At 71.4% G+C, this 115,343-nt stretch carries 86 protein-coding genes, 3 tRNA genes and 1 pseudogene (2 of these 90 cut by a window edge); 38 read left to right on the top strand and 52 right to left on the bottom strand.

Going from position 1 to position 115,343, the window contains the following annotated elements:
* Together ACIBKX_RS04055 and ACIBKX_RS04050 are read right to left on the bottom strand one after the other, a co-directional pair.
* On the bottom strand, nt 1-1,146 hold the 5' portion of the coding sequence (locus tag ACIBKX_RS04055; protein ID WP_363270546.1) for an ATP-binding protein. The gene continues 240 nt to the left of window position 1, outside the view; only the first 1,146 of its 1,386 coding nucleotides appear in the window; it begins with the start codon at nt 1,144-1,146; its stop codon lies off the left edge, out of view.
* Nucleotides 1,143-1,802, bottom strand: a complete 660-nt coding sequence (locus tag ACIBKX_RS04050; protein WP_363270547.1) for a hypothetical protein — start codon at nt 1,800-1,802, stop codon at nt 1,143-1,145. The genes ACIBKX_RS04055 and ACIBKX_RS04050 overlap by 4 nt, the downstream gene beginning before the upstream one ends.
* A 172-nt stretch (nt 1,803-1,974) precedes the next feature.
* Here ACIBKX_RS04050 and cutA point away from each other — a divergent pair, with 172 nt between their 5' ends.
* The 3 genes from cutA (at nt 1,975) to ACIBKX_RS04035 (ending at nt 3,243) form a co-directional block, all read left to right on the top strand.
* Nucleotides 1,975-2,328 carry a divalent-cation tolerance protein CutA gene (cutA, locus tag ACIBKX_RS04045; protein ID WP_363270548.1) on the top strand — a complete coding sequence of 118 codons (354 nt, stop codon included), beginning with the start codon at nt 1,975-1,977 and terminating at the stop codon, nt 2,326-2,328.
* Nucleotides 2,325-2,768 carry a gamma-glutamylcyclotransferase family protein gene (locus ACIBKX_RS04040; RefSeq protein ID WP_363270549.1) on the top strand — a complete coding sequence of 148 codons (444 nt, stop codon included), beginning with the start codon at nt 2,325-2,327 and terminating at the stop codon, nt 2,766-2,768. The genes cutA and ACIBKX_RS04040 overlap by 4 nt, the downstream gene beginning before the upstream one ends.
* Before the next feature lie 181 nt (nt 2,769-2,949).
* Nucleotides 2,950-3,243, top strand: a complete 294-nt coding sequence (locus tag ACIBKX_RS04035; protein ID WP_363270550.1) for a DUF6355 family natural product biosynthesis protein — start codon at nt 2,950-2,952, stop codon at nt 3,241-3,243.
* 71 nt (nt 3,244-3,314) lie between these two features.
* Here ACIBKX_RS04035 and ACIBKX_RS04030 read toward each other — a convergent pair whose 3' ends face one another.
* Together ACIBKX_RS04030 and ACIBKX_RS04025 are read right to left on the bottom strand one after the other, a co-directional pair.
* Nucleotides 3,315-5,444 carry a molybdopterin oxidoreductase family protein gene (locus ACIBKX_RS04030; protein ID WP_363270551.1) on the bottom strand — a complete coding sequence of 710 codons (2,130 nt, stop codon included), beginning with the start codon at nt 5,442-5,444 and terminating at the stop codon, nt 3,315-3,317.
* 226 nt (nt 5,445-5,670) lie between these two features.
* On the bottom strand, nt 5,671-6,399 hold the full coding sequence (locus ACIBKX_RS04025) for an ElyC/SanA/YdcF family protein (protein WP_363270552.1): 729 nt from the start codon (nt 6,397-6,399) through the stop codon (nt 5,671-5,673).
* 157 nt (nt 6,400-6,556) lie between these two features.
* Here ACIBKX_RS04025 and ACIBKX_RS04020 point away from each other — a divergent pair, with 157 nt between their 5' ends.
* From ACIBKX_RS04020 to ACIBKX_RS04000, 5 genes are all read left to right on the top strand, one after another.
* Entirely contained in the window at nt 6,557-7,450 is an 894-nt protein-coding gene (locus ACIBKX_RS04020; RefSeq protein WP_363270553.1) for a sirohydrochlorin chelatase, read from the top strand.
* Nucleotides 7,451-7,531: 81 nt separating this feature from the next.
* Nucleotides 7,532-8,860 carry a deoxyguanosinetriphosphate triphosphohydrolase gene (locus ACIBKX_RS04015; RefSeq protein ID WP_363270554.1) on the top strand — a complete coding sequence of 443 codons (1,329 nt, stop codon included), beginning with the start codon at nt 7,532-7,534 and terminating at the stop codon, nt 8,858-8,860.
* 93 nt (nt 8,861-8,953) lie between these two features.
* Complete coding sequence (locus tag ACIBKX_RS04010) at nt 8,954-10,216, top strand: FAD-dependent oxidoreductase (protein WP_363270555.1); 1,263 nt, start codon at nt 8,954-8,956, stop codon at nt 10,214-10,216.
* Nucleotides 10,217-10,273: 57 nt separating this feature from the next.
* Nucleotides 10,274-12,184 carry a DNA primase gene (gene dnaG / locus ACIBKX_RS04005; protein WP_363270556.1) on the top strand — a complete coding sequence of 637 codons (1,911 nt, stop codon included), beginning with the start codon at nt 10,274-10,276 and terminating at the stop codon, nt 12,182-12,184.
* Between the two features lie 152 nt (nt 12,185-12,336).
* Nucleotides 12,337-13,653 (top strand): sigma-70 family RNA polymerase sigma factor, encoded by a 1,317-nt coding sequence (locus tag ACIBKX_RS04000; RefSeq protein WP_363270557.1) that lies wholly within the window; start codon nt 12,337-12,339, stop codon nt 13,651-13,653.
* An 86-nt stretch (nt 13,654-13,739) separates the two neighbouring features.
* Here the strand turns inward: ACIBKX_RS04000 and ACIBKX_RS03995 are convergent, their stop codons facing one another.
* The 4 genes from ACIBKX_RS03995 to ACIBKX_RS03980 all read right to left on the bottom strand — a co-directional run bounded on the left by ACIBKX_RS03995 (nt 13,740) and on the right by ACIBKX_RS03980 (nt 19,376).
* Entirely contained in the window at nt 13,740-15,665 is a 1,926-nt protein-coding gene (locus ACIBKX_RS03995) for an ABC transporter ATP-binding protein (protein ID WP_363270558.1), read from the bottom strand.
* The gene (locus ACIBKX_RS03990) at nt 15,665-17,398 is read right to left on the bottom strand and encodes an ABC transporter ATP-binding protein (RefSeq protein ID WP_363270559.1); all 1,734 of its coding nucleotides are present in this window, start codon (nt 17,396-17,398) and stop codon (nt 15,665-15,667) included. Before ACIBKX_RS03990 ends, ACIBKX_RS03995 begins: the two co-directional genes overlap by 1 nt.
* Nucleotides 17,399-17,543: 145 nt before the next feature.
* Nucleotides 17,544-18,983 (bottom strand): FGGY family carbohydrate kinase, encoded by a 1,440-nt coding sequence (locus ACIBKX_RS03985; RefSeq protein ID WP_363270560.1) that lies wholly within the window; start codon nt 18,981-18,983, stop codon nt 17,544-17,546.
* An 87-nt stretch (nt 18,984-19,070) separates the two neighbouring features.
* The gene (locus ACIBKX_RS03980; protein ID WP_363270561.1) at nt 19,071-19,376 is read right to left on the bottom strand and encodes a YtxH domain-containing protein; all 306 of its coding nucleotides are present in this window, start codon (nt 19,374-19,376) and stop codon (nt 19,071-19,073) included.
* Between the two features lie 136 nt (nt 19,377-19,512).
* On the opposite strand from ACIBKX_RS03980, the gene ACIBKX_RS03975 reads away from it, so the two are divergent.
* The 5 genes from ACIBKX_RS03975 to ACIBKX_RS03955 all read left to right on the top strand — a co-directional run bounded on the left by ACIBKX_RS03975 (nt 19,513) and on the right by ACIBKX_RS03955 (nt 31,426).
* Nucleotides 19,513-19,585 (top strand) — tRNA-Asn (locus ACIBKX_RS03975).
* A gap of 5 nt (nt 19,586-19,590) precedes the next feature.
* A tRNA-Asn gene (locus ACIBKX_RS03970) sits at nt 19,591-19,663 on the top strand.
* A gap of 175 nt (nt 19,664-19,838) precedes the next feature.
* Nucleotides 19,839-19,912: transfer RNA gene (locus ACIBKX_RS03965), tRNA-Ile, on the top strand.
* A 327-nt stretch (nt 19,913-20,239) separates the two neighbouring features.
* Nucleotides 20,240-24,523: a LamG-like jellyroll fold domain-containing protein gene (locus ACIBKX_RS03960; protein ID WP_363270562.1), complete on the top strand. Its 4,284-nt coding sequence runs from the start codon at nt 20,240-20,242 to the stop codon at nt 24,521-24,523.
* Between the two features lie 81 nt (nt 24,524-24,604).
* Nucleotides 24,605-31,426: a polymorphic toxin-type HINT domain-containing protein gene (locus ACIBKX_RS03955; protein ID WP_363270563.1), complete on the top strand. Its 6,822-nt coding sequence runs from the start codon at nt 24,605-24,607 to the stop codon at nt 31,424-31,426.
* A gap of 858 nt (nt 31,427-32,284) precedes the next feature.
* Here ACIBKX_RS03955 and ACIBKX_RS03950 read toward each other — a convergent pair.
* Nucleotides 32,285-33,859: a GAF domain-containing protein gene (locus tag ACIBKX_RS03950; protein ID WP_363270564.1), complete on the bottom strand. Its 1,575-nt coding sequence runs from the start codon at nt 33,857-33,859 to the stop codon at nt 32,285-32,287.
* A gap of 88 nt (nt 33,860-33,947) precedes the next feature.
* The gene (locus ACIBKX_RS03945) at nt 33,948-34,985 is read right to left on the bottom strand and encodes a rod shape-determining protein (protein ID WP_363270565.1); all 1,038 of its coding nucleotides are present in this window, start codon (nt 34,983-34,985) and stop codon (nt 33,948-33,950) included.
* Between the two features lie 325 nt (nt 34,986-35,310).
* On the opposite strand from ACIBKX_RS03945, the gene ACIBKX_RS03940 reads away from it, so the two are divergent.
* Nucleotides 35,311-36,582, top strand: coding sequence for an MFS transporter (locus ACIBKX_RS03940; RefSeq protein WP_363270828.1), 1,272 nt, complete (start codon nt 35,311-35,313; stop codon nt 36,580-36,582).
* 151 nt (nt 36,583-36,733) lie between these two features.
* Here the strand turns inward: ACIBKX_RS03940 and ACIBKX_RS03935 are convergent, their stop codons facing one another.
* The 4 genes from ACIBKX_RS03935 to ACIBKX_RS03920 are packed head-to-tail and all read right to left on the bottom strand — an operon-like array spanning nt 36,734 to nt 44,116.
* The gene (locus ACIBKX_RS03935; protein ID WP_363270566.1) at nt 36,734-40,834 is read right to left on the bottom strand and encodes an SAV_2336 N-terminal domain-related protein; all 4,101 of its coding nucleotides are present in this window, start codon (nt 40,832-40,834) and stop codon (nt 36,734-36,736) included.
* 1 nt (nt 40,835) lies between these two features.
* On the bottom strand, nt 40,836-41,861 hold the full coding sequence (locus ACIBKX_RS03930) for a MoxR family ATPase (protein WP_363270567.1): 1,026 nt from the start codon (nt 41,859-41,861) through the stop codon (nt 40,836-40,838).
* Between the two features lie 48 nt (nt 41,862-41,909).
* The gene (locus ACIBKX_RS03925) at nt 41,910-43,625 is read right to left on the bottom strand and encodes a trypsin-like peptidase domain-containing protein (RefSeq protein ID WP_363270568.1); all 1,716 of its coding nucleotides are present in this window, start codon (nt 43,623-43,625) and stop codon (nt 41,910-41,912) included.
* Complete coding sequence (locus ACIBKX_RS03920) at nt 43,622-44,116, bottom strand: CU044_2847 family protein (protein ID WP_363270569.1); 495 nt, start codon at nt 44,114-44,116, stop codon at nt 43,622-43,624. Before ACIBKX_RS03920 ends, ACIBKX_RS03925 begins: the two co-directional genes overlap by 4 nt.
* Before the next feature lie 187 nt (nt 44,117-44,303).
* On the opposite strand from ACIBKX_RS03920, the gene ACIBKX_RS03915 reads away from it, so the two are divergent.
* From ACIBKX_RS03915 to ACIBKX_RS03895, 5 genes are all read left to right on the top strand, one after another.
* Entirely contained in the window at nt 44,304-48,011 is a 3,708-nt protein-coding gene (locus tag ACIBKX_RS03915; RefSeq protein WP_363270570.1) for a S8 family serine peptidase, read from the top strand.
* A gap of 245 nt (nt 48,012-48,256) precedes the next feature.
* On the top strand, nt 48,257-50,632 hold the full coding sequence (locus ACIBKX_RS03910) for a glycosyltransferase (protein ID WP_363270571.1): 2,376 nt from the start codon (nt 48,257-48,259) through the stop codon (nt 50,630-50,632).
* The gene (locus tag ACIBKX_RS03905) at nt 50,629-51,852 is read left to right on the top strand and encodes an acyltransferase (protein ID WP_363270572.1); all 1,224 of its coding nucleotides are present in this window, start codon (nt 50,629-50,631) and stop codon (nt 51,850-51,852) included. Before ACIBKX_RS03910 ends, ACIBKX_RS03905 begins: the two co-directional genes overlap by 4 nt.
* Before the next feature lie 397 nt (nt 51,853-52,249).
* Nucleotides 52,250-53,308, top strand: a complete 1,059-nt coding sequence (locus ACIBKX_RS03900) for an esterase-like activity of phytase family protein (protein ID WP_363270574.1) — start codon at nt 52,250-52,252, stop codon at nt 53,306-53,308.
* A gap of 33 nt (nt 53,309-53,341) precedes the next feature.
* Entirely contained in the window at nt 53,342-53,707 is a 366-nt protein-coding gene (locus ACIBKX_RS03895; RefSeq protein ID WP_363270575.1) for a DUF488 family protein, read from the top strand.
* On the opposite strand, the gene ACIBKX_RS03890 is transcribed toward ACIBKX_RS03895, so the two are convergent.
* The gene (locus tag ACIBKX_RS03890; protein WP_363270576.1) at nt 53,694-55,394 is read right to left on the bottom strand and encodes a protein kinase; all 1,701 of its coding nucleotides are present in this window, start codon (nt 55,392-55,394) and stop codon (nt 53,694-53,696) included. The genes ACIBKX_RS03895 and ACIBKX_RS03890 overlap by 14 nt on opposite strands.
* A gap of 234 nt (nt 55,395-55,628) precedes the next feature.
* On the opposite strand from ACIBKX_RS03890, the gene ACIBKX_RS03885 reads away from it, so the two are divergent.
* Nucleotides 55,629-55,910: a hypothetical protein gene (locus tag ACIBKX_RS03885; protein ID WP_363270577.1), complete on the top strand. Its 282-nt coding sequence runs from the start codon at nt 55,629-55,631 to the stop codon at nt 55,908-55,910.
* Between the two features lie 79 nt (nt 55,911-55,989).
* On the opposite strand, the gene ACIBKX_RS03880 is transcribed toward ACIBKX_RS03885, so the two are convergent.
* Both ACIBKX_RS03880 and ACIBKX_RS03875 read right to left on the bottom strand, forming a co-directional pair.
* Nucleotides 55,990-56,838, bottom strand: coding sequence for an ABC transporter permease (locus ACIBKX_RS03880; RefSeq protein WP_363270578.1), 849 nt, complete (start codon nt 56,836-56,838; stop codon nt 55,990-55,992).
* Complete coding sequence (locus ACIBKX_RS03875; protein ID WP_363270579.1) at nt 56,835-57,743, bottom strand: ATP-binding cassette domain-containing protein; 909 nt, start codon at nt 57,741-57,743, stop codon at nt 56,835-56,837. The genes ACIBKX_RS03880 and ACIBKX_RS03875 overlap by 4 nt, the downstream gene beginning before the upstream one ends.
* 133 nt (nt 57,744-57,876) lie before the next feature.
* Here ACIBKX_RS03875 and ACIBKX_RS03870 point away from each other — a divergent pair, with 133 nt between their 5' ends.
* From ACIBKX_RS03870 to ACIBKX_RS03855, 4 genes are all read left to right on the top strand, one after another.
* Nucleotides 57,877-59,079 (top strand): sensor histidine kinase, encoded by a 1,203-nt coding sequence (locus ACIBKX_RS03870; RefSeq protein ID WP_363270580.1) that lies wholly within the window; start codon nt 57,877-57,879, stop codon nt 59,077-59,079.
* Nucleotides 59,076-59,762 (top strand): response regulator transcription factor, encoded by a 687-nt coding sequence (locus ACIBKX_RS03865; protein ID WP_363270581.1) that lies wholly within the window; start codon nt 59,076-59,078, stop codon nt 59,760-59,762. Before ACIBKX_RS03870 ends, ACIBKX_RS03865 begins: the two co-directional genes overlap by 4 nt.
* Nucleotides 59,763-59,838: 76 nt before the next feature.
* On the top strand, nt 59,839-60,723 hold the full coding sequence (locus tag ACIBKX_RS03860; RefSeq protein ID WP_399375627.1) for a RimK family alpha-L-glutamate ligase: 885 nt from the start codon (nt 59,839-59,841) through the stop codon (nt 60,721-60,723).
* Nucleotides 60,724-60,946: 223 nt separating this feature from the next.
* Nucleotides 60,947-62,167, top strand: coding sequence for a Cmx/CmrA family chloramphenicol efflux MFS transporter (locus ACIBKX_RS03855; protein WP_363270582.1), 1,221 nt, complete (start codon nt 60,947-60,949; stop codon nt 62,165-62,167).
* Here ACIBKX_RS03855 and ACIBKX_RS03850 read toward each other — a convergent pair.
* The 10 genes from ACIBKX_RS03850 to ACIBKX_RS03805 form a co-directional block, all read right to left on the bottom strand.
* A complete protein-coding gene (locus ACIBKX_RS03850) occupies nt 62,086-62,709 on the bottom strand; it encodes a hypothetical protein (RefSeq protein WP_363270583.1) in 624 nt (207 codons plus the stop codon). The two genes, ACIBKX_RS03855 and ACIBKX_RS03850, sit on opposite strands and share 82 nt — an antisense overlap.
* Nucleotides 62,690-63,508: an FkbM family methyltransferase gene (locus tag ACIBKX_RS03845; RefSeq protein WP_363270584.1), complete on the bottom strand. Its 819-nt coding sequence runs from the start codon at nt 63,506-63,508 to the stop codon at nt 62,690-62,692. Before ACIBKX_RS03845 ends, ACIBKX_RS03850 begins: the two co-directional genes overlap by 20 nt.
* Nucleotides 63,505-63,732, bottom strand: a complete 228-nt coding sequence (locus ACIBKX_RS03840) for a Trm112 family protein (protein WP_363270585.1) — start codon at nt 63,730-63,732, stop codon at nt 63,505-63,507. The genes ACIBKX_RS03845 and ACIBKX_RS03840 overlap by 4 nt, the downstream gene beginning before the upstream one ends.
* Nucleotides 63,732-64,646: a hypothetical protein gene (locus ACIBKX_RS03835; protein ID WP_363270830.1), complete on the bottom strand. Its 915-nt coding sequence runs from the start codon at nt 64,644-64,646 to the stop codon at nt 63,732-63,734. Before ACIBKX_RS03835 ends, ACIBKX_RS03840 begins: the two co-directional genes overlap by 1 nt.
* A 16-nt stretch (nt 64,647-64,662) precedes the next feature.
* Nucleotides 64,663-65,418 carry a methyltransferase domain-containing protein gene (locus ACIBKX_RS03830; RefSeq protein ID WP_363270586.1) on the bottom strand — a complete coding sequence of 252 codons (756 nt, stop codon included), beginning with the start codon at nt 65,416-65,418 and terminating at the stop codon, nt 64,663-64,665.
* On the bottom strand, nt 65,415-66,761 hold the full coding sequence (locus ACIBKX_RS03825) for a condensation protein (protein WP_363270587.1): 1,347 nt from the start codon (nt 66,759-66,761) through the stop codon (nt 65,415-65,417). The genes ACIBKX_RS03830 and ACIBKX_RS03825 overlap by 4 nt, the downstream gene beginning before the upstream one ends.
* Entirely contained in the window at nt 66,758-71,323 is a 4,566-nt protein-coding gene (locus ACIBKX_RS03820; RefSeq protein WP_363270588.1) for a DUF3367 domain-containing protein, read from the bottom strand. Before ACIBKX_RS03820 ends, ACIBKX_RS03825 begins: the two co-directional genes overlap by 4 nt.
* Nucleotides 71,320-72,039: a class I SAM-dependent methyltransferase gene (locus tag ACIBKX_RS03815; RefSeq protein ID WP_363270589.1), complete on the bottom strand. Its 720-nt coding sequence runs from the start codon at nt 72,037-72,039 to the stop codon at nt 71,320-71,322. Before ACIBKX_RS03815 ends, ACIBKX_RS03820 begins: the two co-directional genes overlap by 4 nt.
* Nucleotides 72,036-73,190, bottom strand: a complete 1,155-nt coding sequence (locus ACIBKX_RS03810; RefSeq protein WP_363270590.1) for a glycosyltransferase family 4 protein — start codon at nt 73,188-73,190, stop codon at nt 72,036-72,038. The genes ACIBKX_RS03815 and ACIBKX_RS03810 overlap by 4 nt, the downstream gene beginning before the upstream one ends.
* A gap of 254 nt (nt 73,191-73,444) precedes the next feature.
* Nucleotides 73,445-74,479: a DUF3068 domain-containing protein gene (locus ACIBKX_RS03805; protein WP_363270591.1), complete on the bottom strand. Its 1,035-nt coding sequence runs from the start codon at nt 74,477-74,479 to the stop codon at nt 73,445-73,447.
* A 191-nt stretch (nt 74,480-74,670) separates the two neighbouring features.
* On the opposite strand from ACIBKX_RS03805, the gene ACIBKX_RS03800 reads away from it, so the two are divergent.
* From ACIBKX_RS03800 to ACIBKX_RS03785, 4 genes are all read left to right on the top strand, one after another.
* Nucleotides 74,671-74,823 carry a hypothetical protein gene (locus ACIBKX_RS03800; RefSeq protein ID WP_363270592.1) on the top strand — a complete coding sequence of 51 codons (153 nt, stop codon included), beginning with the start codon at nt 74,671-74,673 and terminating at the stop codon, nt 74,821-74,823.
* A 6-nt stretch (nt 74,824-74,829) separates the two neighbouring features.
* A complete protein-coding gene (locus ACIBKX_RS03795) occupies nt 74,830-76,128 on the top strand; it encodes a helix-turn-helix domain-containing protein (protein ID WP_399375626.1) in 1,299 nt (432 codons plus the stop codon).
* 27 nt (nt 76,129-76,155) lie between these two features.
* Complete coding sequence (locus ACIBKX_RS03790; RefSeq protein WP_363270594.1) at nt 76,156-77,031, top strand: SMP-30/gluconolactonase/LRE family protein; 876 nt, start codon at nt 76,156-76,158, stop codon at nt 77,029-77,031.
* Nucleotides 77,032-77,220: 189 nt separating this feature from the next.
* A complete protein-coding gene (locus tag ACIBKX_RS03785) occupies nt 77,221-77,898 on the top strand; it encodes a hypothetical protein (RefSeq protein ID WP_363270595.1) in 678 nt (225 codons plus the stop codon).
* 37 nt (nt 77,899-77,935) lie between these two features.
* On the opposite strand, the gene ACIBKX_RS03780 is transcribed toward ACIBKX_RS03785, so the two are convergent.
* Nucleotides 77,936-78,382: a MarR family transcriptional regulator gene (locus tag ACIBKX_RS03780; protein WP_363270596.1), complete on the bottom strand. Its 447-nt coding sequence runs from the start codon at nt 78,380-78,382 to the stop codon at nt 77,936-77,938.
* Between the two features lie 87 nt (nt 78,383-78,469).
* On the opposite strand from ACIBKX_RS03780, the gene ACIBKX_RS03775 reads away from it, so the two are divergent.
* Together ACIBKX_RS03775 and ACIBKX_RS03770 are read left to right on the top strand one after the other, a co-directional pair.
* Complete coding sequence (locus tag ACIBKX_RS03775; RefSeq protein ID WP_363270597.1) at nt 78,470-79,498, top strand: NADP-dependent oxidoreductase; 1,029 nt, start codon at nt 78,470-78,472, stop codon at nt 79,496-79,498.
* 182 nt (nt 79,499-79,680) lie between these two features.
* Nucleotides 79,681-80,109 carry an organic hydroperoxide resistance protein gene (locus ACIBKX_RS03770; RefSeq protein WP_363270598.1) on the top strand — a complete coding sequence of 143 codons (429 nt, stop codon included), beginning with the start codon at nt 79,681-79,683 and terminating at the stop codon, nt 80,107-80,109.
* 71 nt (nt 80,110-80,180) lie between these two features.
* Here the strand turns inward: ACIBKX_RS03770 and ACIBKX_RS03765 are convergent, their stop codons facing one another.
* A complete protein-coding gene (locus tag ACIBKX_RS03765; protein ID WP_363270599.1) occupies nt 80,181-81,341 on the bottom strand; it encodes a serine hydrolase domain-containing protein in 1,161 nt (386 codons plus the stop codon).
* Nucleotides 81,342-81,431: 90 nt separating this feature from the next.
* Entirely contained in the window at nt 81,432-84,026 is a 2,595-nt protein-coding gene (locus tag ACIBKX_RS03760; protein WP_363270600.1) for a M14 family zinc carboxypeptidase, read from the bottom strand.
* Between the two features lie 114 nt (nt 84,027-84,140).
* On the opposite strand from ACIBKX_RS03760, the gene ACIBKX_RS03755 reads away from it, so the two are divergent.
* Nucleotides 84,141-84,971, top strand: a complete 831-nt coding sequence (locus tag ACIBKX_RS03755; RefSeq protein ID WP_363270602.1) for an EI24 domain-containing protein — start codon at nt 84,141-84,143, stop codon at nt 84,969-84,971.
* On the opposite strand, the gene ACIBKX_RS03750 is transcribed toward ACIBKX_RS03755, so the two are convergent.
* The 4 genes from ACIBKX_RS03750 to ACIBKX_RS03735 form a co-directional block, all read right to left on the bottom strand.
* The gene (locus tag ACIBKX_RS03750; protein WP_399375625.1) at nt 84,952-86,256 is read right to left on the bottom strand and encodes a pyroglutamyl peptidase; all 1,305 of its coding nucleotides are present in this window, start codon (nt 86,254-86,256) and stop codon (nt 84,952-84,954) included. The genes ACIBKX_RS03755 and ACIBKX_RS03750 overlap by 20 nt on opposite strands.
* Before the next feature lie 285 nt (nt 86,257-86,541).
* Nucleotides 86,542-87,447, bottom strand: coding sequence for an aminoglycoside phosphotransferase family protein (locus ACIBKX_RS03745; protein ID WP_363270603.1), 906 nt, complete (start codon nt 87,445-87,447; stop codon nt 86,542-86,544).
* Nucleotides 87,448-87,452: 5 nt separating this feature from the next.
* Nucleotides 87,453-87,818, bottom strand: coding sequence for a DUF5713 family protein (locus ACIBKX_RS03740; RefSeq protein WP_363270604.1), 366 nt, complete (start codon nt 87,816-87,818; stop codon nt 87,453-87,455).
* An 88-nt stretch (nt 87,819-87,906) separates the two neighbouring features.
* Nucleotides 87,907-89,379: a VCBS repeat-containing protein gene (locus ACIBKX_RS03735; RefSeq protein ID WP_363270605.1), complete on the bottom strand. Its 1,473-nt coding sequence runs from the start codon at nt 89,377-89,379 to the stop codon at nt 87,907-87,909.
* A gap of 186 nt (nt 89,380-89,565) precedes the next feature.
* Here ACIBKX_RS03735 and ACIBKX_RS03730 point away from each other — a divergent pair, with 186 nt between their 5' ends.
* Nucleotides 89,566-90,174, top strand: a complete 609-nt coding sequence (locus tag ACIBKX_RS03730; protein WP_363270606.1) for a glycoside hydrolase family 3 N-terminal domain-containing protein — start codon at nt 89,566-89,568, stop codon at nt 90,172-90,174.
* Here the strand turns inward: ACIBKX_RS03730 and ACIBKX_RS03725 are convergent.
* Nucleotides 90,153-91,166, bottom strand: coding sequence for an aldose epimerase family protein (locus ACIBKX_RS03725; RefSeq protein WP_363270607.1), 1,014 nt, complete (start codon nt 91,164-91,166; stop codon nt 90,153-90,155). The genes ACIBKX_RS03730 and ACIBKX_RS03725 overlap by 22 nt on opposite strands.
* A 30-nt stretch (nt 91,167-91,196) precedes the next feature.
* The gene (locus ACIBKX_RS03720) at nt 91,197-92,105 is read right to left on the bottom strand and encodes an SGNH/GDSL hydrolase family protein (protein ID WP_363270608.1); all 909 of its coding nucleotides are present in this window, start codon (nt 92,103-92,105) and stop codon (nt 91,197-91,199) included.
* A gap of 332 nt (nt 92,106-92,437) precedes the next feature.
* Between ACIBKX_RS03720 and ACIBKX_RS03715 the strand changes: the two genes are divergently transcribed.
* Complete coding sequence (locus tag ACIBKX_RS03715) at nt 92,438-92,932, top strand: DUF3145 domain-containing protein (RefSeq protein ID WP_363270609.1); 495 nt, start codon at nt 92,438-92,440, stop codon at nt 92,930-92,932.
* 114 nt (nt 92,933-93,046) lie between these two features.
* Here ACIBKX_RS03715 and fabF read toward each other — a convergent pair whose 3' ends face one another.
* The 5 genes from fabF to fasR form a co-directional block, all read right to left on the bottom strand.
* Entirely contained in the window at nt 93,047-94,309 is a 1,263-nt protein-coding gene (gene fabF / locus ACIBKX_RS03710) for a beta-ketoacyl-ACP synthase II (protein WP_363270610.1), read from the bottom strand.
* 101 nt (nt 94,310-94,410) lie between these two features.
* Nucleotides 94,411-94,659 carry an acyl carrier protein gene (locus tag ACIBKX_RS03705; RefSeq protein ID WP_361166433.1) on the bottom strand — a complete coding sequence of 83 codons (249 nt, stop codon included), beginning with the start codon at nt 94,657-94,659 and terminating at the stop codon, nt 94,411-94,413.
* 100 nt (nt 94,660-94,759) lie between these two features.
* Nucleotides 94,760-95,791 carry a ketoacyl-ACP synthase III gene (locus tag ACIBKX_RS03700; protein ID WP_363270611.1) on the bottom strand — a complete coding sequence of 344 codons (1,032 nt, stop codon included), beginning with the start codon at nt 95,789-95,791 and terminating at the stop codon, nt 94,760-94,762.
* Nucleotides 95,792-95,808: 17 nt separating this feature from the next.
* Complete coding sequence (locus ACIBKX_RS03695) at nt 95,809-96,756, bottom strand: ACP S-malonyltransferase (protein WP_363270612.1); 948 nt, start codon at nt 96,754-96,756, stop codon at nt 95,809-95,811.
* An 89-nt stretch (nt 96,757-96,845) separates the two neighbouring features.
* Nucleotides 96,846-97,985 carry a fatty acid biosynthesis transcriptional regulator FasR gene (gene fasR / locus ACIBKX_RS03690; protein WP_363270832.1) on the bottom strand — a complete coding sequence of 380 codons (1,140 nt, stop codon included), beginning with the start codon at nt 97,983-97,985 and terminating at the stop codon, nt 96,846-96,848.
* A 257-nt stretch (nt 97,986-98,242) separates the two neighbouring features.
* Here fasR and ACIBKX_RS03685 point away from each other — a divergent pair, with 257 nt between their 5' ends.
* Nucleotides 98,243-98,896 carry a pirin family protein gene (locus tag ACIBKX_RS03685; RefSeq protein WP_363270613.1) on the top strand — a complete coding sequence of 218 codons (654 nt, stop codon included), beginning with the start codon at nt 98,243-98,245 and terminating at the stop codon, nt 98,894-98,896.
* Between the two features lie 189 nt (nt 98,897-99,085).
* On the opposite strand, the gene ACIBKX_RS03680 is transcribed toward ACIBKX_RS03685, so the two are convergent.
* Together ACIBKX_RS03680 and ACIBKX_RS03675 are read right to left on the bottom strand one after the other, a co-directional pair.
* Complete coding sequence (locus tag ACIBKX_RS03680) at nt 99,086-99,901, bottom strand: serine hydrolase domain-containing protein (RefSeq protein ID WP_363270615.1); 816 nt, start codon at nt 99,899-99,901, stop codon at nt 99,086-99,088.
* Nucleotides 99,902-99,920: 19 nt separating this feature from the next.
* Nucleotides 99,921-100,403 (bottom strand): GNAT family N-acetyltransferase, encoded by a 483-nt coding sequence (locus ACIBKX_RS03675; RefSeq protein ID WP_363270616.1) that lies wholly within the window; start codon nt 100,401-100,403, stop codon nt 99,921-99,923.
* A 112-nt stretch (nt 100,404-100,515) separates the two neighbouring features.
* Here ACIBKX_RS03675 and ACIBKX_RS03670 point away from each other — a divergent pair, with 112 nt between their 5' ends.
* Entirely contained in the window at nt 100,516-100,995 is a 480-nt protein-coding gene (locus ACIBKX_RS03670; RefSeq protein WP_363270617.1) for a MerR family transcriptional regulator, read from the top strand.
* 6 nt (nt 100,996-101,001) lie between these two features.
* Nucleotides 101,002-102,015, top strand: a complete 1,014-nt coding sequence (locus ACIBKX_RS03665; RefSeq protein ID WP_363270618.1) for an aldo/keto reductase — start codon at nt 101,002-101,004, stop codon at nt 102,013-102,015.
* A 415-nt stretch (nt 102,016-102,430) separates the two neighbouring features.
* Here the strand turns inward: ACIBKX_RS03665 and ACIBKX_RS03660 are convergent, their stop codons facing one another.
* From ACIBKX_RS03660 to ACIBKX_RS03630, 7 genes are all read right to left on the bottom strand, one after another.
* Nucleotides 102,431-103,669 (bottom strand): acyltransferase, encoded by a 1,239-nt coding sequence (locus ACIBKX_RS03660; RefSeq protein WP_363270619.1) that lies wholly within the window; start codon nt 103,667-103,669, stop codon nt 102,431-102,433.
* On the bottom strand, nt 103,666-104,883 hold the full coding sequence (locus ACIBKX_RS03655; RefSeq protein WP_363270620.1) for an alpha/beta hydrolase: 1,218 nt from the start codon (nt 104,881-104,883) through the stop codon (nt 103,666-103,668). The genes ACIBKX_RS03660 and ACIBKX_RS03655 overlap by 4 nt, the downstream gene beginning before the upstream one ends.
* 150 nt (nt 104,884-105,033) lie before the next feature.
* Nucleotides 105,034-105,705 carry a response regulator transcription factor gene (locus ACIBKX_RS03650; RefSeq protein ID WP_363270621.1) on the bottom strand — a complete coding sequence of 224 codons (672 nt, stop codon included), beginning with the start codon at nt 105,703-105,705 and terminating at the stop codon, nt 105,034-105,036.
* Entirely contained in the window at nt 105,702-107,069 is a 1,368-nt protein-coding gene (locus ACIBKX_RS03645; protein ID WP_363270622.1) for a sensor histidine kinase, read from the bottom strand. The genes ACIBKX_RS03650 and ACIBKX_RS03645 overlap by 4 nt, the downstream gene beginning before the upstream one ends.
* 139 nt (nt 107,070-107,208) lie before the next feature.
* Nucleotides 107,209-108,090 (bottom strand): DUF4429 domain-containing protein, encoded by an 882-nt coding sequence (locus ACIBKX_RS03640; protein ID WP_363270833.1) that lies wholly within the window; start codon nt 108,088-108,090, stop codon nt 107,209-107,211.
* A gap of 66 nt (nt 108,091-108,156) precedes the next feature.
* Nucleotides 108,157-109,368, bottom strand: coding sequence for an alpha/beta hydrolase (locus ACIBKX_RS03635; RefSeq protein WP_363270623.1), 1,212 nt, complete (start codon nt 109,366-109,368; stop codon nt 108,157-108,159).
* 210 nt (nt 109,369-109,578) lie between these two features.
* The gene (locus ACIBKX_RS03630; protein ID WP_363270834.1) at nt 109,579-110,256 is read right to left on the bottom strand and encodes a TetR family transcriptional regulator; all 678 of its coding nucleotides are present in this window, start codon (nt 110,254-110,256) and stop codon (nt 109,579-109,581) included.
* A gap of 176 nt (nt 110,257-110,432) precedes the next feature.
* Between ACIBKX_RS03630 and ACIBKX_RS03625 the strand changes: the two are divergent.
* Nucleotides 110,433-112,071 (top strand): annotated as a pseudogene (locus tag ACIBKX_RS03625) (MFS transporter); the annotation flags it as partial.
* Nucleotides 112,072-112,246: 175 nt separating this feature from the next.
* Nucleotides 112,247-112,621, top strand: coding sequence for a peptidase inhibitor family I36 protein (locus ACIBKX_RS03620; protein WP_363270835.1), 375 nt, complete (start codon nt 112,247-112,249; stop codon nt 112,619-112,621).
* A 12-nt stretch (nt 112,622-112,633) separates the two neighbouring features.
* Here the strand turns inward: ACIBKX_RS03620 and ACIBKX_RS03615 are convergent, their stop codons facing one another.
* On the bottom strand, nt 112,634-113,554 hold the full coding sequence (locus ACIBKX_RS03615) for a potassium channel family protein (RefSeq protein ID WP_363270625.1): 921 nt from the start codon (nt 113,552-113,554) through the stop codon (nt 112,634-112,636).
* A gap of 187 nt (nt 113,555-113,741) precedes the next feature.
* Nucleotides 113,742-115,343, bottom strand: partial view of a pyruvate dehydrogenase (acetyl-transferring), homodimeric type gene (gene aceE, locus ACIBKX_RS03610; protein ID WP_363270626.1) — the 3' portion only. It continues 1,131 nt past the right edge of the window; 1,602 of the gene's 2,733 nt are visible here — the last part of the coding sequence; its start codon lies beyond the right edge, outside the window — the gene reads right to left on this strand; it ends in the stop codon at nt 113,742-113,744.

Raw genomic sequence — 115,343 nt, 5'->3', positions numbered from 1 at the left:
CACCTCGACCGGGCCCGCGCCGTGCCGGCGGGCGTTCGCGACGAGGTTGGTGACGATCCGCTCCAGGCGGCGAGCGTCGGTACGTACGAGGACGTCGTCCCGCTCCTCGGTGACGGCCCAACCCTCTGTGACGGCCCAACCCTCGGTGACGGCCCGCCCCTCTGCGGTGGCCCGCCCCTCGACCACGAACCGCACCTCGTGCCCCGACCGCTGCACGATCCCCTCGACCAGTTCGGCGGGCGGATGCACCTCCAGGTCGGGCCGCTCCGCCTCCGCGTCGAGCCGCGCCACTTCGAGCAGATCCTCCGTGAGGTCGCGCAGGGCCCGCACCCGGTCCCGCACCAGCTCCGTGGGCCGCCCGCGCGGCAGCAGCTCCGCCGCCGTGTGAAGACCGGTCAGCGGGGTGCGCAGCTCGTGCGCGACGTCGGCGGTGAAACGCTGCTCGGCGACGAGCCGCCGCTGCAGGGACGCCGCCATCGTGTCGACGGCGGCGGCCAGTTCGGCGACCTCGTCCCGGTTGCGCCCGCCGCGCCTTCCGACGGCCTTGCGGCGTACGGCCGACGACCGCGGATGATCGATGCGGGCGTCGAGTTCGCCCTCGCTGATGCGGCGCGCGGTGGCCGCCGCGGTCCGCAGCTCGCGGCTCAGCCGGCTGGCCAGGGCGGCCCCGCCGAGCGCGGCGAGGACCACGACGACGGCACCCGAGACGATCAACTGCCGGTCGAACTCCGCCATCTCGGCGGCCTGCCGGTCCAGCGGCTCGCGCACGGACAGCACATGGTCGCCGACCGGACGCGCCGCCCACACGGCGGGCCCCGCGGCCCCCATGTCGACGTAGGTGGCCCGCCGCCCGTCCCGCGCGGCGGCCCGCAGCGACGCGGGCAGCGCGTGCGCGTCGACGGCGGCGTCCGTGCCGTCGGCCGTCTCGACCTGCCCGGTCAGCTCGTACAGCTGCCGCACCCGCACCAGTTGGGCGACGGCATCGGACCTGGCGCTCGCCGAGACCTGTTCGAGGCGTGCGTGATGGACGAGCAGCCCGATGGCCACGGCGACGACCGCGCAGCCGAGGGCGAGCAGCGCGGCGATCTTCCAGCGCAGTCCGAGGGCGTTGAAGGCGGCCCGCGTCCGCCGGACGAGGCGCCTCACGCGTGCGGGCCCTTGCCGCTCGTGTAGTTCTTGACGTCGCTCACCGTCGACATCCGTACGCCGTCCCAGTGGAACCGCACGGCCTGCTCGCCACCGTCCGCGCACGAGCTGCGCACCAGCAGATCGGGGCCGAGCGTGTCGATGCCGATCCGCTTCCCCGAGGTGAACAGGATCGGGTAGACCCGTTTGCCGCGCTGCCGGTAGACCGCGAGGACACTCCGTCGGCTCTCCAGGTCGGCGGCCACGAGCAGCTCCTTGTGCCCGTCGCCGGTCAGGTCCGCCAGGACCGGCGGCCGGAGCCCGGCCCCGCCGGGGCGCTTGATCGTGGGGCGGTCGGCGAGCGGCCGCATCCGCTGGTCGGCCCGCAGGAGCTGACGGACGTCGAGCCCGCCGAGCCCGTCCCTGCCGAGTGGGGGCAGGTCCGGCAGGGGTTCCGGCGGCGGCTGGTGGGTGGCGGTGTCGGCGCCGGGTGCCTTGGGCGACGTACCCGACCAGGCGGGCCAGAGCGGTTCGGGGCGCGGCTGCACGGAGACGGACGGCGCGGGCTCACCGGCGTCGAGCCCGTCCACGCCGCCACATCCGGCCAGCACGACGACCGCCGTGACGGCGAGCGGCGCACAGCGCAGGAGGCGGGAGCGGGGGCGGCTGAGTTTCATGGCGCCACCGACGCTAGGAAGCGTCCATCACGAAACACCGGCGATTGTGTAACAGCCGTCGGTACGCCGTCGGGGTACGCGCGGATCGGGACTTTCGACAGGGCCGGTGGCCCCGTCCGGCGGGAATCGGTGCAGGACGACCGGGCGGGAATCGGTGCATGACAATCGGGGCATGACGTCGACGCATGAAGCCTTCGCATCCGACGGGCCCAGGGTGGTCACCGTGCTGACCACGACCGACACCGCCCGCAAGGCCGAGGACCTCGCCGCCGGCGCGGTCGCCGCGCGGGTCGCCGCGTGCGCGCAGATCGCCGGGCCCGTCGTCTCGGTCTACCGGTGGGAGGGCGCCGTCGAGACCGCCCAGGAGTGGCAGATCCTGTTCAAGACGGCGGCCGCGCGGTACGACGCCCTGGAGGCCTGGCTGACCGGGGCGCACGACTATGACACCCCCGAGATCATCGCGACGCCCGTGGTGCGGGGGAGTGCGGCGTACCTGGAGTGGGTGCGGTCGGAGACGGCCGAGTGAGCGCCGGGCCGACGCCCCGGCTGCCGTTCTTCGTGTACGGGACGCTGCGGCCGGGGGAGCGCTACCACGACGTCCACCTGCGCGGCCGCATCGCGTCGGAGGAGCCCGCGCGGCTCGCGGGGGCGGTCCTGTACGAGGGGCCGGGCTACCCGTACCTGGTGGAGGACCCCGAAGCCGGCCCGGTGAGCGGCGAGTTGATCACCGCGCTGCCGGCGGCGTACGACCGGCTCCTCGCCGACCTGGACGTACTGGAGGAGTACAGGCGGCCCGGTGACCCCCGCAATCTGTACGACCGGGTGGTACGGGACGTGACCCGCCCGGACGGCACGACGGCGAGGGCGTGGGTGTACGTGGCGGCGCCCCGTGTCGCGGCGGGGCTGCGGACTTCGGGGGCGGTGATCAAGGGAGGGGACTGGGGGGCGTTCCGCGCGGGGCGGTGAGCGCGGGGCGTGTATGCGCAGCTCAGATGCCTTAAACGCCCGCACACCCGATCCGGTGGATTCCGTCACTCGTGCGAGCGACGCCGATGATCACGGTGAGTGTCTGCTGCGAAACTCTCCGTGTGCACCACTCGGTGCGTTCGTCGGTGCGTGAGCACCACGTCCAAGCAGGAGTTTTCCCATGAGCCTTCGTCGTTCTCTCGCGGCCCTCGTCGGCGCCGCCGCCCTCACCGTCGGCGTCCCCGCGGCGGCCTCGGCGGCCGCGCCCGCCCCCACCGCCGTCATGGACCCCTGCGGGTTCTACGAGACGGGCAGCGACGCCTACTACAACCACTGCACGAGCGACGGCTCCCGCATCGTGATCGAGATCGACGACTGGGGCCCGAACTCGGAGCAGTGCGTGGGTCCGGGCGTCACCTGGATCGGGTCGGCGTCGGCCGTCGACGGAGCCTGGTACACGGGACGCACCTGCTGATCCCGGCAGACGAATGACGGCGGACCCGGAGCATGCCGCTCCGGGTCCGCCGCCGTTCCGGGGCCGCCGCGCTATGCCCGCTCCAGCCGCACCGCGCACACCTTGAACTCCGGCATCCGTGACACGGGGTCGAGCGCGGGATGCGTGAGGGAGTTGGCGCGGCCCTCGCCCGGCCAGTGGAACGGCATGAAGACGGTGTCGGACCGGATCGCGCCGGTGATCCGCGCCGGGGCGACGGCCCGCCCCCGCCGCGAGACGACGGCCACCGACTCGCCCTCCGCGATCCGCAGCCGGGCGGCGAGCCGAGGATGCAGCTCCACGAAGGGGCCGGGGGCGGCGGAGTTCAGCTCGTCGACGCGGCGCGTCTGGGCCCCCGACTGGTACTGGGCGAGGACCCGCCCGGTGGTGAGCAGCACGGGATACTCCGCGTCCGCCTCCTCGGCGGCGGCCCGGTGCACGACCGGCACGAACCGGGCCCGCCCGTCCTCGGTGGCGAACCGGTCGAGGAAGAGCCGGGGCGTACCCCCGTGCCGCTCCTGCTCCCGCTCCTGCTCCCGCTCCTGGTCCTGCCGCCCGTCCGGCTGGTCACCCTCCGGGCAGGGCCAGAACACGCCCTCCCCGTTCCCCTCCCGCAGCCGGGCGTACGAGATGCCCGAGTAGTCGGCCGCGCCGCCCGCGCTGGCGCGCCGCAGCTCGTCGAAGACCTCCTCCGGGTCGGTCGGGAAGCCCTTCTCGTGGCCGAGGTGCGAGGCGAGACCGTGCAGTACGTCGAGATCGCTGCGCACCCCGTCGGGCGCCGTCACGGCCCGGCGCCGCAGCAGCACCCGCCCCTCCAGGTTCGTGACGGTCCCGGTTTCCTCGGCCCACTGCGTCACCGGCAGTACGACATCGGCCAGTTGAGCCGTCTCGGAGAGGACGACGTCCGCCACCGCGAGGAAGTCCAGCGACCGCAGCCGCTCCTCCACATGCGCGGCGCGCGGGGCCGACACCACCGGGTTGGAGCCCATCAGGAGCAGGGCCTTGATGTCGCCGCCGAGCGCGTCGAGCAGTTCGTACGCCGAACGTCCGGGGCCCGGCAGCGAGTCGGGGTCGACGCCCCAGACGCCCGCGACGTGCGCGCGGGCCGCCGGGTCGGTCAGCTTGCGGTAGCCGGGCAGCTGGTCGGCCTTCTGCCCGTGCTCGCGGCCGCCCTGGCCGTTGCCCTGGCCCGTCAGACAGCCGTAACCGGCCAGCGGGCGGCCCGCGTTGCCGGTGGCCAGGCAGAGGTTGATCCAGGCGCCCACGGTGTCCGTGCCCTTGGACTGCTGCTCGGGGCCGCGCGCCGTGAGCACCATCGCGTTGTCGGCCCCGCAGAACATCCGCACGGCGTCCCGCAGCTGCGGCACCGGAATGCCGCTGATCCGCTCCACGTACTCCGGCCAGTGCGCCATGGCCGCGGCTCGCGCCTCGGGCCAGCCGCTGGTCCGCTCCTCGATGAACGCCTCGTCCGTCCGCCCCTCGGCCACCACCAGGTGCAGCAGGCCGAGGGCGAGCGCCAGGTCGGTGCCGGGGCGTGGGGCCAGGTGCAGGTCGGCCTGCTCGGCGGTGCGGGTCCTGCGGGGGTCGACGACGATCAGCTTGCCGCCGTTCGCCTTCAGTTCCGTCAGATACCGCAGGGCGGGCGGCATCGTCTCGGCGAGGTTGGAGCCGACCAGGATGACGCAGCCGGTGCGCGGGATGTCCGCGAGGGGGAAGGGCAGTCCGCGGTCCAGCCCGAAGGCGCGCTGGCCGGCCGCCGCCGCCGACGACATGCAGAAGCGCCCGTTGTAGTCGATCTGCGAGGTGCCGAGCACGACCCGCGCGAACTTGCCGAGGCTGTACGCCTTCTCGTTCGTCAGCCCGCCGCCGCCGAAGACTCCGCACGCGTCCGGGCCATGTTCCGTACGCGTACGGGAGAGGCCCTCGGCGACGCGGGCGACGGCCTCCTCCCAGGTGGCGGGCTCCAGCCGGCCCGTGGCGCGGGACCGGACGAGCGGCTCGGTCAGCCGCACCCGGGAGGAGAGCACCGCGGGTGCCGTGCGGCCCTTGCCGCACAGCGCGCCGCGGTTCACCGGGAACTCGGGGCGCTCCACGACGTCCACCCCGCCGGGGGCGGACGTGAGCCCCATCCCGCATTGCAGCGCGCAGTACGGGCAGTGGGTCGGTGTCGCCTTGGTGTGCATACCGTCCACCCTCCGCCGCGGGTGTTACACGCCCCCGCCGGTGGCGTTACACCCCAGGTACGCCGACCTCAGCCACCCCGTTCCTCCGCTGTGAGGGAGCCCCGCGGGTTGCCTGCCGCGGCCCCTTCCCCTGGCTGAATCGCTCACCCGGCGATCGGGGCTGTGCCCACCCGTTCCGCCCTGCGGAACGCCTGCCCACAGCGCGGGACGGGGGGCAGCCGTGCCCTCAGTGTCGCTCCGACCCCAGTGCGTCCCGTACGCCCCGCTCCTTCGGCCCCAAGAACCGCGGATCCGGACGCAGCGTCGCGTCCAGTGCCGCCTTGCCCGCGGCGAAGAGCTCCCGGGCCCCGCCGTAGTACCAGGTCACGTCGTGCTTGGCGTCGACCCCGACCCCGTACGAGGAGACTCCCGCCGCACCGCACAGCGCGACCGCCCTGCGTATGTGGAAGCCCTGGCTGATCAGTACGGCCCGGTCGACGCCGAAGACCTTCTTGGCGCGGACGCAGGAGTCCCATGTGTCGAACCCGGCGTAGTCGCTGACGATGCGCCGCCCCGGCACGCCCCGCTCGGTCAGATAGGCCCGCATCGCGTCCGGCTCGTCGTAGTCCTTCCGGCTGTTGTCGCCCGTGACCAGCACCACCTCGATCCGCCCCGCCGCGTACAGCTCCGCCGCCGCGTCGAGCCGATGGGCGAGATACGGCGAGGGCTCCCCGTTCCAGAGCCCGGCCCCGAAGACGATCGCGACGTGCGTGCGCGGCACGTCGGAGGCGGCGCGCAGCCGCCCCTCCGTCGACACGAAGAGCCACGTCGCGGGCAGCAGGGCCACGACACAGACGGCCATGAACCCCTGCACGGCCCGCCGCTGCCCCCGCCGAGTACGTGGCAGCCGCACCCGCGGCAGCCGCAGCCGAACCCTCCGCAAACGGGCCCACTGAGCCCACTCCGGCCGCTTCATCCAGACCCCCGTACCCGTCCCCCGAACCAGATCCCCCACCACGCCCAACCGTAGGCGACCCCACTGACAACCCCGCCCCACCCGCCGTGAGCCCCGCCGAAACGCCCCGTCACCATCACGCAACGCCCCTGCAATCTCCCCCGGCCATCCTCGGTCCATGACGCCGTCGACCGGCACCCCTCCAGAAAGCCCCGGCACCCCTCTCGAAAGCACGGCGCAACTCATGGACCGCATCACCAGCCAACTCGGCGACCAGCTTGGCCTCGTCCGGCTCGACGGGCGGCGCCGCACCGAAAGCACGGCCCCCACGCTGGTCGTCGTCGCCCACGGCAGCCGCGACCCGCGCGCCCTCGCCACCGTCTCGGCCCTGCTGGAACGGGTCCGCGAGCTGCGCCCCGAGCTCAGCGTGCGGCTCGGCCACATCGAGCTGAACGAGCCGCTGCTCGGCGACACCCTCGCCGCCACGACCGGATCAGCGGTCCTCGTGCCGCTGCTGCTCGGCCGCGGCTACCACGTCAAGCACGACATACCCGGGGCCACCGCGGCCGCCCCGCACCTCGACACCCGCGTCGCCGCCCCGCTCGGCCCGCACCCCCTGCTGGTCGACGCGCTGCACGCCAGGCTCGTTGAGGCGGGCTGGCCGCCCCGTATGAGCGGGCCCGCGCGCCGCGCCGCGGGCGTGGTCCTGGCCGCGGCCGGATCCCGCGACCCGGACTCCGCGACCGACACCGGCCGCACCGCGGAACTCCTCGCCCAGCGCCTCGGCGTACCGGTCGTGCCCGCGTACGCGACGCAGACGGCCAGCACCACACCGACCGTGCCCGCCGCGGTCCGCTCACTGGCCGCACGCGGCCGCCACCGGGTCGCCGTGGCCTCGTACTTCACGGCACCGGGCCGTTTCGCCGCCCAGTGCGCCGAGGCCGCACCCTGGATCGCCGCGGCCCCGCTGGGCGCCCACCGGTCGATGGCCCAGCTCCTCCTGCACCGCTACGAACAGGCCCGCGACCGGTCCCCGGCCCACCTGCCGCCCCGTCAGCTGACCTCCGCCTGACGCCGACCGCCCGCTCTTCGGCCACCTGGCCGAGGGGACCCTGTAGCCCCCTTTGTCACTGCTTGCGTTTACTGTCGGTGCATGGAAGGCACTGCACCGACCGCGTACGACGACGCGCCCTACGACAACGCCGCCGCGGAGCGCTGGGCTCCCGAGCCCGACAAACGGCCCGGCCGCACCGCCTTCCAGCGCGACCGCGCGCGCGTCCTGCACTCCGCCGCGCTGCGCCGCCTCGCCGGGAAGACCCAGGTGGTCACGCCCGGCACACGGAGCAACGAGGCCTGGGACGCCAGTGCGCGTACGCGTCTTACGCACTCCCTGGAGTGCGCCCAGGTGGGGCGCGAGCTGGGCGCGGCCCTCGGCTGCGACCCGGACCTGGTGGAGACGGCCTGCCTCTCGCACGACCTGGGGCATCCGCCCTTCGGGCACAACGGCGAGCAGGCGCTGAACGAGGTGGCCGAGAGCTGCGGCGGCTTCGAGGGCAACGCCCAGTCGCTGCGCCTCCTCACCCGCATCGAGCCCAAGCGCTTCGTACGAAGCGAGGCGACGGACGAACTGGTCAGCGTGGGGCTCAATCTGACCCGCGCCGCCCTGGACGCCGCCACCAAGTACCCCTGGCCGCGCGGCGCCCACCCCACCGACCCGGCATCCCCCAAGTTCGGGGTGTACGAGGACGACCGGCCGGTCTTCGACTGGGTCCGCAAGGAGGCGCCGGGCCGCCGCACCTGCTTCGAGGCCCAGGTCATGGACTGGTCGGACGACGTGGCGTACTCGGTGCACGACATCGAGGACGGACTGCACGCCGGACACCTCGACCCGAACCTGCTGCACGCCGAGCCCGAGCGCCGGGACATCTTCGCCGTGGCCATCGGTCGCTACGTACCGGCGGACACCGACCCCGAAGAGCTGTCACAGGTCCTGGACCGCCTCCTGGACCAGGAGTGGTGGCCGCACGGGTACGACGGATCGGCCGTCGCCCAGGCCCGGTTGAAGGACGCCACCAGCCAGCTCATCGGCCGGTTCTGCCTCGCCGCCGAGACCGCGACCCGCGCCCGGTACGGCAAGGGCCCGCTCACCCGGTACGGGGCCGAGCTCGTCGTCCCGCGCGCCGCCCGCCACGAGTGCGCGGTGCTCAAGGCCGTCGCCGACCGCTATGTGATGCAGCGCCCCGCACAGGAGCGGCTCCGCGCCGACCAGCGGATCGTCGTCGCGGAACTGGCCGAGGCGCTCACGGCGCGCGCCCCCGAGGGGCTCGACCCGCAGTTCCGCGCGCTGTACGACACGGCGCGCGACGACCGCGAGGCGTTGCGCGTGGTGATTGACCAGATCGCGTCCCTCACGGACGCCGCCGCGCGCTCCCTGCACGCCCGGCTTACCGCAAGAAACCCCCGTACCGACCACGGGGCGTGACGAAAACTGGCCGGATAGGGCCGCAACCCCTTCCCCCATCACGCTCTGTGCGGGACGCTCCCCCCTGACGGCAAGGCTTTGAGGAGGCATCAAGTGGTCGACGCGGATCAGACGTTCGTCATTGTCGGAGGAGGTCTCGCGGGCGCTAAAGCGGCCGAGACACTCCGTTCCGAGGGCTTCACCGGCCGGGTGATCCTCATCGGTGACGAGCGCGACCACCCGTACGAGCGCCCGCCCCTGTCCAAGGGGTATCTGCTGGGCAAGGAGGAGCGAGACAGCGTCTTCGTCCACGAACCCGCCTGGTACGCGCAGTCGGACGTGGAGTTGCATCTCGGCCAGACCGTCGTCGCCATCGACCGCACAGCCAAGGCCGTCCGCCTCGGGGACGGCGCCGTCATCCACTACGACAAGCTGCTCCTCGCCACCGGCGCCGAGCCCCGCCGCCTCGACGTGCCGGGCACCGGCCTGGTGGGCGTGCACCACCTGCGCCGCCTGGCCCACGCGGACCGGCTGCGCAACGTCCTCGCGGCCCTGGGCAGGGACAACGGCCATCTGGTGATCGCCGGCGCGGGCTGGATCGGCCTGGAGGTCGCCGCGGCGGCCAGGGAGTACGGCGCGGAGGTCACCGTCGTCGAGCCCGAGCCCACCCCGCTGCACTCGGTCCTCGGCCCCGAGGTCGGCCAGATGTTCGCCGACCTGCACGCCGAGCACGGGGTGCGCTTCCACTTCGGCGCCCGGCTCACCGAGATCACCGGCCAGGACGGCATGGTCCTCGCCGCCCGCACCGACGACGGCGAGGAGCACCCGGCGCACGACGTGCTCGCCGCCATCGGCGCCGCCCCGCGCACGGCCCTCGCCGAGAGCGCCGGTCTCGAACTGGCCGACCGGGCGCACGGCGGCGGCATCGCGGTCGACGCGTCGCTGCGCACGTCCGACCCGGCGATCTTCGCCGCGGGCGACGTGTCGGCCGTGCAGCACCAGCTCTTCGACACCCGGCTGCGCGTGGAGCACTGGGCGAACGCGCTGAACGGCGGCCCGGCCGCGGCCCGCGCGATGCTGGGCAAGGACGTGACGTACGACCGGGTGCCGTACTTCTTCTCCGACCAGTACGACGTGGGCCTTGAGTACTCGGGCTGGGCGCCCCCGGGGTCGTACGACCAAGTGGTGATCCGCGGCGACGCGGGAAAGCGGGAGTTCATCGCGTTCTGGCTGAGCGAGGGGCGGGTCCTGGCGGGCATGAACGTGAATGTGTGGGACGTCACGGACCCCATCCAGCGGCTGATCCGCGAGGGCGTCCGCCCCGATCCGGACGCCCTGGCCGATCCGGGCACGCCGCTCACCGCGCTGCTCCCGTGACGGCGACCGCCGAGATCTCGTGACCGGAGTGTCGGAGGGGGGCCGTAGTATTCCTACGTGGCAGGCAGGATCAATGACGAGGACGTGAAGGCGGTTCGGGACGCGGTCCCGATCGACGCCGTGGTCTCCGACTACCTCCAGCTGCGGAACGCGGGCGGCGGCAACCTCAAGGGCCTGTGCCCCTTCCACGACGAGAAGTCACCGTCCTTCCAGGTCAGCCCGAGCAAGGGACTCTTCCACTGCTTCGGCTGCCAGGAAGGCGGCGACACGATCGCCTTCGTGATGAAGATCGACCACCTCACGTTCTCGGAGACGGTCGAGCGCCTCGCCGCCAAGGCGGGCATCACGCTGCGGTACGAGGAGGGCGGCTACAACCCCTCGCACCAGCGCGGCGAGCGCATCCGCCTGGTCGAGGCGCACAAGGTCGCCGCGCAGTTCTACGTCGACCAGCTGGAGAGCCCCGAGGCCGAGATCGGCCGGAAGTTCCTCGCCGAGCGCGGCTTCGACCAGGCCGCGGCGGCGCACTTCGGCGTGGGCTACAGCCCGGCGGGCTGGGACCACCTCACCCGCTTCCTGCGCGGCAAGGGCTTCAGCGACAAGGAGCTGACCCTCTCCGGCCTCTCCCAGGAGGGCCGCCGCGGGCCCATCGACCGCTTCCGGGGCCGGCTGATGTGGCCGATCCGCGACATCGGCGGCGAGGTCGTCGGCTTCGGCGCGCGCAAGCTCCGCGACGACGACAACGGCCCGAAGTACCTGAACACGCCCGAGACCCCGATCTACAAGAAGGGCCAGGTCCTGTACGGCGTCGACCTGGCCAAGAAGGAGATCGCCAAGACCTCCCGCGCGGTCGTCGTCGAGGGTTACACCGACGTCATGGCCTGCCACCTCGCCGGCGTCACCACCGCCATCGCGACCTGCGGCACGGCCTTCGGCGGCGACCACATCAAGATCCTGCGCCGCCTGTTGATGGACAACGGCTCGGCCCGGGTGATCTTCACCTTCGACGGCGACGCGGCCGGCCAGAAGGCCGCCCTGCGCGCCTTCGAGGACGACCAGAAGTTCGCCGCCGAGACGTACATCGCCATCGCGCCCGACGGCATGGACCCCTGCGAACTGCGCCTGGCCAAGGGCGACGAGGCGGTCGCCGACCTGGTCGAACCCCGCACCCCGCTCTTCGAGTTCGCCCTGCGTCAGATCGTCGGCCGGTACGACCTGGAGACCCCCGCGGGCCGCGCCGCCGCCCTCGACGAGGCGGGTCCCGTCGTGGCCCGCATCAAGAACAGCGGAGCGCAGCACGAGGTGGCCGTCCAGCTCGCCGGCATGCTCGGCATCCTGGACACCCAGTTCGTCGTCAAGCGCGTGGCCCAGCTGGCCCGTTGGGCCCGTGACCGGGGCGGCAGGGGCCCGGCCCCGCAGCAGCGCGGCCCCCAGCAGCAGCCCCCGGCGTACGGCCCGTCGGCCCCGGCGGCCCCCTCCGGCCCCGCGCTGAACCTGCGCAGCCCCGCCCACCGCACCGAGCGCGAGCTGCTCAAGCTGGCCCTGCAGCGCCCGGAGCTGGTCTCCCCGGCCTTCGACGCGTACGGGGTGGACGAGTTCACGGCCCCGCCGTACGCCGCCGTGCGCCAGTGCGTCGAGGAGGCGGGCGGCGCCGAGGCGGGCATCGCCGAGCCGCAGGCCTACCTCGGGCGGGTCCTGGACGCCGCCCCGGACGACTCGGTTCGCGCCATGGTCACCGAGCTGGCCGTGGAGGCGATCCTGCGCCGCGCGGTCGACGAGATGTACGCGGGCATCCAGCTGGTCCAGGTCCGGCTGCGCGCCGTCGACCGCCGCATCCGTGAGGTCCAGGGCGCCCTGACCCGCCTGGGCGGCCACGGCGACCAGGCTCAACTGGCGGCCGTCCAGAACGAGTTGTGGGTCCTCCAGCAGTACGCACAGGCGCTGCGCGAACGGGGCGCGGACGCGCTCTGAGGCCGCTGCGGAGCCCGCCCCGCGGCAGCTCCGAGGTTCATCACCGACGGCTCCGGTTACCCGTCGGGTAACCGGTCGGTCACGGACCGGACTCAAAAAGTCACCGCACGCCCCTCGTGGCGGCCGTGTGTCGTACCCCACACTGGGTTGCGGTGCCTGAGTCCTCGGAGCGCGGCCGGCCCGCAGACAGCGAATGCGGACCCGGTACACCCGCGATTCCACACATCGTGTTCGGGACGGACAGCGGCGAGGCCGTGGAAGCCGATCCCGCTGTACCGCTGCCGCACGCCTCAGCAGCGATCATCATGGAGGTCGCCCCCGTGCAGACCCAGACCCTCACCCAGAGCGAGACCGCCGGGCCCGCGACAGCGGGTGCGACGGACGCGGACGGCGGTGCGGACGTCATCGCGGCCGTGCCCCCGCAGAGCCGCGCGGCCCGGCATCCCGAGACAGGGCCCGCCGGCGCCGGGACCCCGGAGGCCGCGGAGCCCCCGGAGGCACTGGAACCGGACACCGGCGAGCTGCCCCCCGCGCCCCGCGGCCGTACGGACACCGGCGGTCCCTCCTCCGACCTGTTCCGGCAGTATCTGCGCGAGATAGGCCGGATCCCGCTGCTCACCGCGGCGGAGGAAGTGGAGCTCGCGCGCAGCGTCGAGGCCGGCCTCTTCGCCGAGGAGAAGCTGCGTCTCACCCCCGACCTGGCCTCCCAACTCGCCCTCGACCTGGACAAGTTGGTCGTCACGGGCCGGATGGCCAAGCGCCGCCTGATCGAGGCGAACCTGCGCCTCGTCGTCTCCGTCGCCAAGCGGTACGTCGGCCGTGGCCTGACCATGCTCGATCTCGTCCAGGAGGGAAACCTGGGCCTGATCAGGGCGGTGGAGAAGTTCGACTACGCGCGGGGCTACAAGTTCTCGACGTACGCCACCTGGTGGATCCGCCAGGCCATGTCCCGCGCGCTCGCCGACCAGGCCCGCACCATCCGCGTACCGGTGCATGTCGTGGAGCTCATCAACCGCGTCGTCCGCGTCCAGCGCCGGATGCTCCAGGAGCGGGGCTACGAACCCACGCCCGAAGAGGTGGCCGCCCACCTCGACCTGCCGCACGAGCGCGTCAGCGAGGTCCTGCGGCTCGCCCAGGAACCGGTCTCGCTGCACGCACCGGTCGGCGAGGAGGACGACGTCGCGCTCGGCGACCTCATCGAGGACGGCGACGCGGCGAGTCCGGTCGAATCGGCGGCGTTCCTCCTCCTGCGCGAGCACCTGGAGGCGGTGCTCTCCACGCTCGGCGAGCGCGAACGCAAGGTGGTCCAGCTCCGCTACGGCCTGGCGGACGGCAGGCCCCGCACGCTGGAGGAGATCGGCCGCATCTTCGGCGTGACCCGCGAACGCATCCGCCAGATCGAGTCCAAGACCCTGAACAAACTCAGGGACCACGCGTTCGCGGACCAGCTGAGGGGTTATCTGGACTGAGCGGGGACCCGCCCGAAGGGGCGCGGGGAACTGCGCGACCAGCCACAACGGACCGGCACGCGCAGATTCCCCGACCCCCGGCGGCGCTAGTCGACTTCAGCCACAGCCTCCGCGAACTGAGCCGCGTACAGCCGCGCGTAGGCCCCCTCGGCCGCCAGCAGCGCGTCATGCGTACCCTGCTCCACGATGTCCCCGTCCTCCATCACCAGGATGGTGTCGGCGTCGCGAATCGTGGAGAGCCGGTGCGCGATGACGAACGAGGTCCGCCCATGCGCGAGGCGAGCCATCGCCTTCTGGATGAGCACCTCGGTCCGGGTGTCCACGGAACTGGTCGCCTCGTCCAGAACGAGAATCACCGGATCCGACAAGAACGCCCGGGCAATGGTGATCAGCTGCTTCTCGCCCGCGCTGACCCCCGTCCCCTCGTCGTCGATGACGGTGTCGTACCCCTCGGGCAGAGTCCGCACGAAACGGTCCGCGTGCGCGGCCCGCGCCGCCTCCTCGATCTCCTCGCGGGTGACGTCCTTGGCCGCTCCGTACGCGATGTTCTCCGCGATCGTGCCGCCGAACAGCCATGTGTCCTGGAGCACCATGCCGATGCCGGACCGCAGTTCGTCGCGGGACATCTTCGCGATGTCGACCCCGTCGAGCGTGATGCGCCCGCCGGTGACCTCGTAGAACCGCATGAGGAGATTGACCAGCGTGGTCTTGCCCGCGCCGGTGGGGCCGACGATGGCCACCGTGTGGCCCGGCTCGACCTTCAGGGACAGGTCCTCGATGAGCGGCTTGTCCTGCTCGTAGCGGAAGGACACGTTCTCCATCTCGACCCGCCCGCGCAGCTGGTCGGGACGCTCGCCCGGCACCGGGTCGGCCTCCTGCTCCTCCGCGTCGAGCAGCTCGAAGATCCGCTCGGCGGAGGCGACACCGGACTGCACCAGGTTCGCCATCGAGGCGACCTGCGTGAGCGGCATCGAGAACTGCCGCGAGTACTGGATGAAGGCCTGCACGTCACCGATGGACAGCGCCCCGGACGCGACCCGAAGACCGCCGACCACGGCCACCAGCACATAGTTGAGGTTCGACATGAAGAACATCAGCGGCTGCATGGCCCCGCTGTTGAACTGCGCCTTGAACCCGGCCTCGTACAGCTCCTCGTTCTGCTCGGCGAAGGCCTTGGCCGACTCCTCCTGACGCCCGAAGACCTTCACCAGGCTGTGCCCGGTGTACATCTCCTCGATGTGCGCGTTGAGCTTGCCGGTGGTCTTCCACTGCTGCACGAACTGCGGCTGCGACCGCTTGCCGACCTTCGTGGCCACGAGGAACGACAGCGGCACGGTGATCAGCGCCACCAGGGCGAGCAGCGGCGAGACGTAGAACATCATCACCAGTACGCCGATGATGGTGAGCAGCGAGTTCACCAGCTGCCCCATGGTCTGCTGGAGCGTCTGCCCGATGTTGTCGATGTCGTTCGTGGCGCGGCTGAGCACCTCGCCGCGCTGCCGCTTGTCGAAGTACGACAGGGGGAGTCGCGACAGCTTCGTCTGTACGTCCTCACGCATCCGGAAGACGGTCCGGTTGATGGCGCGGTTCGAGAGCCGCGTCGCCACCAGCATCAGCAGACCGGCCGCCAGGAACGTGCCGAGCGCGAGCAGCAGCACCTCGCCGACGGCGCCGAAGTCGATGCCCTCGCCCGGTGTGAAGTCGACGCCGGAGAGCATGTCGGCCATGCCGCCGTCGCCCTTGTCGCGCAGGCCCTCGATGGCCTGCTCCTTGGTGACGCCGTCCGGCATGTCACGGCCGACGATGCCCGCGAAGAGCAGGTCGGTCGCCCGGCCGAGGATCTTCGGGCCGACCACGGTCAGCGCCACGCTGAGCACGACGGCGGCGATCATCCCGTACATCGTGGTGCGCTCGGGCCTGAACTGCGCGAGCAGCCGCTTGCCGGACCCCTTGAAGTCCATGGACCGGGTGTCCGGTCCCGCCATCATCATCCGTCCGCCCGGACCGGCCATTACGCGGCCTCCGCTTCCGTCAGCTGGGAGAGCACGATCTCCCGGTAGGTCTCGTTGCCCTCCATCAGCTCGTGATGGCGTCCGCTGCCCACGACCCGGCCCTCGTCGAGGACGATGATGCGGTCGGCGTCCCGGATGGTCGCCACGCGCTGGGCGACGATCACGACGGTCGCCTCGGCGGTCTCCTGCGACAGGGCGCGCCGCAGCGCGGCGTCGGTCGCGTAGTCGAGCGCGGAGAACGAGTCGTCGAAGAGGTAGATCTCGGGGCGCTGGACGAGCGTGCGGGCGATGGACAGGCGCTGGCGCTGACCGCCGGACACGTTGGTCCCGCCCTGGGAGATGGGCGCGTTCAGCCCTTCCTCCAGGCCCTCCACGAACCCCTTGGCCTGGGCGACCTCAAGGGCGTGCCAGAGTTCGTCGTCCGTGGCCTGCGGATTGCCGTACCGGAGATTGGTCGCGACCGTGCCGGCGAAGAGATACGGCTTCTGTGGGACCAGGCTCACGGTCCTCGCGAGCAGCGCGGGCTCGACGGTGCCGACGTCGACGCCGCCGACCAGGACCTCGCCCTCGGTCGCGTCCATCAGCCGCGGCACGAGGCTGAGCAGCGTCGACTTGCCGCTGCCGGTCGAGCCGATGACGGCGGTGGTCTCGCCGGGCCTGGCGACCAGGTCGATGGCCTTGAGCACGGGCTCCTCGGCACCGGGGTAGCGGAAGCCCGCGCCCCGGATCTCCAGGTGGCCGTGGCTGCGGAGTTCGCGCACGGGGTCGGCCGGGGGCACCACGCTGCTCGCGGTGTCCAGGACCTCCTCGATGCGCTCGGCGCAGACCTCCGCGCGCGGCACCATCATGAACATGAAGGTGGCCATCATCACGGACATCACGATCTGCATCAGATAGGCGAGGAACGCGGTGAGCGCGCCGATCTCCATGCCGCCGCTGTCGATGCGGTGCGCGCCGAACCAGACGACGGCGATCGAGGAGATGTTCACGACGGTCATGACGATCGGGAACATCAGGGCGAGCAGCTTGCCGGTGCCCAGCGAGACCTCGGTCAGCTCGGTGTTGGCCTGCCGGAAGCGCTCCTCCTCGTAGCCGTCGCGGACGAAGGCGCGGATGACGCGGTTGCCGGTGATCTGCTCGCGCAGCACCCGGTTCACGGTGTCGAGGCGCTCCTGCATGGTGCGGAAGAGCGGGCGCATCCGCTTCACGATGAGGCTCACGCAGATGCCGAGGACGGGCACGACCGCGATCAGCACGCCCGAGAGGGGTACGTCGAGGCCGAGGGCCATGATGATGCCGCCGACGCACATGATCGGCGCGGACACCATGAGCGTGAACGTCATCAGGACCAGCATCTGCACCTGCTGGACGTCGTTCGTGGTCCGGGTGATCAGGGACGGCGCGCCGAACTGGCCCAACTCCCGCGCGGAGAACGACTGTACGCGGTCGAAGACGGCGGCCCGGATGTCACGGCCGAGCGCGGACGCGGTGCGGGCGCCGTAGTAGACGGCGCCCACGTTGCAGACCACCTGGGCGACGGTCACGGCGATCATGAGACCGCCGAACGACAGGATGTAGCCCGTGTCCCCCTTCACGACACCCTGGTCGATGATGTCGGCGTTGAGGGTGGGCAGATAGAGCGAGGCGCAGGTCTGCAGGAACTGCAGGAGCACCAGCAGGGCGATGGGTTTTTTGTACGGGCCCAGGTGGGCCCGTAGGAGTCGTATGAGCACGCGGGTCTCTCGAGAGGAGTCGGCGAGGTTTTTGGCGAGGCCCCCCATACTCCGACACCACACCCGGCCGTGCGCAACCAATTATCCCATGACCCGGTAAAAAATTAGTCCGGGTCAAGAAGTCTGGGCCGGGAGTGGGTGCCCCTCAGAAGCCGCTCGCCGTGAACGCCCCCGGATGGGACTGCTCCCGCACCGTCCGGTACTGCTGCCGAACCGCCTGCCCCACCGCCAGTTCCTCGCCGGGCTCGAAGACCTGCGCCGAGGCGCCCTGCCAGTGGGGCAGCTGGCCGGTCAGGGCCCAGGCCGCCTGGCGGGCCGCGCCGATCGCCGTGTAGTCCGCGGGCTGCGGCACCACGACCTGCGTGCCGAGCAGCATCGGCGCCGCGGCCTGCACGGCCGGCAGCTCGGCGGCGGCGCCCAGGAGGAACACCCGTCGCACCTCCACGCCCCGCCCCCGCAACACGTCGAGCGCGTCACCGAGCCCGCACAGCATGCCCTCGAAGGCGGCCCGCGCCAGATGCTCGGGCCGCATGGACTCCCGCCGCAGCCCCGTCAGCGTCCCTGCCGCATGCGGCAGATTCGGCGTCTTCTCGCCCTCCAGATACGGCAGGAGCACGAGCCCGTGCGCCCCCGGAGTCGACTTCATGGCGAGCTCGGAGAGCCCCTCCAGATCAGCGACCCCCAACATCTCGGCGGCGCCCCGCAGAACCCGTACGGCATTCAGCGTGTGTACGACGGGAAGGTGCATCCCGGTGGCATCGGCGAGGGAGGTGATGGTCCCGCTCGGATCGACGAGCGCTTCATGATGTACGGCCATCACGGACCCCGAAGCCCCCAACGAGACGACGGCATCGCCCTGTTGGACCCCGAGCCCGAAGGCCGCGGCCATGGTCTCGCCCGTACCGGCGGAGATCAGCAGCCCTTCGGGAGTGGTCCCGGCGGCCTCGGCGGGCCCGATGACCTCGGGCAGCATCGCCTGGTGCCCCAGCGCGAGCTCGACGAGATCGGGCCGGTAGGCACCTGTGGCCGCCGACCAGTACCCGGTCCCGGAGGCTCCGCCGCGGTCGGTCGTACGCCGCGCGGGCCGGCCGAGGAGCTGCCACACCAGCCAGTCATGCGCCTGCATCAGGGCGGCCACGCGCTGCGCCGCCTCCGGCTCGGTCTTCGCCAGCCAGCGCAGCTTCGTCACGGGCTGTGCGGCCTGCGGCACACATCCCACGGCCTGCGCCCAGGCCTCGCGGCTGCCGAACCCGTCGATCAGATCGGCGGCGGCGACCTGCGCCCGCCGGTCGTTGCCGACGAGCGCGGGGCGCACCGTGTTGCCGTGCTGGTCCAGGGGGACGACCGCGTTCTGCTGGGCGGCGACCCCGATGGCCTGCACGCCCTCGAGCAGCCCGCCCCCCGCGGCCTCGCCCAGCGAGAGCAGCCAGGCCTGCGGATCGACGTCGGAGGGCCGCCCGCCGCTCTCGGTGCTCTCCAACGGGTGCGGCGCGTGGCCCTGCCTGAGTACGGCGCCCGTATCCGAGTCACAGACCACGATGCGTGTGAAATCGGGCGAACTGTCCAGCCCGGCGACTATCCCCATGCGGGAATTCTGCCGTACCGCGCGTGGTACCCCGTACCGCAGGCTCCGGAGCGCGTGCGGTGCCTCGCGCCTCGGGCTCCGGCGGGGTCAGGTGTTGCTGGTGCCCCAGTCGTCCTCGGCGGCCGCACCCTGCCCGCGCTCGCGCAGGGACCGCACCCGGTCGGCCACCGAGTCCGGCATCCGGTCGCCGACCTTCTCCGACACGGAGTGGAAGGCCTTTCCCGCCACGTCCCGCCCCTGCTGGGTCGCGGACTCGACGGTGTTGCGCACGGCCGGGTTCTGCGCGAACTCGCGGGCGGACTTCTTCAACTGCTCGTAGCGCTCGCGTCCGGCACGGGTACCGAGCACGTACCCGAGAGCCAGGCCCGCCACGAATGTGAGCCGGTAGCGCATGACTGCCACCCTTCCCTTACGTCGTGAGGGGATACCGATTGGCGGAGCACCCCCCTGCTTGCGCTAATGTATGTGTCGCAGCGAGCGCACGCCGCCCGGGAATCCCCAGGTAGGTGACATCGTTGCGACGAGACGATCCCCTGTAGCTCAATTGGCAGAGCAGCCGGCTGTTAACCGGCAGGTTACTGGTTCGAGTCCAGTCGGGGGAGCTCGATCTCCTGTAGCTCAATTGGCAGAGCAGCCGGCTGTTAACCGGCAGGTTACTGGTTCGAGTCCAGTCGGGAGAGCTGTGAGAAGGACCTCTGGGGATCCCCTCAGGGGTCCTTTTTCGTGCCTGGTGGAACCACACGGGCACGCCTGCGGTCCTCATGGTCGTGCGATGCCGACCATCCGAAGCAGGAGATCGTATGAGCGGCTATGCTGCGGCAGACGGCGCGCACAAATGTGCGCGACGCGCCGTTAGGGGCGGTAGCTCAGCCGGTTAGAGCAGCGGACTCATAATCCGTCGGCCGTGGGTTCGAGTCCCACCCGCCCCACCTCTCCGGCCGGAGCAGAATCGATCTGACCAGCCAGTACGTAACAGCGAGGCCCGCCACGTAAACCGTGGCGGGCCTTCTGTCACTCCAAGAGAGGCATGCGGCGGCTGCCTCGGGCGCTTCCCCGACGGACCAGGACCGGCAGCTGTCGTTATCGATTTGCTCCCCCACTCAGTGCAACCGTGAGTAACGCCACAGCTACAGCGAGCCCTTTGTCCCATGCGCCCCAACTCGCCCTCCTGGATCTCCACTTGGCGACTACATACAGTCGCCACCTGATTGCACTGTTCAAGCAATCTTCATTTTCATGAAGGACCGGGGTGGGATATGTGGGGGCGGCGCGTGCGTTCGCGCGGTGGGGCCGGGGCGCTTGCGGGTCTGGTCAGTGTGGCGATCGTGGCGGGACTGGCTCCGGCGGCGACCGCGACGGAGGCAGCCTCTCGGGCCGCACGCGCGGCCGCCAAGGCTGTGGACACAGGTGCGGCCGGTGAAGAGGCGAGCACCGAGACGGCGTTAGCGGAAGCCAAGCGCACCGGCAAGCCGGTCGAGGTCACGTCACTGCGCGGCGCGAGCAGCGATGTGTACGCGACCGCTGACGGAAACCTGGAGGCGCGGGAGTATCTGCGCCCTGTCCGGGCCCGGGTGGGGGATGAGTGGAAGGCGGTCGACACCGACCTGGCGAAGGCGGCCGATGGCAGCGTCGCGCCGAAAGTGACCACGGTAGGGCTGGAGTTTTCCGGTGGTGGCGATGCGCCGCTGGTGCGGATGACGAAGTCCGGCCGTGAGCTGGCGCTGTCCTGGCCCGGCAAGCTGCCGGCCCCGCGGCTGGCGGGGGCCACCGCCACTTATGCCGACGTGCTCCCGGATGTGGACCTGCGGATGGGGGCGCAGGAGGACGGGTTCACCCAGCTCCTTGTGGTGAAGTCGGCCAAGGCCGCGGAGAGCTCGGAGCTCACCGAGCTGCGGTTGAAGTTGGCCGCGGACGGCATCGAGGTCAAGGAGACCGCTCAGGGCGAGCTGCAGGCCGTCGACAAGGGCGCCAAGGGTGCGGTGTTCGAGGCGCCGAGGCCGATGATGTGGGACTCCAGCCCCGGCACTGGTACCGGCACCGGCGGCACGCCGGCCGCCAAGGCCGCGCCGTCCGGAGTCACCGCATCGCAGGACGACGGAGACCAGTCGCAGTCCGGGGAGGAGCCTGCGGCCGGTGAGTCCGGCAAGCTCGCGCCCGTCGGGGTCGATGTCCCGGCGGGTGGCAAGGAGCTGGTGCTGACGCCGGACGCGGAGGTGCTGAAGGGCAAGGACACCACGTATCCGGTGTTCATCGATCCGCAGTGGTACTCGCCGCGCGCGTCCGCGTGGACGATGGCGTCGAAGTACTGGGACTCCTCGCCGCAGTGGAAGTTCAACGGCGATCACGACGCGGGCATGGGCTACTGCAACTGGTACTACTGCCAGCCCCATGACACCAAGCGGCTCTTCTACCGCATCCCCGTCTCCAAGTTCGCGGGCAAGACGATCCTGTCCGCCGAGTTCGTCGTGCGGAACACCTGGTCCGCCTCCTGCTCGGACCGCAGCGTGGAGCTGTGGCAGACCAAGGGCATCTCCTCCTCGACCACCTGGAACTCGCAGAACGCCTCCGGGTTCTGGGACAAGAAGCTCTCGACGAAGTCGTTCGCCTACGGCTATTCGGGCTGCGCGGCCAAGGACGCCGAGTTCTCGGTGAAGTCCGCCGTCCAGGCGGCCGCCGACGGCCGGGATCCGACGATGACGTTCGGCCTGCGCGCGGACGACGAGTCGGATGCGTACGGCTGGAAGCGGTTCTCGGACAAGGCGTTTTTGCGGGTGAAGTACAACCGGGCGCCCTCTCAGCTCAAGATGTCGCAGCTGACGATGGAGTACGGCGGGACCTGCAAGAGGTCCGGTGATGCCGCACGTATCCGCACGCTGGGGAAGATCCATGCCAACAATGTGAAGGACCCCGACGGCGACAGCGTCTCGGTGCAGTTCCAGGCCAAGTGGGACGGGGGCGGCTGGAGTCCGGCACGGACTTCGGCGAAGAAGTCCGGCTCCGATTTCACGGTCGGCCTGCCCTCATCGATTCCGGTCAACAAGCAGGTCAACTGGTATGCGCGCGTCTATGACGGGGCGCAGTACTCCCCGTGGTCATACGCGGGCGACCCGACGGCCTGCTACTTCGTCCACGACACCAAGGTCCCCAAGGCGCCTGCGGTGTCCTCGGGCGAGTACCCGGCCTCCGACTCCGAGGATCCCGACGATCCCTGGTACGACGGGGTGGGCAAGTACGGGTCGTTCGAGCTGAAGGCCGCCGACAGTGATGTGACGTCGTACCGGTACGGCATCAACATCGACCCCAGCTCGAACAACAAGATCACCACGTCCGGCGGTGCGGCGAAGAGCGCGAAGGTGCTGCCCGCCAAGGCGGGGCTGAACTTCATCACGGCCCAGGCCTTCGACACCGCGGGCAACGGCAGCGAGATCCGCACCTACCAGTACCGCGTCAAGGCCGGCCAGCCCGAGCGGGCCACCTGGCAGCTGGACGAGACCGAAGGCGCCGCTGAGGCCAAGGGCTCGACGCCGCCGCGCACCGCCCAACTTCATGGCGGGGCAGCCCCTGGCGCGACCGGCGTGCAGGGCACCGCTGTCGCCTTCAACGGAACGGACGGCTACGCCTCCACCGACATCCCGGTGGTCAACACCAGCGGCGGCTTCGCGGTCTCCGCGTGGGTCAAGCTGTCGAAGATGCCCGAGGGCGCGGCGGTCATCGCCACCCAGCCGGGCAACCACTCGCCGGGCTTCGAGCTGTACTACTCCAAGACGTACGACCGCTGGGCGTTCAACCAGTACAAGTCCGATACCGCCGACGCGGGCATCGCCCGAGCGATGGCCGACCAGCCGGGCGGCGCCACGCCGGACAAGTGGACGCACCTGGCCGGGTCCTATGACTCGGCGCGCGATGTGCTGGAGCTGTTCGTCGACGGCAAGCTGGTCGGCCAGACCGCCTACGACAGCCCGTGGGAGGCCCGCCGCGGTCTGCAACTTGGTGCCGCCTCCTACAGCGGCGCGCCCTCGGCGTTCTTCCCCGGCGCGGTCGACAACGTCCAGCTGTTCGACAAGCCGCTCGCCCAGGACGAGATCGACAAACTGCACGCCCAGCAGACGGTCGGTGATCCGGGCCGCCCCGCGCTCGCCGTCTTCGACCTGGACGAGGCGGCGGAAGCGAAGGAGGTCGCCGGACACGGCGGGGTGCTGCCCGCCAGGTACAACGGCGGTGTCACCACCGGCGTCCCCGGCATCGCGGGCAAGGCGGCCACGTTCAACGGCACCGACGGCTACGCCAAGATCGGCCAGACCAACGGGCCGCATCTGAACACCTCGCGCAGCTTCACCGTCTCTGCCTGGGCCAAGCTCGACAAGAAGCCGGACGGCGCGGCGATCATCACCGCACAGGCAGGGAAGGAGCGCCCCGGCTTCGAGCTGTACTACTCCTCCACCTACAACCGGTGGGCGGTCAACCAGTACTCCGCCGACGCGGCGGACGCGACCCCGATCCGCGCGATGCAGCCCGAGGGCGCCAGCGCCTTCGTGGGGGAGTGGGCGCAGCTGGTGGGCGTGCACGACACCGTCGCCAACACCCTGACCCTGTACGTCAATGGGGCCAAGGCCGGATCGGTGCCGCTGGCCGGAGCCTTCTACGCCGACCAGTCCATGTACCTCGGGGCGGGCAGCTACAGCGGCCAGGTCAAGAACCACTTCCCGGGCAGCATCGACGACGTACGCCTCCTGGACCGTCCGGTCTCGGCCGAGGAAGTCCAGCAGATGTTCAAGCAGCGCCCGCTGGTCAAGGGCCGCTGGAACTTCGAGGAGACCAACGCCGCCACCACGCCGGACTCCTCCGTGCACAAGCGGCCGATGAATCTCCACGGCGGTGCACAGCTCGGCTCCGGAATGATCGACAGCAGTGGGCTGCAGCTGAATGGCACCGACGCCTATGCGGCCACCAGCGCGATGCCCGTCGACACCAGCGGCAGCTTCACCGTCACCGCCTGGGCCCAGGCCGCCGCGATCCCCGATCACGGTGTGGCGCTGGTCAGCGGCGACGGCAGCAACCGCAGTGCCTTCGAGGTCCGCTTCCAGCCGGATACCAAGGATCCCGAGGGGCTGGGCCGTTGGGAGCTCACGCTCTCGGACAAGGACAGTACGGACGCCGCGGTCACCCAGGTCGGCAACACCGAGTTCTTCGACGCCCGCGAGTGGAATCACCTTGCGGTGGTCTACGACGGCTTCGCCAAGGAGGCCCGCCTCTACGTCAACGGTGTCCTCCAGGAAGTGGCGTGCGGGGACTCGGACGGCAACGGGGACGCGGACGACGCGGCCTGCCAGGACCTGATCGCCTGGGCGGACAACGTTTTGACCTTCAGGGCCGCCAAGTCCCTGCAGGTCGGCAAGGCCAAGGGCGACGCCACCGGGACGTACTTCGCCGGCACCGTCGACGACGTGTGGACCTTCCAGGGCGCATTGACCGACGCACAGATCGAGAAGCTGGCCGGCTCCTGGTTCGGCATTCCCACCGACATACCGGGCGACAGCTGAGCCCCGGGTGTGCCGGGTGAGCGGCACCCGCTCACCCGGCACACCCCTCTTGTGAAGGACTGATCTCTGACGATGAACGGCATGACCAGACCGCGCCGGTTCGGCGCGGTACGACGAAGAGTGGCCCTGGCGGTGTCCGCCGTGATGGTGGGCACGCTGGTGCAGGCGGTGAGCGCACCGGTCGCGACGGCGGACGGCGGTGGCAGACCGGACCTTCCCTCGGCGGAGAAGCCGGTCAAGGGCCGGGACGGCATCAAGGTCGAGCCGCGCAAGGTGGCCAAGGGGCCGAAGACTCCGAAGCGGGCGCCGAAGGTGGCCTGGCCGAAGGCCGGGGCTGCCGTGGTGGAGATCCCGGAGGCGGCGGCCAAGGAGGCCGGGAAAGCCGTCAAGGCAAAGGGGCTGCCGCTGGCCGTCGGGGTGTCGAAGGCGACCGACTCCAAGCGTCCGGGCCGTAGCGTAAAGGCGGCAGCCGCACCTGCGGCGGGCGGTGTCGAGGCGCGCGTCCTGAGCCGCAAGGCGGCCGAGCGGGCCGGGGTGAACGGTGTGCTGTTCACCCTCGACTCGGGGAACGAGAAGAGCGACAAGCCCGGCACGGTCAGGGCGACACTCGACTACTCCGGCTTCGCCGAGGCCTTCGGCGGCGGCTACGCGTCCCGTCTCACGCTGGTCCAGTTGCCTGCCTGTGCCCTGGACACCCCGGCGAAGCAGCAGTGCCGTACCGCCGAGCCGGTCCGGACGGTCAACGACACGGAGAAGCAGACGCTGACCGCCGACAAGGTGGCGCTGCACTCGTCGGGGGAAACCGTACTGGCCGCGGTCGCGGAGGAGGAGAGCGAGAACAGCGACTACAAGGCAACCTCGCTGTCGCCCTCCGCAACCTGGAACACGGACCTGAACACCGGTGACTTCTCCTGGTCGTACGACATGCCGGTGCCCGGGGTGCCAGGTGACCTGAAGCCGGAGTTGGGCCTCTCGTACTCCTCCAGCGCCATCGACGGACGGTCCGGTTCGACGAACAACCAGTCCTCCTGGGTCGGCGACGGATTCGACCTGTGGCCCGGCTACATCGAGCGCCGCTACAAGCCCTGTGCCGACGACGGTGAAGAGCACGCGGACGGCAACAAGCCCGGCGACCAGTGCTGGGACTACGACAACGCGTTCATCACCTTCAACGGCAAGGGCGGCGAGCTGGTCCCCGCCGGGGACGGCGAGTTCAAGTTCAAGCAGGACGACGGCAGCCGCATCAAGAAGCTGTCGTCCACCGACCGCGGCAACGGCGACAACGACGGCGAGTACTGGCGTCTGACCGACCCCGACGGCGTCCGCTACTACTTCGGCTACAACCGGCTGCCCGGCTGGGCGGACGGCAAGACCACCACGGAATCCACTTGGACGGCGCCGGTCTTCGGCAACAACGCCGACGATCCCTGCCACAAGGCGTCCTTCGCCGACTCCTGGTGCCAGCAGGCATGGCGCTGGAACCTCGACTACGTCGTGGACCCGCGGGGCAACGCGATCGCGTACTACTACGACCAGGAGAAGAACTCCTACGGCCGCAACCTGGAGGCCAAGGACAACACCCGCTACACCCGCGGCGGTTCGCTCAGCCGCATCGAGTACGGCCTGAAGTCCTCGGCGATGTACGGAGGAAAGCCGCTGGCCAAGGTCGACTTCGCCACTTCGGAACGCTGCCTGCCGGACAGCAACACCGACTGCTCGGACATCGGCAAGGACGCCTTCTACTGGTACGACACGCCCTGGGACATGAACTGCCCGGAGGCGGCGGACTGCGACCAGGGCCGCCTGTCCCCGACGTTCTTCACCCGCAAGCGGCTGACCGGCGTCACCACCCAGGTCCTCAACGGTGATGCCTACAGCAAGGTCGACTCCTGGAAGCTGGGCCACCGCTGGGGCATGGCGGACGTCGACTACCAGCTGCTGCTCGACTCCGTCCAGCGCACCGGTCACACGGCCGAGCCCGCGGTGACGCTGCCGAAGACGACCTTCGCCTACACCCAGCTGGCGAACCGCCTGGACAAGACCGGCGACGGCTACGCGCCGTTCATCAAGGCCCGCCTGTCCACGGTCGCCGACGAGTCCGGCGGCCAGATCGACGTCAACTACTCGGCGCCGGCCTGCGACTGGGACGCCCTGCCCACGCCGCAGTCCAACACCACCCGCTGCTTCCCGCAGTACATCGGCGGTTCCAGCACGGACGATCCGGAGCGCCAATGGTTCAACAAGTACGTCGTCACCTCCACGACCAACACCGACCGCACCGGCGGCGCCCCCGACGCGGTGACCGCATACGAGTACCTGGGCGACGCGGCCTGGCACTACGACGATGACGACGGCCTGACCAGGAAGAAGTTCAAGACGTGGTCCCAGTGGCGCGGCTATGGCCACGTCCGGGTCAAGACGGGTGGCCAGGGCGGCGGCGACGCGCTCAAGTCGCAGGAGGACTCCTACTTCCTGCGCGGTATGGACGGGGATCGCAAGGACACCTCCGGCGGCACCAAGTCCGTCAGCGTCTCGCTGGGCGAGGGCGAGGGCGACCCGATCACGGACCACGAGTCGGCGGCCGGATTCGCCTACAAGACCGCCACCTACTCCGGTCCCGGCGGCAAGATCCTCGACAAGACGGTGAATCGTCCCTGGCGCCACGAGACCGCGAAGAAGGTCCGCGACTGGGGCACGGTGACCGCGAACTTCACCGGCAACGCCCACTCCAAGACCTGGACGTCCCTGGACGACGGTGCGGGCACGGACTGGCGGATCACCTCCACCGCGACGGACTTCGACACCGTCGCGGGCCGGGTCACCCAGGTCGACGACCTCGGCGACAACGCCACGGCCGCCGACAACCAGTGCACCCGCACCACCTACGCCACCAACACCGCCGACAACATCCTCACCCTGCCCTCTCGCGTGGAGACCGTCGCCGTCAAGTGCGCCGACACCCCCGACCGGGCCAAGCAGGTCATCTCCGACATCCGCACCGCCTATGACGGCGGCGCCTACGGGGCGGCGCCCACCAAGGGCGACGCCACGGCGACCGCCACGCTGAAGAAGCACGTCGGAACCAAGGCCACCTACCTGGAATCCGGCGCGACCTTCGACGACTACGGCCGCCGGCTGACCGCCACCGACCTGACCGCCGACGTCACCGCCACGGGCAGCGACGCTCCCGTGCGGACGGTCCGTTCGGACGGTCGCAAGGCGACCACCGCCTACAGCCCGGCCACCGGCTTCCCCACGAAGCTCACCGAGACCAGTCCGCCGGTCAAGGCGGCCGACGCGACCTCGGTGCAGACCACGGTCACCGAGCTGGAGCCGCTGCGCGGCCAGCCCAAGGCGACGGTCGACACCAACACCAAGCGCACCGAGATGACGTACGACGCGCTCGGCCGCTCCGAGAAGGTGTGGCTGGCCGACCGCAGGACCAGCCAGACGCCCAGCTACCAGTTCACCTACTTCGTGGACGAGGGCCAGCCGGTCACGGTCCGCACCCAGACCGTGAACAACGAGGGCGGCCAGGTCGCCTCGTACACCCTCTACGACGGGTTCCTGCGCGAACGCCAGAACCAGGCCCCCGGCCCGGACGCCGGCCGCGTCCTCAGTGACGTCTTCTACGACGAACGCGGCCTGACCACCAAGACGTTCGCCCCCTACTACACCCAAGGCGCCCCCAGCCGGACGCTGTTCAAGCCCGCCGACGCGCTGGGCGTGGAATCCCAGACCCGCACCGCCCACGACGGTCTGGGGCGCGCGGTCGAGGAGCGGCAGATCGCCGGGAACGGCGACGGCGGCACCGTACTCGGCATCACCAAGACCATCCACGGCGGCGACCGCACCACGGTCATCCCGCCCGAGGGCGCCACCGCCACCACCACCCTCACCGACGCCCGCGGCAATGCGACCGAGCTGCGCCAGCACCACACCCGCAGCCAGAGCGCAGCCTTCGACACCACGTCGTACGCCTTCACCCCGCGCGGCGAACTGGCCAAGGTCACCGACCCCGCGGGCAACAACTGGACGTACTCCTACGACCAGCTGGGACGCCAGACCGAGACCACGGACCCGGACAAGGGCACCACGAAGAGCACCTACGACGACCGTGGCCAGCTGACCACCACCACCGACGCCCGCGGCACGACACTGGCCAGCGTCTACGACAACCTGGGCCGCAGGACCGAACTGCGCAAGGACAGTGCCACCGGCGAACTGCGCGCCAAATGGGTCTACGACACGATCGTCGGCGCCAAGGGCCAACTGGCCGAGTCCACCCGCTACGTGGACGGCGCCGCTTACACCTCGAAGGTCACCGGCTACGACCGGCTCTACCGGCCGATGAAGACCGCCGTGGTGATCCCCGACAAGGAAGGCGCCCTGGCCGGCACCTACCAGAGCGGCACCAACTACCTGCCCTCCGGCCTGGTCGGCTCAATCAGCTACTCCGCAGCGGGCTCCCTGCCCGGCGGCGGCTACTCCACCACGTACGAGAAGGAGACCCTGCGCCCCGTCTCCGTCCTGGGCGACGGTTTCCAGGCCGACACCAGCTATTCGCTGACCGGCAAGCCGCTCCAGTACGCACTGGGCAGCACCGGCGGCGGCAAGAAGACCTGGGCCACCAACACGTACGAGTGGGGCACCCAGCGTCTGGCCACCTCCCGCGTCGACCGCCAGGACCAGCCCGGCGTCGACCAGCTCGACACCTACGGATACGACCAGGCCGGCAACATCCTGTCCGTCTCGGACGTCTCCCGCACCGGCACCGACACGCAGTGCTTCACCTACGACTACCTGCGCCGCATGACGGAGGCCTGGACGCAGGGCGACAAGACCTGCGCCACCGCCCCGGCCGGTGACAAGACCGGTGGTCCCGCCCCCTACTGGCACTCCTACACCTACGACAAGGCCGGCAACCGCCTCGCCGAAACCCTCCACGACACCGGCGGCGACAGCACCAAGGACACCAAGCGCACCTACGACTACCCCAAGCCGGGTGACCCGCAGCCCCACACCCTGACCTCGGTCACCTCCCAACTGCCCGGCGGAACCGCCACCAAGGACTCCTACGGCTACGACCAGACCGGCAACACCACGACCCGCACCCTGCGCGGAGACACCCAGACCCTGGCCTGGGACGCCGAAGGCCACCTCGCCAAGGTCACCGAACCCGTCGAGGGTGAGGCGGACAAGGTCACGGAGTATCTGTACGACACCGAGGGCGCGCGCCTGATCGCACGTACCCCGACCGAGACCACCCTCTACCTCGGCCACACCGAAGTCACCCTGCCCAAGGGCGCGGCCAAGGCCAAGGCCACCCGCTACACCCCCCTGGGCGGTGGCCACCAGGCGGTCAAGGAAGACAACGGCACCATCACCTTCACCACCGCCGACCACCAGGGCACCGGCCAACTCTCCGTCGCCGCCACCGACCTGGCCCTGACCCAGCGCCGCACCCTGCCCTTCGGCGGCCCGCGCGGCGAGGCGCCGAAGTCGTGGCCCGGCACCAAGGGCTTCGTCGGCGGCACCGACGACACCAAGTCCACGGGACTCACTCACCTGGGGGCCCGCGAATACGACCCGAGCACGGGACGGTTCATCTCCGTCGACCCGATCATGGATCTGACGAACCCCCAGCAGATCAACGGCTACACCTACAGCAGCAACAACCCTCTTACCTTCAGCGATCCCACAGGGCTGAAGGAGTGCGCCGGCGACTTCTGCAGGCCCGGCGAGGACTGGGTGGACCGTCACGGCGACTATCACAAGGGCAACAAGAAGAAGGGGACTGTTACCAGCAAGGGCAACGGGGGCCACAGCCGTGGGGGCAACAGCGGTTACAGCGGACCGCTTCCGTCGCCTCGCCCCAACGCGGCTCCCGTACCCGGCCCGTATTACACGGACAACGCTGACCCGGTCGCGAATTTCCTGGGTCTGGCGTTCGAGGCCGGCAAGGCTCTTGTGCTGCCTGACACCGAGGCGTGGAAGGGCTGCATGGAGGGCGAAGTCGGGTGGAGTGGTTGCGGCGGCGCATTCGCTGACCTGCCCACGCCTGCGAAGGCCCTGAAACTTCTCAAGCTCAGAAAGCTCAAGGAGGGCGAGGAAGCCGCAGAGGCGGCAGGTAAGTCGAAGAAGGGCGCCCCCTCCGGCTGCAGGTGTTTCCTCGCCGGCACCGACGTCCTCATGGCCGAAGGCACGAGCAAGAACATCGAGGACGTCGAACTCGGCGACAAAGTCCAGGCCACTGACCCGGAAACCGGTGAAACAAGCGAACGCGAAGTCACGGCGACGATCGTCACCGACGACGACAAGCAGTTCACCGAACTCACCATCAAGACACCTGACGGCACCGAGAAGCTCACGGCCACGTACGAGCATCCCTTCTGGTCAGTGGACAAGAAGGACTGGGTCGAGGCCGGAGACCTCAAGCCGGGCATGACCCTGCGTACGGACGACGACCGCACCGTCACGGTGGCAGCCACTCGTCAGTACCGGGACCACCAGCGCACCTACAACCTCACCGTTGAGGGCCTCCACACGTACTATGTGCTGGCCGGGACAATGCCAATTCTCGTGCACAACGCGGATTGCTGGAGTTCCACTAGGCGTAAGACGTCTGTTCAGAATGCCCTCGGGCACTGGAACAAGCACAAATCGGAATTCCCGAACCTCAACAATGCGAAGGAATACGTTGAGGCGGGTAAGAAGTTTCTCGGCAGTGCGGATCCGAGTGTTCTGACCCGGACGAGATCGAATGGTGACGTGATTCGTTTCAACCCTGCCACGAATGAGTTCGGAGTAATGGATCCCTCCGGGGTGCCACGCACATACTTTAAGCCAGACCCATCTTCTCACGGGTACCCGACAAATCTGGACTACTTCAATGCTCAATGACGGAAGCCTGCACTGCCGGGTCTGCGGCCTGCTGCAATGTGATCCTCCATGGGGGGAAGACGGTAGCGCGCCGAGCTACGAAATCTGCGACTGCTGTGGGGTTGAGTTTGGATACGAGGATTCGACGATGTCGGGTATCGCCCGCGCTCGAAGTAAGTGGCGCGATTCAGGGTATCGGTGGGCGAATCCCTCGGCTCGTCCTCAGGGCTGGGAGCCTGACGTGCAATTGTTGGGTGCCTGGCATGGGGAAGAGTTCTAGCGCGACTCATTCCGTACGAGCGTCAATTAGTGAGTTGAGCGGCAGCGTCATTCGGGTAGCCAGTAGCTGACTACCCGCAAATGCGCAGGGGGCTCTACCGGCGGGGTCGCCGGTAGGGCCCCCTGGGGCTCGTGCACCCGAGGGGCTAGTCGGCGGCGAGAGGTCGAATCGCATCCTTGATGGTCACAGGTACCCAGGGGCGGCGGGTAAGGACGCCTTCCCGACGGGGTGGTCCGACGTGGCATCTTCGATGATTGGAGGACCATGGAGACGGGCGTGAATCTGAAGGAAGTCTTGCATCGTCTGGATGATCCTGGTGGCCAGAATCACTGGAGGTGACATCGGTTCGCGGGACGAGGATCGTTGTCCTGGTGAGTCGGTTCAAGCCATTGGCAATGGTGGCGGCCGACAACCCTGGCGCCTTCTTGGGTACGGATGAAGCGCTCGCCCGTTTCCACGGTTCCGGGGGGCCGAGTTGGTGGGACCGGTTCTTCGGTTCCTTCTGATGGATCTCAAGTGCCGGGATTCATGCCGTCGGTGTAGACACCAGCCCCGCCGAGCCGTGCTCGGCGGGGCGCCTGTCGGCGCCTCGCCCCGAGCTAGAGCGGTGCCTGCCAAGTGACCGTGGTTCCCGAGCCCACCCCGTCCGTCGTGCCGTCGTCGTACACCGTCAGGCGGACTCCCTCGCGGCCGTCCGGGAGGGTGGCCCGGGCGTCTACCGCCACCTCGATGCGGGTGACGTCGGGGCGGCGGGAGGCTGTCGCCAGGGCTCGGCGCAGGGCCGTCAGGAGGTGGGAGGCCGGGGGGTCCGTGATGTGGGTGTCCACCGCGCCCGTGAAGTGGACCGATGGCTGGATGCCGAGGACTGCCGCCGCCGTCGCCGTTTCGCGCAGGACCTTGCCGCGGAACGTGGTGGGGGCGTCGGCGGGGGGCTGCTGGAGGGCGAAGATCGCCGTGCGGACCTCCTGGATCGTGGACTCCAGTTCGTCCACCGCCTGGTCGAGCGTGGACTCCACCTTCGGTGAGCCCGCTCTGCGCCGGGTCGACTCGAGGATCATGCCCGTCGCGAAGAGCCGCTGGACGACCAGGTCGTGCAGGTCGCGGGCGATGCGGTCGCGGTCCTCGAACACCGCCAGGCGCCGTCTGCTCTGCTGGGCGTCCGCCAGGACCAGGGCCAGGGCCGCCTGGGACGCGAACTGCGTGGCGAGCAGGCGTTCCACGGACGTGTAGGCGCGGGCGCCCCTGCTGCGGGGGAGGGCCAGCGTGCCGATCAGGCGGCCGCCCGCCTGGAGCGGCAGCATCATGCTGGGGCCGAAGCGGGTCCGTACATGTGTCGTCATCCGCGGGTCGGTCGCCGAGTCCTCGATGAACACCGGCTCACCGCCCAGGAGTTGTTCCAGGACCGCGCTGCCGGGTTCGATCGTCGTGCCGATCAGGTCCGAGTGCCGGGTGGTCCGGGGGGACGCGTCGTCCCGCGTCGCCGCCGCCACGATCCGCATGCCGCCCTGGTCCGTCGGCTGCAGGATCACCGCCGCCGTCGCGTCCGCGAGGATCCTGGCCCGCCGCGCCACCGTCAGGAGCGCGTCCGCCGCCGGTTCGCCGGTCAGCAGGGCCGTCGTGACCGCCGCCGCGCCGTCGATCCAGCGCTCGCGCTGCCGGGCCGCCTCGTACAGCCGGGCGTTGCCGATCGCGATGCCCGCCTGGCCGGCCAGGACGCGCAGCAGCTGGCGGTCCTCGTCCGTGAAGGGGCCGCCGCGCTTCTCCGTGAGATAGAGGTTGCCGAACACCTCGTCGTGGACGTGGATCGGAACGCCGAGGAAGCTGTGCATCTCGGGATGGCCCCGCGGTACGCCGCACGAGCGGGGGTCGGCGGTCAGGTCGTCCAGGATCACCGGCCGCGGATCGGCGATCAGGGCGCCGATGATGCCCGCGTGGCCGTCCGGGAGGCGGCCGATGCGGGCCCGTTCGGCCTCCGTCAGGCCCGCCGTGAACAGGTCCGTGAGCCGGCCGTGTGCCGGGTCGATGACGCCCAGCGCGCCGTACCGGGCGCCGGTCAGCTCCGCCGCGCTGTCCACCAGGTGCTGGAGCGTGGCGTGCAGTTCCAGGTCCGTGCCGACACCGAGCACCGCGTCCAGGAGCGGTGCGAGGGGGAGCGGCAGGTCGGCACGGTTCATCGCGGGCCGCCCGGAGGCGGGGGCATCGGCATGGGGCACTTCCCGGAAGCTCGGCGGTGGCCGGCCCGTAGCGGCGAAGCCGGCCCGATCAGCCGGACAGCGGGTCGAGGACCAGCGGCTGGATCTTGCCCTCCAGCATCGCCCCGAGCCCGAGGACGGCGCACACATCCGGCCGTTCGGCGATCGCCACCGGCATCCCCGTGGCGTCCCGCAGCATCTGGTCAAGACCCGGCAGCAGCGCACTGCCGCCGACCATCATGATCCCGCGGTCCGCCAGGTCGGCCACCAGATCCGGCGGGCAGTCGCGCAGGACCTTGCCGATGCCGTCGAGCACGGCCGTCAGCGGGGTGTGGATCGCCTCGCGGACGGCGGCCGTGTCCACGTGCACCGAGCGGGCCAGGCCCGTGGCGACGTCGCGGCCGTGGATCTCGGTCGACTCCGGCCCCTGCGGAGTCAGCCCGTTGCCGCTCAGGGCCAGCTGAAGGGGGCGTACCGACTGGCTGGGAAGCATCAGTTCGTGGTGGTGGCGCAGATGCTGGACGATCGCGTGGTCGATGGCCTCGCCGCCGACCGGGATCCGCTGGGCCGTCACGATCGACCCGAGCGACAGGACCGCGACCTGCGTCGTCGCCGCCCCGCACACCAGGATCATCGTCGCCTCCGGCTGCTCCACCGGCAGCCCGCAGCCGACCGCGGCGGCGATCAGGGTGTCCACCAGCTCGACCCGGCGCGCCCCGAGCCCGACCATCGTCTCGACGGCGGCGCGCTGCGCGAGCGGATCCGCGTCGTGCGGGGTGCAGGCGGCGGCCCGCAGGCGGGGCTTGCGGCGCAGGGTGCGGCGCAGCTTCTCGCCGAGCAGATGCCGCAGCATGCGCTGGGCCATCTCGATGTCGACGACGGTGCCGCCGGAGACGGGGCGCACGACGCGGATGTAGCCGGGGGTGCGGCCCGTCATCTGCTCGGCGAACTGGCCCACCGCGATGAGCGCGCCCGTCCGCGTGTTCACGGCGGCGGCGCTCGGCTCGTCGACGACGAGACCCGCACCCTTCACGAACACCCGGGTCCTCGCGGCCCCCAGGTCGACGGCGATGTGGCAGCGACGCAACTGCTCCAGACTGACGGTCATGGCAGATCCTCCCGAGAGCGCAGACCGTACGGACCGTCGGACGACGGTCCTGTCTCGCATCGTGCGACGGCCGCTGGCGGGGCGCGCGCTGGGCTGAGCCGGGCGGGGTGCGGCCTTACGGGTGGTCTTGATCGCCTCTCCGGCGGCGCGGTTAGCATCCCGTGTGACGCATACGCCTCCGGAAGAAGACGAAGCCGCCGGCCCCGCATCATCCGAAGCAGGCGGCCCCGCACCATCCGGAACCGACGGCCCCGCACCATCCGAAGCCGGCGGCTCCGCATCGTCCGGAGCCCCCGAAGTCCCCGAAGCCGACGACAACCCCCCAATATCCCCGCTACCAGTGGAGCCCCACGCCTCCGTCACGAAAAGGCGGATACTCGCCGATCTGACGCCTTTGCGTACGTCCGTCGACTACCGGCGTCTCTGGGCCGGCGCCACGATCTCCTGGATCGGGCAGTCGATGACCTCGCTCGCGGTCTCCCTCCAGGTCTACGACCTCACCCGCTCCAGCTTCTCGGTCGGCCTGGTGGGGCTGTTCTCGCTCGTCCCGCTCGTCGTCTTCGGCCTGTACGGGGGCGCGATCGCGGACACCGTGGACCGGCGCAAGCTCGGCCTGTACTCGGCGTTCGGCTCCTGCGCGCTCTCGATGGTGCTGGCCGCGGCTGCCTTTGCCGGCTTCCACCACGTGTGGTTCCTGTACGCCGTGGTCGCGCTGCAGGCGGTCTGCGGGGCGCTGAACCTGCCGGCCCGCTCGTCGATGATCCCGCGGCTCCTGCCGCCCGAGCAACTGCCCGCCGCCAACGCGCTGACGTCGATGTCGACGACCTCGGGCCTGATGTTCGGCCCCATGCTGGGCGGTCTCGTCGTCGGCCTGTGGGGCTATCAGGCGGCGTACGCCATCGACGCGGTGGCGTTCTCCGCCGCGCTGTACGCGATGTGGCGGCTGCCCGCGATGCGGCCGCTGGGGGTGGCGGCCGGCGCGAAGAGGGCCTCGGTCCTGGGCGGACTGCGCTTTCTCGCCACTCGCCCCAACCTGCGGATGACCTTCTTCACGGACCTGTGCGCGATGGTGCTCGCGCATCCGCGTGCGCTGTTCCCCGCGGTGGCGGGCGTGTGGTTCGGGGGCGACGCGACGACGGTGGGCCTGCTGGTCGCGGCGCCCGCGGTGGGGTCGCTCCTGGGCACCGTCTTCTCCGGGTGGATCGGGCGGATCCGCCGCCACGGGCTCGCGATCCTGCTGGCGGTGGCGGGCTGGGGCGCGGCCGTCGCGGTCTTCGGGCTGACCCGGAATCTCTGGCTGGGGCTGCTGTTCCTCGCGCTCGCCGGGTGCGCGGACACCGTGTCCATGGTGTTCCGTACGACGATGGTGCAGGCGGCGGTGCCGGACGAGCTGCGGGGCCGGTTGCAGGGGGTCTTCATCGTGGTGGTCGCGGGCGGACCGCGGCTCGGGGACTTCGTGGCGGGGGCGGTGGGGGACGCGACCTCGCCGGTGGTCGCGGTCACCGGGGGTGGGGTTGCGTGTGTGGTGGCGGTGGGGCTGTTGGCCGTGAAGTGGCGGGGGTTTGCCCGGTACGACGCGCGGGCGCCGGAGGCGTGAGGCGGGTTCGGGGGGGCGTGAGGCAGGCCGGGGGTGTTCAGGCGCCGTGCACCGAGTCGAGCGGGCCGGGGGTGTTCAGGTGCCGTGCACCGAGTCGAGCGGGCCGGGGGCGTTCAGGTGCCGCGCACCGCGTCGAGCGGGCCGGGGGCGTTCAGGTGCCGCGCACCGCGTCGATCAGTGAGGCGAGCGAGTCCAGCGTCAGCTCGCAGCCGTCCGTCCGGAGCCTGCGGTACGACGTCTCGTCGCGCCGGTAGCCGACGAACGGCAGCCCGATCCGCCGCGCGGCGAGCAGCTCCGCCGACGAGGAGCCGATCATCACGGCGTGCCCGGCATCGGTGTCCAGGGCCAGCAGCGAACGGCGCAGACAGTCCGGGTCCGGCAGCAGGGGCGAGTCCGCGCGGCGGCCGTGCGCGCCGCCGGAGACCCGGTCGGCGAGGCCGCGCCGGGTGAGCAGCTCCGCCATCACGTCCGCGTCGCAGTCCCCGGCGACCGCGACGGCCAGGCCCCGTTCGGCGAGGGTGTTCAGGAGCTGGGGCAGGTGCGGGGTCGGCCGGGCGTTCTGCAGGCTCTGCCACTCGATGTCCCGGAGCCGGGCGCGGAGTTCACCGGCCGAGCCGTGGTCCCGCTGGGCCCGCAGTACGTCCGCCGGGTGCACGCCGCCCTCGTACCCCTCCAGCTCCCCGGCGGTCAGCGGAGGCCGGCCGGCGAGGGCGTCGTCGACGTCGAGGGACTCCGTGAGGGTGCCCATCAGGCTCAGCACCGCGGCGCGGGCCCGCGCCGCGGTGTAGAGCGGCACGACCGGGCCGTCGAAGCCGAGGACCACGGCGGTACGCCCGGCCAGCAGGGCGCTGAGCGGGGCGGAGGTCGCGGTGGGCGCGGGGTGGGCGCCGGCGGGCGCCGTGAGCTCGCAGTACCAGTCGTCGGACTGCGGGACCGGCTCGAACCGGGTCTCGCCCATGCGGCCCGAGCGGGTGAGCCTGTCGTGCAGGTCGTTGGAGACGATCACCACGGCGCGGCTTCCGGGGCGGTTGAAGACGTGCCGCAGCTCGGCGGGGAAGGCCGCGGCGGACACGGTGGGGTCCGGTTCGTGGGTGACGGTGATGCCGAGTCCGATGTGCGGCAACTCCGCGAGTGCGGCGGGGAGTTGATGCAGCATCGCGGTCAGGGCGTGCAGGACGTGCACCTCTGGGGTGACGGCCACGTCCCAGCCGCGGGGGCGGGGGCGCAGCTCGAAGTGGTCGGGGCCGATGCCGCCGACGATGAGGAGGTGCGAGATCTCCCGGCCCAGCTTGTGCAGGGTCTCCGACTGGGTGCCGGAGGGGCGGGTGACGTACTCGAAGGTGAGGGTGGTCCCCGGGGGCGTCGGCTGGTCGTCCGGGAGTTCGCGGGTGACGCCGAGGTCGTCTAGCTGGGCGCTGGGGAGTTCTTCGTGGGGGGCGAGGACCTCGTCCTCGGTGTGGGGGAACTCGTCCAGGATTTCCTCCCGCTCGGCCGTCTCCCGTTCCGTCTCGCCCAGCTCGTCGGTCAGCTCCTCGCGCATCCGCAGCAGGGACAGCCGCAGTTCGCCGATGGTCGTGCGGGTGGCCCGCGCCGCCGGGCCGGGGACCCCCTTCAGCGGGGTGCCGCGCCACAGGTCGAGGGCGGACTGGATGAGCTCACGGGCGCGGGTGGGGTCGCCCGCGAAACGGGCGTCGCGGGCGTCGTCGTGGAGCCGCTGGGCGTGGAAGAGGTCGATGACGTCCGGGCCGGACGGCAAGGGCAGGGTGTAGCCGATGTCGTCGGCGATCAGGGTGTCGGGGGCGAGGGTGTTGGCGAGGCGGTGCGCGTGGGCGCGGAGATCGCCCTCCGCCCGGGGGGAAACGGTCGCCCAGATTCCCTGGATCAGTTCGGTGAACGGCACGGTCCGGCCCCGGTTGAGCAGGAGCATGCACAGCACGGCCTGCTGCTCCGGGGCGTCGACGGCGAGGCGGTGGCCGTGCTGGGTGACGCGGAGCGGTCCGAGCAGGGAGTACGAGCGGGTGTGGTCCGTGGGTGAGGACAGGTGGATGAGGCGCGCGAGGCCGCTGTCCTTGACGTCCGGGTCGCCGGAGCGCAGCTCCTCGACGGCCCTGGCCAGCCTGAGCTGGAGCGTTCCCGTGGGCGTGGCACCCTTCATCTGGTCGACCAGGGAGGCGAGCGCGTTCAGGGCATTACGACGCTGCCACTCGCTGTGTTCGTTGAGGGCGAAGTCGCCGGTCAGGACCGGGCCGAGGGTCGGCGTGACGACGATCTGCGAGGCACGGAGGGTCTGCAGGGAGAGCCGGCCTTCGGTGATCGCCTTGACGGCCGATGCCAACGGGGGCACGACGGAGAGGAGTTGGGAGGGGCGCAGGCCGCCCCGGTACTGGAAGAGGAGCGACTGCAGGCTGGCACCCGGCACGAACTCCGTGACCCAGTAGGGCACCGGATTGCCGGACGTGATGGCGATTCCGTGGGCGACGACGGGTGCCACGTTCTCGTGGCGGAACGCGACGAGCCGGTCCAGCTGCTCCGACGCGTACGGCAGGAACATCGGGTACTGCTTCACCACCACGACACTCCCCGGACGGCGGACGTCCTCGGCCCGCCAGGTGGTGCCGTTCGGGCTGAGCTGCTCCAGGAACCGGTAGCGCCCGTCGAACAGGCCCGTCTCCGTGCCCAACTGCCGTACGCTCTCCGGCGAAACCGTCGCGAACGGATCGCCCGCGGCCGCCCCGGAACCACCCCCGCCCCCCGGCGTCGAAGCCACCGCCCGCAGTTCCCCGGGCGCGACCCCCGCCCGCTCGTCGATCAGCCCGCCCACCCGCGCGAGCAACTCCCGGGTGCGTCCACGCGCGGTACGCGGCAGGGTGCGCAGGAGCAACTCCCGTACGCCGGAGCGGAATTCATATGCCCCGGCGCCCACGCCGGAGGACAGCATGCCGCTCAGGATCACCTCCGCCAGATGCTGCGGGCGAGGGCGTTCCTCCACCGCCGCCTGGACAAGCCGCATCACCTTCAGTCGCGGCTCGCCCACCGCCAGGTGGCCCGCCAGGCGGAAGGCCTCCGGGGAGGCGGTGGAGCGGAAGTTGAGGACCAGGTCCTCCGGGGTGAGGCTGGTGACGTCCGGGGCGTCGGGCACCGTCGGCGAAGGAGTCCGGGGCAACCACCCCACCGCACCCGGCAGTTGACCGCCCCCGGCGTCCGCCACCAGTGACGCCCAGTGGGACAGCCAGGTCCCGGACGGTTCGAGGACCGGGACCGGCACGGCGTCGGCCGGCGGTGCCTCGTCGCCGTACGGAGCGAGCGTGAGGGCGGCGGACGGGGCCGCCGGGTGGGGTGCCGACAGGAGCCCCGGAGTCGTGGGGAGCGCCGTGGTACGCCAGAGGCGTTCCGGGAGTGGCTGGATCAGGGCCAGCGGCAGCTGCCGCGCCCAGCGGCGCAGGACGCGGTACCAGCGGGTGCCCGCCGGGCCAGGCCGCCACTGCGGGCCCATGCAGTCGCTGATCAGGAGCACGACCGTGCGGCCCGTGGCGGGCGCGTGGGCCGCCAGGGGCGGAACCGTGCCGTCCGGGTCCGCGCGGTGCAGCTCGACCGTGCGGAAGATGCCGGACTGGGCGAACGCGGTGTGGAGTTCGTGGACCAAGGGGCGCCAGATCGGCATCGTCGGGCCCGCGTCGTACACCAGGCACAGCCGCAGCCAGCGCTCGTCGGCGGGGCGCAGGACCGGCAGCCAGGCGCGCGGATGGCCGCCGAGCCGCGCGATGCGGTGGGCGGTCGCCTCCTCGTCGATGACCTGGCCCACGGGAGAGGGCACCCGGCGCTTGAGGGGGCGCAGGGCGCGTTGCAGGGCGAGGGGGTGCGTCACCATCGGGGGGACGGGGACGCGGAGGGTCGTGTCGGTCGAGGTTTCCGGCGTGGGGCGGGGAGCCGGGGCCTCGCCCGCCGGGCCCCGCCTTCCCGAAGTGCCGGCGCCCGTGGGCTCCGGGAGCCGCAGCGGTACCCGGTCGTCCGGGGGCGGCGCGGGGGCCGTGTCCGTCCGGGGCGGCTCCGGACGTGACGGCTGCACGGGTGTGGACGGCGCCACGTCGTGGGCGGCGGCGTCCGGGGGTGTCGGGGCGGGCCGCCCGTCGTCGTCCATCTGCCGGCTCAGCCACAGCAGTTCGGCCAGCTCGACGGAGGTCGGCCGGGAGCCGTCCGCCGTCAGCGCGAGCAGATCGGCGAGCCGCGCGACCGGACCCTGGCGCGGGGGCACGTCAGAGTCCATCGGGGCCCGGGTCCGCCGACTGCGTCAGATACGGCATCAGCTGCTGGGCCAGCTTGTCGCGCGAGCCCGCGTCGATGCCCGCCGCACCGGTCAGATAGATCGCGTTCAGGAGCTGGTCGGTGGCCAGTTCGCCGCCCGTGCCGCGTTCCAGGAAGCGGGCGATGAGGCTACGGGCGTAGGCGTCGGGCTCGCCCAGGTGCGCCCGGACGATCTCCTCCAGGTGTTCGTCGCGCGGCTGGCGCAGCCGCAGCGTGACACAGCGGCGCAGGAAGGCGGGCGGGAACTCGCGCTCGCCGTTGCTGGTCAGGACCACGAAGGGGAAGGCGCGGCAGCGGACCCGGCCGCGCGACACCGGCACCGGGTCGTCCGAACCGTCGGACAGCAGGCTCGCCCTCGGGGTGTGCTTGGCGATCCGTACCAGCTCGGGAATCTCGTACTGGCCCTCCTCCAGGATGTTCAGGAGGTCGTTCGGCAGGTCCAGGTCGCTCTTGTCGATCTCGTCGATGAGCAGGGCGCGGGGGCGGGCGTAGGGCAGCAGCGCGGTGCCGAGGGGGCCGAGGCGGAGGTGGTCCTCGACGCCCGCGCGGCCGGGGCGGCGGCGCTGCGGATCGCGCACGGCCTCGTCCTTCGCCGCGTACAGGCGGGACAGCGGGTCGTACTGGTAGAGGCCGTCGGGCAGCGCGCTGCGGCTCGTGATGTTCCAGCGCAGGACCGGGCCGAGCCCCAGCTCCCGGGCCACCGCGTACGCGAGGCTCGACTTGCCGCTGCCGGGCGGGCCCGTCACCAGGAGCGGGCGCCTCAAGTACAGGGCAGCGTTGACCAGTTCGACGCAGTTCTCCGTCGCCCGGTAGGTGTGTGCCCGGTGCGTGCGGTCCGGTGAGGTCGCCGAGCCGTCGTCGGTGGGCGTGGGGAGGACCGGGCCGCCGTCGAAGTCGCGCCAGGGCGGCGGCGGGGGCAGCTGGGCGATGCCGTCGTGGGGCTCGCTCGTGCCGGTGTAGACGGGCCACAGGGACATGATCCGGGTTCTCCGTAGGGTCGGGCGGTTGTTCCGAGGCTGCTGTTCTCAGGCGACGGGCGAGTGGCTGTAGGCCGTGGGCGGGTCGGGGAAGCAGCGCGGGTCGTCCCAGAGGATCTGCACGTCCCGTGCCCAGTGTCTCTCCGGCTCGTCCGACGCCTCCGCCGTCTCCCGCAACGTCAGTATGGTGCGCGGCAGTTCGGCGGGCCGCAGTCCGTCCACATGGGTGGCGAGGCGGTCCAGGAACTCCGAACCGGCGCAACTGCCGTACGCCTCGCCGTGCTTGTCCGCGTCGGCGCAGCCCGTGCGCGGCCACAGCAGCACTGGCACTGGCGCGGTCAGCGACACGTCGAAGTGCGTCACCTCGGCGCCGGGAGCGGCCCGGTCGGCCCGCGGCGGCGAGGCGAACCCCGCGAGATCCGCGCCCTCCTGCCGCAGCCGGAACCGCAGTTTGCCCGGCTTCTCGCGGCTGCCGCACTCGACGCGGTGCAGCGCGGTCGGCGGGCGCCCCTCCAAGGCCTCCCATTTGCGGGCCAGTTGATGCCGCAAACCGCCCCTGCGGCGGGACCGGTCCGTGACGACCAGGGGGTACGAGCAGCCCAGCGGGGTCGGGTCGTCGGCGCCGCACGGCCACTGCGCGACCGGCCAGTTGAGCAGCTCGCGGGGCAGCACGAAGGCCAGCAACTCGTCCGTACCGGGAGCGAGATGGGAGAAGGCATCGTCGACCCGCGCCTGCACGAAGCTCCGTACGCCGTCCGTGGCGAGGGTGTCCGAACCGACCGGGTGGCGATGTCCCTCCCGGTACGCCGACACCTCGACCAGGAGCTTGCCGCCGCCCTCCCCGCTGTGCTTGATGTCGACGAGGATGGGCGACCAGTCGGGCGGCTCGCAGGCGGCGGGGCGGTCGGCGGGCTCCGGAGCCGCGAGGAGTCCGGCGAGACGGTCGGCGAGGCGGCCGAGGGCGTCCGGGTCGTCGACCTCCCAGAGCACGTACCAGGCCGCCGACCACAGGGAGTCGAAGCCGCCGAGCGGTACCGGCGGCCCGAGCGGGCCCACCGCGTCGTGGTACAGCCGCTCCGGATCGTCCGCCAGGCCTGATGAGGCCGCCCGCTCCACGAGTTCGCGCAGCCGCTCCTTCGCCGCCCTGCGGTGGCCCGGCGTGGGGATCAGGTCGCCGAGCGGGGCCCAGTAGCGGGCCATGACGGAGGCGGGCAGCATCCTGCCGTTGCGTACGCCGGTCGAGGCGTGCGGCGCGGCCGACACCATGCCCACTACCCGGTTGCTGTCCGCGAGGGTCACCGCGGCGCCGCTGAACCCCGGTGCGAGCGGCTGCCCGTGGGCGCTCCAGGCCTCCAGCTGCACCCACTCGTCGGCGATCAACTGGGCGGCGGTGGCGCGGTACTCGGCGAGGGTGCCCTCCGGGTAGCCCTTGGGAAAGCCGTACACGAGAAGCCGTGGCCGGGGCTCGGCGTAGGCGTCGTCCGGTGCCGCGAACTCGGCGGGCCGCACCGGAACCGGGCGGTCCAGTTCGAGCACGGCGAGGTCGCCGGGGTCGTCGCCGCGCCCGTCCCAGCCGCCGTGCGCGCATACGGCCGCCGGCAGCTCGCCCAGGTCGGCGCGGTGCGGGAAGGAGACGGCGATCTGCGCCCTGCCACTGCTCCGGACGACATGCGCGCAGGTCAGGACGTGCCGATCGGACACCAGGAATCCAGCGCCGATCTCGCCGCCGCAGACGATCCGGGCGTGCCACGATGCGCTGCTCATGAGGTGGCGCCGGCCTCCGGGGGCTGCTGGCCCTGCGTACCGGCGGCGGGCGCCTGCGCGGGGGCGGACGCCGTCGTCGACTGCTCCGGCGTCCACGCGAGCCGCACCGTCAGGTGCCCCTCCGCCGTCCCCTTCACGATCACCGCACCGGCCTCCGCCGACATCCGCACCCCGAACTCGATCTCCACCGAGTCCGGCCGCAGGCTGCCCTCCCGGAACACCCGCAGCGCGGACTCCGCCGCCGCGCGCGCACCCGCGAGCGACTGCTCGAAGGTGCGGACCGCCCGCGCGGGGCCGTCGCCGCCGCGCGAGATGAGGTGGGAGCCGTGGACGTCCGCCACGTCGGCCATCACGACCCGTGTGCCGTCGTCGGTCGTGAACTCCACCATGTCGTCCATCACTGCCCCCGTCGAACCCTTCGTGCCGTGTGCTGTTCCCTGGCCATGGGCGGCGGCCTTGTGCCCCGCCGACTGCATTGTCGTGGAAAGCACTTGTGGCTGTCAGCCGCCTTCCGGGCAACGGCCGGGAGACGGGTGGGGCTGGCGGGAAGGTGCCCTGGCGTCTTCCCGCCAGCACCGGTCAACACCCCTGCAACACAAGCCCCCTGACACTCTTCGCAGCACCCGGCATCCACCCCCGTCCGGGTCCGTCCGACGAAGAGACGAAGAGAGGGCACCCATGACCAGAGCCCCCGCGTGGCGAAGAGCCGGGCTCCTTCCGGCCGTCGGCCTTGCGTTCGCCCTGCTCCCGGCGGGGCCGGGCGCGAACGCCGCCCCGGCAGAGGCACCCCAGGGACGGTCCACCCCCGCCGCCCGAGCCGCCCACACGGTCACGCTGGTGACCGGCGACAAGGTCACCGTCACCGAACTCGGCGGCGGCAGGAGGACCGTCACGGTCGACCGGCCCGCCGGGGCCACCGGAGCCGTCCGCAGCGAGATCTCGGGCGGCGACATCACCGTCGTACCCGACGAGGCACGGCCCTATCTGCGCGCGGGCACGCTGGACGAGCGCCTCTTCGACGTGTCGGAGCTGATCCGCCAGGGGCTCGCCGACGGCAGGAGCGGGGCGGGTGCGCTGCCGCTCATCGTGACGTACGAGAAGGGGGCGCGCGGAGCTCGGGCCGTGCCCCGTGGCGCCGACAAGGTGCGGTCGCTGCCGAGCGTCGGCGGTGTGGCCGTGACGGCAAAGAAGCCGGGTGCCTTCTGGCGGTCGGTCGTCAACTCGGGCAAGAACAGGGCCGGTTCGGGGGAGGGTGAGCTTGCCGGCGGTATCGGCAAGATCTGGCTCGACGGCCGTATCGAGGCCGACATGGCGCAGAGCAACGAGCAGATCGGCGCCCCGAAGGCGTGGGAGGCCGGGCTCACCGGCAAGGGGGTGAAGGTCGCCGTCCTCGACACGGGCGTCGACGCCACGCACCCCGGCCTCAAGGACCGGGTGGACGCCACCAAGAGTTTCATCCCGGGCGAGGAGGTCGCCGACCGCAACGGGCACGGCACCCATGTGACCTCGACCGTCGGCGGCAGCGGCGGCGGGTCCGAAGAGAACAAGGAGAAGGGTGTCGCGCCCGGCGCAAGCCTCTCCGTCGGCAAGGTGCTCGGCGACGCGGGCTCGGGCAGCGAGTCGCAGATCATCGCGGGGATGGAGTGGGCGGCCAAGGACGTCGGCGCCAAGGTCGTGTCGATGAGCCTCGGTTCGCAGGAGGCGAGCGACGGCACCGATCCGATGGCCGCCGCCGTCAACGCGCTTTCCAAGGACACCGGAGCCCTCTTCGTGATCGCCGCCGGCAACACCGGCGCGCCCTCCTCGATCGGCTCGCCCGGCGCCGCCGACTCCGCGCTGACCGTCGGCGCGGTCGACTCCGCGGACAAGGCCGCGTACTTCACCAGCCAGGGCCCGCGCCTCGGCGACAACGCCCTCAAGCCCGATCTGTCGGCACCCGGCGTGAACATCCTCGCGGCCCGCTCCCAACTCGTCGGCGGCGAGGGCTACTACACCGAGATGAGCGGTACGTCGATGGCGACCCCGCACATCGCGGGAGTCGCCGCCCTGCTCGCGGAGAAGCACCCGGACTGGGACGGGGCACGGCTCAAGGACGCCCTGATGTCCACGTCGGCCCGACTGGACGCGTCCGTCTACGAGTCGGGCTCCGGGCGCGTGAGCGTCCCCGACGCGATCGACGCGGAGATCACCGCGAGCGGCAGCGCCGACCTCGGCTTCTACTCCTGGCCCTACGGCGACAACAAGCCCGTCACGAAGACCGTCACCTACGCCAACTGGTCCGACGCGCCGGTCGAGTTGACCCTGGTGGCGGAAGGCGCCCCCGACGGGGTCGCCACGCTCGCGGACAAGACGCTCACCGTCCCCGCGCACGGCACCGCTTCGACTACGGTCACCGGTGACGGCGCGAAGGCGGCCGTCGGCAACACCAGTGGACGCATCACCGCGAGCGCCGCCGGGAAGCCCGTCGCGCACACCGCGTTCGGCCTGGTCAAGGAGGAGGAGCGGTACACGCTCACCGTCCGGGTCAAGGACCGCGACGGCGCCGCGACCGCGGCGGGTCTGGTCGTGCAGCGGCTCGCGGAGAACGTCGACCCCTTCCCGGCGGACGTCGGCGACTCCGGAACGCTCCGACTGCGCCTGAAGCCCGGGACGTACGCCCTCTCCTCGTTCCTCGACGTGCGCGGCAGCGGCGGCAAGGACTCGCTCGGCCTCGGCTATCTCGCCGCACCCGAGATGGTCCTCGACCGGAATCGCGAAGTCACCCTGGACGGACGGCAGTTGCGCGAGATCGGCGTGGACGTCGACCGGCGCACGGAGACCCGCCAGCTCCTCATGGAGTACGACCGGAAGGCGAACGGCGCCCAGTTGCAGGGCGCGGTCCAGGTGCCGGTGAAGTACGACAGCGTCTTCGCGGCGCCCACCGAGAAGGTCACGAAGGGCAGCTTCGAGTACCGCACCGTCTGGCGCCTCGGGAAGCCGGTGCTGGACGTGAAGGGCCTCGGCGAGGTCACCGCCCAGCCCGGCGGCACGGTCACCGACGGACGCAGCAGGCTGCCGCTCGTGGATGTCGGCGCGGGCACGGCCGCCGACTACGTGGGCAAGGATGTCAAGGGCAAGGCGGTGATCGCGCGCAGGTCGGCGGCGGCCACCCCCGCCGAACTCGGCCAGGCCGCCCAGGACGCGGGCGCGAAGGCGCTGTTCGTGACGGACGACGTGCCGGGGCGGCTCAACGCCTGGTTCGGCACGGACGACAACACGGACCGGCCGCTGCAGATCGGCACGGTCGGCGCGGCGGACGGCGCGCGGCTGATCGCGGCGGCGAAGGCGGGCAGGTCGGTTCAGACCACGGCGACATCCCGCACGCCGTATGTGTACGACCTGTCCGAGGGCCACAAGGGCGCGGTCCCCAAGGACCTGACCTACGAGCCGCCGAAGCGCGAACTGGCGGTCCTGGACACGAAGTTCCACGCGGTGAAGCCGGTGCCGGGCGGCGAGTTCCGCTACTCCCTGACCGACACCTTCACCGTCGGCCTCGGCTTCCAGGAGAAGATCGACTACCCGGTCGAGCGGACGGACTACGCGTCGACGGGTACGGGCCAGCTGTGGCACGAGTCCGTGTCGGTCGGCCCCGGCGCGCTGGAGGAACGCAGCGGTCTGGTCGCCTACCGGGGCGGCAAGCGGGGCACGCTGGACTGGTTCAGGCCGGTGTGGCACCCGTGGCTCGGCACCGGGCTCGGCTGGGGCCAGCAGCGGTCCGGGAACGACCTTCAGTTCAACGTGCCCGGCTGGGGCGACTCCGGTCCCGACCACACCGGCTTCGGCGACGTGTGGAACGACGAGTCGATGACCCAGGAGAGCGCCGTGTACGCCGACGGACAGCTGGTGGACCGGCGCAAGAGCTCCGGGGTGTACGTCTGGGACGCCGATCCGGGAGAGGTGACGTACAAGGTCGTGACCGACACGACGCTCGACCCGGAGAAGTGGCGGCTGGCGACCAAGGGCCACTCGGAGTGGACGTTCAAGTCGAAGGAGACCCCGGCGGACCGCCGGACGTTCCTGCCGCTGCTGAACCTCGGGTTCGACGTGGACACGGACCTCGCGGGCGATGTGCGGGGCGGGCGCGCGGTCGACGTGGGGATCTTCTCCGAGTACGTCAAGGGGGCGCCGGACACCGGGACCATCGGCGAGGGCAAGCTGGAGGTGTCGTACGACGACGGGGCGAGCTGGTCCGAGGTCGCCCTCGACCGTGACGGCAGGAAGGCCTCCTGGAACGGGGAGTTGAAGGTCCCCGGCTCCGCCGGGTTCATCTCGCTGCGGGCCTCGGTGAAGGACGACCGGGGCGGATCCGTCACGCAGGAGATCGTGCGGGCGGTGGGGGTGAAGTAGGAGTAGGAGCGGGTCCCGTGCAGGCGTCCACCGTGTGGGCGCCTGCACGGACTCGTAATGCAGGCGTTACGCCAGTGAAGGTGCGGTGTCACAGTGATCGTTGAGGCTGTACGGGCCGATTGGCCCTGATTTCGGGGGTAGTTGGCGCCTCAACAAGGCTCTACGAGTCTCGACGAAGGCTCCACGAGTCTCGACAAACGAATCCGGTCCTCCCCCCACAATCCGAACAGGATGGGACCACACTGATGACCGTTCAACTGCCCATGGGGCAGCGCACCCGCGCGCGCCCGAACACGGCCCCGACCGTGCCCACCGGCCGCCACGTGCTGGCAGTGGGCCCGCCAGGACCCAGCCGAGAACTGCTCACCCGGACCCTCCGCCTCACCGGGTACGAAGTCAGCCACGCCGTCCCCGGCGACGTACACCGTCAGGTCCGCCAGACACCCCCGGACGCCATCGTGGCGCTCGACGACGGACCCGACGGGCGGCGCCAGGGCGTCGACGTCATCCGGGAGGTCCGCGCCGACCCCGCGGGCCAGGCGCTCCCGCTGGTCATGGTCACCGGGGCCGGCACACACGCCCCCGGCACCGTCGCCGACCTGCTGCGGCACGGCGCCGACGACTGTCTTCCGGAGGCCTGCGACCCGGGGGAACTCTCCGCCCGGATAGCGGCCAAGCTGCACCGCGTCCCGGTGCCGGTCGAGCAGCTGCCGCGCGACCCGCGCACCGGCCTCTACTCGGGGCCGCACTTCATGGACGAGCTGGACCGCGAGCTGAACCGCCCGGCGGCGGCCCGGCGCGGCGGCGTCCTCGCGGTCGTCGGCGTCGCCGAGATGGCCGCCCTGGAGACCCGGCTCGGGCCGCGTGTGCGCAGAGAGGTCGCCGAGCGGCTCGCGGGAGTCACCGAACCGCTCGGCGGGGTCTGCGACCGGCTCGGCTGGGACGAGGCCGGGCAACTGCTCGTGCTGATGCCCGGCGTCGACGAGGAGAGCGCGACGCGCAGCCTGCGGGAGTTCGCCGCGTCCGTGGCGGGCACCCGGTTCGTCGTCGCCGACGAGAACGTCCGGCTCACCCCGGCGATCGGCTGGACCCCGCTCTCCGAGTACGCCGACCACACCCGCGCGGTCGAGGATGCCCGCGACGCCGTCTCCGAGGCCCTGCGCCACCGGGACCTGCGCCCCGTCCGGCACGAGCCGTGGATGCGGGCCAGCGCCCAGCACGGCCACCGCCGGGCCCGCGCCGGTTTCCGGACGCTGCTCACCTGGCTCACCCGGATCGTCTCCCCGGTGCTTCCGCTGCTGCTCGGCGTGGGCGTGCCGTTCGCGCTCTATCAGCAGGCGTACGAACTGGGCTGGGACGCGGCCGGGTTCGCGTACTGGGTGGTGGTCGCCGGACTCGTCCTCTCGGCGCTGCTCATCATCATGGAGTGCCTGTACTCGCTGGACGCCACCCCGCGCCCCGAGCGGCCGGGCAAGCCCTATCCGCCCGCGAGCGCCGTCATCGCCGCCTATCTGCCGAACGAGGCCGCGACGATCGTCGACACCGTCGAGTCGTTCCTGTGCCTGGACTACCCGAGCGAGCTGGAGATCGTCCTCGCCTACAACACCCCGCACCCGCTGCCCGTCGAGGAAACGCTGCGCGAGATGGCGGCCCGCGACCCGCGGCTCGTGCTGCTTCCCGTCGCGGGCAGCACCTCCAAGGCGCAGAACATCAACGCGGCGGTGACGCGGGTGCGCGGCGAGTTCGTCGGCATCTTCGACGCCGACCACCATCCGGCGCCGCTCGCCTTCCGGCACGCCTGGGACTGGCTGTCCAACGGCCACGACGTCGTGCAAGGTCACTGTGTCGTACGCAACGGGGACAGCTCCTGGGTCGCCAGGACCGTCGGCGTCGAGTTCGAGACCATCTACGCGGTCAGCCATCCGGGACGGACCCGGATGTACGGCTTCGGGGTCTTCGGCGGCTCGAACGGCTTCTGGCGCACGGATCTGCTCGCCCGGACGCGGATGCACGGCTCGATGCTCACCGAGGACATCGACTCCACGATGCGCGCCCTGAACGAGGGCGCGCGGATCGCCATGGACCGCACGCTGATCTCGCGGGAGTTGGCGCCGACGCTGCTGCGCCCGCTGTGGAACCAGCGCTCCCGCTGGGCGCAGGGCTGGCTCCAGGTGTCGCTGCGGCATCTGTGGACGGCGCTGCGCTCCCCGGTGTTCTCGCGGCGCCAGAAGACGGGCCTGTTCGTGCTGCTCGGCTGGCGCGAGGTGCAGCCGTGGCTGACGCTGCAGATCCTGCCGGTCCTCGCGCACGCGGCCTGGCGTGCGGGCGGCCCCGACCGGCTGGACTGGGCGGTGCCGGTCTGCCTGATGGCGGCGGCCGTCACGATGTCCGCCGGGGTGGTGCAGGCCGCGTTCGCGTGGCGGCTCGCGGTGCCCGAACTGCGGCGCCGCAAGGCGTGGTTCTGGCGCTATCTGTTCGTGTCGACGTTCTTCTACACCCACTTCAAGAACATGGTCGCGCGCCAGGCGCATCTGAAGGAGGCGCTGGGGGACCGGCAGTGGCGGGTCACGCCGAGGGCGGCGTCGGCCGCTCCGGCTCCTGAGGCGGCGGGGCGGTCATGAGCACGCTCGCCGCTGCCCGGCCCGAACCGCCGGCCACCGCCCCGCGCCCCTCCCGAGGCCGCGCCCTGGAACTCCAGGGCTACCGGGGCCTGGCCGCCCTGAGCACGGTCCTCTTCCACGTCTGGCAGGAGTACTACACGTACGACGCTTCGGGCGCGCATCCGCCGGTCGACAGTCCCTGGCTGGGCGCGCTGATCTCGCTGGAGGTGATCGACCTCTTCTTCGTGATGTCCGCGTATCTGCTCACACTGTCGTACGCGCGCGCCGCCATCGACGGGGGCTCGATCCGCACGGGGAAGGACTTCCTGTTCCGGCGGGCGATCCGCATCCTGCCGCTGTACTTCCTCGCGGTACTCGTCGTCTGGGCGAGCCGCAATCCCACGCTGCCCGGCGACTGGCGTGACCTGGTCGAACACCTCACGTTCACGCACGTCTTCGACCGGGAGCGGATCTTCTACACCCTCGGCCCCACCTGGTCGCTCTCCCTGGAGATCGCCTTCTATCTGGCGCTGATCGTGCTGGGGCCGCTCGCCGTGCGGGTCTGCCGGGGGCTGCGGACGCGGCGGGCGCGGGTCGCGGTGTGCGCCTCCGGGTGCGCGGCGCTGTTCGTGCTGCCGGTGGTGTGGATCTCCGTCGCGCACTACGTCGTCGGGGTGCCGCACACCGACTGGCCGGTGTACTTCGGCCCGCAGGCCCGCTTCGGGGGCTTCGCGGCGGGCATGGGGCTCGCGGTGCTGCTCGTGGCGCTGGGGGAGCGGGGCAGACTGGGCGCGCGGGCGGCGGTGGCGCTGTCGGTGACGTCGTCCGGCGGCCTGTACGCCCTGTCGTACCTCTCGGAACCGGAGAACTTCGCGCACACCTACTACCACCCGATCGCCGCCGTGCTGTGGTTCGCGCTGCTCCACGCCACACTGCACGTCCGCCGGGGCGAACAGGTGCGGTGGCACGTCGCGCTGCGGGCCCGCTGGGTGACGGCCGTCGGTCTGATCAGCTACAGCCTCTACATCTGGCACGAGCCGGTGATGCTGTGGCTCGTCAAGTCCGGTCTGATCCCCACGAGTCAGGCGGGCTTCCCGGTCGCGGCCCTGCTCGTGACGGCGGTCGCGCTGGCCGTCGGGACGGTGAGCCACTGGCTCGTGGAGTACCCGGCGAGCCTGCTCGCCAAGGCACGGGACGCCAAGGGCGCGGCGCGGGACTTCTATCCGGAGCCGACGCGCTGAGGCGGCTTCCCCGAGAACGCGGCGATGCCGCCTCCCCTGGGACGGGGGAGGCGGCATCGCGCTGTGCGGACTCCGGGTGACGTCAGACCAGCCAGCCGAGGAAGTGGGCGAGACCGGCGACGACGTCAGTGATGAGGTTCATGGTGGTGCTTCTCCTTGTGGGACTTGCTCAGGATTCTCTGGGACATCAACTCCCGGCCCGCGTAAGGGACATGAGCCGGGAGAGCCGCAACTACGGTCTGCAGCCCGTCGCTTGCGTTCCGTAATCATCGTCAATCACCTGCGTCACATGCAATCCCTGGCGCAGCGACCACCTGTTCCAGGGAACACCTGCTCCCCTGTTCGTATTTTCGGTTCCGGATGCTGTACTGACGCCTCGTCAACTCAAGGGGTCAGCATGGGTTCTCGCAGGGCCGTGTCCGCGGTGGCGCTGGTCGCCGCGCTCCTGGCGACGGGCGCCGCGCCCGCCGCCTCCGTTCCCGCTGCCGGCGGCCGCGCGGCGTGCTCGCCGAGGGTGTCCGTCTCCGGCTACTCGGACGCCCTGGACAAGACCACCGTCGGCGGCCGCCTGGTCGGCGGCCTCTCGGCGCTCGCCACCGAACGCGACGGCACGGTGAGCGCCGTGTCCGACCGCTCGGCGCTCTTCCGGCTCGACGTGCGCGGCGGCACACCGCGCGCCACGGACGTCGTGCCGCTGGCCGACGCGGCGGGCGCCGTGCTCGACTCGGAGGGCCTGGTCACGGACCGCGACGGCAGTCATCTGGTGACCGACGAGCGGGCGCCCTCGATCCTCAGATACGACGAGAAGGGCGCCCTGGTCGGGCAGTTGCCCGTGCCCGCCCCGCTGCGGGTCGCCCCGGCGGGCCGTGCGCGGCAGAACCAGACCTTCGAGAGCCTCACCCTGCTGCCCGGCGGCCGCACCCTCGTCGCGGGGATGGAGGGCCCGCTGGCCGGCGACGGCACGGACGCCGCGGGCCGCGCCCTGCACCGCGTACAGACCTGGCAACGCGGTCCGGACGGCGCCGAGTTCGGGGTCGGCAAGCAGTACGGATACGCCGTCGACCCCGGCATGGGCCTCGTCGAGCTTGCCCCGACCGGGGACGGCCGGTTCCTCGTCCTGGAGCGCGGATTCACCCAGGACTTCATCATCGACGTACGCCTGTACGTCGCGGACGCGCGCGGCGCCGAGGACACCGGCGGGACCGAACGCCTCGACGGCGGCACCCGCCTGATGCGCAAGACGCTCCTCGCCGACCTCTCCGACTGCCCGTCCCTGGGTGCCCCTTCGAAACTCCCGCCCGGCAACAACCCGCTCATCGACAACATCGAGGCCATGGCTGTCACGGGCCGTGCCCACGGCGGTCTGCGGCTGCTGCTCGTCAGCGACGACAACGAACTGCCCCAGCAGATCACCCGCCTCTACAGCCTTCGGGTGACGCTGCCGCCGCGCCACTGAACGGGCGGCGCGGCGGAGTGCGACGGTGGGGGCATGCAGACCGAGCCGTTCCCCGTGCGCCGTGTGTACGACCCGCCCGCCGAGACCGACGGCGTACGCGTCCTGGTGGACCGCCTGTGGCCGCGCGGCGTCTCCAAGGAGCGGGCGGCCGTCGACGAATGGCCCAAGGCGCTCACCCCGTCCGGTGAGTTGCGCACCTGGTTCCACCAACACCGCGAGCAGTACGAGGAGTTCACGGAACGCTACCGGGCCGAGCTGGCGGGCCCGGAGCAGCGGGCCGCCGTGCGGCAGCTGTGCGATCTCGCGGCGGCCGGTCCGGTCACACTCGTCACGTCGGTGAAGGACGTCGAGCACAGCCATGTGCCCACGCTGCGGGCGGAGTTGCTCAGGAGCCGCTGACGACGAACGACTGGTGCGCCTCGACGAAGTGGCGCTCGCCCGTCGCCGCCTTCGCCGCGGGCGCGGAGACCCACAGGTCGTACATCTTGCCGCCCTCGTCCCAGCTCAGGTCGTAGGTGCGGCGCGGCCCGCCGTCACCGGCGCCGCCGTCCCAGGTGAACTCCCAGACGGCGGCGGGGTGGCCGTTGTGCGTGGTCTCGCGCACCGAGCCGTCGCGGTATCCGGGGTAGTCCGACGGGCCGTCCTTGTGCGCCTGCCGCATCACCGCGACGGGGCCGTCGGGGTCGAGCGGCTGGGGGTGCACACCGATACGGAAGGCGTCGTCCGCCGAGTTGTAGAAGACGCGGGGCGGTTCGGCGGAGCGGACGAAGGCGCTGGGCGCCGCCATCTTGAACCCGGTCGGGTCGGTGACCGTCTGGTAGCCCGCCGGGGCGGGGTCCCCGGTGGGCTTCTGGGAGGGGGCCTTGGTCCCGGCGGGCGTGGGCTTGCCCGTGCCGTCGGGCGACGGCTTGGGGGCGCCGGACGGCTTCTTGTCGACGGCCTTCGGCTTGTCCGGCTTCTTGGTGGGCTTCTTCGTCGGCTTCTTGGACGGCTCGCCCGACTCCGGCTTCTCGCTGACCTCCTGCGCGGGGCCGCCGTTCCCCGTCGCCTGCGTCCCCGTGGGGGAGTCGTCGCGCGTCATGAACCAGGCGCCGGTGCCGCCCGCCGCGAGCGCGACGACCAAGGCGCCGGCCAGGAGCGCCGTGCGGACGCGGGGGCGCGCGGCGGGCGCGGGGGCGGCGCCGAGCACGATGGGGTCCCCGTCCGACGGCGGCGGGGTCGCGGGTCTGCGGGCCACCGGCGTACGGGGCACGGTCGGCATCCGCTCCTCGACCAGGAAGCCGCGCAGCGCCTGCTCGGCCTCGTCCGCGCCGAGCCGCCGCGCGGGATCCCGTTCGAGGAGCCCCCGGATGACGGGGACCAGCGGGCCCGCCGACTCCGGCACCGTGATCTCGTCCATCACCACGGCGTGCAGCACGCCCGCCACCGAGTCCCGGTGGAACGGCGACTCGCCCTCCACCGCCGCGCAGAGCAGCACGCCGAGCGACCAGAGATCGGACTCCGGGCCCGTGCGCTTGCCCGACATGCGCTCCGGGGCGGTGTACTCGGGGGAGCCGACGAACGCGCCCGTCTCCGTCAGCGTCGTCTGCCCGTCGACCTGGGCGATCCCGAAGTCGGAGAGCACCACACGCTCCGTGCCCGCCTCCATGAGGACGTTGGCGGGCTTCAGGTCACGGTGCAGGACGCCCGCCGCGTGCGCGGACCGCAGGGCGGCGAGCAGCGCGAGGCCGATGCGGGCGGCCTCCGCGGGCGGGACCGGGCCGTCCACGGCGATCCGGTCGGCGAGCGACTGGCCGTCGATCAGCTCCATCACCAGCCACGGCTGCCCGTCGTGCTGGACGACGTCGTGCAGGACCAGGATGCCGGGGTGCTTCACCTGCGCCACCGAGCGCGCCTCGCGCAGCGTGCGTTCGCGCCGGCTCTCGGCGTCGGCGGGCGTCAGGCCCGGATCGACGTGCAGCTCTTTCACCGCGACGGCGCGGCCCAGCAGTTCGTCCTTCGCCCGCCAGACCGTGCCCATGCCGCCGCGCCCGAGCGGTGTGGTGATGCGGTAGCGCCCCGCTATGAGATCCCCGTGACTTGCCATGGCCCGCATCATACGAACTCCCGTTGCATAAGGCGTAGTTGGGAGCGTTGATGGCGGTGGTGCGGGTGTGGCGTGACCATGTGGTGAAGGGAAGTGAACGGCGCACGTGCCGAGGGAATGTGCGCCCGCACGCCGGATACGTGGCGTACTTGATCCGCTACGTTAGGTGACTTCAGCGGATCGCGTCGAGGACGGTCCGCGCGGCGGACGGGATCACACATGATGCGACGAGGCATGGCCACGGCCCTGGGGGCGGTCGCGGCAGCGGCGGCCCTGGCCTTCGCGGTACCGGGATCGGCGCACGCGGCGGAGGGCGTCCTGGTCATCAACGGCCAGGCCCACGAAAACCCGAGCGGCTGCTACGACATCGACCGGTTCCCGTCCTCGGTGGCCAACCACACGGACGCCATCGCCGAGGTCCACTCAGGCCGGCACTGCAGTGGCCGGGTCGAGCGGCTCGTCTTCCCCGACGAGACGTACTACACGGAAACGGCTCAGAGCGTCTTCATCCTCTGACCGCCCCCCCAGACGACACCGGCGCCCCGCCCCCACTGGGCGCCGGTGTCTTTCCGTTTCCTCGGCTTCTTCGGCAAGGTCACTGATCGCGGCGCCGCACCGCCGTCACCGCGACCGCCGCCGCGGCCAGCGCCCACACCGCGTAGACCGTCCACGCCCCCGCCGCCGTCCAGGGATAGGGGGACGTCGCGTCGAGCGGTTGGGCCAGGCGGTGCCACGCGTGCAGCGGAGTTGCGTGGGCGAGCACCGCCGACCAGTGCCGCTGGTCCGTGACGACACTGGGGAGCAGGATCAGCGCCGCGAAGACGGTGACCATCGTCGTCGCGCTGTGCCGGACCACCGCGCCGAGCGCCATGCCGACGAGCGCGCACACCGGGGCCAGCAGCGCCGACGCGGCGACGGCGCGGGCCGCGCCGGGGTGGGACAGCGGGATGCCCGCGTCGCGCCCGTCCAGGATCGCCTGGGTGAGGGCGAACGAGGCCGCCGAGACGACCGCCCCGAACACGGCCGTCACCGCCGCGATCACCGCGACCTTCGCGGCGAGCACCGCACGCCGGTCCGGTACGGCCGTGAACGTCGTACGGATCAGACCGGTGCCGTACTCGCCGACGATCGGCAGCGCGCCGATCGCCCCGACGGACAGCATCAGGACCAGGGCGCCGTTCCCGGTGAACGCCACCTGGAGCGGAATCCCGTCGCGTACGAAGTCCGCCCGGTCGGCGCCGTTCCGCTCCGCCCAGTAGCGATAGGTGTCGTAAGCCGTGCCCGCGTTGAACGCGAGGACGGCGAGCGCGCTGATCACGAAGGCCCAGTACGTGGAGCGCAGCGACCAGAGTTTGATCCACTCGGCGGCGAGCACGTCACGGAAGCGGGCGGGCGGCTCCGTGGTGGCCGGTTCCGTGACGGCCGGCGGGGAGAGTGCGGTCATCGGGATTCTCCCGCGAGGTATTCGACGCTGTCGGCGGTCAGTTCCATGAACGCGTCCTCCAGGGACGCGGTGCGGGTGGCCAGCTCATGGAGCATCAGGCGGTGCCGGAAGGCGAGTTCACCGATCCGGGCGGCGGGCAGTCCGGTGACGGTGAGCCGTCCGTCCCCGGCGTGCACGGCCGCCCCCTCGGCGGTCAGCAGCTCCGTCAGCGCGGCGGCGTCCGGCGTCCGCACGGTCACGCTCAGCCGGGTGCCGCGGGCGGCGAAGTCCGTGAGGCTCTCGGCGGCGATGAGTTCACCGCGGCCGATGACGACGAGATCGTCGGCGGTGTTCTCCATCTCCGACATCAGATGGCTGGAGACGAAGACCGTGCGCCCCTGCTCCGCGAGCCGCCGGAAGAGCCCGCGCACCCACAACACGCCCTCCGGATCGAGGCCGTTGAGCGGTTCGTCGAAGAGGAGGACCGGCGGGTCGCCGAGCAGCGCGGTCGCGATGCCGAGCCGCTGCCGCATCCCGAGCGAGAAGCCGCCCGCGCGCTGCCGGGCCACCTCGGTGAGGCCGACCTCGCCGAGCACCTCGGCCACCCGGCCGCGCGGGATGCCGTTGCTGCGGGCCAGCGCCCGCAGATGGGACGCGGCGCCGCGGCCCCCGTGCACATCACCGGCGTCGAGCAGCGCGCCGACATGGCGCAGACCGCGGGGCCGGTGCGCGAAGGGGCGGCCGTCGACGATGGCGGTGCCGCCGGTCGGGGCGACCAGACCGAGCAGCATCCGCAACGTGGTGGTCTTGCCCGCGCCGTTGGGACCCAGGAATCCGGTGACCCGGCCGGGCCGCACGGTGAAGCTCAGGTTCCGTACGGCGGCCTTGTCGCCGTACACCTTTGTCAGTTCATGGACTTCGATCACCCGGCCCACGGTGCCGCCGCGCACCCCCGCCCGTCGTCGGCCCGGCGCGGACAATCCCGGCCGCCGCTGTCACCCCTGGTCGTACAGCCACGGTCCGATGCCGCCGCGCGATCTCCGTGGCTACGATCGGCGCATGCCAGCCAAGCCGCGTCTGCCCCTGCTCAAGCGACTGCCCGTGGGCATCTGGCCGGCCCTGGTGTGGGGCGCGGCGACGGTGTACCCGCTCGTCCAGTACGTCGTGCTGCCGCCCCGCCAGGAGATCTCGTACTCCTATCCCCGGCACGGCATGGACGAGCCCTGGGCGAAGCTCGCCCTGCTGCTCGCCGCGGCCCTCGCCCTCGCGGGCTGCGCCCTGCTGTCCCGCAGGCCGCTGACCGCCATGGCCCTGCTGATCGCGGGGACGGGCACCTCCATGGCCGCCTGGCAGCAGACCGAGGTGGTGCCGACGGCGTATCTGCCCGTGCCGGTCGCCCTCGGGTTCGTCGCCGCCGTCCGGGACCGCCGGACCTCGCTCACCGCCGGCGGCCTGGCGGTCGGCGCGCTGTTCGCCCTCTGGGCGCCCAGGGAGCTGATCGGCTTCGGGCGGGTCGACGGGACCGCGTCCGAGCCCTACATCGCGCTGACCGCCGTCATCGGCTGGCTCATCGGCAACTCCGTGCACCAGTCCCGCGCGTACGCCGAGAATCTGCGCTCCCAGGCCGCCACCCAGGCCGTCACCGCCGAACGCCTGCGCATCGCCCGCGAGTTGCACGACATGGTCGCGCACAGCATCGGCGTCATCGCGCTCCAGGCGGGCGCCGCGAGCCGCGTCATCGAGACCCAGCCGGCGGGCGCCCGCGAGGCGTTGACGGCCATCGAGGCCACCGGCCGCGAGACCCTCTCCGGTCTGCGCCGCATGCTCGGCGCCCTGCGCGACGCGGAACCCGAGGGGGCACCACCGGGCCCCGAGCCCGGCCTCGGCTCCCTCGGCCGCCTCGCCGAGACGACCACCGCCGCGGGCGTCCGTGTCGACGTCCGCTGGAGCGGCGAACTCCGGCCGCTGCCACCGGAGATCGACGTATCGGCGTACCGCATCATCCAGGAGGCGGTGACCAACGTCGTACGCCATGCGAGCACCACGTCCTGCCGCGTCACCGTCGACTGCCGCGACGACGAACTCGCGATCGAGGTGACCGACGCCGGACGCGGCCACGGCGAAGGCCCCCACGGCGGTTACGGACTGCTCGGCATGCGCGAGCGAGTCGGCCTGCTGCACGGCGAGTTCAGCGCGGCACCCCGCCCGGAGGGCGGCTTCCGCGTGGCGGCGACCCTTCCCGTGCAGGCAGGTGCCCGATGAACTCTCCCGCACCGGAGAAGCCCCCCGTCCGCGTCCTCCTCGTCGACGACCAGCCCCTCGTCCGCGCCGCCCTGCGCATGGTCATCACCGAGGCCCCCGACATCGAGGTCGCGGGCGAGGCGGGCGACGGCGCCGAAGCCGTCCGGCTCACCGAGGAACTGAGCCCGGACGTCGTGGTGATGGACATCCGCATGCCCGGCACGGACGGCATCGAGGCGACCCGCCGGATCACCGCGGGCCCGAGCGCCCGCACCCACGTCATCGTCCTGACCACCTTCGACGACGACGATTACGTGTACGGGGCGCTGCGCGCGGGCGCGGCCGGTTTCCTCGTCAAGGACATGGCCCTCGACGACATCCTCGCGGCGGTCCGGGTCGTCGCGGCGGGCGATGGCCTGATCGCACCGGGCGTCACCCGCCGCCTCATCAAGGAATTCGCCGAACGCCCCACGAGGGATGCCCGTCCCCGCGGCTCCATCAGCGGCATCACCGAACGCGAACGCGAAGTCCTGACGCTCGTGGGCAGCGGCCTGTCCAACACGGAGATAGCCGCCGAACTCACCATCAGCGTCGCCACGGCCAAGACCTATCTGACCCGGCTCCTCGCCAAGCTGGACGCCCGCGACCGGGTGCAGTTGGTGATCATTGCGTACGAAGCGGGGCTTGTGGGCACACCCCGGTGACCCGGCATGGGCGTTGTCGAGTGCACGATCAGCCATTGTTAGCCTGCGGGGCGGACAACCGACCCCAGGAGGCCTCGTGTCACCCGACCGCCCCACGATCGCGCTGGTCACCAGCAGCATCCAGCTGGAGACCGGCGTCGACCGTGACCTCCCCGAGCTCGCGCGCTCGCTCGGTGAAGCGGGGGCTGACGCGGCCACCGTGATCTGGGACGACCCCCGGGTCGACTGGGAGCGGTTCGACCTCGTGGTCATCCGGTCCACCTGGGACTACAGCGAGCGCGCGGCCGAGTTCCGGGACTGGGCGGGGCGCGTCGCGCGGCTCACCCTCCTCGCCAATCCGGCGTCCGTGGTGCGCTGGAACACCGACAAGCGGTACCTGGGCGTGCTGGCGGACGCGGGGGTGCCGGTCGTGCCGACCCGGTACCTGGCCGCCGGTGACCCCGTCGAATTCCCGGAGAGCGACGGGGAGTTCGTCGTCAAGCCGACCTCCGGCGCGGGCGCGCGGCTGGCCGCGCGGTACGGGAAGGGCGAGGACGAGGCCGCCGCGCGGCACGTCGCCACGATGCACGAGGACGGCTTCACCGCCATCGTGCAGCCCTATATGCCGCGCGTCGACGTGACGGGGGAACGCGCCCTCGTCTATGTCGGCGGGCGGTTCCTGCATGCGGTCCAGAAGGGCGCGGTCCTCGCGCCGGGAGCGGCCTTCGACGACGAGAAGATGCCGCACCCCGATCTGCGGAAGTGGCAGCCGACGCAGGCGGAACTCACCGTCGCCGAGCGGGCGTTGGCGGCGATACCGGGGGCGCCGGAGCTGCTCTACGCGCGGGTGGACCTGGTCGACGACGAGGGCGGGGCGCCGTGCGTCATGGAACTGGAGCTGGTCGAGCCGAATCTCTTTCTCGAACTGCATCCGGAGTCGCTGGCCGCGGTGACGGAGGAGATCCTCGCCGCCGCGAGTTAATCGGGTGGACGTGGCGTGTGGGGCGTGATTAGCCTGCGGCCATGACCAGCCCTGAGTCCGACAGACTCTAGCCACCGGCCCGGCATGTCCGGTGGCCAGTAGTCCTCTCGATGCCGACGCCCCCCACTGCGGGTGCGTCGTGGCTGATCGCGCCCACGCGGCGGAGCCGCATATGCAGCAGCCCCGCGCCCCTTCGGGGCGCTCCCTTTCGCGGAGTACCTTCATGCCCTTTGTCATCTACATCCTCGGACTCGCCGTCTTCGCCCAAGGCACCTCCGAGTTCATGCTCTCCGGTCTCGGCCCCGACATCGCCGCCGACCTGGACGTATCCCTCTCCACCGCCGGCACCCTGACCTCGGCCTTCGCCGTGGGCATGGTCGTCGGCGCGCCGGTGATGGCCATCCTCAGCCGGCGCCGCTCGCCCCGGAACGCACTGCTCGCCTTCCTGCTCACCTTTCTGCTCGTCCACGTCATCGGCGCGCTGACCAGCAGCTTCGCCGTGCTGCTCGCGACCCGCGTGGTCGGCGCGCTCGCCAACGCGGGGTTCCTCGCCGTGGCGCTGGTCGCCGCCACCGGCATGGTCGAGCCGAACGCCAAGGGGCGGGCCACCTCCGCCCTGCTCGGCGGCGTCACCCTCGCCTGTGTCGCGGGGGTGCCCGGCGGTGCGCTGCTCGGGCAGTACTGGGGGTGGCGGTCCGCCTTCTGGGCGGTGGCGATCGTCTCCGTACCCGCCGTCGTCGCCATCCTGCGGTCCGTGCCGGCCGGGGCGCCCGACGCCACGGCGTCCGGAGCGCGCGGTGAGCTGCGGGCCCTGCGCAGCCCCCGGCTCTGCGTGACCCTGCTCCTCGGCGCGCTGGTGAACGGCGCCACCTTCTGTACGTTCACCTATCTCGCGCCGCTGATCACGGACGTCGGCGGTTTCGGGGAGAGTTGGGTGCCGGTGCTGCTCGCGCTCTTCGGGGTGGGGTCGTTCGTCGGGGTAACCGTCTCCGGGCGGTTCGCCGATGTGCGGCCCGTGCCCTTCCTGGCCGGCGGCGCGGTCCTCCTGCTCGGCGGGTGGGTGCTGTTCGCGGTGACCGCCGGGAACCCGGTGGCCGTGGTGGTGCTCGTACTCGTCCAGGGCGCGCTCTCCTTCGGCGTCGGCTCGGCGCTGATCGCGCAGGCGCTGTACGCCGCTACCGCCGCCCCCACGCTGGCGGGCGGCTTCGCCACGGCCGCGCTGAACGTCGGGGCGGCGGTCGGCCCGGTGGCCGGCGGGCTCGCCCTGGGCGCGGGGCTCGGCCACCGCTCGCCGCTCTGGGTGAGCGCGCTGCTGGTGGCGCTCGCCCTCGGGGTGGGCGCGGTGGCCCTGCGACGCGGGAGTCAGTCCCCGTCCGGCAGCTCCGGAAATGACAGACGCTGGAGCAAGCCCCAGGTGAACTCCGCGACGCAGCGCCGGAGTTGACCTGATCCGTCGGGAGCCGTGAAGACGAGCCGCCAGCGAGTCGGCGCCGTGCCCTCCATCGGGCGGGCCGGGGCGAACGCGCGGGCGGCCTCGTCCACCGTGCACGACCAGGGGGTCAGGTCTTCCAGCGTCCGCAGCGAAGGTCCCTCAGTGGCCGGCGCGCGGACCAGCCACTCGTTCCACGCCGCCCCGTTCGGTGCCAGAAGTACCTCGAAGCGCAGGGTCGGCCACAGTGGCACCGGCCAGAGCAGGGCCTCGCACTCCAGGTCGCCGATGCGGCGCGGCACGGCGGCGGTCGGCGGGCCGAGCACCGAGCGGTAGCGGGAGACGGCGCCGCGCGAGCGGGCGGAGCGGGTCATCGCCTGCCAGCGGCGGTTGGCCTCACGCATGTCCGCGATGGAGACGCCGAGCTCGTGGCGGGCCTCCTCCACCAGGTCCGGGTTGTGGTCGGCCATGCGGCGCAACAGGACCAGCTGGAAGTCGAGCGGAGTGAACGGGCCGGGCTGCGGCGAGGACGCGGAGCTAGCGGACATGCGCTCCATGGTCGCGCACCGCGGCGGCTCCCGGGCGGCGTCCGCCGGGCAGGAACAGCACCGAATTGACGTACCGGGGGTGGCGGGGCGTGAGGGCTCTGCGGATCAGGCCCTGGGACACGACGTACGACGTGTCGTGCTGATGCGCCTCCAGGTCGAAGCCCTCAAGGGGCAGCCACGTGTCGTGCGGAAGGACCCAGCCCTGGTAGCCGTGGTGGCGGGTGAGCAGGTCGACGATCGGGGTGATCGGCTGGATGCGGGACTCCAGCTCGATGAAGAGCGCGGGCCGGTCGCGGGTCAGCAGATCGTGCGCGCCGCGCAGCACTTGGAGTTCATTGCCGTCCACGTCGATCTTGATGAAGTCGACGTCGCGCAGGCCGAGTCCGTCGAGGGTCAGACAGGGCACGTCGACCGCCTGGCCGTGGATGTCCCTGCGGATCAGCGAGGAGACGCCCCGGTCGCCCCGGTCGCCGCGCGGCAGCCAGAGCCGGGCCGTGCCGGGATGGTCGGTGGCGGCGGCCTGGATCACCCGGACGTTGCCGGGCGTCGAGGTCTCCAGAAGGCGTGCCAGATGCGGGACCGGCTCCACGGTCACCACGCGGCGCGCACGCGTCGCCAGGCGGCGGGACCACGGGCCGTACCAGCCGCCCACGTCGACCGCGGTGGCGCAGCCGCGCGGGCACAGGTCGTGCAGCCGGGCCAGTTCCGGCTCGAAGCGCGGGTAGACGAGGCGGGCCAGGGCGCCGATCAGCCGGGCCGGCAGATGCGGGGCGAGGCGGGCGGCGACGGTCTTGTGGGGGCCCGTCACGGTGAGATCCGCTTCAGGAGCTGCTCGTGCTCGTCCTCCGGTATCTGCTCGCCGGAGGACGGCAGGAGCTGCGGGATGCCGTCGATGATCGGGTAGCGGCGGCGCAGCCGCGGGTTGTAGAGGACCTCTTCCGGCACGAGGGGTGCCTCCGGCTCCAGGAGATGCAGCGGCCCCTTGTCCAGCGGACAGGCGAGAATCTTCAGCAGCGGGTCGTCGGGGTTCATCAGGTGGTCAACTCCTTGGTGGGTGAGGGGGGTTGGGCTGGAGGTTCGGGCTTGGGGTCGTGCTTCGGCATGGCGAGAAGCACGGACACCGCGAGCGCCGTGCCCGCGATCCGCAGGCCGAGCCGCAGCGGTTCGTCCGGCAGCGGCTCGCCGAACGCGAGCGTGCCGAGCACGGCGGTGAACAGCGCGGTCACCGTCGTACACACGGGAACGATCAGTGAGGCCCGGCAGCGCTGGAGCGCCGCCTGCGACATCACCAGGCCGAACGCGCCGGTGAAGAGCAGGAGATAGGGGTACGGCGAGCGCAGCAGGTCCAGGAGCGCCGAGCCGAGGCCCTCGGTGGTCAGATAGCTGGACACGCCCTTGATGGCCAGCGAGCTCACTCCGTAGAGCAGCCCCACGGCGACCCCGTACTCCACGCCGGTCGTCGGCAGCCGGTGCCGTCGCCTGGCGCGCTGCTCGGCGGACGCGTACAGCAGGACGCCCGCCGCGAGCGAGGGCAGACAGACGGTGAGAACCAGCGGCACGGGCGCCCCGCGGCTCACCGTGTCCGAGCCCTCCTTCAGCGAGAGCACGACCATCAGGAGCGCCGCGAGGATCGCCCCGACGGCGTACCGCTCCCGCCCGGAGGTCTGCTCGCCGAGCAGCACGGACGAGAGGAGCAGGAGCAGCACGAGTCCGGACACGAAGATGCCCTGGGCGGCGGCGATCGGGAGCGTCCGGTAGACGGCGAGCTGCGCGCCGAAGCCGGCGGCGAGCGCGAGCGAGCCGCCGAGCCACAGCGGGCTGCCGATCACCTGCCGCAGCAGCCGCGCGGGGCTGCGCACGCTCACCGAGGGCATCGCGGAAAGGGCCCGCTTCTCCAGGACGAAACCGGTGCTGTAGAGCACGTTCGCCAGCAGGGCGGCGGTCACCCCCCACCACATGGGCCTAGGTCCTTCGGGCGTGCAGCAGCAGGATCGACGAGGCGCTCGGGACGGCGCAGGCGAGCCGGTCCAGGCCCCGGAGTGGTCGTGGCACGCCGTGGAAGGGCGCGCCCGCCACCTTGACGACGTCGAATCCGGACGCGGCGACGAACTCCCGCAGGGCGCGCGCGGTGTACAGCCGCAGATGTCCGACGACCTCGCTGCCCGGACGGCCGTGGATGCCGCGCAGGCTCACCTCGGAGAAGACGGGCTGCACCCCCGCGAGCAGCAGCCCGCGGTTGTACCAGGCGGCGAGATTGGGCGTGGACAGCATCAGATGGCCGCCCGGCCTGAGGACTCTTCTCAGCTCGTCCAGGGCGCTGTCGGGGTCGACGAGATGCTCGATGACCTCGCTGAACAGCACGGCGTCCGCGCTCCCGTCGGCGAACGGAAGGCCGCCGTCGGTGAGTTCACCGCGTACGACGTACGAGAGATGGGAGTGCGCGCGCTTGAGGGCGTCCTGCGACCAGTCCACGCCGATGACACGGTGCCCGGCGAGGAACGGGGCGGCTGCCGCGGCCGCGGTGCCGTCGCCGCAGCCGATGTCGAGGACGACGGCGGTGCGTGCCGTGGCGGGGCCGATGGCGGCGGCGAGCATCCGGGCCTGGCGCAGGCTGCGGGCGTCGCCGGACGCCACGGGCACGGACGGGTCCTCGTAGAAGTCCCGCAGGTCACGCGGGGCGGTGCTGGTGCTGGTGCCGGTGCTGGTGGACGCGGTCATGGGGTGACCCCTTCCTCCGTGGCGTGCAGATAGTGCTCGAAGAGGTCGCGCAGATGGGCGCCGTCCCCATGGCTGAGCAGCGTCTTCGACCAGCGCAGGGCCAGATGGAGCCGGCCCGCGGTGGACGCGGTGGTCACGGTCAGCCCGCGCGGCAGCCGGGCGGGCGCGGAGAACCAGACGGCGTGCGCGCGCCCGGCGTCCCCGAAGTCGAGGGCGTACGGCACCCGGCCGATGTTGCTCAGGAGCGTGGTCGAGGTCCAGGGCGCGGCGGCCCTGCGCAGCCCGCGGGTGAGCGCGGCCCGCACGGTGACCGGCAGCACGGGAGAGGTCAACAGGGCGGCTCCATGGCCGAGTTGCGGACGGTCGAGGGCCTTGAGGGCGCGGGTGCGTTCGGCGGTGCGCCGCAGCAGCGCGCCGATCTCCTCGGGTCCCCACTCCTTCCCGGTCAACTCCTGCGCGCTGAACGGGACTTCGACGAGTCGGGTGCCGTTGCCGATGGGCATCCCCATGTCGCGCGGCCGGTCGTCCACGGGCATGGTGATCCGGAAGGGCCTCGGCCGGGCCCCGTGCTCCCGGTTCCAGTGCGCGATCATCAGCGCGGTCGCCACCATGAGCTGGTCGTTCACCGTGAAGGGCGCGCCCTTGGGGCGGTGCGGCACGGGCAGCTCGGCTACGAGCATGCCGTTGCCGGGGGAGGGCTCGGGGGTGCCGCGCGACACCCGCGCGGGCGGCGCCCAGCCGGAGGGCGCGTCGGCGGTCGCGGCCGCGCCGTCGGGGGCCGGGGTCGCGGGTGTGCGCTGCGGCGGCGCGGCGGGGGAGTTGTCCTGGCCGCCGTACAGCTCGGCGGCCGTCGCGAGGACCCGGAGGCAGGCCGGGCCGTCGAGGGCTGTGTGGTTGATGGTGAGGAACAGGACCGAGCCCGCGCCCTCTTCCTCACCGGAATCGATCACTTCCAGGCGGATCGGCGGCGACGCGCTCAGCGGCGGCGAGTCGGAGAGGGAACGGATGCGCGCCTTCTTCAGCGCGTCCCGCTCCGGCGGCGGGAACGTCACGACCTCGACGTCCGGCTCCGCCGTCAGCTCCCATTCGTAGCGGCGGCGGTACCAGGGCCCCTGCGCCTCCCGCATCAGGATGCGCGGGTGGCGGCGCAGGGCCTCGGCGAACGCGGACCTCAGCCGGTCCGGGTCGGGCGTGCCCGGCAGATGCACCTCGATGTGCACCGTCTCCGGCTCCTCCTCCTGGAGGCAGTGCCGGGCGACCTCGTCGACGACGGGGAACGGCACGCGCTTGGGGCGCCGTTCGGGTCCGTCCGCGTGACGTGCCGGTTGATCGAGTGCGGTCATCGTTCTGCGTCCTCCCCGGAGGTGGACGGTGCGGCGGTGCCTGCCATGGAGCCGCCCGACGTCCTCGGCCTGCGCCGCCGGAACCGCGTCGTCCGCGCACCCGGCGGTGCGGGCTCCGGTTGCGTCGCCGCGGGCCCACGGGCGGAGATGGTGGAGCTGACGGCCTGCGGGTCGTCCGCACCGGCCCCCGGCCCGCCGCTCTCCCCGCGCTTGCGGCGCGGCAGCGGTGCCGTGCCCAGGTCCCGGTCGGGTCCGAGCGACAGTGTGCCCGGATCCTGGGCCGGCGGTGTCACGGGTGGTGCTGCCGGTGGCGCGGACTGCGGAGGCGGTCCCCAGGGGGCCGCGGAACCGCCGCCTCCGGGGCCGTCGGGGTCACCGGAGCCACCGGAGCCTCCGGAGCCTCCGGAGCCGCCGCCCGTCTCCGCCTCCCCGGACGCGGGCGCCCCCACGCTCACCAGAGCCGCGAACAGCGCGATGAGGGCGAGGAGTTGGGCCGTGGGCCCGAACGCGCCCTCGTCCTGGGCGGCCGGCTCGCCGGCGCCCACCGCCGCCGCGATGCCCGCCCCGGCCATCGCCACGAAGGCGAGCGGCACCAGCAGGGCGTGCCGACGCCAGGCCAGCAGGGCGAGGGCCGGGACGATCAGCGCGAACCAGCCCGCGATCACCGCGGCGACCAGCGTCAGTGCCACCGTGCCGAGGATCAGACCGGGCGCGGGCGGCGCCGTGTCCGGGCCCTCCGCGTTCGGCTCCTTGCGGCGGACCAGGACCAGGGCGATCAGGGCGAGCACGCCGACACCGCCGCCGATCAGACCGATCTCGTAGATGCGCGAGGGCTCGTAGGTCAGCTTGACGGTGCCGCCCTCGCCCTTGGGGATCAGCCAGCCCTGCTGCCAGCCGTCGAGGCGTACCGACGAGAGCGTCTCGCCGTTGAGCGTCGCCTTCCAGCCGTCGTTGATGTTCTCGTACGTGGAGAGGTACGAGGCCGCGCCCGAGCCGACCTTCAGCTCGCGCCGGTCGCCGAGCCAGTCCTTGATGTCGATCGACCGGGACGTGCGGTCGATCCCGCCCGGCGTGCCCTGCGTCAGCGAGACGTCCATCACGGTCAACGGGCCCTCGTCACCGGCCTCGACCGTGTGCGCGCCGGAGCCGAGCGACAGCGTGGTGTCCTCCTCGCCCCGCTCGCAGAGCGTCACCTCGATCGGCCGCCGCTCCACCAGATCCCGTACGGAACCCTTGGCGCTCGTCGCGTGCAGCTTGCCGTCGACGGAGAGCACCGGGCCCTTGCCACAGGCGAGTTCGAACGTCGCGTCGGCCGACGGCTGCGGCGTCCGGTACTTGTCCAGGGCCGGGACGTACACCTCGGTCAGACCCACCGGAAGCTGCAACTCGTCGTCCGCCACCGGGTTGTGCACCGTCAGCGGCGCGGTCTCCGTGATGGTGATGGTCATCTCGTCGGTGGTGATCGGCGCGAACCGTGCCACGCCGTTCTCGTCGACGCCGACGATCGCGGCGCCGTCCGGCGAGCTGATCTCGATCTTCACCGGCCGCGTCGAGAGACCGCCGGCCGCGGGCAGCACGATCTCGTCGACCGCCTGCTTGTCCGGCCACTTCAGATGGACGACGGGCCGGTCACCGGCGATCCAGCCGGTCGTCAGGTCGCCGTCCGTCAGATTGCGCGGCGAGAGACCGGTGCCGAGGTCCGACGTGGAGTCGGCGCTCGCGATGATCTGGTCCTTCTGCTCGGGCGCCACCTGGTAGAGCAGCTTGTCCAGCGCCTTGCCCGGCACGGCCACCGCGCTCGCGCTCACCTCGTAGTCGGCCTCGGCCGGGGCCTCGAAGCGCCGGTGCAGCCCCGACTCGCTGTTCACCGGCGACAGCGCGCTCGGGTCCGAGGAGCGGTGCATCGAGTACGTCGTCGCCTCGGCGCCGACCGGCTCCCGGTCCGCGGAGTGTCCGCTGTCCGACGGCATCTGGAGCAGCTTGGTCACCTGCGCGCCCGGCACGGTGATCTCGGAGAAGCCGGCGCCGGTCAGACCCTTCTTGCCGATCTGCGCCTCCAGGATCGTGACCTTCAGCCAACTCGACTCACCGGCGGGCGCCTTGATGCGCTGACGCATGCCGTTGGCCTGCAGATCGCTGGTGGCGCTGCCCTGCTCCGTCTCCACCCGCACCTTCGTGGGCGCGGCCCGCATGCCCTCCTGCGGCAGCGGGATGACCCGGATCGAGGAGGGGATCGACTCCTTCGACCGGTACTCGGCCTTGATCCAGGCGCCTTCCGGCTTTCCGGGGCTGCCCTCGGCCCATGCCGTGTCCGGGTTCCCGTCGAAGGCGTTCACCGGGTCGTACTGCGGCAGATGGAAGAGCCAGTTGCCGTAGCTGGACGCGGTGACGGACTTCGCGCCGCGCAGCCGCGCCGTCGTCTGGTGCTCGATGCCCGTGGTGGGCAGGATCTGGTGCGGCTTCTTGCCCGCGTCCTGCTCGGCGCCGCTCGCGTTGCGTTCGCCCGGTGTGTACGTGTACGAGGTGTTGCTGCTGACCAGGCCGAAGCGGGTGTCCGCGCGCCGCAGTCCGTCACCGACCGCCTTGAGACCGGGAGTTCCGACCCCCGGGTGGTTGTCGCCGGTCAGCACGGAGGGGCGGTCCCGCATCGCCGGGTCGGCGGAGAGCTGGAGCAGCGACTCGGGTCCGCCGCTCACCACCGCCGTGTTCGACACCGGCTTGATCCCGGCCTGGCCGGGACGCTCCGCGCCGGAGCCCGGGGCGTAGATCTCCACCGCGCGCTCGCGCGGGTAGAGACCCTCGACCTGGAGCGGCGTGTCGTCCGGGATCTTCCCGCCGGTCTCGGTCGGACCGAAGCCCGTGACGCGCTTGAACCCGGACTCCTCCAGGGTCCGCTTCACGGTCGCGGTCGGGACGTTGCCGACCTGGTCGGGGTCGAGATCATTGCGTACGACGACGTAGTACAGCCCCGCGCGGGTCAAGTAGTCGCGCAGGCCCGGCACTTCGCCGCCGGTGGCGAGCGCCTGCTCCACCGCGTCCATCGCGCGCCGGTTGCCGGGCGTGCCGAACGGGACGTAGTCCCGCTGGGCCCAGCGGGACTCGGCGAGGACGTCGAGGGGCTGGTCGATGGGCGAGCCCCAGGTGTAGATGCCGTGCGCGGTCGCGGGCACGACGAGGGCGCGCGAGTCGGGGGAGTACTTCTCCAGCCAGTCGGCCGTGGCCTGCCAGTAGTTGGGCAGCTTCTGGAACGAACCGGGCTGCAGGATCGAGCCGTTGAGATAGGGGAAGGCGAGCCCCGGAAGGACGAGGACGGCGGCGATCAGCGGGGCGTACCTGCGGCCCTTCACCGGCCGCGCCCCGCGCGCCTGCGCGGCCACGCCCACCAGGTGCATCAGGCCGAAGACAAGGGCGAGCGCGAGGCCCGTCTGGAACTTGTAGATGTTGCGGAAGGGGACGAGCCCGCCGTTCAGCCAGCTCTGCACGGTCTCGTGGAAGGGCGCCCCGAAGGAACCGCCGTATCCGGCGAGCGTGACGAGGGCGACGGAGAGGACCGTCAGGACCAGCCAGCGCCGCTCGGGCAGATCACGCCGGGCCAGGCCCGCGAGGCCGAGCGCGGCGGCGAGCGCCGAGCAGACCACGACGACCACGGACGTCGCGACCGTCCAGCCGGCCGGCAGCCAGGCCTCGCCGAAGTTGAGGTACGCCACCCAGTTACCGGCGCCGCGCAGGGTCTCCGTGGCGGACATCGTGCCGGTGGTGGTGGCCGAATTCTCCACGTACGGGAGGAAGTTCTCGCCGTAGATGCCGAGCATCAGGAGCGGTACGACCCACCAGGCGGTCGCCAGGATCACTCCCGGCACCCACCAGGTGATCAGCTTCCGCTTGCGCGGTCCGTTCGGCCGGGAGAGGAGATAGAGGCCCACCGGGAGGAGGGACGCGAGCGTCGCCGCCGCGTTCACGCCGCCCATGAAGGGGATGATGAGCGCCGACCGGCAGGCCGCGAGGCGCGCGCTGATCCGGTCGTTGGTCAGCGGGAGCAGCACCCAGGGCAGGAACGCGCCGGGCAGCGCCGCAGCCGACGTCGAGCCGACGACGACGGTGAACGTCGGCCACAGCGCGTACGCCACCGCGCCGAGCAGCCGGCTCGCGGAGTTGCCGATCCGCAGCCGCTCGGCGAGCCGCAGCGCACCCCAGAACGCGACCGACACGATCAGCGAGAGCCAGAGCCGCTCCGCGAGCCACACCGGCAGCTGGACCAGCTTGGCCAGGCCGTAGAACGGCAGCATCGGCCAGGTGTAGCCGACGTACTGGTCCTGGATCCCGCCGAAGCCGCCCCGGTCGTGCCAGAGCTGGCCGAGGTCGGAGAGGAACTGCCAGGGGTCGACGGCGACACCGAGCTTGGTGTCGAACGTCATCCGCCCCGGTTTGACGGCGAGGAAGAGCACGAACACCACGGCCCAGAACCCCAGCAGCCAGCGCTTGGAGCGTGGCCCCCGTTCGGGCTCGGGGGCAGCTGCCGTGGGCCGGACTGCCGCCGGGGGTGGGGCCTGGACCGTGGTCATGGACACCGCCTGAGGATGAGGAGAAGATTCCAGGTGGCGAACTCGCGTACGCCGGGCACCTTGGTGATGCCACCGGCCAGGAACGGCCAGTAGCGGGACCGCGCGGACACGACCGAGACGTCGTCCCTGGCCCGCACCTGGCGCAGGGTCGGGCCGATGTGGTGCGCGAAGAGGTTCTCGCCGAGCTTGTGCTTGGCGGCCTTGCCGGTACGCCGCTCATAGCGGGCTCTGGCCCGTTCGGCGCCGAGCAGGTGCCAGGGCGCCCACTCGTGACCGCCCCAGGGCGAGTACCAGTTGGTGAACGAGACATAGATCAGACCGCCGGGCCTGGTCACCCGGACCATCTCGCTGAGGAACGTCTGCGGGTCGTCGACGTGCTCCAGGACGTTGGAGGAGAACGTGACGTCCGCGACGCCGTCGCCGAGCGGCAGCAGATAGCCGTCGGCGACGACCGAGCCCTCCGGCGGCTTGGCTCCCAGCTCCGCCGGGTCCGGCTCGAAGAGGAAGGCCTGGGCGCCGCGGCGCCGGAACTCCTCGGTGAAGTAGCCACCGCCGCCGCCGATGTCGACGACGATCCGGTCCTTGACCGCGCCGTACGCCTCGACCTGGTCGGCGGCGTCACGGGCGAGCAGCGTGTAACACCGCTCGGGCTCCTGCTGCTCGCGCAGGAAGGCCCGGAAGAGGGTGAGGGAACGCCGCAGCGAGGGATCTTTCATGCCCGTGACCCACCGGCCACGGCTTCGGCTGCCACTGCCTGGAACTCCCGTACGGAATTGGCCCAGCGGTACCGGGTGGCCCGTTCGCTCGCCGCCTTGCCGAAGGTCTCGCGGCGCTCGCTGCTCAGCGCCAGACTGCACCAGGCGGCGGCGAAGGAACTCTCGCCGCGGGCGAGCAGCCCGGTCACGCCGTCCTCGATGGAGTCGCGGATTCCGGGTACGTCGAAGCCGATCGCCGGGGTGGCGCGGGTGGCCGCCTCGGTGACGACGAGCCCCCACCCCTCCACGGCCGACGGATGAAGCAGCATCCATGCCTCGCAGAGCAGCCGGTGCTTCTCCGCCTCGGAGACATGGCCCCTGAACTCCACGCCGGGTCCGGCCATCGATTCGAGGCGCTCCCGCTCGGGCCCGTCGCCCACGATCACCAGGCGGCCCCCGGTGACGGGTCTGACGCGCTCCCAGAGGCGGAGCAGCAGATCGATGCGCTTGTACTCGACGAGGCGTCCCATCGCGAGGAACAGCGGCTCGTCCGAGCGGGGATGCAAGGGCCCGGGCTCTTCGACCCCGTTGTGGACGATGCGTATTCGCTCACGCTCGACGCCTATCGCGCGCAGGGCGGTGGCCGTCGACGGCGAGACGGCCACGAGCAGATTGCCGCGCTGGGCTCCCGAGAGCGACCAGTGCTCGAGTCTTCGGCCGAGCCGGGCCGCCGGGGCGAGCGCGCCCTGGAAGCGCATCGCCCACAGATCGGTGTGCACGTGGTTGACGAGGCACAGCGTGGGCCCGCGGTGCCACAGCGGCGCCAGATACGGCATGCCGTTGCAGACCTCGACGAGCAGGTCGCAGTCGCCGACCTGCCGGGTGAACGCCGAGCGCGAGCGCAGATAGTGCCCGAGGTCGCCGCCCGCCGACACGACGCGGTAGTCGCGGAAGGCGGCCGGACCCCCGCACAGCAGGGTGACCTGGTGGCCGAGCTTGCTCAGGCCGTCGGCCAGCCGGTCGACGAGCAGTTCGGACCCGCCCGCGGCCGGGTTGCCGAGGTCGCGGCGGGCGAGGAAGACGATCCGGCGCGGTTGTGGGGGATGCGCCGGAACGCGCTGCGCGAGCCGAGGGGTGGCTTCGCGCAGCGGGGATGGCACGTGCTGGGGCATGCGTGCTCCAACTCGTCAGGGTGCGGATCCGTGGGGCATGGGGGGTAGCACGGTCGGTCGCTTACGGAGGTGCGGGGTTTGGCTCTGTTGCGAGGTGCGGGGTGGTGCGGAAAGGCCGGGTTCTGTTGCGTAGGTGCTGTGGTCGGTCTGTGCGGGGACTGTGCTTGGGTGGGGGTGGTTAGTTTTCGCCGCCCTGTTCGACGCGGCTACTCACCGAGGTGACAACTTCGGGGGTTTCATTAGCTGACGTCTCATCACATCGTGGTGGGTTGCAGGGCGGTTGGGGACGTATCGGTATTCGGACCGTCCGGCTCCGCCGCGGAACCCGGCCCTCCGGAACCGTCCGCCCCATGGGCCGAGCGCCGTCCGCGTACGACGAGCACGACCCCCGCGACCGCGAGCAGCGCACCCAGCGCACCCGCACCGACCGGCAGCGTCGTGCCCACCAGCTTCAGCCGGCTGCTGTCGTCGTCCGCGAGCCCGACCTGGGTCTTCTGCGTCTTCTCCGTGAACGCGATGCGCTTGCTGTCGAGGAGCACCGTCGCGTCCTTGTCGGAGCCCGGCGCGCGCAGCGTCTTGCGGGGTCCGACCGCCGCGTAGATGATCCGGCCCGTGCGCTTGTCGGCCACCAGCTCCACACCGTGGTTGGCGTACCACTCCTCGGCCAGTACGTTGCTGCGCTTGGGCTGCCCCACCAGGCGGCCCGGCACCAGACGGGTGCCGGTCTTGGCGGGCTTCACCTTCGCGGTGAAGCGGTAGCCCTCGTAGCCCTGGATCTTCTTCGTGCCCCGGAAGGTCAGCGGCACGGTCCCGCCCAGGGTGCTGTCCCACCAGACGTAGCCGCGCTTCTCCACGTCGAAGGGGAACTTGAGGTAGGCCTCGCCCTCGTAGTACGGCTCCTCGCCGCAGCAGTGCACCGGCCGGTTCGTCTCGCGGTCGGTGACCCAGCGCTCCTTCGTGAACTGGAGCGAATCGTGCGGGTCCGAGGCCGGCAGCGACTTGTCCGGATCGACGGACTGGACGACGTCCCACACCGCGGTTTCCTTGGTGCTGTCGGCCACGTCACCGCGCACCTGGCGGGTGATCGTGAGGTTCTTGTCGTGCACCGTCTTGATCTTGTCTGTGTCGAAATAGCTGCCTTTGCCCTTGAACACGGTGATCGTGTCGATATCGACGGGCGTCCGTTTGGCGCGTGGCTCGACGTACCAGGCGAGCAGCGGTGCCAGGACGAGCAGGAAGACGCCGAGTCCGAGGAGGATCAGCGAGAGGGGTGAGGCTGTGCGGCGCATCCGGCACTCCTGAGGGCGGTGGAGACGTGTTACCGAGCCGTATGGGGCCGTGACGCTAGGCGGACCCTTGACTAAGTGTCAATGCATTGATGAGACTGTGCACCTGCCGGGCGGGGCCGGTAAGGGACTGTGCGAACACCAGCCGTGCGACCAGGGTGGGGACGACCTCCAGCAGAGAGGCTGACCCTGACATGCATAGATTCCTCGCGGCCGGACTGACCGCCGTGGCCGCCGCCGCACTCGCCGTGGCCGCCGCCCTCGGCATCGTCGCTGTCCTGAACGCGACGCCGGACCAGCCGAATACACCCCTCGTGCATTACGAGACCGCCCCGCGGGGGCAGTGAGTGACCGTGCCCGTGACCGAGAGCCAGGGTTCGCTGTCCGTCCGTTCCGCGTGGCGGGACGTCCCGCCACTGCAGATACGGCAGTTCGCCGCGCTCGCCCTGGACGAAGTGCCCGCTCTCGCCCAGGACATCCTGCGGGAGATCCGCGCCGAGTATCCGGGCCTGCCCGTCGTCCTCGACGACTCGGGCGAGCCGATGGCGCTCATCGGCATAAGGCGCGCCCTCGAAGGATTCGTCCAGCAGATCGCCGCCGGCGAGGGCCGCCCCTGCTACCCCCTGGAGGTCTTCCAGGAGTTCGGCCGCGGCGAGGGACTGCACGGCCGCAGCCTCGACTCGCTCCAGGCGATCTACCGCCTCGGCGTACGCCTCGCCTGGCGCCGCCTCGCCGAGATCGGCCAGCAGATCGAGATCCCGCCACCGGCCATGTACGAACTCGCCGAGTCGGGCTTCGAGTACCTCGACGGCCTTGTCGACCAGTCCGTGCGCGGCTACGCGGAGGCGGCGGCCCGCCAGGCGGGCGAACGACTGCGCCTGCAACGGAAGTTGATGGAACTCCTGCTCTCCGAGCGGCGCGGTGAGTCCGGGTCCGGCACGGCGGCGGATTCCGGTTCCTTCACGGCGGCGGCGTCCTCCGGGCAGGGCCCCGGCAGCGCGCTCGACGAACGGGCCGCCCGCGTCGGCTGGCAGCTGCCCGAACGCGTCGCCGTCGGCGTACTGCTCCGCCCCGCGCGCGAGGCCGTGGCGCCCGCCGTCGGCCAGGGCGTACTGCTCGACATGGAGACCGAACAGCCCCGCATGGTCATCCCCGACCCGGACGCGGCGGGCCGCCCCGAACTCCTGCGGCGCGCCATGACCGGCTGGTCCGGCGCGATCGGCCCGCCCGTACCGCTCGCCGACGCCGCGAAGTCGCTGCGCTGGGCGCAGGCCGCGGTCCGCCTCATGGAGCGCGGACTGCTGCCCTCCGGCGAGGTCCTGCACTGCACCGAGCACACCGAGGCGCTCGTCCTGCTGCAGCCCGAGGAGCTGATCGAGGACCTGGCCAGGCGCTGCCTCGCGCCGCTCGCCCACTGCGGGCCCGCGCACGGCCGACGCCTCGCCGAGACCCTCCTGGCCTGGCTGGAGACACGGGGCGGCGCGCCCGAGGTGGCCGCGCGGCTCGGCGTCCACCCGCAGACCGTGCGCTACCGGCTGCGGCAGATCAGGGAGCTGTGGGGCGACGAGGTCGACGACCCGGACCGCCGCTTCGAGCTCGAACTGGTGCTGCGGGCCCGGAGGTTGCGGGGAGAGCTGGGACGGGTGGGCTGAACGGGGCGGCGCGGGTAGCCTGCCGGGATGGACGGGACCGGCGGGATCGACGCCATCGACATAGCCGTACGCGCGCAGGCGGAACTCGGCGAAGGGCCCACCTGGGACCCCGCAGCCCGGCGGCTCATCTGGGTCGACATCCTGAACTCCCGCGTCCACACCTACGATCCGTCGACCGGTCGCCGCACGGTCATGGCCACCGAGCAGCACGTCGGCGCGGCCAAGCCCCGCGCGGGCGGCGGCCTGGTGGTCAACCTCCGGGACGGCATCGGTCTGTACGACGATGCCGCCGCCGGGGGCGCCTTCCGCTGGCTGCACCGCGACGTCGTACCCGGCCGCCGGGGCAACGACGCGGCGGTCGCCCCGGACGGCACGCTCTGGGCGGGCACGATGTTCTACGACGAGAAGCCCGGCGCCGCCAACCTCGTCCGCGTCACGGGCGACGGCACCGTGACGGAGGTGTACGGCGACGTCTCGGTCAGCAACGGCATCGGCTGGAGCCCGGACGGCCGGACGATGTACTACGCGGACACGCTCACCCGGCGCGTCGACGTACTGGAACTGGGCGACGACCAACTCCCGTACTCCCGGCGGCCCTTGGCGGAGATCGAGCACTCGGCGGGCTTCCCTGACGGGCTCACCGTGGACGCCGATGGCTGCGTCTGGGTCGCCCTGTGGGACGGCTGTGCCGTCCGCCGCTACACCCCGTCCGGCGCCCTGGACCGGGTGATCGAACTCCCCGTGGCCCGCCCCACCGCGTGCGCGTTCGGCGGCGACGGGCTGCGGGACCTCTACATCACCACGGCGCGTGCGGGGCAGCCGGCGCCGCACCCGTTCGCCGGTTCGGTGCTGGTGCTTCCGGACGCCGGACAGGGCGTGGCGCAGGCGGCGTTCGCCGGATAGGTCCGCGTACCCGGCGGCAGGTCGGTGGGTCGTACCCCGCGGCAGGTCGGTGGGTCGTACCCGGCGGCCGGTCGGTGACGTTCGTCGGGATAGCCGGTGATTCGCCCCGCTGGAAGGTTCGATTCCGCACACAACCTTCACGGGAGCGGCTTCCTCTGTTCCCCGCGGCTCACCTAGCCTCCATGCCTCATGGACTACTGCCACCCGTGCCACCGGCACCTCAACGGCGCCCTGGCCTGCCCGGGCTGCGGCACCCCGGCCGAAGCCTGCCGCGAGTACGCGCAGGCCGTGGCCGAGCAGGAGGCGGCGGACGGTCCCGAGGGTGCGTACGACGAGGAGTCCCCGCGCGTCCGCAGCCGCCGCAGGGAACGCGGCCGCAAGGCGCACCGGCGCAGGCGCCGCAAGGTCCTGCTGATCACCGCGGGCCTCGCGCTCGCGGCCGGCGGCCTGAGCCTGGCCGAACTCGCCACCGAAGGCCCCTCCGACGACCCGAGGGCGGCGTCCGCGCCGGACGGGGAGACGGGGGAGCGGCCCGTGACGCGCGATTCGGCGGGCCCGGACGAGGAGATCGCGGACGGGGCCACGGCGACGACGGCCGCCCCGACGGCGTCGGCGTCCGCGAGCGACAAGGCGACGCGGGACGCGGAGCGGGAGAAGGAGAAGAAGAAGCGGGACCAGGGCGACGACGAGCCCGGTTCCACGGCTCCGACCAAGACCTCCGCGCCGGACTCCCCGGACACCCCGAACACGCCGGACAATCCGCAGACCACCCGCCCCACGCCCCCGCCGACCACGCAGAAGCCGGACCCGGAACCGGAACCGACGCCTTCGGAGACGTGCGACCGGTTCCTGTGGTGGTGCACTTAAGTCCTGCGGCGGTGCGCCTAGTCGTCCGGTGGTGTGCTCAGGGGAGCTCGCCGACCATCCTGCGCAGCATCCCCCGCAGCGCCACCCGCTCGTCGTGCGACAGCTCGGCCAGCGGCTCCCGTGCGAAGTCCAGTGAATCGCGCAGGCTGCGCGCGACCTTCCGGCCCTCTTCCGTGGGGGCGGCGAGCTTCACACGGCGGTCGGCCGGGTCGGGCCGACGCTCGACCAGCCCGCGTGCCTCAAGGCGGTCCACGATCCCCGTGATGTTCGACGGCTCGCACTTCAGCTTCTGGGCTATCCGCCGCATCGGCATCGGGTCGAGCGAGAGCAGCCCGAGGACGCGCGCCTGCGCCCCGGTGAGGGCGTGCTTGCCCGCCGCCTCCTCGTACTCCTCGTGATAGCGCGCCACGACCGCGCCGATCAGCTCGACGACTTCGAGCGTCAGGGGGTCGATGCGCGGGGTGCGGGAGCTGCTGGTGGCCATGGTCACCAGGGTACCCAGATACTTGACATCATTAAATATATAGACGCATGGTTGTTTCACTACCTGAAACATTTGGAGGACGCCCGCATGTCCGTCACCCCCGAGCTCCCCGCCGTCAGCCGTGCCTGGCACCTCGTCCGGCGTCCGCACGGCTGGCCGGTCCCGGAGGACTTCGCGCTGCGCGAGACCCCCGTCGCCGCCCCGGAAGAGGGCCAGATCCTGGTCCGCAACCTGCACTTCTCCGTGGACCCGTACATGCGCGGCCGGATGAACGACGTGAAGTCGTACGTCGCGCCGTTCAAGCTGGACGAGCCCATGGACGGCGGCGCGGTCGGCGAGGTCGTCGCGTCGAACGCCGAGGGCTTCGCCGTGGGCGACCACGTCCTGCACGGTCTGGGCTGGCGGGACTACGCGACCGTCGCGGCCAAGCACGCCACCAAGGTCGACGCGCAGGCCGCGCCGCTCTCGGCGTACCTGGGCGTGCTCGGCATGACGGGCCTGACGGCGTACGCGGGGCTCTTCGAGGTGGCGTCCTTCAAGGAGGGCGACTCGGTGTTCGTCTCCGGGGCCGCCGGTGCGGTCGGCGCCCAGGTCGGGCAGATGGCCCGGCTGAAGGGTGCCTCGCGGGTCGTCGGCTCGGCGGGCTCGGACGAGAAGGTGAAGGTCCTGGTGGAGGAGTACGGCTTCGACGCCGCGTTCAACTACAAGGACCCGCGCCCGGTGGCCGAGCAGCTGAAGGAGGCCGCCCCCGACGGGATCGACGTCTACTTCGACAACGTCGGCGGCGAGCACCTGGAGGCGGCCATCAGCCGGATGAACGTGCACGGCCGGGCCACCATCTGCGGAATGATCGCGGGCTACAACGACACCGAGCCGACCCCCGGCCCGCGCAACATGGCGATGATCATCGGCAAGCGGCTGCGACTCCAGGGCGTCCTGGTCCGGGACCACGCGGCGCTGCAGCCGCAGTTCGTCTCCGAGGTCGGCGCGTGGATCCGCTCGGGCGAGCTGAAGTACGGCGAGACGTTCGTCGAGGGTGTCGAGAACGGCGTGGAGGCGTTCCTCGGCATGCTGCGGGGCGAGAACACCGGGAAGATGGTCGTTTCCCTGGCCTGAGCTGCCCTGAGGCGGGTGGTGGCGGTGTCCCGAGGCGGGTGGTGGCGGTGCCCTGAGGTGGGCGGTGGCGGTGTCCCGAGGCGGGCGGTAGAGGTGCTCTCTTCCGGCATCCGATAACCTCTTTCCACATTGCCGCGACTGTGGGCGCGCAGGGCGGCACATCTCAGGAGGAACCGGCACTTATGTCCATCCAGCAGATCGACGTCAAGTACACCGCCGTCGCCACCGCCGAGAACGGCCGTGACGGCCGCGTCGCCACCGATGACGGCAAGCTCGACGTCGTCGTCAACCCGCCGAAGGAGATGGGCGGCAGCGGCGCCGGCACCAACCCGGAGCAGCTCTTCGCGGCCGGCTACAGCGCCTGCTTCCAGGGCGCGCTCGGCGTGGTCGCCCGCAAGGCGAACGCCGACATCTCCGGCTCGACCGTGACCGCCAAGGTCGGCATAGGCCAGAACGAGGCCGGCGGCTTCGGCCTCGAGGTCTCGATCTCCGCCACCATCCCGAACGTGGACGCGGCCACCGCGCAGTCCCTGGTCGAGCAGGCCCACCAGGTCTGCCCGTACTCCAGCGCCACGCGCGGCAACATCAAGGTGGAGCTGGCGGTCGCCTGACCCGCCCTTCGCGTACGTGACAGAGGGCCGCACCCCGGCTACGGGGTGCGGCCCTCTGCCGTACCGCCTGGTCAGCCGGTGGCGAGCGCCGCCTCGTGGACCGCCCGCACGAGCCGCGCGTTCTCCGCGGCCGGGCCGCCAGGGAAGGCGTACTGCCGCCGCGTGTAGCCGTAGGCGAGCCCGCCGCGCGGATCGGCGAAGGCCTGCGAGCCGCCGATGCCGCTGTGGCCGATGGTGCCGGCGCCGAGGAAGGGGTACCAGGCGTCGGCGGTGTTCTGGAAACCCACCCCGAACGATTTATGGGCCCGCATCACCAGGTCGTACCCATTGGAATGGACCTGACCGAACTCGGCCACGGTGTCCGCCTTCAGGAGTGGCTCCCGTCCGCCGGTCCCGGTGACCGCCGCCGCGTACATCCCCGCGAGCCCGCGCGCGGACGCGACGCCGCCGACGGAGGCGGGGCCCTTGGCGCGCACGAGCCGGGAGTTGGGCAGATCCTCCATGTCGGTGGGCGGGGTGCCGTTTCCGTTGAAGGCGATGGAGGTCAGGCTGTTCGGCTCGGGCGGTGCGGCGTCGAGGAAGGCGCGCTCGTCGTCGCTCGGCGCCATGGGAAGCACGGACCGGAACCGTCCCTCCAGCGCCTCGGGCAGCCCGAGATGGAGGTCGATCCCGGTCGGTACGCGGACCCGCTCCTCGTAGATCTCCTGCAAGGTGCGTCCGGTGACCCGGAAGACGACTTCACCGGCGAGGGCGCCGACGGAGAGCGCGTGGTAGCCGAAGGCGGTGCCGGGGCGCCAGTACGGGCGCTGGGTGGCGAGGCGGGCGGCGATGGCGCGGTCGTCGGCGATTTCCTCGGGGCTGAACCCGGTGTCGGCGCCGACGACGCCGGCGCGGTGGGACAGCAGCTCGCGGAGGGTGATCTGCCCCTTCCCCTCGGCCGCGAACTCCGGCCAGTAGTGGGCGACTTCCCTGTCCAGGTCGAGGGCGCCGTCCTGGACGAGGAGGGCGACGGTGAGGTGGGCGGCGCCCTTGGTGGACGAGTACACCCCGAACAACGTGTCCCCGTCGGTCTCGGGCCCGACCCAGAGATCGACGACGCGCTCTCCCCGCACATAGGCGACAAGCTGCGCGCTGTACCGGGGCCCCTCCCCGGCAAGCACACCGGTGAACACGTCCTTCACGCCCTCATACCCGGCGATGACACTGCCCTGCACCTTGATCTCACGGGTCATGCGCTCTCCCTTCGAACGCCGGAGGGGCTGACGGAACCAGCCCCTCCGGCCTGCATCTTCCAGCCGGGAAGGAACCGCCGGATGCGGACCTCAGCCCAAGTTCAGCAGTGCCCGACCCACCTGCGGGAACACTCCCTTCGGGTGGTCGCGGAAGAGTGGCTCCGTGCCGAACAGGACGACCTCCGAGCCCGAGGCCGCCGCACCGCTCACCACGGCCGCCTGCCCCGCCGCATCAGCGGGCCCACCGGCCCCGTCCGCCGCACGCCAGTGGCCGGACAGCAGCGGATTTCCGTCCCCGTAGGACTGCTCGACCCGCACGCCCTCACCCAGCCCCGTGAACCACATGGGCGCGTACACGAACGAATGCGAAGGAGCCCCGGCCGTCAGCGGCCCGGAATTCTCCACCCGCACCACACCGTTCGCGTCCCCGTTCCCGGAAACGGCAGTAGCGGAAAGCAACTTCGCGTCGGCGTTCAACGCGGCCCCCTCCGCCCCGCGCCCGACAAGACCGCCCCCACCGGAGAGGAACCCGTCGAGCCCGTCCCGAGCCCCCGGCTTCAACTCCCCGTACGCGAGCCCGGCCGAGACGAACAGGACGTCGACCTTCTCCTTCTTCCAGTCGAAGCCCGCGTTCAGGACGTCCGTGGACACCGGCACCACATCGAAGTTCATCTCCCGCAGAGCGAAGAGCTCACCCGGCGTCACGGCGGCAGCGACCCGCGTCCGCTCCACCGCAGCCCCGGCCTTGGCCCGTGTCGCGTCGAACGCCACGTCGTACTTCCGCGCCGCGACGGCCGCCGCCCCGCGAGCCTTCGACGAAAGGATCACGCTGCCGTCATCGGCGGCGGCCCGCCGGACCGAAACCCCCTTGCCCAGCAGCCAGTTCAGCGCCGCCACCTCCCGCGCGTCGTCGAGCCGCAGCCGCAACTCTCCGCGCGGCGCCACATATCCGACCCGCGAGGCCTCGTGCACGGACCGGGCCGGCACCCCGGCGAGGCTGCCGCCGCGTACCGAGTCGACCGACGCACCCCAGAGCCGCCCCAGGCTCCACCCGGAGATGTCGTACATCGTCGACACCTTGTCGCTGATGTCACGGCCGTCGGCCAGCATCACATTGGCGAGCCCCCGCTTCGGCTGCCGCATGTCGATGACGTACGACCCCTTCTCGTACGAGGTCCCGCCAAGCCTGAAGTCCCGCACCGCCCGCCGTACTTGGACGTCGTTCTCCAGCAGATGCCCCACCAGGCGCGACGCGGCCGCCGCCGAGCGCTGATCCCGCGACCCCGCGGGAATCACGTACGCACGAGGGAATTCGGTGGTGTACACGTCCTCCGGACCGATGCCCGGAACCCCCGGCACCGTCTCCGGAGACACCGGCACCTGCGCCGCACCCGCGGCACCCCGCCGGAACGTCTCGATCTGGTCGGCGATCACCGAAGTGCGGTGCTCCTGCGTGTACTTGAGCGTCGCAGACATCGCCGCCCCCGCGATGTCCACGTTGATCGCGGACCGCCGCCGCAGCTCCGGCACCGGCAGCTCGTCGTACTCCTCGTTGTTGACGACCATCGGGAACTCGATGGTGTGCGCGGCGACCGCCCCGTGGAACGGCATGTACTGCGGGGTGAAGATCGGCGGCCAGTCGTCCCAGCCCTCCTCCTGGTCCCGGAAGGGGATGATCGCGGGCTCCACGCCGTCCTTCTCGGGCGTGTAGCCGAGGCCGTTGACGGCGGCCTCCATGCCGAGCGCGTTGGCGTAGGTGTTCTTGAGGAAGAGGTCGTACTCGTAGTTCTCGCCGTGCGGCGGGGTCGTCGGCTCGATCAGCGTGCCGTTGACGTACCCGTGCAGGTCGATCATGACCGCCGGCTGCTTGTCGATGGCGATCTGCCGCATCGCCCGCGCCTCGGGCTGCGACGCGGTGATGAAGTCACGGTTGAGGTCGAAGCCGTTGGCGTTGGCGCGGGTGCCCGCGATCCGGCCGTCGGGGTTGGCCGTGACGTTGAAGTAGATGCGGTTGTGGGCGAGGAGATCCGCCGTCTTCGCGTCCTTCGCCTTCGCCAGCTTCTCGATGAGCCCGAGGGCCGCGTCCGTGCCCTCCCACTCGTTGCCGTGGATGTTGTTGTTGATGAAGACCGGCGTCTTGTACGAGGACTTGACCGCCGGATCCTTGGCCGCGGCCTCCGGCGCGTTCTCGATGAGGTCGCGCATCCGCTCCTGGCGGGCGGTCTCCCTGGCCGACTCGGGTGCCGTGACGGTCACGAGATAGAGCTGGTGGCCGCCTGCCGAGCGGCCGGCGATCTCCACGCTGACGCGGTTGCCCATGCCTTGGATGTCGTTCAGCTTCGGGGCTATGGAGTGGTACGGGGCCAGGCCCAGTTTTATCGACTTGTCGTCAGGGTTCGCGGGAGGTGGGGTCAGCTTCTGTTCGCGCGGGTAGCCCCGGTTCTTGGGGTCGGCGAGACCCTGACCGCCGGTGGCTGAGCCCAGTGCCCGGTCGGCCGCGCTCCGCGGTGCCTTCGCCGCGCGGTCGGTGCTGTTGAGCGGGGAGCCCTCGCGCAGGACGTCGCGGTCACGGCCCGGACTCGGGTCGGCGGCCGCGCTGCCCGGAGCGAGCGTCGTGAGCAGCAGGGCGCCCGACGCGGCGAGCGTGGTGAGCAGGATGGGTCTGGATGGCCGGGATGTATCCATACGTACCTCCGGGAAATGGTCGGTACGCGTGGTCTACCGTCTCAACCCCCGCGCAACAAGAGGGTTTTGGCTCCCCGTGCGTCACACCTGTGACCGGCGGATAGGCTGTGCGGCATGCGTGATCTGGGACGGGGCTTCGGCTACTTGATGAAGGGCCAGCGCTGGGTCGCCCAGCACGGCAAGCAGTACGGAGTCGGCCTGTTGCCCGGCCTGATCACCCTGCTGCTCTACGCGGGCGCACTCGTCGCGCTCGCCCTGTGGGGCACGGACTTCGTCGGCTGGGCCACCCCCTTCGCCGATGACTGGTCCTCGCCGTGGCTGGGCCTGTTCCGCGGCTTCCTCACGGCACTTCTCTTCGCGCTCGCGCTCCTCCTGTCGGTCATCACCTTCACGGCGGTCACCCTCCTCGTCGGCCAGCCCTTCTACGAGTCGCTCTCGGAGAAGGTCGACATCTCCGTCGCCGGGTTCGCTCCCGAATCGGGCCTTCCGCTCTGGCGTGAACTGTGGATCTCCGCACGGGACAGCCTGCGCATCGTCCTGCGCGCCGCGGTCTGGGGCATCCTCCTCTTCGCGCTCGGCTTCATCCCGGTCGTCGGCCAGACCGTGGTCCCCGTCGTCGGCTTCTGCGTGACGGGCTTCTTCCTGGTCGAGGAGCTGACGGCGGTGGCGCTGCAGCGGCGGGGCGTCGAACTCCGCGACCGGCTCGCCCTGCTGCGCGGCCGCAAGCAGCTCGCCTGGGGCTTCGGCACTCCGCTCGCCGTCGCCTTCCTCGTGCCGTTCGTCGCGGTGTTCCTGATGCCGGGGGCGGTCGCGGGCGCGACGCTGATGGCGCGGGAGCTGGTGGGGGAGTCCACCGACGGCCCCGACGACTCCGACGACGACTCCGGGGACGACCGGCGGCCGGCCGCCCCCGGCGGTTCCTCCGCTACCGGCGGGCGTCCATAGCGACCTTCAGGATCTGCCGTACCTGCGCGATGATGTCGAGCCGGTTCCGCACGAACTCCGCGTCGGTGATCTTTCCGGTGCCCGGATCGGTGTTGCCCGCGCCGAACTGCAGGACCGGCGTGTGCACATGGCCGCCCGGCAGCCGGTCGCGCAACCTGAGCCGGTCGCGCAGCAGCGTCGCCCGGTAGGCGATCTCGTTCGACAGATAGTTGCCGCCACCGCCCTCCCGCGCCGTCGAACCGGCCGTGGGCCCGTCGGGGCGCACCACGGGACCGGTGCCGCCCGCCGGTATCTCCGTCACCGACGTGTTGTCGTAGACGGGGAAGCGGCCCGTCGAACCGTTCACGATCTCCTTGTACGGCAGCGTCGTCGACGTCCACTGGGGCTGCGAGGCCGGATCGGCGACCGGGACGGTCTCCGTGCGCGAGACGTTCTCGTTGTCGGGGAAGCCGCCGCGCCAGGCCCCGTTGGTCCGCTCGACGTCGAAACGGCCGACGCGCCCCTGGCTGACCGTGGTGAACAGATCGACGCGAGGCAGCTGCTCGCGCAGCGTCCGCTCGACCGTGCCGTCCGCGAAGTCCTGCCAGCGCACGGGGAACACGGCCGTCTCGACACGGGCGGGACCGTCGGCGGTCTCGATCACGACGCCGTCCAGGGCGAGCGCGGTCGCGCCGGACGGATTGCTGATGCGGACGTCACGGTCGAGCGTGAACGGGTCGAAGCCGGTCAGGAGGACACGCTTGAGCCGATGCCCCGCTCCGTCCCCGGCGCCCGCCTGCGGATAGCGGATCGAGTCCTGGCCGCGTGACGTGGTCTCCAACGCCCGCATGAGCCGCGCGTGCCCGCCCTCGCCCACCTCGAACCGGGTCGGCTGCCACTGCCGCAGCTCACGGGTCATCCCCAGCCGGGCCCAGTACAGCGGCCGGTCGTCGTCCCGGCTCAGATCACCCGTCGCCGGTCCGCGCCCCTGCGCCCGGTCGACGGCACGCCGCCACAGCGCCGAACCCTCGCGCTCGACGATCCGCCGGGCCTCCCCGTACGACTGCGCCCGGCCGAGCGCACGGGCGAACTCCGGTGCCACGCCGTCGAATCCGCTGCGACGCAGGATCTCCTGGGGCGCGGCACGGTCCAGACGCCGCTCCTCGACGGTGGCGGTGTCGGTGTCGGTGTCGGTGTCGGCCGCCGAGGCGGGCGGGGCGGCGGCGCCGAGCAGGAGCGCGGTGGAGAGAGCGGCGATCCAGGGGAGTGCGGGGACCTTCGGGAGGTGCGGAGCCTTGAGTGACACGGGAGTCCTTCCGTGGCCGGTGCGGTCGGAGCAGTATCCCGGCGGGGAAGGCGTCGCCGCCAGGGCTTGTCCGGCGGATCATGCCGCGGGCCGCGGGGTCTGGCACGCCGATCTGCGGCGTTGTCGCCGGTTGCCGGCTTCCCCAAGCTCTCGGCTGCGCTCGAGCAGGGGAGACCCCACCGCGTTGTCGCCCTCCTCCGCCTTGCATCTCGACGCACCAGACCCCGCTCATCTGCGTCGAAGAGTGGCCGCCACCCTCGCGCGGCCTGATCCGCCGGTCAGGCCCTAGCACCCTTCGGCGACGTGATCCGCGAGCACCTCCTCGATGACGTGCCGCGCGGTCCGCGCGATCGCCTTGTTCCGCGTCCGGTAGTACGGCAGCTCGATGAGCGCGATCGACAGCGCCCAGCCGCGTCCCCGCGCCCACGTCGCGTCGTCCACGTCGAGTGCCGCGCGGAACACCTTGCGTCCGTCGCCCGTCAGCAGACTCCACGCCGTGATGAGGTCGACGGCGGGTTCGCCGAGCCCCAGGCAGCCGAAGTCGATGACGGCGCTGAGCCGGCCGTCCGTCGTGAGCAGATTCCCCGGCTGCAGGTCGGCGTGGACCCAGACGGGCGGGCCGGCCCACTCCGGCGCCGCGAGGGCGGCATCCCAGGCGGCCGCCGCCGCGTCCGTGTCGATGACCCCGTCCAGCTGCGCGAGGGCGTTCCGCGTCTCGGGGTCGCGCGGCGCGAGCGGTCCCGGCCGGTAGGAGGCGGGGGCGTCGACCGGCGGCCCGATCCGGTGCAGTGCGGTGACGAACTCCGCCAAGTCCGCCGCGAACAGCGCCGGTTCGGCCACACCGCCGACGACCGGATTCGACCCCTCCAGCCAGCGGTACACGTACCAGGGCCAGGGATAACCCTCACCGGGCTCGCCCTTCCCCAGCGGCGCGGGAACGGCGAACGGCAGCTGCCGGGCCAGCCGGGGCAGGTGGTCGACCTCTTTCCGTACGTCGTCGACGCCGCCCTCGATGCGGGGCAGCCGCACGGCCATGTCGTCGCCCAGGCGGTAGATCGCGTTGACCGTGCCGTTCGACTCGACGGGGGTGACGGCGAGGTCGGCCCACCGCGGGAACTGCGCGGCGAGCAGCCGCCGCACGAGCGCGGCGTCGATGTCGGCCTCGTCGGCGTGCATCTTGGCGGGAGACATCTCGCTCACCACTCCCTGGCGGCGATCAGCTCTTCCACGTCGGCGTCCGCGAAGCCGTACGCCGACGCCACGAACGCGAAGTCCTCGCCTATGGCTTCCCGCGCGATGGTCTCGATCTCGCTGTCGGCGGCGTCGAACTCGGCCTCCAGCGCGTTGAACTCCTCCGTCGCCGCCGCCGTCAGGACGTACAGCGCGTCCAGGTCGGCGGGACGCTCGCCCTCGATCCGCTCGCAGAGGCCGAGCAGGATCGCCCTGCCCTTGTCGAGGAGGTGATCCGGGTAGTAGTCGTCCCCGTACAACTCGCCCAGGAAGGCGTGCCCGAGCACCTGCTGACTGCTGATCCGGTGACTGCTGCGCTGCTGCTCCGACATGACGATTCCCCCGCCATTCCCCAAGATCCGACGAACGCTTCCGATGATGCACCACGCCACTGACAACGCCCTCTGGCGGCGGGCGGCCTCACCGCGACGTGAGCTGCTCCGAGGTGAACGTCAGCCCGTCCTCGGCGGAGCCGCCCCGGCTGATCCACCAGCGGGCCGGGGCGAGTTCGCGGGACCAGGACAGGATCAGCTCACCTGAGTCCCCGGAGCCACCGGAGCCGGGGGCGCCGAAGTCGCCCGCCCTGACGACGGAGACCAGGCGGTCGATCGGCTTGACCGCCTTGCCCGCGTGCCGCTCCGGCCCGGTGATGCGCACCCTGCGCCGGTCCTTGCCCAAGAGCCCGCCGGTGCGGCCGTTCAGGACGACTACACCCTTCACGTCCTTCTCCAGGATCGCCTCGAGATCCGTGCCGTACCGGGTGATCAGCTCGTCCTTGCCGTCGCCGTTCAGATCGGCGGCGGCCAACTGCAGTCCGAGCGCCTCCGATCCGGGGACGGTCTCGACTTCCGGCGGCGTGGACGCCGTACGTGAACGGGAGCCGTACACGACCTTGAGCGGCGCGAGGTCACCCGGCGTGGCGGAGTCCTCGGCCTCGTTGTTGCGGCTGCCGCTGTCACCCACGACGACATCCCCCGTGCCGTCGCCGTCGAAGTCGCCGAACGCGGAGAGGTCGCCGGTGGGCAGGCGGTGTTCGGCACCGGGGTAGGGCCCGCCGGGCCTGCCCCCGAGGAGCAGGACCCCTGCCGTCTGTTCGCCGTCGCTCGACGGGCGTACGACCAGATCGGTCGCCGCGTCGCCGTTCGCGTCCCCGGCGGTGAGCCAGCCGATGTCGTCATGGCAGCAGTCGCTGCCCTCCACTCGGGAGGGCACCCGCCAGGGCAGGGAGGTCCGCGCGGCGGAACCGTCGCGCTCGAAGGGGCCGTAGCGCAGTTCGAGCCGGTCCGCGCGGGGCAGCGCGAGGTCCATGTGGCCGTCGCCGTCGAAGTCGCCGGGCTGGCCCGCGAAATACTCCGGCGGGCCCGTCACGGCCAGCGGGGTCGGCTCTTCGGACGGATCGGGGCCGCCGGGACCGCCCCAGACGATGTGCGGCGCGAAGGGCTTGCCCGGCTCGGTGTTCCCCGACCCGCCGCCCGCGGCCGGATCCTCGACCGCCTCGGCGAACAGCCCGACCAGGTCCGCGTATCCGTCCCCGTCGAGATCGCCCGTCCGGGCCGGCCCGTCGGGCGTCAGGCGGGCTCCGGGCGCCGGGAGAACCGTACGGGTGGCGAGGTCGAGCCCCTTCCGGGAGCCGTAGACCACCGTCAGGCTGCTCTTCCCCTTGCGCACCACGGGGAGCACCACATCGCCGTAACCGTCCCCGTTGACGTCCGACGCCAGCTTGCCGCCCTTGCCGCGGGGCACGTCCGCCGTCGTGGGCTTCCAGGCGGGCAGGGAGGAATCCCGCTGCGCGGGCCGAGGCCGTGCGGAGTCCTCATCGCCGGCCGCGCAGGCGGTCGCCGTCAGCCCGCAGCAGAGGAGGACGGCACAGGCTCGGAACAGACGTCGGGTCATGAGGCCTCACCTCACACCGGGGAAGCGGCCCTGACCAGCGGTTGATCATCTTCGTACCAGGACCGTTATGCGAACCGGAGCGAACCGGAGCGCCGCTCACTCCCCGTCGAGTGGGGTACTGGATGGACGACGTACGCGACGACGCGACGTACGCGGCATACGGACTCCACACGAGGAGGTACCGCGATGGCGGGAACCCAGGGCCGCGGAGCCGGCCGGGACGGCTCCGACCAGGCGCGCGAGGCGGCAGTCGAGACCGCGCTCGGCGCGCTCGACCTGGACGCCAAGGCCCGGCTGCTCGGCGGCCGTGACATGCGGTCGCTGCACGCGCTGCCCGAGATCGGCCTGAAGTCCCTCGTCATGTCGGACGGCCCGACCGGTGTGCGCGGCGTCCGCTGGACCGCCGACGACCCGTCCGTCGCCCTGCCGTCCCCGACCGCGCTCGCCGCCACCTGGGACCAGGACCTGGCCCGCCGCGCGGGCACCCTCCTCGCCCAGGAGGCCCGCCGCAAGGGCCTGCACGTCCTGCTCGCGCCCACCGTCAATGCGAGGCGCCGGCGGCGGTCGTGCGCGCGGGCCGGGTCAAGGAGTCGACGGTCGATGAGGCGGTCCGCCGTGGACGGCACGACGGCAACGATCCGCATCCGCAACACGGGGTCCCGCGCGGGCCGCCACCCCTTCCCGGGGCAGTGTCGTTGTCAGTCTGGGGGCGTCCAGCGCGTGGGAGCCGCACCGTGGCCTGGGCCGGGGCAAGGGAAACCCTCAGCCCCACCTCACCGCACCTCAAATCCATAAACACTCTCCGAAGCGAAAACCTCCCCCGGCCGCAGCACCGTGCTCGGGAACGTCGCCCTATTCGGAGAGTCCGGGAAGTGTTGTGTCTCCAGGGCGATTCCGCCCCCGGGGACGAAGGGGAGAGCCGCGTCGAAGTGATCCCCCGTGTACACCTGCAACCCCGGCTCCGTCGTCGCGACGGTCAGAACCCGCCCCGACCCCCGTTCATAAAGTTCGGCGACTTCCACCGGAACAGCCGAAACCCCCTTGTCGAGAACGAAGTTGTCGTCGAAATCGGGCCCCACCTTCCGCGCCTCCCGGAAATCGAACCGAGTCCCCGTCACATCGACGTACTCACCGGTGGGAATCTGCCCCGAGTCCACAACGGTCACCCGCCCCGCGGCGACCCGCAATTCGTGCCCACCCGCAACCGCACTCCCGCTCCCCGCCCCCGCGAGATTCCAGTACGTGTGGTTCGTCAGATTCACCACTGTCGCCGCATCCGTGGTCGCCCGATAAGCGATCCGAAGGGCACAACCGCCCCCGCCCGCCCCAGAGTCCTCCAAGGAATACGTCACCGAAACAGCGAGCCGCCCGGGATACCCTTCCTCCCCGTCCCCGCTCACCCGGGAAAGTCGCACCCCGCATTCCCCGAAGGCCGCCGCCTCCCACACCCGCTTGTCGAACCCGGCCGCCCCGCCATGCAGCGCATTGCCCCCGTTGTTCCGCGCCAAGCGATACGTACGGCCGTCGAGATCGAAACAACCGCCGGCGATCCGATTCGCGTACCGCCCCACCAGCGCACCGAAATAGGGACCGGGATGATCGACGTACCCCTGAAGATCGTCGAACCCGAGCGCCACGGAACCGCTCCGCCCCGACCGGTCCGGAACTTCCGCCGACTGAATGATCCCGCCGTACGTCAGGACGCGTACCCGCACCCCGCCCCGTTCCAGGGTCCAGCGATGGACGGGCGTACCGTCGGGAAGTGCTCCGAAGAGTTCACTGCGCATGATCGCGACCCTACGCCGGGCCGCCCCGCGTCACTCGGCGGGATCCTTGGCCTTCACCTGCCGATAGGCCAGCTCCGCGAGCCGCGACTGACCGTCCTTGCTGGGATGGAACCAGTCCCAGTGGCTCAACTGGTCCCCGTCGAAGCGGTAGTCGAAGACCGCCCCGCCGTCGTACCGGCAGCGCAGATCCTTCGCGCAGACGTCCTTGAGGACCTTGTTGTACGCCACCACCCGGTCCCGCACCGAGTCCCGCCGCTGCGTCGCCTTCGTGTCCACCGCGTCCGGGTCGGCCAGCATCGAGGAGCAGATCCCCAGCTTCCACACCTGCTTGCCCAGCGGGTTGGTGCGCCCCTGAGACCAGAGCCGCTTCAGATCCGGCACGGAGGCGACGTACACCTGAGTCTTGGGCAGCTCGCGCCGCAGCGTACGCATCGCGTCCTCGAATCCGGCGCGGAACTCGGCGACCGGCGTCATGGCGTCCGCCGAATCGCGGCAGGCGTCGTTCGCGCCCGCCATCACCGTGATCAGCTCGGGACGCTCGACCGCGGCCTGCTCGATCTGCCCGGACACATCGGCCATCCGGGCGCCGGTCTTCGCGTGGTTCCAGCTGTTCTGAGCCGCCCGCTCCTTCCCGAGTAAACGGGTCGCGAGGCTCTGGACACCGGAGTCCGAACCGGTCGCCCAGGAGACCTCGGGGCAGTCGGCGAGCACCGAACAGGCGTCGAAGCCGCGGGTGATGGAGTCGCCGACCGCCGCGAGCGAACGCGGCGTCGAGTCCCAGGTGGGGGTCGGCTTCGGCGTCGGCTTCTGTGCCGACGGGCCCTTTGGCGCCGGGGAGTCGCCGCCCTGGGCGTCGCACGCGGCCAGCGCGGCGGCGCCGAGAAGAGCCGCCGTCACGGTGGCGACGGCGGCGCGTGAGCGGTGCTTGCGGTTCCGCATTCCCCGGGTCCCCTCTGTCGTCCGTGTCTTCTCTGCCGTCTCTGTTGTCTCTGCCGTCTCCGCCGTCACAGTTACGCGAACTGAGCGATTGAGCCGTCCCTGCGGGTGAATGGTGAGCGATTCCTGGCTTTGGGACCGACAGTACGTCACACTCCTTGCGCCGCCGCACGGTAGCCTCGCCACCCAGTGGCACCCTGTTTTCTCGGTTCCGCTAAATTACATCACGTCACATCTGTCCCGTTTTCGAGAGTTTCTCGAATTCAGGGAACAACGCTCGGCACGGGCGCGAGGCCGCTGGGGAAGGCGAACCTCGACCCACACTGGAGGTCCCGGTGACGACACGTGGAGTTCTGTACGTGCACTCCGCGCCCCGCGCGCTGTGTCCGCACGTCGAATGGGCAGTCGCGGGCGTGCTCGGCGCGCGCGTCAACCTCGACTGGATCCGGCAGCCCGCGGCGCCCGGCAGCTGGAGATCCGAGTTCTCCTGGCGTGGCTCGGTGGGCACCGCGTCCAAACTGGCCTCCGCGCTGCGCGGCTGGGACCTGCTCCGCTTCGAGGTCACGTCCGAGCCCTGCGCCACGGCCGAGGGCGAGCGCTACAGCGCCACACCCGAACTGGGCATCTTCCACGCCGTCACCGGCATCCACGGCGACATCCTGATCCCGGAGGACCGCCTGCGCGCCGCCCTGGCCCGCTCACAGGACGGCGAGAGCGACCTGGAGGCCGAACTCGCCAAACTCCTCGGCAAGCCCTGGGACGACGAGCTGGAGCCCTTCCGGTACGCGGGCGAGGGCGCACCGGTGCGGTGGCTGCACCAGGTCGTCTGACGCGCATACGCCGCCTGCCGTACGTATGTCGTCTGACGTACATACGGAGAGCACGGAGACAGAAAGAGGGCCCCCACCGCTCGGTGGGGGCCCTCTTCATGCGCGTACGACGGATCAGACCGTCCGGAACGCGAGCACCACGTTGTGGCCGCCGAAGCCGAACGAGTCGTTCAGCGCCGCGATCCGGCCCTCGGGCAGCGCGCGCGGCTCGCCGCGGACGATGTCCGCCTCGACCTCGGGGTCGAGGTTGTCGATGTTGATCGTCGGCGGGGCCACGCGGTTCTTCAGCGCGAGGACCGTCGCCACGGTCTCCACGCCGCCCGCGCCACCGAGCAGGTGACCCGTCATCGACTTGGTGCTGGAGACGGCCATGTGGTCGACGTCGTCGCCGAAGGCCTTGCGCAGCGCCTTGATCTCCGCGACGTCGCCCTGCGGCGTCGAGGTCGCGTGCGCGTTCACGTGCATGATCTCGGCGGGCTTGAGGTCCGTCGTGTCGATCAGGTTCTGCAGCGCCGCCGCGATGCCGTTGCCGGACGGCTCGGGCTGCGTGATGTGGTGCGCGTCGGCCGAGATGCCCTGGCCGACGGCCTCCGCGTAGATCTTCGCGCCGCGGGCCTTCGCGTGCTCCTCGGACTCGAGGATGATCACGCCGGCGCCCTCGCCGAGCACGAAGCCGTTGCGGTCCGCGTCGTAGGGACGCGAGGCGCCCTGCGGGTCGTCGTTGTTCTTGGACATCGCCATCATGTTGCCGAACGCGACGATCGGCAGCGGGTGGATCGCCGCCTCCGTACCGCCCGCGACGACCACGTCGGCACGGCCGGTGCGGATCATCTCGATGGCGTAGCCGATGGCCTCGGCGCCCGAGGCGCAGGCCGAGACGGGGGTGTGCACACCGGCGTGCGCGCCCAGCTCGATGCCGACGTTGGCCGCCGGCGAGTTGGGCATCAGCATCGGCACGGTGTGCGGGGAGACGCGGCGTACGCCCTTCTCCTTCAGTACGTCGTACTGGTCGAGCAGGGTGGTCACGCCGCCGATGCCGGAAGCGATGACCGCGCCGAGGCGGTGCGGGTCGACGGACGTGTCCTCGCCCGCCTTCGCGGTGTAACCCGCGTCGGCCCAGGCCTCCTTGGCCGCGATCAGCGCGAACTGCGCCGAGCGGTCCAGCTTGCGGGCCTGCGGACGCGGGATGATCTCGCCGGGCTCGACGGCGATCTGGCCGGCGATACGGACCGGCAGCTCGGCCGCCCAGTCGTGTTCCAGGAGGCTTACTCCGGAACGGCCCGCGAGCAGGGCCTCCCAGGTCGAGGCTGCGTCGCCACCCAGCGGTGTGGTTGCGCCGATACCGGTGACGACCACGGTGCGATTGGTCGAGTTCACAGGAAATTTCTCCACGGTGTTGAGGGGATCAGCGGCGCCACCGCCGGGTGGCGACAGCAGCAGAGCACGAGCCTGGTCGGGCTTGGTGCTTCAGGCCCAGGTCAGCCCTGGTGCTCGAGGATGTACGTGGTGGCGTCGCCGACCGTCTTGAGGTTCTTGACGTCGTCGTCCGGGATCTTGACGTCGAAGCGCTCTTCGGCGGCGACGACGACCTCGACCATGGACAGCGAGTCGACGTCCAGGTCGTCGGTGAAGGACTTGTCCAGCTGGACGTCCTCGACCGGGATGCCGGCGATCTCGTTCACGATCTCGGCGAGACCGGCGACGATCTCTTCCTGAGTGGCGGCCATGTTGGCGCTCCTTCTTATGTATCCAGAGGGTGTGGCGCCCCGCCGCGGCAGCGGCAGGTTGCTTGCAAGCCTTACGGACCGGATGATCCGTAATGGATGCCTAGGGGAGGGTAACGACCGTGGCGGCGTACACGAGACCCGCCCCGAAGCCGATGACGAGCGCGGTGTCGCCGCTCTTCGCCTCGCCGGTCGCCAGGAGCCGCTCCATCGCGAGCGGGATCGAGGCTGCCGACGTGTTACCGGTGGTGCGCACATCACGGGCGACCGTGACGTGTTCCGGCAGTTTCAGAGTCTTCACCATCGAGTCGATGATCCGCTCGTTGGCCTGGTGCGGGATGAAGACATCCAGGTCGTCCGGGCTCAGGCCGGCGGCGTCCAGCGCCTCCTTGGCGACCTTCGCCATCTCGAACACGGCCCAGCGGAAGACCGCCTGGCCCTCCTGCGTGATCGCAGGGAACTTGACGTTGCCCTCGCTGTCGAGCGGCAGCTTGGTGACATCGCCGAGGTGGAACTCGTTCCACCCGACGGTCTGCTTGATGGTCTCGGACTTGTCGCCCTCGCTGCCCCAGATGGTGGGGCCGATCTCCGGCTCCTGGGACGGACCGACGATCACGGCGCCCGCGCCGTCGCCGAACAGGAACGCCGTCGCGCGGTCGTGCAGATCGGTGAGGTCACTCAGCCGCTCCACGCCGATGACGAGGACGTACTCGGCGGAACCCTCGACGATCATGCCCTTGGCGAGGGTAAGGCCGTAGCCGAAGCCCGCGCAGCCCGCGGAGATGTCGAACGCGGCGGGCTTGCCCGCGCCGATCTTGTCCGCGATCTCGGTGGCGATGGCCGGGGTCTGCTTGAAGTGCGAGACGGTCGAGACGATCACGCCGCCGATCTGCTCGGGCGTGATGCCCGCGTCGGCGATCGCCTTGCCCGAGGCCTCGACGGACATCGCGGCCACGGTCTCCTCGTCGGAGGCCCAGTGGCGGGTCGCGATGCCGGAGCGGGAGCGGATCCACTCGTCGGAGGAGTCGATCGTCTCGAGGATCACCTCGTTGGGCACGACGCGCGTCGGACGGTAGCCGCCGACACCCATGATGCGCGCGTACGGGGCGCCCTTACTGGGCTTGATCTTCGACATGCTCTCCAGGCTCCTTCTCAGGCACCCGCCGCGTCGGCGGCGGATGCGGTGTCGGCGATGAGCTCAGATGCGGCGTCGAGGTCGTCCGGCGTCTTCAGTGCCACCGTCCGCACGCCGGGCAGGGCACGCTTGGCGATACCGGTGAGCGTGCCGCCGGGGCACAGCTCGATCATCGCGGTGGCGCCGAGGTCCTTGAACGTCTCCATGCACAGGTCCCAGCGGACCGGATTGGCCACCTGGCCGACCAGGCGGGACACCACGTCGGTGCCCTTCGCCACGGTCTGGCCGTCGCGGTTCGAGACGTACGTCAGCTTCGGGTCGGCGGCGTCGAGGTCCTTGGCGGCCTCCTCGAGCGTGGCGACGGCCGGTGCCATGTGGTGCGTGTGGAACGCGCCCGCCACCTTCAACGGTACGACGCGGCGGACGCCTTCCGGCTTGTCCTCCGCGAGCGCGGCGAGCTGCTCGGCGGTGCCGGCGGCGACGATCTGGCCCGCGCCGTTCACGTTCGCCGGCGTCAGGCCGAGCTTCTCCAGGTGCGGGACGGTGACCTCGGGGTCGCCGCCGAGCAGCGCCGCCATGCCGGTCTCCGTGATCGCGGCGGCGTCGGCCATGGCCAGACCCCGCTTGCGGACGAGGCCGAGCGCGGCGTCGTCGGTGAGCACACCGGCGAGCGCGGCTGCGGTGATCTCGCCGACGCTGTGTCCCGCGACCGCGCCGGGCCGGTTCGCGGCGAGCGCGTCACCGAGTGCCGCGGCGGACAGCAGGCCCGCGGCCACGAGCAGCGGCTGGGCCACGGCCGTGTCGCGGATCGCGTCCGCGTCGGCCTGCGTGCCGTAGTGGGCGAGGTCGAGCCCGATGGCGTCCGACCACACGGCGAGGCGGTCGGCCGCGCCGGGGAGGTCGAGCCAGGGGGTCAGGAAGCCGGGCGTCTGAGCGCCTTGGCCGGGAGCGACGAGTACGAGCACTCTCACACTCTCTCTTGTGGACGGTGGTGGCCGCCCGTGGGGACAGGGACCAAGAACGGCTGGGGGAATTGTAGGGGGCCGACAAAACCCTACGACTGGGGATCTCCGTCGGCCAGACGCCCCAGGATCAGGGCGATCCGCAGAGTGAACGCGGAGCGCACATCGGAAGGTGACCAGCCGGTGACGTCAGTCACACGTCGCAGCCGGTAGCGCACGGTGTTGGGGTGCACGAAGAGCATTCGCGCCGCCCCTTCGAGACTGCTCGCCTGTTCCAGATAGACGCTCAGCGTCTCCAGGAGGGCGGAGCCCGCTTCCTCCAGTGGTCTGTAGATCTCCTCCACCAGCTGCTCCCGCGCGGCGGGATCGCTCGCGATCGCCCGCTCCGGCAGGAGATCGTCCGCGAGAACGGGCCTCGGGGCGTCCTGCCAGGCGGCGCACGCCTTGAGTCCGGCGGCCGCGGCCTGCGCGGACCTGGTGGCGGCGAGCAGGTCGGGGACGATGGGGCCGGCGACGACGGGACCGGCCGCGTACGGGCCGATCAGGCCCTTGGCGACCTGCAGCGGATTGTCGCTGCCGCCCGCGATGACGACCAGCCGGTCGCCGAGCACCCCGGTCAGGACCTGCAGCTTGGCGTGCCGGGCGGCGCGCCGGATGGCCTCGACGGTCAGCTCGCTGTCGCCGTCGGGCGCGGTGCCGAGGACGACACAGACATGCTCGGGCGAGTTCCAGCCGAGCGCGGCGGCGCGGGACACGGCACCCTCGTCGGCCTCACCGGAGAGCACGGCGTTCACGACCAGGGATTCCAGCCGGGCGTCCCAGGCACCGCGTGCCTCGGCGGCCTGCGCGTACACCTGCGCGGTGGCGAAGGCGATCTCGCGGGCGTAGACGAGCAGCGCCTCGCGGAGGATGGACTCGTCTCCGGGGGCCGCGATCTCGTCGACCGCGGACTCCATCACCTCGATCGTCGTACGCACCATCTCCACGGTCTGGCGCAGGGTGATCGCCCTGGTCAGCTCGCGGGGCGCGGTCCCGAAGACGTCGGTGGAGATCGCCTGCGGCGCGTCCGGGTGCCGGAACCACTCGGTGAACGCGGCGATACCGGCCTGTGCGACCAGGCCGATCCACGAGCGGTTCTCCGGCGGCATCGCCCGGTACCAGGACAGCGTCTCGTCCATGCGCGCGATGGCCTGCGCCGCCAGACTCCCGGACGACTGCTCCAGACGCTTCAGCGTGGCCGAGTGCGCATGGGCCTTCCGGTGCGCGTCCTGACGGGCGGCTTCCTCGTGGGCTGCCTGATGAGCATCCTGACGGGCTTCGTTCGCAGAGGGTTCGGGCACGGGGACAAGACTGCCTTATCGGGACGGTGGTGTGCGGGGGTGGGTGTCATGTGTGGGGGCACGGATCGCGTGCCGGGCGTCGGGGCGGGCCGTTCGTGGGGGCGGGCGATTTGGGCCGGGGCGTGCGGCGTCCGGTCTACCGTGGGGGTGTGATTGACGTACGGCGCTCCGGCGATCGGTACCGCGGCGGGGAGCCCGGCACCGGCATCCAGACCTTCCACGCCTTCTCCTTCGGGCCGCACTACGACCCGGACAACCTCCGCTTCGGCGCGATCCTGGCCTGCAACGAAGAGCGGCTCGCGCCCGGCGCCGGCTTCGAGGAACATCCGCACAGCCACACGGAGATCGTGACGTGGGTGGCGCAGGGCGAACTCACCCATCGCGACTCGACGGGCCACGAGTCGGTCGTCCGCCCCGGTGACGTCCAGTGCCTCAGCGCCGGCGGCGGCGTCCGCCACGTGGAGCGCAACGACGGCGCGGAGCCCCTGGTCTTCGTCCAGATGTGGCTCTCCCCGCTGTCACCGGGCGGCGACCCCGCCTACGAGATCGTCCCCGGCATCGCGGACTCCACCCCCTACGCGGTCCCGGCGGCAGGCGCGCTCCTCCACGTCCGCCGCCTGGCCCCCGGCGAACGCACCGCCCTGCCGGACGCCCCTTCCGTGTACGTCCATGTCGTACGCGGAGAGATCCGGCTGGGCGACGTGCCCCTGAGCGAGGGCGACTCGGCGCGTCTGGCGGGGGAGGGGAGTGTGGAGGCGGTGGCTTCTACGTCGGCGGAGCTGTTGGCGTGGGAGATGAATTAGGGCGGTCCGCCGCTGCTGTGGGCAGTCGTGTCGCTGGGGCGAGTGGGGTCTCACCTGCTCGAGCGAAGTCGAGAGCTTGGGGAAGGGTGGGCACAGCGGCACCCCGCTGTGCGCCGGGCCGCGGAAACTTCCGTCCGGCGCCTCAGACGCGGGGCACGGACGGAGACCCGGAGTTCGATCCGGCCCCGCTCACAGCTCGGCCAGCACCGCATCCGTAAAGACCGGCCACACCTCAACCGCCCAGGGCCCGAACGCCCGATCCGTCAGAGCGACACACGCCGCCCCCACCTCAGGATCGACCCACAGGAACGTCCCGGCCTGCCCGAAGTGCCCGAACGTCCGGGGCGACGACGAACTCCCCGTCCAGTGCGGCGACTTCGAGTCCCGGATCTCGAACCCGAGACCCCAGTCATTGGGACTCTGATGCCCGTACCCGGGAAGCACCCCCTTCAGCCCCGGATGCACCACGGACATCGCCTCGGCCACGGTCCGCGCATCCAGCAACCGCGGCCGCTGCACCTCCGCGGCAAACCTCACCAGGTCATCCACGGTGGACACGCCGTCCTTGGCGGGCGACATACCACCCTCCAGCGACGTCGCCCCCATCCCCAACGGCTCGAGCACCGCCTGCCGCAGATACTCCGGGAAGGGAATCTCCGTCGCCTTCGCGATGTGATCCCCCAGCACCTCGAACCCAGCGTTCGAGTACAGCCGTCGCGTCCCCGCAGGCGACATCACCCGATGCTCGTCGAACGCGAGACCGCTGGTGTGCGCCAGCAGATGCCGCACGGTCGACCCCTCGGGCCCGGCCGGCTCGTCGAGCTCGATCGCCCCCTCCTCGTACGCCACCAGCGCCGCGTACGCCGCGAGCGGCTTGGTGACCGAGGCGAGCGCGAACCGCTGCCCCGTGGGCCCGTGCGCCCCCGCGATCGTGCCGTCCGCACGGACGACGGCGGCGGCCGCGGTGGGGACCGGCCAGTTCTCGATCAACGCCAGGCTCTGCATGCGTACGAGCCTAAGCGTCCTAAAGGCTCAGCCGCATCGAGGGGTCCGGCTTGCGCACGAAGCCGAGCGAGGCGTACAGCGGCTCCGCCTCCTCCGACGCGTTGAGATCGACACTGACCGCACCCCGCTCACGGAACCAGTCGAGGAGCGCCTCCATACAGGCCCGCGCATACCCCTGCCGCCGCTGCTCCGGATCGGTGGCGACGCTGAACACATGACCGACCACCCCGTGCGGATTCCCCGCCCGCCCGATGCGGTACTCCAGCGTCCCCACGACCAGCGCCGCGAGCCTCCCCGGCCGCCCCGGCCAGTCGACGACGAACGCCGCGAAGTCCCCGTCGGGTTCGGCCAGTCTGCCCCGCACCGTCGGAACGGACTCGGCATGCCAACTGGTGTCGGACTCGCCCGCGGAACCGGCGGCGAACACCGAATCGATCATCACCTGCCGCAACCTGATCAGTTCTGCGGCATCCTCTGGCGTGGCACGGCGCACAACACTCATGATCGGCACCGTAGTCACCCCACGGCGAGTTTTCCCGTGGTTTGTTTCCGTCACATATTTCCTCCCGGATCCGCTTGCTTCGAGCGCACTCCAAGGTCCTAGCGTGTCGGTCATGACGGTGATGGAGACCGAGACCACGCAGCCCACCGATACCGCCGACGCCAAGGTGGACACCTGTGCCTCGGTCGCCGTCGCGCACCCACGACCGGACGGACAGGACCACTACACGATCAGCGAGGTCGTCGACTTCGTCGGCCTGACCGCGCACACCCTGCGCTGGTACGAGCGCATCGGCCTGATGCCGCACATCGACCGCTCCCACACGGGACAGCGCCGCTACCGCAACCGCGATCTCGACTGGCTCACCTTCGTCGGCAAGCTCCGGCTGACGGGGATGCCGGTCGCCGACATGGTCCGCTACGCCGAACTGGTCCGCGAAGGCGACCACACCGTCACCGAGCGCCAGGAACTCCTCGAACGGACGCGCCGCGACGTACGCGCCCGCATCACGGAACTCCAGGACACGCTCGCCGTACTCGACTACAAGATCAACCTTTACTCGGACGCCGCACCGGCGCCGGAGAGGCACTGAAACCTGATGACCCAAGAAATCCCGACGGTCCAGCTCGGCACGGACGGCCCCGAGGTCGGCGTCCAGGGGCTCGGCTGCATGGGCATGAGCTTCGCGTACGGCCCCACTGACGCCGACGAGGCCCGGGCCACCCTGGAGCGAGCCCTCGAACTGGGCGTCACCCTCTACGACACCGCCGACGCCTATGCCGCCGGTGAGAACGAGCGCTTCCTCTCCCCCTTCTTCAAGGCCCACCGCGACGAGGTCGTCATCGCGACCAAGTTCGCCCTGGCCGTGCACCCGGACGACCCGACGAAGCGGATCATCAACAACGATCCCGCGTACATCCGGTCCTGCGTAGAGGCCAGCCTGCGTCGCCTCGACGTGGACGCCATCGACCTGTACTACATGCACCGCCGCGACCCGAACGTCCCGATCGAGGAGACGGTCGGCGTGATGGCCGAACTCGTCACCGCCGGCAAGGTCAAGCACCTCGGCCTCAGCGAGGTCACCGGCCCCGAACTCCGCGCCGCCCACGCCGTCCACCCCATCGCCGCCCTCCAGTCGGAGTGGTCGCTCTTCAGCCGGGACATCGAGCGGGGCGTCGTCCCCGCCGCCACCGAACTCGGCGTCGGCCTCGTCCCGTACTCCCCGCTCGGCCGCGGCTTCCTCACCGGCTCGTTCGTCAGCGCCGACAAGGAACTCGGCGAGGACGACTTCCGCCGCCAGCAGCCCCGCTTCACGGGCGACAACGCCGCCGCGAACTCGGCCCTGCTCGAACCGGTGCGCACCGTCGCCGACGCCCACGGCGTGAGCCTCGGCCAGATCGCCCTCGCCTGGGTCCAGCAGCAGGCCCGCACCCGCGGCCTAGCCGTCGTCCCCATCCCCGGCACCCGCAAGCGCACCCGCGTCGAGGAGAACACCGCCGCCACCCGCATCGACCTCACCCCCGCCGAACTCGACCTCCTCGCCCCCATCGCCGCCAAGGTCACCGGCGACCGCTACGCCGACATGACCTTCACCTCGGCCGGCAGGGAGTAGCCACCACGGGACGGCCCGGCGCCATGCTCTGGCCCCGGAGCCGCGCTCTGGCTCGGAGCCGCGTTCTGGCCCCGGAGCCGCGTTCTGGCTCGGAGTCGCGCTCTGGCCCCGGAGCCGCGTTCTGGCTCGGAGCCATGCTGGCCCGGCGCCACGCTCTGGCCTGACGGCCTGACGGCCTGACGGCCTGACGGCCTGACGGCCTGACGGCCTGACGGCCTGACGGCCTGACGGCCTGACGGCCTGACGGCCTGACGGGCGGTGAGGCGAGGGCTGGCCCCGCTGTCTGGCCCCACGGCCTGGCTCGACGGCGGCTCGACGGGCTGGCTCAACGTGCTGATCCCACGGGGCCGGCCCCGCCGGACCGTCCCCGCCCCAGCACCCCAGCCCTTTACGCCAACCCCAGCACCCCAGCCCCTCACGCCAACCCCAGCGCGAATACCGCGAACCCGGCCGCCAGCACCCCGGCGAGTGCCTTTCGCCCATGGGTCGCCCGCTTCCAGGGAGCTTCGAAGCCGCGGGTATGGCGGCCTATCAGCACAAGGAGGGCGCCGAACACGGGAAGCCAGGCGATCCGGGCGGCTATCCAGCCCAGGGTGTCCGGCGCCGCCGTCAGCCCCGGCACCGTGCCACCGAGGAACGAGCCCGGTACGGCCGCGGCGAGCAGCGCCGTCTGGTGCCAGCACAGGATCGTCATCGCCGACAGGTTGATGACGACGACCGGCGCCCACAGGGCCGGCCTGCGCAGCAGCCTGCCGATCCGCTCGCGCAGCAGGATCGCCGCACCGCTCTGCGCGGCGGCCAGCGCCAGGACCAGCAGCGACGGCGGATGCGAATTCGTCCGCGCCTCACCCGGCACGCCGACCATCGACATCGGGTAGTGGAACAGGAGCAGCAACGCGGCGAACAGTGCCGTGCCCCCGACCAGGAGCACCCACGCACCGCGCCTGCCCAGCTTCTTCTCGCCCCAGCCGACGCCCAGTTGATAGGCGAACAGCCAGCCGGGCAGCAGATTCAACAGGCTCAGCCAGGACGGCACGGCGTCCCCGAACGGGCCGTACCGCAGGAAGTCGACCACAGCGACCGAACCGAGCAGCGGCGCCGCGGCCCAGGCGCCGAACCGCTCGGCCGCTCGGATGCACCAGGGCGTGAGAGCCGTGATCACCGCATAGATGCCGACGAACCACAGCGGCTGTATGACGAGCGTGGACCCCGTGCGCAACGTCGTGCCCGGCACTCCCATCGCGTACAGCACGGGGATCAGCGCGGCCCATACGGCCGTCACCCCGAGGACCGGCCGCCCGAGGCGCGCCACCCGTCCACGGAGCCAGCGCCCGGTCGACTCACCGCGTGCCGCCGCCCGGCGGTACGAAAGCGCGGAGGCATATCCGCCGACGAGGAAGAAGATGCCCAGCATCTGCAGCACCCAGCTCACCGGCGCGAAGAAGCCGAACGAGGCCAGCGGGCTGGCATTGTGCAGCGCGCCCCCGGAGTCGAGGGTGAAGCCGCCGAGCAGCCAGTGCCCGGTTGGCACGGCGAGCAGGGCGAGGGCACGCAGCCCGTCTATGGCCCGGTCGCGGTGGGCGGGTGTCTTGGCGTCGATCGCCGACGCGGTCCTGCGCAGACGGGTCAGGGGTGTGAGGGCTGTGAGGCTCATGACCGCTCTCCGGTGGTGCGGGCGTCGGCGGCGGGCCGGCTCGGGCCGGTGCCGACGTCCGACGGGGTGTGCGGGGAGGCCCCGGCGATGGCGGCGAACGCCGCCAGGGAATCCGTACCGGGCTTGAAGTAGCCGGTGTGTCCCTCGGCGCGCTCCGCGGGAACTCGTCGGGCCCCGAAATCCGGGGCGGCCGGGTCCGCGCCGTGCCCGAGGCCGAACAGTTCGACGTTCGGCACGTCGCCGATCCAGTCGCTGTCGTCCCTGGCGGCCCAGACGCGGGCGGTGGTGTGCAGATCGGCCACGCTGTCGGCGCGCATCCCGGGGGAGCCGAGCACCACCAGGTCGGACGCGGGCAACTCCGGGGCCGCGAGGCCGCACACCACTGAGCCGTAGCTGTGGCAGAACACGGCGGGGCGCGGGGTGCCTGATGCGGTCAGGCCCTGCACGAACCGCGCGAGGCGCGGAGCTCCCGCCTCCGCGAGCCGTCCCGTCGCGGCGTCGGGGCCGAGCCCGACCGGTGTGGTGTACCCGACCCAGGCGACCACGGCCGTGCGGCCGTCCGCCGCCGCGTGCAGCGAGCGCGCCATCCCGGCCGGTGTGCCGTACTCGTCGTTCGAGCGGTCGAAGGTGTTCAGGTCGATGTCGGAACCCGGCACGATCACCGACACACGGTCGGCACTCGCCAAGTCGCCGTAGACCTCGGCGATCTGGCCTCTGCCGCGAGGGTCGAAGGCGAGGATCCGCCTACCGGGCTCCAGGAGCTCCCCGTAACGCGTCACCAGGGACCGGGCCCGCTCGTGATCTTGCCGAGTGAGGCGCGGATCGCTGACGCGGGCCTGCTCGCGTGCGCGCTCGGCCTTCAGGGCAAGGGAGTTGGCCTCGTACCGCAGCGCGATCGGGGCGCCGTCCAGATTGCCGACGACCGACGGATGCCGCTCGGCCAGCTCACGCTGCTGGGCCCGGCTCAACGAATCGAAGAACGCGGCCACTCGGGCGGGGGACGCGGACGCCGGGTCGGGCAGCCGCGCCCCCACCGTATGGCCGTCCGCACGCCAGGCGCTCGTACCCGGCGGTGGGCCGGTGAGCGGCTGCTGCTCATTGCCGACGGCCCAACCCGCCGTACCCGCCACGACCGTTGTCGTGAGTGCCGCGGCGACCAGGGTCCGCCTGCCGCGGGATTTCCAGCCGCGAGATTTCCAAGAACGAAGGCGCATGGCCCGTCTCCCTCCCCATTTCCGTTGCGCGCTCTGGCGTGACGAGGGGAAAGGTAGGGAGACGGTGCCCCGCGGCACCTCACACTGAGGAGCCAACTCGCAACTGATACCGGGGTATGTGGAGCGATACCGCGGTAGGGGGTGTGGGCTCTACTGCTCGCCGGGAGTGATCAGGCCGGACTCGTACGCGAAGATCACGGCCTGTGCGCGATCCCGCAGGTCGAGCTTGGACAGGACCTTGCCGATATGGGTCTTCACCGTCTGCTCGGCGAGGACGAGCCGCTCGGCGATCTCCTGATTGGACAGACCGCGCGCGATCAGCACCAGTACTTCGGTCTCACGCGGCGTCAGCCCGTTCAGCCGCAGCGACTGGTCGTTGCGCGGCCGCTGCTTGACGAAGTCCGTGATGAGCCGCCGCGTCACCGACGGGGCGAGCAGCGCTTCCCCCGACGCCACCACCCGTACCGCCGAGATCAGGTCGGCGGGCGGCGCGTCCTTCAGGAGGAATCCCGAGGCGCCGGCGCGCAGCGCCTCGTACACATAGTCGTCCACGTCGAAGGTGGTCAGCATCAGCACCTTGGGGACGTGCACCACTCCGGGCGGCGGGTCCAACAGGGCGCGGGCCGCGGCCAGTCCGTCCATCTCCGGCATCCGCACGTCCATCAGGACGACATCGGGATGGGTGTGGCGGCTGACGTCGACACCCTCCTTGCCGTTCGGCGCCTCGCCCACGACGTCGATGTCGCTCTGCGCCGCGAGCAGTGCGGCGAAGCCGGCCCGCACCATGTTCTGGTCATCGACGATGATCACGCGGATGGTCATGCGGTGCCGGAATCCTTTTTGAGGAGGGGGAGTCGGGCTGCCACGCGGTAGCCCCCGTCGGGCAGCGGACCGGTGTCGACCGTGCCGCCGACCAACCGTACGCGCTCGCGCATGCCGACGAGCCCGTGCCCTGTGCCGCTGCCCTCCAGTGGGGCGGGCTGTTCGGTGGCCGGGCCGTTGACGACGAGGAGCAGCAGCTGTTCGTCGTCGAGGGTGACGGTGATGGACGTGGCGGCACCCGGAGCGTGCCGCATCACGTTCGACAGGGCTTCCTGGACGATGCGGTACGCGGAGAGGTCGACGGCCGGGGTCACTTCGGCCAGCTGTGTGAGCACGGCCAGTTCGGGACGTGACAGCTCGATCGGCAGGCCCGCGCGCACCGTCGCCTCCACCAGATGCGGCAGTCTGTCGAGCCCCGGCTGCGGTGCCCGCTCGCCCTGCGCGCCCTCACTGCGCAGCACCGCGAGGAGGCGCCGCATCTCGGTGAGGGACTCGCGTGCGCTCGCCGCTATGCTCCCGAACTCCTCGCGCACCGCGTCCGGAAGACCTTTGAGGCGATAAGGGGCGGAGTCCGCCTGGACCGTGATCACGGACATGTGGTGGGCCACGACATCGTGCAACTCCCTGGCGATACGGGCCCGTTCCTCCAGGAGGGTGCGCTGGGCGCGCTCGGCCTCGCTGATCGTCTCCTGCTCGACGAGTCTGCGCTGTGCGTCGCCGCGCTCCCGCAGCAGCGCGCCGAGCAACAGCGCCACACCGCTCAGCACGATCAGCAGCACGCCGGTGTCCTGGCCGCCGCTGTCCCGGAACGCGCCGAGGACCAGGCTCGCGACGACGGTGACCAGCCAGACACCCAGCAGGGTGCGCCGGCTCTCCCGCAGCGAGAGGGCGAGGCACAGCACCACGTACGCCACGATGATCATGGCTGTCCAGGGTGCGGGGCGGCCCTCGCCCACGGACAGCGTCACGATCGCCCCGATGACATCGGCGGCGAGCATGATGCACCAGGCGAGCAGCGGACGGCTGATCGCGAGGAGCAGCGGGGCGGACTGGGCGACCGCCAGGGCACCCGCGAGGCCGCCGCCCACGCCGTAGTCGTTCGTCAGGACCTGGGTGGTGACCGGGATGAGCGTCGCGACGAACGCCAGCGCGATGATCAGGGGCAGCAGCCGCATCCAGCGCTTGGGCGCGCGGGCCAGCAAGGGCTCGGACTGCCCCTCGGGCGTGGTGAAGAAGACCCCGGCCCGCCCGAGCCCTTCGCGGACACCCGCGGTCGCACGTCGAAGGGTGACCCCGCGCCGCCCCGGCTCGGCGGCCGATCGGCGGGGATCCTGGTCCGGTGGTGGTGTCGATGCGCTGCTCATGGCCTGCTCAGCGTAGGCAAGAAGCCTCCGCCGTGCCGTCGTACCCCAGAGCTGACCTGCCCCTCATACCCAGGTACGAACAGAGGCCCCGCCCATACCGGGGTATGAGCCGCGCCCCGCGACCCCCACCGCACGGGGGTCAGAGCTCCGCCAGCAGCTCGGCCTTCTTCGTCGTGAACTCCTCGTCCGTCAGCAGCCCCGCCTGGTGCAGCTCGCCGAGGTGCCGGATGCGCTCCGCGATGTCCGCCGGATCGCGGCGGGTTACCGGGGCGGTGGTACCGGCCGTGCCGGGCGTCAGGGCCGGTCCCGAGGAGCGGACGGCGGCGAGCACCGACGCCGCGAAGGGCAGCGACTCGTGCACCGGGCCGTAGCCGAGGCCGAAGACGACGGCCGCCGGGTCCTGGTCCGCCTGTGCGGGCTGGGCCAGCGGGGTCTCGCGGCGCAGCAGCCGCAGATGGCCCTCGAAGACCTCGGGGGAGCGCCACTCGACGCCGCTCAGGTCCGTGACCAGGAAGCTCTGGTCGCCGGCCTTCCACTTCGCGGACGAGGCACCCGTCCAGAACCAGCGGAAGGCCACCGATTTGCCGTCGAAGGACGCCTTGCCGTCGTACGCCTTGAACTGCAGCGGCGTCTCCGGCGCGGCCACCAGGTAACGCTCCGGAGGCCCGCAGTCGTCCTGGGTGAGCACGGCCCGCAGCTCGTCCGCGTAGTACTCCGCGAGCGTCTCCCGCTCGGCCGGCAGCACGAGCCGGTAGGGGTCGCAGCCGTCCTTGAGCTGCCCCGCGGCCGCTTCCATCAGCGGATCCGCCCCGGGCCGCGGCACAGCATGCAGGACCACCGTCCCGCGTTTGCCAGGAGTCAGTGTCACCGCTGCGATCGCCTCATGGGGGATGCGGCGTTCACCGAGCGCCTGAAGGAGCTTCGGTGTGCGGATCCCCCGTTCGTAGCGGATGAGCACGGAGTCGGACTCGAACTCCCAGGCGGCATGAAATCCGGCCAGTACGTCACCCATGCGGCTCATCGTAGGCGGCACGCGCGTCTCCGTCCCTCCTGCGGCGGGCCGCTGTTTCGTCGATTTCTACGCGCGTCAGGCCGCTGACGTTCCGGAAAAACCCTTCCGACAGTCGTCATCCCCGTTCGCGCACCGCACCGAGCGGTAAGAGCCGATGCCGATGTCGGCGAAGTTGCTGAGGCTCTCCGTGCCTGGCTCGAAATAGCCGGTATGGCCGATCGCGCCCCGTGCGGAGACCACCCGTGCGCCGAAGTCTCCGGAGACGGGATCGGCCCCGTGGCCGAGCCCGCCGACCTCCATGTTCGGTACATCCTGGATCCAGTCGTCGCCGTCCCTGGTGGCCCAGATGCGGGCACCCGTGCCCAGCTGTGACGCCGTGTCCGCCCGCATGCCGGGGCTGCCCGCGACCGCGATGTCGGAGACGCGGGACGGCAGCTCCCGCGCGGCGACCCCGCAGACCACCGAGCCGTAGCTGTGGCAGTACAGCGCGATGGGCGAGTGGCCGGGCAGCCCGCGCACCAGGGCGTTGAGCCGGACCGCGCCGTCCTCGGCGCGCATGGCCGTCGCCGCGTCGACCCCGAGGCCGATGGGCGCGGTGTAGTCCGCCCAGGCGATCACGGCGGTACGCGCGCGTGGACTGGCCGAGCGCTCCGCGCCGTACAGGGCCTTGGCCATGCCTACAGGAGCCGAGTACTTGCGGTAGGTCCGCTCGAAGGTCAGCAGATTGGTGTCCACACCGGGCACCACGACCGACACCCTGGAGGCCCGGTCGAGGTCTCCGAAGACCTCGGCTATGCGCCCCGACCCCATCGGGTCGAAGGCGAGGACCTGTCGGCCCGGGCGCATCATCACGCCGAACCGCTTCATCCTGCGCTCCGCCTCCGCCTGCCCATGGGGCGAGAGACGCTTGTCGTGCATGCGCTTGCGCTCGACCTTGCGCGCCTGGTCGAGCGCAAGGTGATTCGCGCGGTAACGCAGCGCTACGGGGGCACCGTTCATGTTGCCGACCGCAAGGGGATAGCGGTCCGCGAGCCGGGCCCTGTCGTGCGCGCTGAGCGACGCGAAGAAATGAGCGAGCCTGCCGGCCGGGGCATCGGGGTCGGGCAGCGCCCGGCCGTTGATGTGCCCTCTCTCCCACGCGGAGAGTGTGGCTTCGAGCGGCGATGCCGCGTGCCGGTGATTGCGAACCGCGGTCCAGCCGGTGGTCGCCAGCATGACGAACACGACGGCAAGCGCGAGCAATGCGCGCCAGACGCTCAGTTGGGGGGAGGAGTCGAAGGAAGTCACTACGGAACAGCCTAGGAGAATCGTGATGCCTGCCGTGCACCGGGTGAGGCAGATCACGTTTCCTGTGGGGTAATTGAGGCAAAGCGGGCGTGCGCCGCGCCACTTCATCACGCTGTGTGCGTGGCGCGTAAGCGCAGCGCATCCGGGGCGCACGGTCACTCGCTGTGCGGTCATGTGTTACTCAACGTACCGATCCGGTACGGAAGTTGATCAGTTGCCCGCACTCGTGTGCGGTGCGCGCGGCTGCTCCGTGCGCCAGTTCCCCGCCAGCGCGGGCCCCAGGTGGTCGAGATAGGACGCGGTGATCGCACGGATCGACTCCACGCTGGTGTCCTCGCCCGCTCCCCACATCTGACCGGTGACCCGCATCACCCCGCTGAACGCGGCCACCGCCACGCGCGGTCGGGGGTCCTCGTCGATGTCGAGCCCCTCGCGCTCGGCGATCAGATGCGCGATCTCCTCCTCCATCTCGATGGAGCGGCGCAGATACGTGGCCAGCAGGGAGGGTGTGGACTCGATCATCCGGTAGGTGCGCATGTGGAGTTCGACCGGGACGACCTCTTCGATGGACCGGCCCAGCGCGTCCCAGGCCCCGAGGACGGCCTCGCGCAGCGCGGTCAACGGCGCCTCGTCGGCGGGTCGTTCGCGCAGCACCTCCACGAATCGCCGCTCCACCATCTCCTGTACGGCGAAGGCGGTCTCCTGCTTGCTGGTGAAGTACCGGAAGAACGTGCGCTGGGAGACGTCGACGGCCTCGGCGATCTCGTCGACGGTCGTCTCGTCGTACCCCTTGGTCGTGAACAGCTCGAGGGCGGCTCGCAGGAGCGCGTCACGCGTGCGCTGCTTCTTGCGCTCGCGAAGGCCGGGCCTCGCGGGCTCTTCGCGCACCGCTTCGGGCGCCTCGGCCTGCGGTTCCGCCGAGGCCGGCACCCGCTGCTCGGTCCTCACGCCGTGGTCCTCTTCCTGCCTGTCCGACCCGCTCACCCTACCTGTGAGCCACGTGACAGTTACCGACTTGTGAATTGGTTTGTCAACTGTCAGCGGCTGACATTAGCCTCGCGCCCATGACTAGTCAGACCACCGTCGACAAGGCGGACAAGGCGCCGGAGCCGCCGTCCGCTCCGGCCGCGACCAAAGGGCTGCGCGGCCACCCATGGCTGACGCTCTTCTCCGTCGCGATCGGCGTGATGATGGTCGCCCTGGACGGCACCATCGTGGCCATCGCCAACCCGGCCATCCAGAAGGACCTCGGCGCCTCGCTCGCGGACGTCCAGTGGATAACCAACGGCTACCTCCTCGCGCTGGCCGTCGCGCTCATCACCGCGGGCAAGCTGGGCGACCGCTTCGGCCACCGGCAGACCTTCCTCATCGGCGTCGTGGGCTTCGCCCTCGCCTCCGGTGCCATCGGCGTCTCCGGCAGCGTCTCCCTGGTGATCGCCTTCCGGGTGCTCCAGGGCCTCTTCGGCGCGCTGTTGATGCCGGCCGCGCTGGGCCTGCTGCGGGCCACGTTCCCCGCCGAGAAGCTGAACATGGCGATCGGCATCTGGGGCATGGTCATCGGCGCCTCCACCGCCGGAGGCCCGATCCTCGGCGGTGTGCTGGTCGAGCACGTCAGCTGGCAGTCGGTGTTCTTCATCAACGTGCCGGTCGGCGTCGTCGCCCTCGTCCTCGGCCTGGTGATCCTCAAGGACCACCGCGCGGAGAACGCGCCGAGGTCCTTCGACATCCCCGGCATCATCCTGCTCTCGGGCGCGATGTTCTCCCTGATCTGGGCACTGATCAAGGCCGGTGACGCCTGGGGCTGGGGCAGCGGCAAGACCTGGGCGTTCCTGGGCGCGGCCGTCGTCCTCTTCGCGGTCTTCGCCGTGTGGGAGACGAAGGTCAAGGAACCGCTCATTCCGCTGGGCCTGTTCCGCTCCGTGCCGCTCTCCGCGGGCACGGTCCTCATGGTGCTCATGGCCTTCGCCTTCATGGGCGGCCTGTTCTTCGTCACGTTCTACCTGCAGAACGTGCACGGCATGAGCCCGGTCGACAGCGGCCTGCACCTGCTGCCGCTGACGGCCATGATGATCGTCTCGTCGCCGATCGCCGGCGCGCTGATCACCAAGTTCGGGCCGCGGGTCCCGCTGGTGGGCGGCATGGTGCTGACGGCCGTCTCGATGTTCGGCATGACGACCATGACCACGGAGACCGGCACCTGGTCGATGTCGCTGTGGTTCGCCCTCCTCGGCCTCGGCCTGGCCCCGGTCATGGTCGGCGCCACCGAGGTCATCGTGGGCAACGCGCCGCTGGAGCTCTCCGGCGTCGCGGGCGGTCTCCAGCAGGCCGGCATGCAGGTCGGCGGCAGCCTCGGTACGGCCGTCCTCGGCGCCGTCATGTCCAACAAGGTCAACTCCGACCTCGCGGGCGAGTGGCAGGGCGCGGGCCTGCCGGACGCGCCCCCGCCGGGCCTCGACAAGGCGGCAGCCATCGGCGCCGTGCCGGATCAGGTGGCCAAGGCCCCGGGCGTCAACGAAGGCGTCCTCGCCAAGATCACGGACGTCGTCCACGCCACCTTCATGTCCGGCATGGGCCTGGCCTTCACCGTCGCCGGTGTCGTCTCGGTCATCGCGGCCCTGGTCGCCCTCCTGACCAAGAGGGGCGCCAACGCCGAGGCGGGCGCCGGAGCGGCACACATCTAGGGCGCACTGCGGCACGCGTTCAGCGCCTGCGTCGAGCGGGCAGCCGCCCGGCGTCCACGCATCAGGGAAAGCCCCTCAGGGTCGTACTGGGGGGCTTTCGCCTATCAGGGTGACGTACATCCGTACCCCTTCCGACGGAGCGAGCGAGTGGGTCACAGTTCTGACAAGTGATCGACACGACACGGGAGTTGAATCAGATGCGTACGACGCTGCCCTCGACCGTCACCGCCGCCGCGCTCGCCGCGGTGATCCTTACCCCCGCACATGCGGGAGCGGCAACACCACCAACGCTCGCCGGCTGCGGTCCAGGTGAGCTCTGCCTATGGGAGAAGGCGGACTTCCGGGGTGCCCGGCAGGTGTATGACCTGTCCGGGATCGACATCGAGAGCTGTGTAGCGCTGCCGGAGGGGGGCAGCGCTGAAGCCCTCGCCAATCGCACCGGCCGACCGGTCACCACATACCAATCGGCGGAGTGCGCCGAGACCGGCGAGTTCGACACGTATCCGGGCGGCGGCACCTGGACGCCCGAATCGCCTTATCGCGTACGGGCCTTCAAGGTCTGGGAGAACTGACCGGGGCGCGCGTCACCGAGGGGGCTCGGCGCCCGCGACCCCTTCGACCACCCCGGGCCGAGGCACCCGTTGCGGCGCCGCACCCGCCGCGGTGAAGGACCCGGCACCCGGCACGTCCGAACCCCCGGCACCCGGCACGTCCGAACCCCCGGCACCCGGTACGCCCGAACCCCCGGCACCCGGCACGCCCGAACCCCCAGCCGCCGTCAACGTCGTCACCTGTGCCCGCAGCGCCTGCACCTCCGCCGTCAGGGCCTCGATCGCGGCCGTCTGGCGTCGCTCCTCGACATCGTCCCGGTCGAAACGAGCGATGAACCAGGCCGCGATGTTGGCGGTGACGACACCGAGGAGCGCGATGCCCGACAGCATCAGGCCGACCGCGAGCATCCGCCCGAGTCCCGTCGTGGGCGCGTGATCCCCGTAGCCGACGGTGGTCATCGTGGTGAAGGACCACCACACCGCGTCCCCAAGGGTCTTGATGTTGCCGTCCGGCGACTCCCGCTCCACCGACAGAACGGCCAGTGAACCGAACATGAGGAGGCCCACCACGGCACCCGCGACATACGTCGTCAGTTGAATCTGCGACGCCATCCGGGCCCGTCGCCCGACCAGCAGCAGAGTCGAGACGAGCCGCAGCAACCGCAGCGGCTGCAGCATGGGGAGGAGGACAGCGCACAGGTCCAGCCAGTGCGAGCGGACGAACTGCTTGCGGTGGTCGGTGAGATAGAGGCGGACGAGATAGTCGGCGGCGAACGAGCCCCAGACGATCCACTCCACCACCGCGCAGGTTTCCGACACGGCCTTGCTCGCGTCGGGCAGCACGATGGGCACGGCGTAGGCGACGGCGAAGGCCACCGCGAGCGCGAGGAGGGGACGCTGGGTGCGTCGCTCCCAGCGGAGTTGTGCCGTCGGCTGCTTCTGGGACGCGTTCATTCGGGCATCGTAGAAAACGCCGAGGGGCGACGGACCCCGCGGCCCGCCGCCCCTCACCCAAGGCGTGTGCTGGCTAGACATGTACTACGCGCACATCCCGCACATCGTCCATGCGTCGCTCTTACGCGTCTATACGCATCTCCTACGCCTCTATGCGTCGTTCCGACGCGTCGCCCATGCGTCGTTCCTACGCGTCGCCTCCGGCGGCACCCGGATCGGCGGCCGTGACGTCGAGCAGCTGGTAGCGGTCGATCGCCTGCTTCAGCACCGAGCGGTCGAGCTTGCCCTCGCGGGCCAGTTCGGTCAGCACGGCGACCACGATCGACTGCGCGTCGATGTGGAAGAAGCGACGGGCGGCGCCGCGGGTGTCGGCGAAGCCGAAGCCGTCCGCGCCGAGCGACTGATAGGTGCCGGGCACCCAGCGCGAGATCTGGTCGGGGACGCTCCGCATCCAGTCGGAGACGGCCACGAACGGGCCTTCGGCGCCGGAGAGCTTCTGCGTCACGAACGGCGTGCGCTGGTCCTCCTCGGGGTGCAGGAGGTTGTGGCGCTCCACCTCGACGGCCTCGCGGCGCAGTTCGTTCCAGGAGGTCGCCGACCAGACGTCCGCCTTGACGTTCCACTCCGAGGCGAGGATCTGCTGGGCCTCGACCGCCCACGGCACCGCGACACCGGAGGCGAGGATCTGCGCCGGGATGGCGCCCTGCTCGCCCGCCTTGAAGCGGTAGATGCCCTTGAGGATGCCGTCGACGTCCACGTCGGCGGGCTCGGCCGGGTGCTGGATCGGCTCGTTGTAGACGGTGAGGTAGTAGAAGACGTCCTCGCTGTCGGGGCCGTACATCCGGCGCAGGCCGTCCTTGACGATGTGCGCGATCTCGTAGCCGAAGGCCGGGTCGTAGGCGACACAGCCGGGGTTGGTCGAGGCGAGCAGCTGGGAGTGGCCGTCCGCGTGCTGGAGGCCCTCGCCGGTCAGGGTCGTGCGGCCGGCGGTGGCGCCCAGGACGAAGCCGCGGGCCAGCTGGTCGGCCATCTGCCAGAACTGGTCGCCGGTGCGCTGGAAACCGAACATCGAGTAGAAGACGTACACCGGGATCAGCGGTTCGCCGTGGGTGGCGTAGGCCGAGCCTGCGGCGATGAGGGAGGCCGTGCAGCCCGCCTCGGAGATGCCGTCGTGCAGCATCTGCCCGGTCGGGGACTCCTTGTAGGCGAGCAGCAGTTCACGGTCGACCGCCTCGTACTGCTGGCCGAGCGGGTTGTAGATCTTCGCGCTCGGGAAGAAGGCGTCCATGCCGAAGGTGCGGTACTCGTCGGGGGCGATCAGCACGAAACGCTTGCCGATCTCCTTGTCCCGCATGAGGTCCTTCAGGATGCGGACGAACGCCATGGTGGTGGCGATAGACTGCTGGCCCGAGCCCTTCTTCGCGGGTGCGTACGTCTTTTCCGCGGGGAGCTGCAGGGGCTTCGCGCGCACGACGCGGGTCGGGACATAGCCGCCGAGGCCCTGCCGGCGGTCGTGCATGTACTGGATCTCTTCCGAGTCGCGGCCCGGGTGGTAGTACGGCGGGGCGCCGTCCTCCAGCTGCTGGTCCGTGATCGGGATGTGCAGCCGGTCGCGGAAGCCCTTGAGGTCGTCGACCGTCAGCTTCTTCATCTGGTGGGTGGCGTTGCGGCCCTCGAAGTTCGGGCCGAGCGTCCAGCCCTTGACCGTCTGCGCCAGGATGACGGTCGGCTGGCCCTTGTGGGCCTTGGCCGCCGCGTAGGCCGCGTAGACCTTCTTGTGGTCGTGACC

The organism is Streptomyces sp. NPDC050658, assembly GCF_044457025.1.
Classification (GTDB): Bacteria; Actinomycetota; Actinomycetes; order Streptomycetales; family Streptomycetaceae; genus Streptomyces.
Note: the sequence above shows the minus strand (reverse complement) of the source record. Positions and strands in the feature narration are given on the sequence as shown.

Coding starts and splice junctions, on each gene's coding strand:
- ACIBKX_RS04050 (WP_363270547.1), bottom strand. CDS start 1,802: ATGAAACTCAGCCGCCCCCGCTCCCGCCTCCTGCGCTGTGCGCCGCTC.
- cutA (WP_363270548.1), top strand. CDS start 1,975: ATGACGTCGACGCATGAAGCCTTCGCATCCGACGGGCCCAGGGTGGTC.
- ACIBKX_RS04035 (WP_363270550.1), top strand. CDS start 2,950: ATGAGCCTTCGTCGTTCTCTCGCGGCCCTCGTCGGCGCCGCCGCCCTC.
- ACIBKX_RS04030 (WP_363270551.1), bottom strand. CDS start 5,444: ATGCACACCAAGGCGACACCGACCCACTGCCCGTACTGCGCGCTGCAA.
- ACIBKX_RS04025 (WP_363270552.1), bottom strand. CDS start 6,399: ATGAAGCGGCCGGAGTGGGCTCAGTGGGCCCGTTTGCGGAGGGTTCGG.
- ACIBKX_RS04020 (WP_363270553.1), top strand. CDS start 6,557: ATGACGCCGTCGACCGGCACCCCTCCAGAAAGCCCCGGCACCCCTCTC.
- ACIBKX_RS04015 (WP_363270554.1), top strand. CDS start 7,532: ATGGAAGGCACTGCACCGACCGCGTACGACGACGCGCCCTACGACAAC.
- ACIBKX_RS03995 (WP_363270558.1), bottom strand. CDS start 15,665: ATGGCCGGTCCGGGCGGACGGATGATGATGGCGGGACCGGACACCCGG.
- ACIBKX_RS03985 (WP_363270560.1), bottom strand. CDS start 18,983: ATGGGGATAGTCGCCGGGCTGGACAGTTCGCCCGATTTCACACGCATC.
- ACIBKX_RS03980 (WP_363270561.1), bottom strand. CDS start 19,376: ATGCGCTACCGGCTCACATTCGTGGCGGGCCTGGCTCTCGGGTACGTG.
- ACIBKX_RS03960 (WP_363270562.1), top strand. CDS start 20,240: ATGTGGGGGCGGCGCGTGCGTTCGCGCGGTGGGGCCGGGGCGCTTGCG.
- ACIBKX_RS03955 (WP_363270563.1), top strand. CDS start 24,605: ATGACCAGACCGCGCCGGTTCGGCGCGGTACGACGAAGAGTGGCCCTG.
- ACIBKX_RS03950 (WP_363270564.1), bottom strand. CDS start 33,859: ATGAACCGTGCCGACCTGCCGCTCCCCCTCGCACCGCTCCTGGACGCG.
- ACIBKX_RS03945 (WP_363270565.1), bottom strand. CDS start 34,985: ATGACCGTCAGTCTGGAGCAGTTGCGTCGCTGCCACATCGCCGTCGAC.
- ACIBKX_RS03930 (WP_363270567.1), bottom strand. CDS start 41,861: ATGTCCCTGTGGCCCGTCTACACCGGCACGAGCGAGCCCCACGACGGC.
- ACIBKX_RS03925 (WP_363270568.1), bottom strand. CDS start 43,625: ATGAGCAGCGCATCGTGGCACGCCCGGATCGTCTGCGGCGGCGAGATC.
- ACIBKX_RS03915 (WP_363270570.1), top strand. CDS start 44,304: ATGACCAGAGCCCCCGCGTGGCGAAGAGCCGGGCTCCTTCCGGCCGTC.
- ACIBKX_RS03910 (WP_363270571.1), top strand. CDS start 48,257: ATGACCGTTCAACTGCCCATGGGGCAGCGCACCCGCGCGCGCCCGAAC.
- ACIBKX_RS03905 (WP_363270572.1), top strand. CDS start 50,629: ATGAGCACGCTCGCCGCTGCCCGGCCCGAACCGCCGGCCACCGCCCCG.
- ACIBKX_RS03900 (WP_363270574.1), top strand. CDS start 52,250: ATGGGTTCTCGCAGGGCCGTGTCCGCGGTGGCGCTGGTCGCCGCGCTC.
- ACIBKX_RS03895 (WP_363270575.1), top strand. CDS start 53,342: ATGCAGACCGAGCCGTTCCCCGTGCGCCGTGTGTACGACCCGCCCGCC.
- ACIBKX_RS03890 (WP_363270576.1), bottom strand. CDS start 55,394: ATGGCAAGTCACGGGGATCTCATAGCGGGGCGCTACCGCATCACCACA.
- ACIBKX_RS03885 (WP_363270577.1), top strand. CDS start 55,629: ATGGCCACGGCCCTGGGGGCGGTCGCGGCAGCGGCGGCCCTGGCCTTC.
- ACIBKX_RS03880 (WP_363270578.1), bottom strand. CDS start 56,838: ATGACCGCACTCTCCCCGCCGGCCGTCACGGAACCGGCCACCACGGAG.
- ACIBKX_RS03870 (WP_363270580.1), top strand. CDS start 57,877: ATGCCAGCCAAGCCGCGTCTGCCCCTGCTCAAGCGACTGCCCGTGGGC.
- ACIBKX_RS03865 (WP_363270581.1), top strand. CDS start 59,076: ATGAACTCTCCCGCACCGGAGAAGCCCCCCGTCCGCGTCCTCCTCGTC.
- ACIBKX_RS03855 (WP_363270582.1), top strand. CDS start 60,947: ATGCCCTTTGTCATCTACATCCTCGGACTCGCCGTCTTCGCCCAAGGC.
- ACIBKX_RS03850 (WP_363270583.1), bottom strand. CDS start 62,709: ATGGAGCGCATGTCCGCTAGCTCCGCGTCCTCGCCGCAGCCCGGCCCG.
- ACIBKX_RS03840 (WP_363270585.1), bottom strand. CDS start 63,732: ATGAACCCCGACGACCCGCTGCTGAAGATTCTCGCCTGTCCGCTGGAC.
- ACIBKX_RS03830 (WP_363270586.1), bottom strand. CDS start 65,418: ATGACCGCGTCCACCAGCACCGGCACCAGCACCAGCACCGCCCCGCGT.
- ACIBKX_RS03825 (WP_363270587.1), bottom strand. CDS start 66,761: ATGACCGCACTCGATCAACCGGCACGTCACGCGGACGGACCCGAACGG.
- ACIBKX_RS03820 (WP_363270588.1), bottom strand. CDS start 71,323: ATGACCACGGTCCAGGCCCCACCCCCGGCGGCAGTCCGGCCCACGGCA.
- ACIBKX_RS03815 (WP_363270589.1), bottom strand. CDS start 72,039: ATGAAAGATCCCTCGCTGCGGCGTTCCCTCACCCTCTTCCGGGCCTTC.
- ACIBKX_RS03810 (WP_363270590.1), bottom strand. CDS start 73,190: ATGCCCCAGCACGTGCCATCCCCGCTGCGCGAAGCCACCCCTCGGCTC.
- ACIBKX_RS03805 (WP_363270591.1), bottom strand. CDS start 74,479: ATGCGCCGCACAGCCTCACCCCTCTCGCTGATCCTCCTCGGACTCGGC.
- ACIBKX_RS03800 (WP_363270592.1), top strand. CDS start 74,671: ATGCATAGATTCCTCGCGGCCGGACTGACCGCCGTGGCCGCCGCCGCA.
- ACIBKX_RS03790 (WP_363270594.1), top strand. CDS start 76,156: ATGGACGGGACCGGCGGGATCGACGCCATCGACATAGCCGTACGCGCG.
- ACIBKX_RS03785 (WP_363270595.1), top strand. CDS start 77,221: ATGGACTACTGCCACCCGTGCCACCGGCACCTCAACGGCGCCCTGGCC.
- ACIBKX_RS03780 (WP_363270596.1), bottom strand. CDS start 78,382: ATGGCCACCAGCAGCTCCCGCACCCCGCGCATCGACCCCCTGACGCTC.
- ACIBKX_RS03775 (WP_363270597.1), top strand. CDS start 78,470: ATGTCCGTCACCCCCGAGCTCCCCGCCGTCAGCCGTGCCTGGCACCTC.
- ACIBKX_RS03770 (WP_363270598.1), top strand. CDS start 79,681: ATGTCCATCCAGCAGATCGACGTCAAGTACACCGCCGTCGCCACCGCC.
- ACIBKX_RS03765 (WP_363270599.1), bottom strand. CDS start 81,341: ATGACCCGTGAGATCAAGGTGCAGGGCAGTGTCATCGCCGGGTATGAG.
- ACIBKX_RS03760 (WP_363270600.1), bottom strand. CDS start 84,026: ATGGATACATCCCGGCCATCCAGACCCATCCTGCTCACCACGCTCGCC.
- ACIBKX_RS03755 (WP_363270602.1), top strand. CDS start 84,141: ATGCGTGATCTGGGACGGGGCTTCGGCTACTTGATGAAGGGCCAGCGC.
- ACIBKX_RS03745 (WP_363270603.1), bottom strand. CDS start 87,447: ATGTCTCCCGCCAAGATGCACGCCGACGAGGCCGACATCGACGCCGCG.
- ACIBKX_RS03740 (WP_363270604.1), bottom strand. CDS start 87,818: ATGTCGGAGCAGCAGCGCAGCAGTCACCGGATCAGCAGTCAGCAGGTG.
- ACIBKX_RS03735 (WP_363270605.1), bottom strand. CDS start 89,379: ATGACCCGACGTCTGTTCCGAGCCTGTGCCGTCCTCCTCTGCTGCGGG.
- ACIBKX_RS03730 (WP_363270606.1), top strand. CDS start 89,566: ATGGCGGGAACCCAGGGCCGCGGAGCCGGCCGGGACGGCTCCGACCAG.
- ACIBKX_RS03725 (WP_363270607.1), bottom strand. CDS start 91,166: ATGCGCAGTGAACTCTTCGGAGCACTTCCCGACGGTACGCCCGTCCAT.
- ACIBKX_RS03720 (WP_363270608.1), bottom strand. CDS start 92,105: ATGCGGAACCGCAAGCACCGCTCACGCGCCGCCGTCGCCACCGTGACG.
- ACIBKX_RS03705 (WP_361166433.1), bottom strand. CDS start 94,659: ATGGCCGCCACTCAGGAAGAGATCGTCGCCGGTCTCGCCGAGATCGTG.
- ACIBKX_RS03700 (WP_363270611.1), bottom strand. CDS start 95,791: ATGTCGAAGATCAAGCCCAGTAAGGGCGCCCCGTACGCGCGCATCATG.
- ACIBKX_RS03680 (WP_363270615.1), bottom strand. CDS start 99,901: ATGCAGAGCCTGGCGTTGATCGAGAACTGGCCGGTCCCCACCGCGGCC.
- ACIBKX_RS03675 (WP_363270616.1), bottom strand. CDS start 100,403: ATGAGTGTTGTGCGCCGTGCCACGCCAGAGGATGCCGCAGAACTGATC.
- ACIBKX_RS03670 (WP_363270617.1), top strand. CDS start 100,516: ATGACGGTGATGGAGACCGAGACCACGCAGCCCACCGATACCGCCGAC.
- ACIBKX_RS03665 (WP_363270618.1), top strand. CDS start 101,002: ATGACCCAAGAAATCCCGACGGTCCAGCTCGGCACGGACGGCCCCGAG.
- ACIBKX_RS03660 (WP_363270619.1), bottom strand. CDS start 103,669: ATGAGCCTCACAGCCCTCACACCCCTGACCCGTCTGCGCAGGACCGCG.
- ACIBKX_RS03655 (WP_363270620.1), bottom strand. CDS start 104,883: ATGCGCCTTCGTTCTTGGAAATCTCGCGGCTGGAAATCCCGCGGCAGG.
- ACIBKX_RS03650 (WP_363270621.1), bottom strand. CDS start 105,705: ATGACCATCCGCGTGATCATCGTCGATGACCAGAACATGGTGCGGGCC.
- ACIBKX_RS03645 (WP_363270622.1), bottom strand. CDS start 107,069: ATGAGCAGCGCATCGACACCACCACCGGACCAGGATCCCCGCCGATCG.
- ACIBKX_RS03640 (WP_363270833.1), bottom strand. CDS start 108,090: ATGAGCCGCATGGGTGACGTACTGGCCGGATTTCATGCCGCCTGGGAG.
- ACIBKX_RS03620 (WP_363270835.1), top strand. CDS start 112,247: ATGCGTACGACGCTGCCCTCGACCGTCACCGCCGCCGCGCTCGCCGCG.
- ACIBKX_RS03615 (WP_363270625.1), bottom strand. CDS start 113,554: ATGAACGCGTCCCAGAAGCAGCCGACGGCACAACTCCGCTGGGAGCGA.